We start from the raw sequence: 99,697 nt of genomic DNA on the forward strand, positions 1-99,697 counted from the left end.
CCTCAACTGGAACAGACCTCTGTCAGCAACCTTCTTGCTGAGCAATAAAATGAAGGCACATGTTTTGAACAAAATGAAAATTTATCAGCTCGGCACACTTCTGTTTCTCATCAGTACATCCTGCGCAACCATGGCCATTGCCGCCCCGGATTTAGCGCAAGCAAATGGATCATCATTTGGTTACACCCTTTCAGGAAAGGCTGCTGAAAACACCGGCACCCAGCTTGGTGGTCAAGCAGCACTGAGTGGGCAGGCCAACACAAGTTCAACGACCGGGAGTTTTACCCAACAGAATCGTCAAGGGATGTTGTTACCCGGTGAGGCAGATGTACGTAAATTACTGCCCCTGGCAGAGGCTGGATTACCTCCTCCCTATGGCGCCAATCTGTTTGCCGGTGGCTATGAGACCGAACGCAGCGATGGCTTGAATGACAATTATCTGATAGCGCCAGGGGACAAGCTTAATATCTGGATCTGGGGTGCCGTCAATTTTTCAAATGTAGTGACGGTAGATAATCAGGGCAATATTTTCATCCCTGATGTCGGCCCGATAAATGTCAAGAATGTACCTGCCAGCCAGGTCAATAATCTGGTGACCAGCAGGATTGGCGATGTTTTTACAAATAATGTCAATATCTACGTCAACCTGCTGACAACAACTCCCGTGAGTGTGTTTGTCACTGGCCCGGTAATACGGCCAGGCCAGTATGCGGGTCAATCCTCTGACAGTGTGCTCTATTTTCTAAAGCGGGCTGGGGGGATCGACTCGGAGCGCGGCAGCTATCGTCAAATAAAGGTATTACGCCAGAACCAGGTCATCCAAAAAATCGATCTGTATGAATTCATGCAGCAGGGCAAAATGCCCAAGCTCTCTTTTAAAGATCAGGATGTCATCCTGGTAGAGCCACAGGGCCCGATGATAAATGTCGCGGGCAAGGTTCGTAATCCCTTCCGTTTCGAATTGACTCAGCGTAATACGCTAGGCTCGGAGCTGGTTAACTACGCACTGCCGCTTGCCAAGGTGAGTCATGTCGGGGTGATAGGTGACCGTCCAAGTGGTCCATTCTCCATCTATTTACCTTACAAGGATTTTGCCAGCCTCCAGCTTAAGGATGGTGACAAAGTCTTGTTCAATGATGACATGCATGCACAGGTTTATGATGTGCAGGTCGCAGGTAGCTATATGGGGCCCTCATATTTCACTGTGCGCAAGCAGACCAAGCTGCATGAGCTGCTCAACCATATTCCCATTGACCCACAGCTTGCCGATTACCAATCCATCTACCTGATGCGCAAGAGTGTCGCTGCGCGGCAAAAAGAGATGTTGGAAGAGTCGCTCAACCGGTTGGAGCGCAGTGTGTTTACTGCTCCTGCCAGCTCGGATGGTGAAGCGTCGATCCGTGCCAAAGAGGCAGAACTGGTGATGCGCTTTGTCGAAAAGGCCAGAAAAATCCAGCCTCTTGGCAAGGTGGTGGTCGCAGACAAGGGGATTGTTGCGAACATTCAGCTGGAACAGGGTGACCAGATTGTCATACCGAACAGAACGGACCTGATCCAGGTCGGTGGGGAAGTCTTGATGCCACAGGCTGTGGTCTATAACGCCAATGCGACTCTCGATGACTATGTGGCCTGGGCGGGTGGATTCACCGAGCGTGCGAATGACCAGCGGATTGCCGTGGTTCATGCAAACGGATTGGTGGAGTTTAAAGATAAGGGGAGTGTCCAGCCCGGTGATCAGATTTTGGTGTTGCCCAAGGTTGACAGCAAAACCATGCAATCGGTCAAGGATATTACCCAAATCATTTATCAGATCGCCGTGGCTGCTAACGTAGCAATTAACTAAGCCGCTTCTTGCTGTAAAAAAGCAGACTCGCCAATAGGCGAGTCTGCTATAGGTAAAGCGAACTAATGAATAAACCGATTCTTAATCAAACGCCGCGCACATCCCTGCAGGTGTTGCGAGATGTTGTCTTTGGCCTGCTTATTCGTGAGCTTAAAACCCGCTTTGGTAGTTACCGGCTCGGTTATGCCTGGGCTCTGCTTGAACCGCTTTTGATGATCGGTTTTTTTAGCCTTCTTTTTGGCTTGCGTAGCCATAGCGGTTTCGGCGGTGTATCTGCGCAAGTTTTTATTACGGCCGGTTATCTACCCTTCATGTTTTTCAATAAAGTCGTTAATCAGCTGAAGTTGTCTGTTAACGCTAATATGGGGTTGTTTTGTTACCGTCAGGTCACACCATTTTCAACCTTCATCGCTCGTTTTATGCTCGAAACCATGGTGGGCATGATTGTGGGAGTGATCTTGGTGCTAGGTCTGCTCTGGTTTGGCTTTGATGCCATCCCAGCAGATCCGCTTAAGGTCATCGTGGCTTATTTGCTGCTGATGGTATTTTCGTTTTCCCTCGGCGTTGTTTTTTGTGTGATCTGCAACCTGATGCAAGAGGCCGACAAGTTTCTCGGCCTGCTGATGATGCCATTGATGTTTATCTCTTGTGTCATGTTCCCGCTGGCCACTATTCCGACCCAATATCGGCACTGGTTTTTATGGAATCCGCTGGTGCATGCCATTGAGCTGATTCGCAGTGGCTGGATTGCCGGCTATAGCAGTCCATATGTTAGTTGGGAGTATCTGGCTGCTGTCACCTTGATACTGCTTACTTTCGCCATGAGTTGCTATCGGTTGAGCCATCGCCGCTTGATTGCCAGTTAAAGTGAAACCAGATGATCGTTCTTGATTCAGTTACCAAGTACTACCCGACCAAATTCGGTCGTAACTATGTGCTGCGCGATGTATCGCTCACCCTGCCTCGGGACCGCAATATCGGCATTCTGGGGGTCAACGGGGCGGGCAAATCGACCCTACTACGACTGCTCGGGGGCATGGATATGCCCAACCGAGGCAAGGTGAGCCGGCATTGCCGGGTCTCCTGGCCACTGGCATTGGGGGGCGGTTTTCAGGGCAGCATGACGGGGCGTGAAAATACCCGCTTTGTTTGCCGCATCCACGGGGTACGCGAGACAGCTGCCGTGGAAGAGTGGGTCAAGGAGTTCTCGGAAATCGGTCAGCATTTCGAGCTGCCAATCAAGGGATACTCCAGTGGTATGCGTTCCAAATTTTCCTTTGCGGTTAGCATGGCGTTTGATTTCGATATCTATCTGACTGACGAAATCACCTCGGTAGGGGATGCGCGTTTTAAGCAGAAGTGTATCGATGTATTTAACAAAAAGCGTGAAACGGCCAGTCTTATCATGGTGTCGCACGATATGAATAATCTGCGTCAGCAGTGTGATATGGGTATTTTATTACGAAATAGCCGATTGGAGGTATTTGACAATATCGACGATGCGATCCGTATTTATCAAAATCTATAATAAGCACAATTAAACATGACACAACCTATCAGAACAGAAAAGCCATCACGCTTCGTGCGGAAGCTTCGCAAACTTGGCAAAGAGCCGAAGCGTTTCTTCATTGATTCCAACGGTTATAAAATTGCCCACAGGTCCTGGCAACAGAGTCTGAAACTGGGCAGTTTTTTGTGGGTTGTAGCCTGCTTTACCATGGCATCGATCTATTTTGGCGGGATTGCTTCAGACCGTTATGTCAGCCGCAGCGGAATCATCATCAAGCAGGCCGACCAGATCAAAATGTTGCCCGATGCCCTGTCTATGTTGGGGCTGGGTGGTAACAATCATCAGGACGTATTGCTGGTACAAGACTATCTGCGCTCCTGGGATCTGCTGGCCAAGCTGGATCGCGAATTGGCGCTCAAAGCGCACTACCAAAGCCATGATGCCGACTTCTTCTCCCGTTTATCGGGGGAGGCAACCCGCGAAGAGTTTCTTGAATATTACCGTGATCACCTGACCTTGCGTCTTGATGAACTCTCCGGGGTATTAACTATCGAACTGCAGGCTTTTGATCCCGTCTATGGCCAGCAGGTAGTTAGCATGATGCTGAAAGAGGCGGAAGGTTTTATCAACAAGCTGGGCCACCAGGTCGCCATGGATCAGCTTGCGTTTGTCGAGCAAGAGGTTAACCGTTCCCATCAACGCTTGCAGGCAGAGAAAGCCAGGGTGCTGGCGTTTCAAAATAGCCATCAGCTAATCAGCCCGGAATCGACCAGCACTGCACGCCTTGGTGTGGTCAGTGAAATTGAAGCCGAGCTGGTGCGCCAGCAGGCAGAACTGAAGCAATTGCGCAGTTATATGAAAGAGAGCGCACCAGGGGTGGTATCGGTGCAAAGTCGTGTTGATGCGTTAAGCAAGCAACTGAAACAGGAAAAGGCGAAATTGACCACCAATGATGCCGGTGCTGGCACTCAGGTGGCACCTGAGGCAATGAACGAAATCACTGCCCAATATATGGATCTGAAAACCCAGGCCACTCTGGCTGCTGATCTCTACAAGACGGGCCTTATCAGTCTGGAGCAAGCCCGCGTTGAGGCATATCGCAAGCTGAAACACCTGCTGGTCGTGACGAAGCCAACCTTGGCGGAAGAAGCCGAATACCCACGCCGCTTGTATAACCTGGTCACAATTGGTGTTCTGCTTTGCCTCTTCTATGGCCTGATTGTTATGGGGCTGGCGACCTTGCGTGAACACCAGGATTGATAGGGTGATGCAAGATAGGTCAGATCTGTATTCTTGGCAGATGAGAATATCATCTGCCAAAGAGATAACGTTGAGGAATGAGGTCTGCCTGTCAGAATATAGCCAAGTGACTATTTCATAAGAATTTATTGTTTTTTTGATAAAAACCAGCATGCTGTTCATATTCCACGCTATGTAAATAATAGGTGGCTATGATTCTCACTTTATTATATATGTGGATCAATTTCTTTGGGCAATAATAAACGACCATGTATTGCTTTAGTGGCCGACCAGTTTACTACATTCAGTTTGGCTCCAGACGCAGATTTAATTCAAATAACACCGATAGACTGGCAATGGAAGTTAAGATTTTTCAAACCTGACTTTTTATTTGTCGAATCAGCCTGGCGTGGTTATAAGGATAGTTGGAAAGGGAAAATAGCCAGTTATGCCCATAGTTCCCCCAATAAACCAGAGCTGCGGAGGTTGCTGGAATTCTGCCACAAGCGGAAAATCACAACAATTTTCTGGAACAAAGAGGATCCGTTTCACTTCGAGCGCTTTGCTGATGCAGCCGCGTTGTTTGATGTGGTCTACACCACGGATTCCGGCTCACTGGAGCGCTATCATGCGCTCCCCCATCAGCGTTTTCAGCATGTCGGTGTGCTGATGTTTGCTGCCCAGCCACGCTGGTATCACCCTGCAGAGAAGGGAGTGCGGGGTCAGGAGGTCGCATTTCTGGGTGGCTATTATGGTAACGAGCTGGCTGAGCGAAGCAGGGTTCAGGAGGATATTCTTCTGGCATTGCGAGATAAAAATCTGATTATTTTTGACCGGTTTTGGCAGAAGGGAAATGGCTGCAGCTATCCTGAGCAACTACAACCTTATTGTAAACCTGCGATTACTCAAATGTCGGTTGCCAAGGCATATCAGCAATATCAAATATATTTAAACTTCAATACGATTAGTCAATCTTCAACCATGCTATCCCGTCGGGTGTTTGAATTGGCCGCTGCTGGCTGCCCTATTATCAGCACCCCTTCGATCGCCATGGATAACATTTTTGGCAAGAGCATTGTCGCAGTGCAGGATGGTGCTGCGGCGCGCGAATGGTGTGCACAATTACAAAAAAACATTCGACTAAGAGACGAATTGGGCCAAAACGCGATGGAAATCGTGCTGGCCCAACACACCTGGCAACACAGGCTGACACAGCTCAACAGTGAACTCAGTCTTTATTAGTTAGTTTCGGGTAGATAAAACCAATTAGCTCACACGGGAGTGATTATTATGCCAATTAAGGCGCAGCGAGTATTGATCGTTTTTGGTACCAGACCGGAAGCCATCAAGATGGCCCCTATCGTCAAGGCTTTCCAGGCCAATCGCAAGGTTGACGTGCGGGTCTGCGTGACCGGGCAACACCGGGAGATGCTGGATCAGGTTCTCAACCTGTTCGAAATTGAACCGGAATATGATCTCAACATCATGAAGCCGGGCCAGGATCTGACCGATGTCACGACCGCCATCTTGCAGGGGCTCAAACCTGTCTTTGCCGAGTTCAAACCGGACCGCATTCTGGTGCATGGTGACACGGCTACGTCGTTTGCGGCGACACTGGCCGCCTACTACCACCGTATCGCGGTTGGCCATGTTGAAGCAGGGCTGCGCACCGGCAACATCTACTCTCCCTGGCCGGAAGAGGGGATGCGTCGTTTGACTGGCGGCATCGCCGATCAACACTACACCCCGACGATCAGCTCGCTGAAAAACCTCATCATGGAGAACATCGCTCCGGAGACCATCTTCGTCACCGGTAACTCGGTGATCGACGCCTTGATTGAGGTTTCCCAACGCATTGATAAAAACCTTGGCATGAAGGCTGAACTGGCCGCGCGCTTCCCTTTCCTCGACAAGAGCAAGAAGCTGATCCTGGTCACCGGCCATCGCCGCGAAAACCATGGCGATGGCTTTGAGCGGATCTGCAAGGCGCTCTCCGTACTGGCCCAGCGTGATGATGTGCAAATCGTCTATCCGGTGCACCTCAACCCCAATGTACAAGAGCCGGTCAACCGCAACCTCAAGGGTCTCGACAATGTACATCTGATCGAGCCGCAAGATTACCTGCCGTTCGTCTATCTGATGAAGCAGAGCTACCTGATCCTGACCGACTCGGGCGGTATTCAGGAAGAGGCGCCCACCTTGGGCAAACCGGTGCTGTGCATGCGAGATACCACAGAGCGTCCTGCTGCCGTCAAGGCGGGAACAGTTCGTCTGGTGGGGACCTGTGACGAGACTATCGTTGCAGAAACCGTTCGCCTGCTGGATGACGAGCTGGCCTACCAGGTGATGAGCCATGCCAACAACCCCTATGGGGATGGCAGAACCAGTCAACGCATCGTTGAGGCTGTCATTGGCCTGAGCGGCGCCCTCGGCCAGCAGATTGACAGCAGCCTGCAAGTGGCCTGATTTACAGATTACATAACTGTCCTTGGGGGCATATTTGCCCCCTGTTTTACTTTTGAGAGCACAAGATAATGAAATTCGAAACCATCTCCGTCGTTGGTCTGGGCTATATCGGTTTGCCAACAGCAGCAGTCATCGCTAGCAACGGCATTCGGGTTATCGGTGTCGATGTCAACCAGCATGCGGTAGACACCATCAATCAGGGCAAGATCCATATCGTGGAACCGGGCCTGGAAGATCTGGTCAAGCAAGCGGTGCAGGATGGCCACCTGAGCGCACACACCAGCCCGCAGAAGGCGGATGCCTTCCTGATTGCTGTGCCGACCCCGTTCAAGGGTGAAGATCACGAACCGGATCTGAAATATATCGAGAGTGCTTCCCGTGCCCTGGCGCCCATGCTGGAGAAAGGCAATCTGGTGGTACTGGAGTCCACTTCTCCGGTGGGGGCCACCGAACAGATGGCCAAATGGCTGGCCGAAGAGCGCAGCGATCTGACCTTCCCGCACACAGTGGCAGAAGGCCAGACCCCTGACATCTTTGTTGCCCACTGCCCGGAGCGCGTGTTGCCCGGTCAGGTGATCCGCGAGCTGGTGGAGAACGATCGCATCATCGGTGGCATGGACAAGGCCAGTACCGAAGCCGCCACTCAGGTCTACAAGATGTTTGTCAAGAAGGGTGAGTGCATTGCCACCGAAGCGCGCACCGCCGAGATGAGCAAGCTGACCGAGAACGCTTTCCGTGATGTCAATATCGCCTTTGCCAACGAACTGTCGCTGATCTGTGACCAGCAGGGCATCAATGTGTGGGAGCTGATCTCCCTTGCCAACCGTCACCCGCGAGTCAATATTCTGCAACCGGGTTGCGGCGTGGGGGGCCACTGCATCGCAGTTGATCCCTGGTTTATCGTCAACCAGAATCCTGACACTGCCAAAATCATCCACCAGGCTCGCCTGGTCAACGACTACAAGCCGCACTATGTGGTGGCGCAGGTAGAAAAAGCGGTTGCCGGTCTGAGCAATCCGAAAATTGCCTGTCTGGGTCTGGCCTTCAAACCGGATATCGACGATCTGCGTGAGAGCCCGGCGCTGGATATCACCAAGACCCTGGCAAATAACCCGGCTTATAAAATTCTGGCGGTTGAGCCCAATATCGAAGCACTGCCGCCGGTACTGGAAAACCGTAACAACGTCGTTCTTTCCACACTATCCGATGCCTTGCAACAGGCTGATGTCATCGTGATTCTGGTCAAACATAAGCAATTTATGGGTATCAATGCATCTGATGTAATGAATGCAAAATTTCTGAACTTTGTGAACGCATAAAAACAACCAAATAAGGAAAAGTGGGCATTAATGCCCACTATTATTATCATGAAAGCACGGCAAAGAAAAAAAATCACAAAAAAGAACAATATAGCGCCCGTAAGTCATCAACAAAGCTATTTTTCAAACGAGATATCCGTTCAATCTCCGCATGTCTCAGATGAGAAGCATCTTCATTTATTGAAGGAGAATTTAGTACAAATCCATAATGATATTAAAGAACAGAGAGAACATATTGTTACTCTTTCTCAGCGGTCTCTAAAAAAACAATACGATTACCTGCTTCCTCTTATTCTTGAGAATAAGAAGTTAGCTGATACCGTTGAAAAAAGTAGTTTAAATAAGTCTGTTTTTAATTCTCTACGTGAACACGTTTATACATTAGAACGGCAAAAATATGAACTGCAAGTTGAGCTTGAAAAGGAAATAGAAAGGACGAAAAAAGCAAAAAATTCAATATCTTTTTTGCTAGGTAATACATTGATTATGTTTCGCAAAAACAATGAAAGTATACTGTCATTGTTTAGAAAGTTATATTCAATTAAAAAAATTGCGAAATCTCGACGATTATCTGTTACGTCAAAGTCGGTACAAATACCACCTAAATTTATAAGTAACCTAAATTCTATTGATAGGTATAAAGAGCCATCCTTAAAACTAATTCCAACGATTAATGATGATGTATATATTCCACTCAACAAAGAACCATCATGGTTTAGCTTTACTCCAATAGGTCAAGATGAGATTAAGTTTTCATTTTCTTTTTCATCCTCTGTAAAATATAAGGATGTTCTCGCTCGTTTAATATATATTGGACGTGATGGTAGTGAATTATCAGGCAACATACCTAATACATATATATCTGCAACAGTAGGAAGGTATGTTTATCTTGATACCTGTGATGTGGAAAATAAACTGCATCTTATGCTTACACCTCCCTCTGAAGTGGGTACAATATTAATTGGTCTTCAAACTTGGCAATCCAAGGGCGAAATAACTATATTAAACGGTTTTAATATGGTTTCGGACGAAAATGCTACGATTTATGAGCAGGAGGAGGATGAAGAGTTTCAGTCCCTCAAAGATGGTGTAAGTATCGTTGTTCCAAGCTATAAAGGGAACGATACTATACCTGATATGCTGAATTCAATTTTAGAACAGACAATATCAAAATCATTGATTCAGGTAATTATCATTGTAAATGGTGAGGACAATAGTTCTCTCCCATTATATGAAGAATTTAAGAAAAACAATCAGGATATAGATGTATTTATACATCATGATGTAACCCCTAGTGCATCTAACGCAAGAAATATTGCAATCAGTTATGCTGATAGAAAATTTACAATATTCTTAGATAACGATGATATGTTGACTGAGAGCTATATTCAGTCTCTCTATAACAAACGTTCGACAGACTCAATCGTTATTTCCGGCATTCATGACTTAAATGAGACTGGAAATTTAATAAAAGATAATAGTGCTAATAAACAATATTTATTGGCATCAACTAAAGCTGAAATTTCTTACAATGATGTTACTGCTATTACGACAATGATTGCATGTAAATTGTTGCCGACCCACCATCTCAAAAAAGTGAGTTTTGTTTCACATTTACGTAGTGGTGAAGACGTTGTATTCTTTTGCGATTACATGTCTAAATTCAAACCAAAAATAAGAGTAGTTCCTGAATCAGATAATGCTTATTACATTAGGCGTATTACTCAGAACTCAGTTTCACGACAAAACTCAACCTTTGATTTCTGTGTGCGTCAGCGCCTGCAAGTTATTAAGGAATTGAAGTCATTACAGGCGCTTTCAAACGATAAAGAACAATTGGCATTTATTCAGTCAAAAATAAATGCTCAGTGCACTTTTATTAAGAACTTCTTGAGTGAGTCTCCAGAATACAAGGAAGAATTGATTCTTGAGTTGAAGACACTATCACTTGAAGATTTCTCTTATGAAGTTATTAACAGAGGTAAATCCAAGTCTTTAGTTATATCCTATTGCTTCCCGCCTTATGTTGATACAAGCGCTTGTGTTATGGCAAAGAGACTTAGAGCCGAAGGTGAAATTGTCGATGTTGTGTATAACAACATGAGTAAAGTGAGAAATGTATCTAACGATCTTAATCTTCTTGTTAATGATCTCATCGAGCAGAGAAAGATTGTTAACACGCCGTCTACTTTCGCAAACTGGTCAGGAATCTATGGTTTTGCTATTGAGACACTAAAGTGGGCAACAAGAAAGCAATCTAATTATGAAAAGATATATAGTCGAGCCATGTGGCCCGCATCCCATTTTGCCGCCTTCCTTGTCAAACAGGCAAATCCGGCACTGAAATGGACCGCCGAGTTTTCTGACCCCATATTGTGGGATATAAAGTCGCAGGAAAGGTATTCCAAACTTGATTTAGACTTTATAAAAGAGAATGTATTAGGCAAGTCAAAAGAGATTGATTCAATACTATTACAATACAAGGATAATGATAATCTATATTTTTGGTGTGAACTCCTGCCATATTTATTTGCTGACACAATCGTTTTCACTTGTACTAATCAGCGTGATTACATGCTTTCAATGATAAAAGATGTAAAAATAAAAAATCTTGTGAGCGATAAATCAAAAGTTTCCAAACACCCTACACTGGATGATTTTTATTATAATCTGGGGGATGTAGAATATCCACTTAACAGCAAAATAAAAAATATTGGATACTTCGGAGCTTTTTATTCAAAGAGAAATCTTGATGATGTTTTAAATGCTTTGAAAACATACAAAGAACATGGGCGAAAAAATATTATGCTACATGTCTTTACAGAACAAAAAGATGATGCATCTAATTTTGTGAATGCCAGTGGTCTTTCTGACTTTATTAAGGTTAATGGTTATCTTGATTACCTGGATTTCCTCAAGTTAATAAAGGGGTTTGATTGCTTAATTGTCAACGATGCTGAAGTTTCAAAAGAAAAAGGAATAAATCCGTATCTTCCATCAAAAGTCAGTGATTATATGGGGTCTGGTACAAAAATCTGGGCTCTTTGTGAAGAAAATAGTGAATTAAGCAAATTAAATGAAATTAGCATGAAGTCAATCATTGGTGATTCAAATGCTGCATATAATTTACTTGTTGAGATAGAAAATAATGTTAGATAATAGATTTGCAATTGGAATTAGATGTCATCAGATCTCAACTGAAGAGTCGAGGATATATAATTGTCTGCAGGATAACTTTGGTATAAACAAAGACGATATATTTTTTATAGTAGATGACTCTAAAACTGGTAAATGCTATGGGGTTAATAATAATGTTGTGTCATTAAGCGAGTATACGGAAGAGAAAAAACTAAATCTACCCAATAAGTTTGGATGGTTATGTGGAGACCTGTTTTATTATGCCTTCAAAAGCCGTGTGGACAGAGACATATATTGGCTATTAGAGCCGGATATTGATTTTGGAAGGAATTGCAAAAATATTTTTTTAGACCTTAAGAATAATGATATGGACTTTATAGCGCCTAGGTTTGGCCCTGCAAATCCAAATGGTTATTGGACTAAAACTGGTCTGAATATATCAGAGAATGTATACTCATGTTCATTTCCAATTACTAGGATGAGCAAAGAAGCAATTTCAATTTGTGAAGAACACCGTATAAAGTCATTTAGTTCAAAATCAAACTCACAATGCCCAAATGATGAAACATTTGTCTCTACTATTCTTATGAAAAATAATTTAAAGTGCTCTGATTTAGTTTTGATGTCTGGATTGAATTTTTCTTGCTTTAGTACAACTATTCCTTTGCTCAACACTAGCATTAAAAATGCTAATCATATATACCATCCATTCCTACCATGGGAGGACTATTTGGCAAAGTTTCAATCAAGATTCGAACCAACGCTGCGAAATGGTACATATTCAAACTTCATTACAAAAAGTCTTGTCGGATTGTCGAAAGAACAACTTCTTAAGATTAGTGAGTTAATTGGTATTAGTATAAAGGAAGATTTGAAAATAAAAAAATAGCACCTCCTTTAAACTACAATTAAAATGATAGAGTAACACTCCCAGTAAAGTTATTATAATTGATATTGACACGCATCACATTACCAATGTTGCTATATCAGAATTTATTTATTAGCATTGGACATGTTGCTATATAGTGGCGCATTATTTATTACTATGAGAATAGTATTTTTAGATGCCATTATTCTAGCGTTGCATTTACATCACAGAATGTCACGAGGTAGTCCTTCGTCAATATATTAAATAGATAAGGCTATTCTAAATATCAAACTAAAGACGTTATGTTTTTTACAACATAATACCTAATTCAGGGCGTAGTATGAGAATAAGAAAAGCAGTATTTCCTGTCGCAGGAATGGGTACCCGATTCCTGCCCGCGACCAAGGCATGTCCGAAAGAAATGCTACCCGTCGTGGATAAACCACTGATACAGTATGCAGTTGAAGAAGCGATTGCGGCAGGTATTACCGACCTGATCTTTGTTACATCCTGGACCAAGCGTGCCATCGAAGATCACTTCGATAGCAACTTCGAGCTTGAGTACAAGCTCGAGCAAGCTGGTAAAAAGGCGTTGCTCGATACCGTCAAGAACATCATTCCCGCTGGCGTCAACTGTTTCTATGTTCGTCAAACTGAAGCCCTGGGGCTGGGCCACGCCGTACTGTGTGCCAAGCAGATCGTTGGTAACGAGCCGTTTGCTGTATTGCTGGCTGACGACATGATCCACTGCGACAAGACTCCCTGCCTCGACACCATGATTGCCCTCGCTGGCGAGAGCCATTGCTCGGTCGTGGCTGTAGAAGCCGTGCCGATGGAAAAAGTCAGCCAGTATGGCGTCATTGCACCACAAGCGGTGAGCGAACGCCTGTATAAACTCAATGGCGTCGTGGAGAAACCGCCCCGTGAGGAGGCGCCATCCAACCTCTCCATCGTTGGCCGATATGTACTGCAGCCACGCATTTTTGAGCTACTTGAGCAGACCCAGCGCGGGGCCGGTGGCGAGATCCAGTTGACCGATGCCATTGCCGATTTGCTCAAGGAGCAAGAGGTCATGGCTTACGAGTTTGACGGTATCCGCTATGACTGCGGCAGCAAACTGGGCCATATGAAAGCCAACATTGAATATGGCCTGCGCCATCCCGAGTTGTCGGACACGCTGCGAGCCTATCTCGAAGAACTGCTGGCCCACTGAGCGTAGGACACCATGTCGCGAGATCTCAGTGTTATTACACCGTTCCACTTTCAGCAAAGTGGGCGGGGTAGTCTGGATTCTGCGTTGATGAGACTGGAGGCATGCCTCCAGTCTCTTTTTATCGCAGGCAATCTGGATATTTTGATTCCGACCAACCAGTGCAATCTGCTAGCAGGGCAGCTTGATGCCCGGATCTTGGAAGATTCACAGCCTTTTCCTATCTACTCGCCTGGATTGGCGCGTAGCCATGGTATTGAGCACAGTACCGCACGCACGCTCTTTATCATGGATGCAGATCTCCTTTGCTCACCGCAACTGGCAAAACAACTTCCTGACCGCTGCCAGCTGTATGCTCATTCAGGGCAACCTTCTTTTGAGATGTACCCCTGTCTCTATCTGACCAAGGAGGAGACAGAGCGCTTTGATGGGGATTTTCAGGGCTGCTTGGAGTCTTTTTTGCGGGGAGAAAATCACCGGGTGGAGGGAATTGCCCTGGCCAGCAGTTGCTTGCTGATGAATCGCGAGTGGTTTTTGCAGCTGGGGGGCTTTGACGAGCAGTTTGTCGGCCATGGCGGCGAAGATCTTGAACTGATTGACAGGCTCACCCGTCATTACCCCATCGGGCCACGACCGGATGACTATGCCCTCAATATCAAGGTCCAGCATCCGGGAGATTATCAGGGGTTTCGGCGCTATTTCAGCTATTATGCGCTGCCCCATCTGTTTGCCGGCCGGTTTCTGGTTCACCAGTGGCATCCGCGCCCACTGACTCACCCTTACCACAAGCGGCGGGCTAACAATGATCAGTTGCTTGAGCAGATGCTGGCTCGCAGCGAAGCAGAGCGAGGCCCGTTGAAAGGGCCCGTGGTGCCCTGTAACGACCTTGGCGGGGAGCTGCCGGATTTTCGCGAGTGGATGATCCGTTTGCAGGAGGAGGCGGGCTATCCGGTGAGCGAATATCCGGGGCTGTTGCGCTGGCAAGAGGGGGTGCAGCGCAAGCGGCCACTGTGGCGCAAGCTGCGCAAGCTCTACCTCAACCCTCGGGCCTTTTTCAGAGATATGTTTAAGCCCACATCTCGCTGAACTTTTTATCTGAGCAATTTGCATGACTCTATGGACACAATCCAGCGGCATACTGGCCCGCAGCACTCAAATCAGCGCCTGTCTGGGACAGCCATTGGCGCGTTTTGCTTCCCCTGATGCCGTACAGCCGGGTGATGTGCTGATCGGCTGGGGCCAGAAGGCTAATACCCACCAGATCAAGGAGCAGGCCAAGACCCTGAGTTTGCCCTATTGGCAGCTTGAAGATGGCTTTATCGGTTATATCGGCCATCCCGCCAAGGGGGGCAAGGCGGTCTCGCTGATCGCCGATCCGGTGGGGATCTATTACGATGCCCGCCAGCCCAGCCAGCTTGAGCAATTGATTGCCACCCCGTGCGAGCCACAGATGTTGGCACGGGCCGAGCGACTGATCGATGAGCTGGTACGCCTCGGGGTCACCAAATACAACTGTTATGCCACTGCCCCCGATCAGTCGATTGCCAGCGGCAGCGTGACCGCCCTCTCTGCTGTCGGGGACTATGGCGGCTTGCCATCAGGGCTTGCCACACGTCTGCAGCAGAGCGCCAAACCCAGGATCCTGCTGGTTGATCAGGTCTCGGGAGATCTCTCCATTCCGGGGGCGCTGGCCAGTGAAGCTGATTTTGTGGCGATGGTGGAGGCGGCGCGCCGCAATCATCCCGATGCGCGCCTGCTGCTGCGCACCCATCCCGATACTCGCCTTGGCAAGAAGCGCGGGGTGTTGGCCCGTCTGAACCTGGATGATGTGGAGATTGTGGCCGATCACTGCCATCCCCATGCACTGCTCAATGTGGTGGATGCGGTCTATACGGTGTCATCCCAGCTTGGTTTTGAGGGCCTGTTGCTTGGCAAGCCGGTCTATTGCTTCGGTATGCCGTTTTATGCGGGTTGGGGGCTGACCCATGACAGCAAGCAGTGTGAACGGCGCAACGTAAAAGTGTCGCTCGCCCAGCTGGTCGCGGCAGCCTTGATCCGCTATCCCCGCTATCTCGACCCTGTGCTGGGCCAGCGTTGCGAGGTCGAGGAGGTGATCGCCATTATTGCGAATCAGCGCCGCCCCGCGCCGCGCTGGCGCAGGCTTTATCTGGTCGGTTTCTCGCTGTGGAAGCGGGCATTTATGCAGGCGTTTTGCCAGCATTTGGCCGATGAGTTGCGCTTTGTGCGCAAGCCACCCAAGCGGTTGACCGGTGACGAGCAGATATTGGTGTGGGGTAGCCGCCACCCCGATCTCGCCTCTGCAATCCGGGTCGAGGATGGTTTTATTCGCTCGAGGGGGCTGGGCTCCAATCTCTGTCGTCCCTCCTCCTTGTCACTGGACCCGGTCGGGATCTATTTCGACAGTCGCACTCCCAGCGGGCTGGAACAGTTGCTCAACTATCAGGAGTTGACAGAGGCGGAGGTCAAGCGCGGGGATGCGCTGCTTGCCTTGCTACAGGAACACAGGGTCAGCAAATACAATGTGGGCGAGCCGCAGCACTACACCAGGCCCGATGATGGTCGTGAGCTGGTGCTGGTGGTGGGTCAGGTAGATGGCGATGCCTCCATCCTGACCGGGAGCCCCCATATTCGCAGCAATGAGCAGTTGCTGTGGGCGGTGCGAGCGGCCAAACCCGATGCTCATATTCTCTACAAGCCACACCCTGATGTGGTGGCGGGCAATCGTGGTGGGGCGATTTCTGCGGCCTGTCTGGCGGAGTGTGTCGATAGCCAGGTGCTGGATATTGGGCTCACCAGCCTCTATCCCCATGTGGATGAGCTGCATACCATGACCTCGCTCAGTGGCTTCGAGGCGCTGGTGCAGGGGGTCAAGGTGACGACCTGGGGCCAACCCTTCTACAGTGGCTGGGGGTTGACCACGGATGCCAATCCGCCTGCTCGTCGTCAACGTAGTCTGCCGCTGGCGGCGCTGGTCTATCTGACGCTGGTTGCCTATCCGCTCTATCTCGATTGGCAGACCGGGCTCTGGATAAGTCCGGAGCAGTTGATCCACCAACTGGCGAAGCAGGGACACTCATCGGCCCAAAAAGCGAGCCGCTGGCAACGCTGGCAGCTCAAGCTCGGTTACTTGTTCCAGACGCTCATGCAGCGCCCCTCTCTCTCCCCGTTTTTGAGATAAGTCGTCAATGAAGATTTTGTTACTGCAAGGCCCGCTTGGCCCTTTCTTTCAGACCCTGAGTCGCCAGTTGACCGAGGCGGGACATCAGGTGGTGAAGATCCATTTCAATGGCGGGGATGAGTGCTGGCCCTGTGCCGGAAAAAATCTGCGTTTTCGCGGGAAACCGGAGAGCTGGAACGCCTTTTTCCGCCGGGTGCTCAAGCAGCAGGGTATCGATACGGTGATCTGTTACGGGGACTGCCGTTATTACCATCTGGAGGCTGGCCGTATCTGCAAGTTGAAGCGAGTGCCATTCTGGGCGATGGAGGAGGGCTATCTCAGACCCGATTTCGTCACGCTGGAGCAGGGTGGGGTCAATGCCTTCAGCCCCTGGTATGAGCGGCGCGATCAACTTGCCCAACTGGATTGGCCTGTGCCTTATGACAGCTCGCTCAAGGTGGGCAAGACCTTTGCGGTGCGCGCCTGGTATGCCAGTCGCTACCACATCAACAAGTCGCTGTTCCGTTGGCGTTATCCCCACTTTGTGAATCACCGTCCCTGGAGTCTGGTGCAGGAGGCGATGGGGTGGGTCTGTGGCGCCATGGTGAAATACGGCAACTTGCGCCAGGATCGCGCCCTGCTCAAGGCGTTGCCGCAGCACGCCGGGCGGATCTTCTTTGTGCCACTGCAAGTGACCGAGGATTTTCAGATCCGTGAGCACTCTGACCTGAGCGGGGTAGAGGAGATGGTTGCGCAGGTGATCAACTCCTTTGCGGAGCATGCCAAACCCGAAGATGTGTTGCTGTTCAAGCACCACCCCATGGATCGGGGCTATGTCAGTTATCGTGCCCAGATAAACAGGCTCATCGCGGTGCTTGGCCTGGAGGGGAGGGTCTTTTACGGTTATGAACTGCCGCTGCCAACCCTGTATCCCTTGCTCAAAGGGGTGATCACCATCAACAGCACGGTCGGTCTCTCTGCTCTGCTCCATGATGTACCCACCTTCTGCATGGGGCGGGCACTCTATGATATTGACGGTCTGACCACCAAAGGTTCGCTGGCCTCCTTCTGGCACTCGCAGAGCCCGGTATGTGCCGAGACATTCAAACGGGTGCGCCACTCCTTGCTCCATCTGACCCAGCTCAATGCCAGTTTTTACCGTCATCTGAAAATGAGTGCGCTGGCGGTCATGGAAAAAATGAAGCTTTCAGCGCCGAATATGCGTGATGAGCTTGTATCGCCGGAACGCCGTATGAGGGTGAATAATACCATGTGCCTTACATTACCCTGGCTGGCCACTCTCGATGGTATTAGCGACCCGTTTACATCTATCGGTTCAACCGCTCTGATGTTACTCGTTTGATGTCTGCCTATTTTTGATTTAGTGTGTTAGTGAGAGGTAAATAAAACCAGGAAGGTTAACATGAACATTCACGGTTGCTTGTTATCCATTGGACTCTTGGGGCTGCCGACTTTTTCCATGGCAGCTGAACATGATCTTTCACTTATTATTCACGGGGCATCAATACACAGTGATTGTTCGCAGGGAACAGGAAAAAAAAGCAAAACCTGTGACTTTAATGGTTTTAACCCGGGGCTGGGATTGGCGTGGGTGTTCTTGGGTGACAACGACACGGGAAAACTTGCGCTGCGCGGCGGGTTTTATCGAGATTCTCTAGAAAATACAGCTGGTTATGCGGGTTTCTCTTATCGGAAAGAGTGGTATCTCACCGAACATGTTTTTGCTGGGGTAGGGGCGCAGGCTGGTTATCTCAACGGTTCGGGTATTGATGGTTTTGCCGCTTTGCCGATAGTGATACTGGGTTACAAGTCAGTTGCATTGGAAGTCGGTTATGCACCCAAGGTTGATTGGGTACCTGGGGGAGACCATGTCGCGGTCACCACCTTCTCATTGCGATGGACGCTGTAATATTAGCGAAATATGATCGCCATTACGCATTGTACTTTGTCATTTTGCCACGTTTTTTTAATACACATTTGTGGTGGATATAATCTGGCAAGCTGTGTGAAATATATTTCAGGCCAGATTTTGACTTGTGAGTAATAAAATGGTGCCCCATTTTATCTGAGCAACAATTATTGTGGATTTATTTCAAGATGAGCTAAGTGGCATATTCATTTATCAATATTGATTGCATCTGGAACATTTAAAAATAAAAAGCCCTTCACCATGGTGAAGGGCTTTTTGCTATCTGGCGTTAGCCGATGGGGTTGCCCCGCTCTGGCTTAGTAGCCCTGCTGGTGCACGTCCATCACGGCGCGGCCTGACGGGTCGGCCATCTCCTTGAACTTGGCATCCCACTCCAGCGCGGTGGGGGTGGAGCAGGCGACCGACTTGCCGTAGGGCACGGTGCGGGCGGCGGCTTCTAGGGGGAAGTGCTCGTCGAAGATGGCGCGGTAGAAGTAGGCCTCCTTGGTGAGCGGGGTGTTGATGGGGAAGCGGAATGCAGCCGCCTCGAACATCTGATCCGTCACTTCCTGTTCCACCATGGCTTTCAGGCTGTCGATCCACGAATAACCCACTCCGTCGGAGAACTGCTCCTTCTGACGCCATGCCACTTCGTGGGGCAGCAGATCCTCGAACGCTTCGCGCAGGATGTGCTTCTCGATCTTGCCCTTGCCACACATCTTGTCGGCGGGCTGCAGGCGCATCGCCACGTCCATGAACTCCTTGTCGAGGAAGGGCACGCGACCCTCCACACCCCAGGCTGCCATCGACTTGTTGGCGCGCAGGCAGTCATAGAGGTGCAAAGAGGCGAGCTTGCGCACGTTCTCTTCGTGGAACTCGCGGGCGTTGGGCGCCTTGTGGAAGTAGAGGTAGCCACCGAACAGCTCGTCGGAGCCTTCGCCGGAGAGCACCATCTTGATCCCCATCGCCTTGATGTAGCGGGCCATCAGATACATCGGCGTGGAGGCGCGAATGGTGGTGACGTCATAGGTCTCGAGGTGATAGATGACATCGCGCAGGGCATCCAGACCCTCCTGCACGGTGAAGTGGATCTGGTGGTGGATGGTGCCGAGGTGATCAGCCACCTTGCGGGCGGCGGCGAGATCCGGCGACCCTTCCAGCCCCACGGCGAAGGAGTGCAGTTGCGGCCACCAGGCTTCGCTCTTGCCATCGTCCTCGATGCGGCGCGCCGCATAGAGCTTGGTAATGGCGGATATAACGGAGGAGTCCAGCCCGCCGGAGAGCAGCACGCCATAAGGCACGTCGCACATCAGTTGGCGTTTGACCGCCGCTTCCAGCGCCGCTTTCAGCTCGGCCTTGTCGCTGACGTTGTGCTCGACCGCGCTGTATTCCATCCAGTCGCGCTTGTACCACTGTTTGAGCTCGCCATCCTTGCTCCACAGATAGTGTCCCGGCGGGAAGGTCTCGACGCTCTTGCAGACCGGTACCAGCGCCTTCATCTCGGAAGCGACATAGAAGTTGCCGTGCTCGTCGCGGCCGGTATAGAGGGGGATGATCCCCATGTGGTCGCGACCAATCAGGTAGGCATCCTGTTCGGCGTCATAAAGAATGAAGGCAAAGATGCCGTTGAGATCGTCGAGAAACGCCGGGCCCTTCTCCTTGTAGAGAGCTAGCAGCACCTCACAGTCGGATTTGGTCTGGAACTGGAAATCGACCTTGAGGGTCTTTTCCAGCTCTTTGTGGTTGTAGATCTCGCCGTTGACCGCCAGCACATGGGTGCGCTCGGGGTTGTAGAGCGGCTGTGCGCCATTGCCCGGGTCGACGATGGCCAGACGCTCGTGCACCAGAATGGCTTTGTCGGAGCTGTAAACGCCGGACCAGTCAGGCCCGCGGTGACGAAGTCGCTTGGACATCTCCAGCGCCGATTTGCGCAGGGCGACTGCATCGGACTTGATATCCAGAATGCCGAAAATTGAACACATTGGCGGTAATCCTCTTGATTTTTATATGAGCCCCCCACGTTTGGGCTCGAAATTCCATTTACATTCCTCGTCAGACACAATGCCTAGCGGAAAAACCTTTTGCAAGCGGGAAAACCGCAGAAAATCATGCCGTAAGCGTCAAGCAGATCAACAGGATAAGGATTGTTGCAACGGGGCAGGGTGACGTGAACGTCAAGCCGAGGCGGGTTCGAAGATGACGTAGACCTTGCGACAGGGGGTAAGAGTCTCCCACTCGCCGACAAAGCCTGCCGGAATCACGAATTGATCGCCGGGTTTGAGAGCCAGCTGGCCGCCCAGACTGTCGTGGATCACCACATCCCCCTCCAGCAGCTGGCAATACTCGTGCTCGGTGTAGTGAATGGTCCAGCGGCCCGGCTCGCAGCTCCAGAAGCCCACGTGAAACTGCTGGCTTGGGTCGGAGTAGTGGTTCCACACCGTTTGTGCCGGGTTGCCCGCTTTAATGCGCTCGGGAGCTGGCATCAGCGGGGTAGGGGCCGCCTCGTGGCGGCCCGGCAAAATCCAGTCGTTGAGGGTCTTCATGGTGCCTCCTTGGCTTCAGCAGATAGGAAAGCGGGGCCATCTTGGCCCTGCGTTTGTTCGTTTTATTAAACGAGGTTGTGCATAACTTAAACGATGCGCATTCCCTTGCCAAGGGCTGCTGGCCGACGACTCAAAGCGGCTGCAAGCGGCGGATCACATGACGGGCAAAGCCGCTGCCCGCCTCGTTGTAGACGTTGAACACCGCATCCACCCCCTGCTCCTGCAGGGAGGCGATATCATCCTCGAAGCGGACGATGGCGGCTATCTTGCCGGCAAAACCGTGGCTGCGCAGCTTCTCGATGGCGTAGAGGTTACCCGAGTGGTGGGGCATCGCCAGCAGCACCAGATTGACCTGATTGGAGAGGAGCACCTTGTCCCAGAAGTCGGTATCGGTGGCATCCCCCTCGATGACGTTCATCCCCTGGGCTCGCAGGGTGGGCAGCTTCTCGCTGTCGTTCTCCACCCCGAGGATGACGTTGCCGTATTTGTTCTCCAGCTCGAAGTAGGCCCCCTGACCGATCCGCCCCATGCCTAGGATGATCACCTCCGCATCGCCAAGCTCTATGGGTCTGTCTTCCGGATGGAGGTTGCTCGCCTGCAATCCCCGCAGCCAGTGGCCGATGCGGTGATACATGCGCTCGCTCTGGGCATTGAGCGGGGCGGAGATCATAAAGCTGGCCGCCAGCGCTAGCGAGACCGCCACCAGCCACTCGTGGGAGAGCCAGCCCGCCTTGGCGGCGATGGCGGCGACGATCAGGCCAAACTCCGAGAAGTTGGTGAGCGCCAGGGTCGAGAGCAGGGCGGTACGCACCCGCAGGTGAGCGCCGCTGTAGACCAGATAGTAGAGGACACTTTTGAGCGGCAGGGCCAGCACCAGCGCCAGTGCCAGCAACATGGTGTCGTGGGTCGGCAGGCCGTTGAGGCCGATGGTGAGAAAGAAGCAGACCAGAAAGAGGTCTTTGAGGTTGAAGAGCGCCTTGGCCAGCCCTGCCGCAGCCGGATGAGAGGCGAGCAGCATGCCGATGATCAGCGCCCCCAGATCCGGTTTGAGGCCAACCACTTCAAAACCGGCGGCTCCGACCACCAGCGCCAGAAATACTCCGAACAGCACCTGCAGCTCGCCGTGACCGGCACGCTCCAGCAGCTTGAACAGCAGCGGGCGCAGCAGCGGCAATCCCAGTACCCAGAGCGCCCAGATACTGGGCCACTTGCCGCTGGAGAAGGCCAGAAACGCCACGGCGAACACATCCTGCATCACCAGCACCCCGATGGCGATGCGGGCGTAGAGGGCATTCATGTCGCTGCGATCTTCCAGCACCTTGACCGCAAAGACAGTGCTGGAGAAGGAGAGGGCAAAGCCCAGCAGCAGCGCCAGTTTCCAGTCCAGCGAGAGGGCAAGTTCAAGCCCCAGTCCCTTGCAGACCAGCAGTACCATGGTAAAGAGCAGGGTGGAGAGCAGCAGGTGCAGGCTGGTGGTGCCCCACACATCGCGCCGCATCAGGGTCTTGATATTGAGCTTGAGACCGATGGTGAACAGCAGCAGGGTGACGCCGAGATCGGCCACCTCGCTCAGGGCGGGAGTATTTTCATATCCCATGCCGTTGAGGATAAAACCGGCGGCCAGAAAGCCGAGCAGGGGGGGCAGACCAATCAGATTGACTACCATGCCGCAGCCAAAGGCCACGGCGATCAGAATGGGTTCCATAACAGATCCTGCAAGGGCAGGAGAGACCTGCCCTGTTTAACGCTTGGGTGGTGATTAGACGATATCGATGTCGACCACGGAGTCGAAAATATGGTTCGGGCGAAACGGCATGCGGTCGATATCGGCGACCTTGCTCACCCCGGAGAGCACCAGCACCGTCTCGAGACCGGCCTGAAAGCCCGCCAGAATGTCGGTGCGCAGGTTGTCGCCGATGATGATGGTGTCGTCGGAGTGGGCCTCCATCCGGTTGAGTGCCGCACGGATGATCCAGGCGCTCGGTTTGCCGACATAAAACGGCTTCTTGCCGGTCATCCGCTCGATGGGGGCGCACAGGGCGCCGCAGGCCGGGTGCATCATGGGACCGTGGGTGTCGGGGTTGGTGGCGATAAAGCGGGCCCCCTGATCGACGAACTTGGCCCCCTGTTGCATCATGGTCCAGTTGTAGTTGCGGGTCTCGCCCACCACCACGAAGTCCGGGTCTATGTCGGTGATGGTGAAACCGGCCTTGTAGAGCTCGTGGGTCAGCGCCCCTTCACCGATCACATAGGCCTTCTTGCCATCCTGACGCTTGAGGAAATCGGCGGTACCCATGGCGGAGGTGTAGAAGCATTCCTCCGGCACTTCGATCCCGGCGGAGCGGAAGCGGTTTTGCAGATCTTTCTGGGTCTGGGCCGGGTAGTTGGTGAGGAACAAGAGCTTGCTGCCCTGCTCCAGCAGGCGATGGACGAAACGGTCGGCACCGGGGATGAGATCGTTATTGTGCAGGATGACACCGTCGATATCGCAGATGACGTTCTTCTTCATGAAAACTCCTTGTCAGGGCGCAGGCGAGCCGCCAATCGTTAAGATGTTCAATCATTTATGATTTTTGTGACGCCATTATAAGTCTGTTTGATGACAAGTCTCCCCTGTCTCGCCACTTCGGTGCACAATAAAGCTGCCGTCGGGTCAGTCTGGTGGAGGGGCTGACGCCGGATCACTTTGCTGATGGAGCCGTCGCTATGGACACCCCGATTCCCAAGCCAGTCACCCCCGAACACCTCACCGCCGCGCAATTTATCGCCGGACTGCCGAAACTGGAGCTGCACCTGCATATCGAGGGCAGCCTCGAACCCGAGCTGATGTTTGAGTTGGGCCGCCGCAACAGTATTCCGCTGCCCTGGCCCGATGTGGCCAGCGTGCGCGCCGCCTATGACTTTGACTGCCTGCAATCCTTTCTCGACCTCTACTATCGCGGCGCCAGCGTGCTGGTGACCGAGCAGGACTTCTTCGACCTCACCTGGGCCTATCTTGAGCGTTGCGCCGCCGACAAGGTGGTGCATGTGGAGATCTTCTTTGACCCGCAGACCCACACCGCCCGCGGCGTCCCCTTTGCTACCGTGCTCGGCGGCATCGAGCGTGCGCTGCAGCGCGGGGAGAAGGAGTTTGGCATCAGCTGGCGCCTTATCATGAGCTTTTTGCGCCACCTCAGTGAAGAGGAGGCGTTCGCTACGTTGGAGGAGGCGGAGCCCTTCCTGTCACGGATTCACGGCATCGGCCTCGACTCGGGTGAAAAGGGCAACCCACCGACCAAGTTTGCCCGGGTCTTTGCCAAATGCCGCGAGCTGGGGCTGCCGGTGGTGGCCCACGCAGGTGAAGAGGGGCCTGCCGACTACATCTGGCAGGCGATCAACGAGCTGCAGGTATGCCGCATCGATCACGGAGTGCGTTCGGCAGACGATCCCGAGCTGCTGCGCTATCTGGCGGATACCCGGCTGCCGCTCACCGTATGCCCCCTCTCCAACACCCGGCTCAAGGTGTTCGGCAATATGGCCCAGCACAATGTGTTGCGGCTGCTGGAGCAGGGGCTCTGCGTCACCATCAACTCGGACGATCCCGCCTACTTCGGCGGCTATATGAATGCCAACTTTGCGGCGCTGTCCGATGGCCTCGGCGCGACCATGAGTCAGCTCTGCCGCTTGTCGCTCAATGCGGTGGAGGCGAGCTGGCTCTCTGTGGCTGACAAGGCGCGCCTGACCCGGGAGATCCGCAGTTATGCCGAGACTCACGGGGTGATCCTGCACTGAGTCAGGCGCCAATGAAGTCGAGATGACATGCACTAGATATAAAGAGAGGCCCGTCATCACTGGCGGGCCTCTCTTATTTCAATGGCTGGTGTGGTTGCAGGAGGAGGGCTGTATTACGCCACTCGCACCAGAAACTTCTCGCCCTGTCCTTCGCGCTTGAAGCGCTTGAGCAGGGTAGGCAGTGACTCAAAGTCGCCGACCACCAGCGGCGGCAGGGTCAGCTCGCCGCTCGCCATCTGCTCCATCATGGCGACACCGGCGGCGACCAGTCGGCTCCACTGTTTGTCCGAGCCAAAGGCGTGCTGGGCGCCCAGCGCAATCTCGTGCAACGAGTGGCAATGGCTAAAGGCGGGCAACGGATTGTGCGGGATGCGCCCGAGCACAGTCACCATATGGCCGTAGTAGCCAAGGGCGGGCAGCAGGCTCTCTGCCTGTTGGCTCGAGACCAGATCGATGATCCCCTCAAACGGCTCGTTGCCGTTGGCGGCTTGCAAGGTGGCCAGCCAGGCGGGATCCCGATAATCGGCTACGCCCTGCACACCTATCTGTTTGAGCCACTGATGGTGGCGTGGGCTGGCGCTGGCAAAGACCCGCGCTCCTTGCTGGAGGGCGAGCTGCACCGCAAAGCGGCCGACACTGCTGCCGGCGCCTGTGATGAGCAGCGCTTCCCCGTGCAGGCGCGGCAGCTTGGCCAGCGCCTGCCAGGCGGTGAGGCCGGGACAGGGCAGGGCGGCGGCCGCCTCGTCACTCAGGGCATCGGGCACCGGCAGCAGGGCACGGGCGGGCACTTTGGTGTGGCGGGCAAAGCTGCCGTGGTGGCGCAGGTCGGTGTGATAGGCGACCCGGGCACCGAGGCGCAGATGGCTGACGTTGGCGCCGAGGGCCACGATAGTGCCCATGCCATCGACGCCGGGCACCTGACCCTCCTGCCAGTTGGAGTGGCCATATTCGATCAGCTTCCAGTCCACCGGGTTGAAAGCGATAACCCGGTTGGCTACCAGTACCTCGTCAGGGGCGAGCGGTGCCAGGGGCAGATCGGCGAGGGTAAGCTGGGTCGGTTCACCGGGGGCATGCCAGCACCAGGCTTGGGTGTGATTCATGATGACTCCTTGTGAAAGCGAGGGGAGAGAACAACGAGATCATTGCAACAGTGATTCGGTCAGTCATATCACTGTTGCTAATGCGCAACAATACGGCAGGCCCCAACCAGTGGGGTCTGCGTTACGTGGCCGGTTGGCCATTGGCAATCAGCGGCTGGTCGCTGCGTCATCGGCCTGATAGACGGGGTAGTCGGTCAGCCCTTTTTCGCCGCCGCCAAACAGGGTGGCTGGATCGTGGGGGGCCAGCGGATAGCCGTGGCGCAGCCGGTTCGGCAGATCCGGGTTGGCAACGAAGGGGCGGCCAAAGCCAATCATGTCGGCCCAGCCCGCGTCGAGGGCGGCACGTGCCCGCTTGCCATCATATTTGCCGGCGTAGATCAGGGTGTTGGGGAAGGCATCCCGCAGACCCTGCTTGAAGTTCTCCGGCATCAGGGGGGCATCGTCCCAGTCCGCTTCGGCAATATGCAGGTAGACCACGTTGAGCTGGCCCAGCAGACGGGCGGCCGCCAGATAGGTCTCCTGCGGATTGGCATCGACTGTGCCGTTGAGGGTGGTGAGCGGCGCAAGACGCACCCCGACACGTTCGACCCCGATTTCACTACTGACCGCCTCTGTCACCTCTTTGAGAAAGCGCAGCCGGTTTTCCAGCGATCCGCCATAACTGTCGGTGCGGGCGTTGGATTCGGAGTCGAGGAACTGGTTGATCAGATAACCGTTGGCGGCGTGCAGCTCGATGCCGTCAAAACCGGCGCTGATGGCGTTGCGGGCCGCCTGACGGAACTGGCCCACCACCGCATCGATATCGGCTTGAGTCATGGCGCGCGGAGTGACGGTCTCGACAAAGCCGGGGGCATCGCTGCCGTTATCGACGAACACCTTGACGCCCACTGCGGGCAGGGCTGAAGCGGAGATGGGCTGGGCGCCGCCGATGTTGTCCGGATGGGTGACCCGGCCCACGTGCCAGAGCTGGGCGAAGATGGTGCCCCCCTTGGCGTGCACGGCATCGGTCACCCCTTTCCAGCCAGCGATCTGCTCTGCGCTGTAGATGCCAGGCGTCCAGGCGTAGCCCTTGCCCATGGGGTCGATTTGGGTGCCTTCGCTGATGATCAGGCCCGCCTCGGCGCGCTGGGCGTAGTAGCTCGCCATCATGGCGTTGGCCACATCACCGGGCTGACTGGCACGGGAGCGGGTCATGGGGGGCATGACGATGCGGTTGGCAAGGTGCAGCTGGCCAAGGCGCAGGGGGCAGAACAGGTGATCGTGGCTCATCTTGAGTTCCTCATGGTGGAAGTGAGGCCACTTTATGCCGCCATCTTGTTGTGAAAAAGAGGGGTAATTGCACAAGAGAATTGTGCTTGATGCAGCAATCAGCACAAACCGCCGGGAAAGAAGGCGTTGAGGCATAAAGTTGAAGCATAAAAAAGAGGGCCGTCTGGCCCTCTTCTGTATTCTGCTGGTGGCAGGCTCAAGCCGCGGCGGGCATCACTTTCACCCGCTCGATGCGCCGCTCGCTCACCTCGATCACCTCGAAGTTGAGCTGCTGCAGTTGCAACTGCTGACCCGGGGTGGGCAGAGTGCCGAAGTGGGAGAGCAGCATGCCCGCCAGGGTCACGTATTCATCGCTCTCGCTCACCAGCCCCTCGTGCTCCAGCACCTGCTCCACATGGTGGATGTTGGTGCTGCCGTTGATCAGCCACCCTTCGCCATCGCGCACGATATCCGGGGTTTCGTCCTCGTCCGGCAGCTCGCCGACGATGGCCTCCAGCAGATCGTGGGTGGTGACCAGCCCCTGGATCACGCCAAACTCGTCGGAGACCAGAATAAGGCTCCCCTTGGCTTTGCGCAGCTCCGCCAGCAGACGGATCACGTTGATGGTCTGCGGCACGATAATGGGATCGTTCTGCTTGGCCAGTTCGCTCAAGGATTGCCCTTCGTTCAAGGCAAACAGCAGATCGCGCGCCTTGACCACTCCGATCACCTCGTCCAGATCCCCGTCACAGATGGGGAACAGGCTGTGGGGTTCGCGCTGCAGCAGGGCGCGGATCTCGTCGCTGGAGTCGTTGATATCAATCCAGGCCATCTCCGAGCGCGGGGTCATGATGGTGCGAATGGAGCGCTCGGCCAGCGACAGCACCCCGGTCACCATATAGCGCTCCTCCTCGCCAAAGCTGAGCGGCTCGGCAGGTGCGGCATCCAGATCGTCATCCGGTCTGTCCTGATAGGCCTTGCTGCCCATCAGCTTGAAGATGGCGGCGGTGGTGCGCTCGCGCAGGGGCTGTTTGGATTCGTGACGCATGGCGCTGCGTTGGGCCAGCTGGTTGAAAAACTCGATCAGCACCGAGAAGCCGATGGCTGCGTAGAGGTAGCCTTTCGGAATATGAAAACCGAACCCTTCCGCCACCAGGCTGAAGCCGATCATCAGCAGGAAACTCAGACAGAGCACCACCACGGTCGGGTGGGCGTTGACGAAGCGGGTCAGCGGCTTGGAGGCGAGCACCATCACCACCATGGCGATGGTCACGGCGGCCATCATGACGCCCAGATGATCTACCATGCCGACGGCGGTGATGATGGAGTCGAGCGAGAAGACCGCATCCAGCACCAGAATTTGGGCGATCACCACGCCGAAGCTGGCGTAGGCGCCGACCGGGCCGTCATCGTGGGGTTTGGCTTCCAGCCGCTCGTGCAGCTCGGAGGTGGCCTTGAACAGCAGGAACAGGCCGCCCCCCATCAGGATCAGGTCCCGACCGGAGAAGGGGTGATCCCACAGGTGCAAAATCGGGGTGGTGAGGGTGACCAGCCATGACATGACACTCAAGAGCCCAAGTCGCATCAGCAGGGCCAGCGACAGGCCGATGATGCGCGCCTTGTCCCGTTGGGCGGGGGGCAGTTTTTTCACCAGAATGGCGATAAAGACCAGGTTGTCGATCCCCAGCACGATTTCCAGAATGATCAGGGTAAACAGACCAATCCAGATATGGGGATCCAGCAGCAATTCCATTGTATGACCTCAATAAAAACAGACAGAGCAGAGAGTAATCACGGCGCGCGATGGCCGCAGTAACAGCAAGGCAAAGGTGTTATTTAGAGGCGCTGATTAAGCAGAAAAAGATAGGCTTTGACAGAGAGAGACGAAGGGCAACTTCGGGGATTGTCCATGATGGGCAATAAAACCTCGGGTGAAAAATGAGCCCTGATGATAGCGGCTGGCGCCAATTTGGCAAGAGCAGTGTCAGTGGGGCGTGATGGGGTTGTGATGCGACAGGGGGAGGCGGCGGTGCCACGCTCCCCCGTGCGGTCGTTACAACCAGCGCTTTTCGCGGGTGAAACAGACCGACAGCCAGGCATCCCCAAGGGTATCGCCAAGGCGAGACCAGAGCTCCTGACGCAGGGCATCCTGACGTTCGACGGGCCACTCCTGACCCGGCGCCACCAGAATGTTCAATTCCAGATCGAAGCGGCGACCGCTTTTGGCCAGATGGCTGTAGCACTCGATGCCGTGACGCTGGCGCAGCGCCTCGATCTCCTGCTCGACTTGCCGTGGCACATCCCCCTTGGGGGCAATTTTCAGCACTTCCCGCAGGTTGCGACCGAGCACCTTGATGGGAATGAGAGTGGCGCAGAGGGCCAGCAGCGAGACCAGCACCGGGTCGATATAGCGGTTGTATTGGCCGTAGCCGATGGCATCGAGGCCAATGGCGACCACGAAACCGATAAGCAGGGTGGCGCTGAGAAGGGTATCCACCAGCCACTCTTTGGAGTCGACCCGCACCAGCTCGGAGTCAACCTGTTCGGCAACCTGGGCTTCGATACGATAGATGATGGCGCAGAAGAAGGTGGAGACGGCGGCATAGATGAGAGCGTGGCCGAGATCGATCTCCCGTCCGCCATCCAGCAGGGTGGTGATGCCGCTATAGAGAGCGCCAAGGCAGAGCAGCAGAATAATGGTGCCATTGATGACGTTGGTGATGGGCTCGAAGTGGGCGTAGCCATACTGGAAGCGCGCATCGGAAGGGCGGGTAACGAGATAGGCGGTAACAAGACCGAGGCCTGTCATGCCCATGCTGAACAGGGTGAAGATACCATCGAGCATGATGGCGTTGGAACCGACGAAGAGGCCGTAGCCGATGCCGAAGATGGCAAAGGTGATACAACCGAACAGCGACAGGGTAAGCGCCTGTTTTTCGGTGGTGACCAGCGTACTGATAACATGGCTGTGGTGAGCCATAAAAGTCCTCCTTTCAAATGGTGAATATTGCCAAGCGCAAGCGGTTTTCTAGCTGATATACTGCCCGCTCACATGTGAGCGGACTGGCCTGACTGCCATTGACAGGCGGCTGGCCAGTCGTTGTCGCCGGCGTGCCGGCATCAAGCAAAGGATGGGAACAAGGATTCATGATCCCGAGACTCGATTACCAGGACAGTTTGTCACCCGCAACCCTGCAGTTTCTTGAGTTGCTAGAGCGCAGCGCATTTCGTGGTGATATCGAAAAGTCTTATGCAAGCCGGTTGGCGATGGCGACGGATAACAGCGTCTATCAGGTAGTACCTCAGGCGGTTCTCTATCCGCGCAGTGCGGACGACATAGCAGCAATGCTCAAGCTGGCCGCAGAGCCGGCGTTCGCCTCCCTGAGCTTTTTCCCTCGTGGTGGCGGTACCGGCACCAATGGTCAGTCATTGGGCGGCGGCATTATCGTCGATCTCTCCCGTTATATGAACCAGATCATGGAAATTAATCTGGAGGAGGGGTGGGTACGCGCCCAGGCTGGGGTGGTGAAAGACCAGCTCAACGCCTACTTGAAACCCCACGGCTACTTCTTCTCGCCGGATCTCTCCACCTCCAACCGCGCCACCTTAGGGGGCATGATCAACACAGATGCCTCGGGGCAGGGGTCTCTGGTCTACGGCAAAACCTCGGATCACGTGCTGGGGCTCAAAGCGGTGCTGGAGAACGGTGACATCATGGCGACCGAGCCGCTGACCGGTGAGCGACTGGCCGACAAGCTGGCGCTGGAGAGTCGGGAAGGGGAGATCTATCGCACCCTCTATCGCATCGGCAAGGAGCGCCGCGCCGACATTGAGGCGACCTTCCCCAAGCTCAACCGCTTTCTGACCGGTTACGATCTCAAGCACCTCTATCAACCCGATACCGACACGCTGGATGTGAGCCGGGTGCTGTGCGGATCTGAAGGGTCTCTCGGCTTTATCACCGAAGCCAAACTCAATATCACTCCCATCCCGCGTTATCGCACTCTGGTCAACGTCAAGTACGACAGCTTCCCCTCCGCCCTGCGCAACGCCCCCTTTATGGTTGAAGCCCAAGCGCTGTCGGTGGAGACGGTGGATTCCCGGGTGCTCGGGTTGGCCCGCGCCGACATCATCTGGCATTCGGTCAAAGAACTTATTCAGGACGTGCCCGGCAAGGATCTGCAGGGACTCAACATTGTCGAGTTTGCCGATACCGACGAGGCAGAACACAAGGCCAAGGTGGCGGAGCTCTGCCGCCGTATCGACGACCTGTTGGCCAAGGGGGAGGCGGGAATCATCGGCTATCAGGTGTGTGACCACCTGCCGAGCATCGAGACCATCTACGCCATGCGCAAGAAGTCGGTGGGGCTGCTGGGCAACGCTGAAGGACGCAAGAAGCCGGTGGCCTTCACCGAAGATACCGCCGTGCCGCCAGAGTCACTGGCCGATTTCATCATGGAGTTTCGTGCCCTGCTGGACGCCCACGGCCTCGACTACGGCATGTTCGGCCACGTCGATGCCGGTGTGCTGCACGTGCGCCCGGCGCTCGACTTGTGCGATCCCGAGCAGGAGGTGCTGCTGCGGCGCATCTCCGATCAGGTGGTAGCGCTCACCGCCAAATATGGCGGCTTGATGTGGGGGGAACATGGCAAGGGCTTTCGCTCCGAATACAGCCCCGCCTTCTTTGGCGAGCTGTGGGAAGAGCTGCAGCGGGTCAAGGGGGCGTTCGACCCGGCCAACCGCATCAACCCGGGCAAGATATGTATCCCCTACGGTAGCGGCGCCGAGCTGGTGTCGGTGGATGGCCCCAAGCGCGGCAAGTATGACCGCCAGATCCCGCTCGCGGTGCGCACCAGCTACACCCGCGCCATGGATTGCAACGGCAACGGTCTCTGCTTCACCTTCGAGACCGACTCCCCCATGTGCCCCTCGGTCAAGATCAGCCGCGATCGCCGCCACTCCCCCAAGGGGCGGGCGGGCCTGATGCGTGAATGGTTGCGTCAGTTGGCGGAGCAGGGTTTGGATCCGTTGGCGGAAGAGGTGGCACTGCAATCCGGTGGTGTGCGCTTCAAACAGCTGGTGGACAAGGTGCGCAACAGCTGGGCCAAACAGCGCGGCGAGTATGACTTCTCCCACGAGGTGATGGAGGCGATGGCTGGCTGTCTGGCCTGCAAGGCGTGCACCAGCCAGTGCCCGATCAAGGTGGATGTGCCCGATTTTCGCGCCCGCTTTATGCAGCTTTATCATGGCCGCTACCTGCGCGCCCCCAAGGATTACTTCGTCGGCACGGTGGAGAGCTATGCGCCGTTGCTTGCCAAGGCGCCGAAGCTGGTCAACTTTTTCCTCGAAAAAGAGTGGGCCCAGAAGGCGACCGAGAAGAGCATCGGCATGGTGGATGTGCCGCTGCTCTCAGTGCCGACCCTTGCCGAGAGCCTGCACGATAACCGTGCCCGCTATTTTGATCTGCCGGGACTGGAGCGGATGAGCGTCGAGCAGCGCAAGCAGGTGGTGCTCATCGTGCAGGATCCCTTCACCAGTTATTACGACGCCCCTGTGGTGCGCGACCTGGTGAAACTCGCCAGCAAGCTCGGCTTCCAGCCCTACTTGCTGCCCTTTAAACCCAACGGTAAACCCCAGCATATCAAGGGGTTCCTGCGCGCCTTTGCCCGTACAGCGGCCAACAGCGCCCAGTTCCTCAACAAGGTGGCGGCGCTTGGCATTCCCATGGTGGGGGTGGATCCGGCCATGGTGCTCTGCTATCGCGACGAGTATGCCAAGGCGCTGGGGTCGGCCCGCGGTGATTTTCAGGTGTTGTTGCCGCAGGAGTGGCTGCTCTCGCTGCCGGCAGATCAACTGCCTGCTCGCACTGACAAGACCAAGAGCGAGGAGGGGGGCGAGCCCTGGTATCTCTTTGCCCACTGCACCGAGAAGACCGCCAAGCCCTCCACTCACGGCGACTGGAGCACCCTGTTTGGCCGCTTCGGGGCCAGCTTGCAGCCAGTCTCTGTGGGTTGCTGCGGTATGGCGGGCACCTATGGTCACGACGTCAAACAGGTGGAGAACTCCAAGGGCATTTATGGGTTGAGCTGGGCTGACCCGCTAGCCCGTCTACCCAAAGCGCGCTGTCTGGCGACCGGCTATTCGTGCCGCAGTCAGGTCAAGCGGATGGAGGGGGAAAAGCTCAAACATCCATTGCAAGCCCTGCTGGAGCTGCTCTGATGCTGACGTTTCCCAAGCGGTTTCGGGTGCCGAAGGCCTATCGGCACCCGCGTTTCTTGCTATTACCCGCCGCCCCCGCTCAGGCGGTGGTGGAGTTTGTCGCCATCCTGCGCGAGCGTGAGCAGCTCCATCAGCTGTTTCGCCCGAATGATATCTGGCCCTCCGCCAACTTCAGCCTGAGCCAGCACGAAGGGGATCTGGAGTGGCAGCAGTCGGAGTTTCTGGCCAAGCGCTCCTTTGCCTATGGCCTCTGGAGCCCGGATCGGGAGCCGCAATTCTGGGGCGGGGTTTATCTCTACCCCTCGGTGTTGCCTGAGGTAGCGGTGGAGCTCTTCTTCTGGAAGGTGGCCGAGGCGCCAATCACGGATGAGGAGCTGGAGATTCAGCTGCGCGACTGGCTCGCCAAGGTGTGGCAGTGGCCAGACCCCCGCTTGCCGGGGCGAGAAGTGCCCTGGGCTGAGTGGCCCGGCGTTACCTACCCCTGGTGACATCCCGCTTAAGGGCATGATTGTGTAACACGCAGTTCCGAGTCGGGGCTGCGTTGTTAACATGTCACCCGGTAACCAACAACTCATATAACCGAACCATTTTGTCGATGGAGGGCGTTTCACTCATATCGGTACGCATTCATCGCTTACATAAGGAGTCTGCTCGCAATGAGTCACGATATTGCGCCCATCTGGCGTAAACCCATGAGTCTGGAGGGGCTCAACGCCACCTCTCGCAACACCCTGATGGCCCATCTCGATATCGTCTACACGGCTTTTGGCTCCGATTGGCTGGAAGCGATCATGCCGGTGGATCACCGTACGCACCAGCCCCTTGGCATGCTGCATGGCGGCGCATCCGTGGTGCTGGCGGAAACCTTGGGATCGATTGCCGCCAATATGGCTGTGGGGCCAGATAGCTACTGTGTGGGGTTGGAGGTGAATGCCAACCATCTGCGGGCCAAACGGGAAGGGGTGGTGACCGGGCGTTGCGCGCCGCTCCATCTGGGAGCAACAACTCAGGTGTGGCAGATTGAAATTCGGGACGAACGTGAGCGTTTATTGTGCACCAGCCGACTGACCATGGCGGTGCTCAAACACAAGCGGGGCAAGGACTCCAGCGAGGAGTGATCTGCAATAACGCACTATGAGTGCAAAATAAGCAAGCCATACTCGCCAGATCCCTCTATAATTGCCAACGTCTTGAGAGGCTTATCACATTTTTCAAGACAGCAGAACAAAGTGGCGCTATAATCGCCGCCTTTTTGCTATTCCGCGGTGTTAGCCGCCTGCCTTAATCTGGAAGAATCTATGTCTGATACCGAACAACTGCCCCTTTTTAGTGAGCTTGGACTGGCCGCGCCTGTATTGAAAGCGCTGCAGGACGTGGGCTATGAGCGCCCGTCACCGATCCAGGCCGCAGCAATTCCCCACCTGATGGCGGGACACGATCTGCTGGGGCAGGCGCAAACCGGTACAGGGAAGACCGCTGCTTTTGCCTTGCCTCTGTTGTCTCGTCTGGAAGCTGGTAACCGCAACACCCAGATCCTGGTGCTGGCGCCTACCCGCGAACTGGCGCTGCAGGTGGCTGAAGCGTGCCAACGCTATGCACACCACATGCCTGATTTCCACGTGCTGCCGATCTACGGTGGTGCCTCCTACGAAACCCAGACCCGCGCCCTGCGTCGTGGTGCCCAGGTTGTCGTCGGTACTCCGGGCCGCGTGATGGATCTGATCCGTCGCAAGAACTTGGATCTCTCCGGCCTGAAAGCTCTGGTACTGGACGAAGCTGATGAAATGCTGCGTATGGGCTTCATCGACGACGTGGACTGGATCATGGAGCAGTGCCCGAGCTCTCGTCAGGTTGCTCTGTTCTCTGCCACCATGCCGGAGCAGATCCGTCGCGTGGCCCAGAAGCACCTGAAGCAGCCCAAAGAGATCAAGATCGCCTCCAAGACTGCTACCGCTACCACTATTCGCCAGCGTTACTGGCAGGTAACCGGTCTGCACAAGCTGGACGCCATGACCCGCCTGCTGGAAGTGGAATCCTACGAAGCCCTGCTGGTATTCGTACGTACCAAGAACGCTGCCGAAGAGCTGGCTGGCAAGCTGGCCGCACGTGGCCACGCCTGTGAAGCGCTGCACGGTGACATCCCGCAGAAGCTGCGTGAGCGTACCGTTGACAAGCTGCGTCAGGGCCAGCTGGACATCCTGATCGCCACCGACGTGGTTGCCCGTGGTCTGGACGTTGAGCGTATCACCCACGTAGTGAACTACGACATTCCGTACGACACCGAATCCTACGTTCACCGTATCGGCCGTACCGGTCGTGCCGGTCGCAAGGGCGAGGCCATCCTGTTCGTGGCTCCGCGCGAGCGCCGCATGCTGCGCGCCATCGAGCACGCAACCCGTCAGGCCATCGAGCCGATGAAGATGCCGAGCACCGAGGACATCAACCAGCATCGTCTGGCCAAGTTCAAAGAGCGCATCCGCGAAACCATGATGGGCGAAGAGCTCGAGATCTACCACAACCTGGTAAACGAGCTGATCGAAGAAGATTCTGCCGATCCGCTGGAGCTGGCTGCCGCACTGGCCAAGCTGGTACAGGGCGACCAACCGCTGCTGCTGGATGACTCCATCCCGGATCCGCTGTTCAACAACAGCAACGATCGTGGTGGCTTCGAGCGTCGTGACTTCAACGATCGCGGCGGTCGTGACTTCGGTGACCGTGGCGATCGTCCGGCCCGTCGCATGCCGTCCCTGGAGCCGCGTCCGCTGAAAGACAACCCGGACGTGGAGATGGAGCGCTACCGTGTCGACGTGGGTGCCCATCACGGCGTCAAGCCGGGCCAGATCGTGGGCGCCATCGCCAACGAAGCGAATATCGAGAGCCGCTTCATCGGCAACATCGACATCGCTGACGACTTCTCCACCGTTGACCTGCCCAAGGGCATTAGCGCCGATGTGCTGGAAGTGATCAAGAAAGCCCGTGTTTGCCAGCGTCCGCTGCAGATCACTCGCTACACCGAGGTGCCGGCCGGTGGCAACACCAGCAGCCGTCCGCCGCGCGGTGATCGTCCGTTCCGTGGCGACCGTCCTTTCAACAAGGATCGCCGTCCGCAGGGTGACCGTCCGTTCAACAAGGATCGCCGCGAAGGTGGTTTCAACAAAGATCGCAAATTCGGTGGCAAGCGCCGCGAAAGCTGATTGCTGATCCCGTTATGAAGAAGGCCGCTCATTGAGCGGCCTTTTTTTGTGCCAGCCTCTCGCGAGGCGGTAAGGTGCTGGTGCGCCGAGGATAACAGGAAAACTGTGCTCAGAACCTTGTGGTGAGCGCTCAGGCTGCCATAAAGCTGTCATGCTGAGGAGATAGATGACGCCGACGTGGCATGCCTCACCATCGCCCTGAGGGTGGTTTGCTGGGTACCCGTCGCTGAGCGTTAGAAAAGGGGGGCATGCCGGCTAATGACACAACGGCGATGAGCAAGCCCATGCCCAACCAGCTGCTCCATGGGAAGTGCCGGGGAGGTGTTGCTCATACAGGCGATGGTCTGGCGAGAGTGCTCGCCAGTTTTTGTCGTTGTTGCCGTTGTCGGCACCGATGTTTGTGTTTTCCGGAAAGCAAAAAACCGACCCTGAGGTCGGTTTTTTTAATTTGGCGGTGAGGGAGGGATTCGAACCCTCGATACGTTGCCGTATACACACTTTCCAGGCGTGCTCCTTCAGCCACTCGGACACCTCACCAAATTTTCGTTCGCTGCGCTGTTGCGCTGGAACGGGGCGTAATTTAGGGGAAAGGACTGTGTGGGTCAACCACTTTTCCCCTTATTTTTCATAATCTTTTCCGAATGCCTAACCCTTGCGCAGAATGCCGGTTTTTTAAACCGGATCAGGGCTTGTCGAGGATGATCAGACTGTCCGGCAGCTCGTTTTGATCCCGGGTGGCCGGGAAGGCATCGGTCAGAATGGCGCTAACGCGCTCCACGCACTCCAGAAAACCCTGTTCGATCTCCTTGTTGCGCACGCGCGCCACGAAGTCGTCGATGATCTCCTGCCACTGGCCGTTGTCGATATGCTGGGCGATGCCATCATCCACCAGTATTTCTACATAGTGCTCGGCGGCCGAGACGAAGATCAGCACCCCGAGTCGGTCGCGGGTGCGGTGCAGCCCTTGCTCGACAAATTGCAGGCGGGCCATCAGGGCCGCCCGGTGCTGGCGAACCTTCTTCGGGATGAGCCGCATCTTGATGGGGGTCCAGTGGAACAGCAGGCTCAGCAGTAGCCAGACTGACCACTGTACCAGCAGGATTTCGTACCAGCCGAGCCAGAAGCCGAGCTGGAACACCAGCAGCGGGGTGAGCATCGCCAGCAGCGCCGCCCAGAGGGTGGGAATGTAGCGATAACCATCGCTGGCCGGGGCCAGCACGGTGACCAGTTCAGCATCAGTCTCTAGCTCCGCTTCGCGCACCTTGGCCTGAAGCGTGTGGAAGAACTGTTTAGAAATCATGATTTGTCTCTTTACTCCTGTTACCAGCCACCGGAGGCTCCGCCGCCGCCAAAACTGCCGCCGCCACCGCTGAATCCGCCGCCAGAGCGACCTCCAAAGGAGCCGGCACCCAATCCACCGGCCATGTAGGCCGACCGATGTCGTCCTCCCGGCCCACCGCCCCCGCGCAGGTTGTGGAGTACGATCATCGCAATCACCACCAGAATAAACAGCCAGGGGCCGCCACCGTTGTCACTCTTTGGCTGCTCGACCGGCTGATATTCTCCGGCGAGTGCCTTCATGATGCTCTGGCTGCCCGCCATGATCCCGGCCACCATATCGCCGCGCTTGAAGGCGGGCAGGATGCGGCCATGGATGATGTTGGCGGCGATGGCGTCGGGCAGGGCCCCTTCCAGCCCGTATCCCACCTCGATCCGCACCTTGCGCTCATCCTGGGCGATCAGCAACAGCACGCCATTGTTTTTGCCTTTCTGGCCGATCCCCCAGTGGCGACCGAGCTGGTAGCCATACTCCTCGATAGTCTCCCCATCGAGGCTGTCGACGGAGACCACCACCAGCTGGATACCGCTGCGCTTTTCAAAGGCGGCCAGCTGTTGGGTCAGTTGATGGGCCTGTTTGCGGGACATCAGACTGGCTTCATCCACTACCCGTCCGCTCAGCGTCGGGAAGTCCGGTGCCGCTTGCAGGGCAGTGGCCCAGAGCAGCAGACAGGGAAGAAACCAGCGCAGCATCATCTTCATTGGAAGCTGACCTTGGGCGCCTCATCGGCACCGGGTTTGGCACTGAAACTGGGTTTGGCCTCCAGATCCGAGTAGAGCAGCTTGGACCAGATGACGCCGGGGAAAGTGCGGATCTCGGTATTGAACTGGCGCACCGCCTCGATATAGTCGCGGCGTGCCACCGAGATGCGATTCTCGGTTCCTTCCAGCTGGGCCTGCAGGGCAAGGAACTGCTGATCCGCTTTCAGCTCGGGGTAGCGTTCTACCACTACCATCAGGCGGGAGAGGGCGCTGGAGAGCTGGTTCTGCGCCGCTTCAAACTCCTTGAGCTGGGCAGGATCGCTCACCTGTACGCTGCCTACCCGGGCACGGGCATCGGTGACCGCCTTTAGGGTCTCCTGCTCATGGCTGGCGTAGCCCTTGACGGTGGCGACCAGATTGGGAATGAGATCGGCGCGGCGCTGATACTGGTTCTCCACCTGTCCCCAGCTCGCCTTGACCTGCTCATCCAGGGTCGGAATATTGTTCATGCCGCAGCCGGTCAGGCCGAGCAGCAGGGTCAGGGTCAACAGGCTCTGCGTGGTTCTGCGCCAGAGTGATGTGGCCATCTTGTTGTTCTCCTTTGGTATTTCGAGTCGATAGTGCGCCATGGATGGTGTACGACCAAGCGTGCACCACCATACCAGCTTGGGGTCAGTTGCCACAACGCGCAGGTAGCTCAGGTCGCTTGTTGATGCCGGAGACCTTGGGCAGCTGGGGCTTGTCTTTTAGCCAGGATGCCAGCTCTTCCCCACAGCCATTGCCGGGCGGAATGGGAGCCTGGGGTTCACAATCGGGGCTGCCCACCGGGCAGCGCAGCCGCACGTGGAAGTGGCTGAAGTGGCCCACCCAGGGGCGCAGCTTGGCGACCCAGGGTTCGTTACCAGCCTGTTGGCAGACCGCGGATTTGATCACCGGATTGACGAAGATGCGGGCCACCTCGGGTTTGCTGGCCGCAAGCCGCAGCAGGGTGAGCTGCTGGGGGCCAAAGCGGCCCGGTAACATCTTGTAGCTGGGTTCGTCGATCAGCGCCCACTCCTTGGGGGCATCCTGCTCCCACTTGCTGATGGGACGGTTGGCCATGCGAAACCAGATATCGGCATCAAGGCCAGTCTGATGGCTTCGATGGCCGGAGGTAAAGGGGCCGCCCCGGGCCATCGCCAGATCGGCGATGTAGAGATCCGGCAGCCCGGCCATGCGGGTCTGGTTGGCCAGCGCTTGCAGGTAGTGGATAAGGTCGGGGTGGCCGTAGTAGCGCAGCCGTTTGGTGCGGATCACCTGATAACCCGGCCCTTCGAGGGGCAGGGATACGCCGTTTTTCAGGCAACCGGCGGCATAACCACCGATGGCTTCCGCTTGCAATACAGTCGCCAGCAACAGGGACGTCAGCATGTGCGTGCTCCTTGTCTTGCTTCGAGTCGGCTCAGCAATACGAACAGACTCAAACATATAAATAAATAGGCCGCGGCTACCAGCAGCCAGATCTCGTAGACCAGTCCGCTGGAGTTGGCCATCTCGGTACCGACGAAGGTGAGCTCCTGCACCGAGATAAGGGAAACAATGGCGGTATCCTTCACCAGCGCAATGAGCTGGCCGGTGAGGGGGGGGAGCATCAGCAGCATGGCCTGCGGCAGGATCACATGGCGCAGCCGCACCCAGGGAGAGAGCCCGAGGCTCTGCGCCGCCTCCCACTGGCCACGGGGGATGGCGGCCAGCCCGGCGCGGACGATCTCGGCGACGAAGGCTGCGCTGATCATGCCAACGCAGAGGGTGCCTGAGATGAGGTTCTCCCAGCGGGCAGGTGGGCCAAACAGCGCCTCTTGCCACGGGGAGAGTGATACGGTGCCGAGCCAGCGGGAGAGGCCGCTCGCAGGCAGCAGCTGGTTGGCGATAAAGAAGTAGAAGATGAAGATAAAGACCAGCGGCGGCAGATTGCGGATCAGCTGGATAAACAGGGTCGCGGGCATCACCAGCCAGGGGTGGCGGCTGAAGGCGGCTACCCCCAGCGCAGTGCCGAGCAGCAGCGCCAGTACCATGCCGAGCAGGGCGATGCGCAAGGTGGTGATCAGACCGCTGAAAAAGTAGGGCAACTCGCCGTGAGGGCCGGGGGTGAACAGCAGGTCGAAGGCTTCATGCCAGCGCCACTGATAGGCCACCCCGATGTGCAGGCGGCTGGCCAGCCAGAGGCCAGCCAGCAGCAGGATCAGGGCGATCGCCCCATCCAGCCAGTTGATGTTCCGACATGCCCCACGGATGATGCGCCGGATGGTCTCTTTTAGAGCAATCAGCATCAGGGATTGGCGACCTGCGCTTCCCACGCCAGCGACTTGAACCAGTAGTCATGGCGCGCTTTGAGCCAGCCATCGGCCTGACGGGCGGCGATCCACTCGTTGAACTGCTCAGCCAGGGCATCATCCCCCTTGCGCAGGGCAAAGCCTTCATCGCCTTGTGCCAACGGCTCGGCAAACGGCATAAAGAGGGCATCCGGGTGGCGCAGCGCTTCTTGCTCGGGTTTCGGGGAAGAGGAGAGGGCGCCGTGGGCGCGGCCGTTCAGCACCTCCTGAAATACCTGTGACTCGTCATCAAACTGGCGCAGGGTGGCCTTGGGGAAGTGTTCTTTTGCCACCTGTACCGGTGAGGCGCCACGACGTACCGCCAGGATCACCCCGCGCTGGTTGAAGTCCGCCACGGTTTTCTTCTCTTTGGCCAGGGTGCTGGAGGCGGCCAGCTGCACCCCCGAATGGGAGTAGGCCTGGGTGAAGCGCACGCTCTTCTCCCGCTCGGGGGTGATGGTGAGGCCGCCGATGATGACGTCATATTTTTTCGCCAGCAGGGAGGGGATGATGCCATCCCAGGCGGTAGGCACGAACTCTACCTGCCAGCCGTTATCTGTGGCGAGGCGACGGGCCACGTCAATCTCGAAACCGATTAGCGCCCCTTGCTTGTCGCGCATCGCCCAGGGGGCGAAGGTGGACATGCCGACCCGCAGGGTACCGCTCTGCTCGATCTGTGCCTGGGTGTCGGAGGGGGCAGTTTGTGCCAGTGCCGGAGTGAGCAGGCTTGTCAGTAGCAGGGCAGCGCCCGACAGGGTGGTCTTGAATGACAGATTCATGGTTAGCGTCCTTGTTGATCCGGATTCAGGTGACGGGCCAGCGCCCGCGAACAGGCTGACAGCGTCAGGGTTAACAGCAAATAGAGGGCGGCCACGGTAAACCACACCTCAAAGGTCAGAAACGTATCGGCAACCAGAGTACGCCCTTCGTTGGTCAGATCGAAGATGGCGATCACACTCACCAGCGCCGAATGTTTGATAAGGGAGACCAGCTCGTTGGTCAGCGGCGGCAAGGTGATGCGCACCAGCTGGGGCAGGATCACCTTGCGCAGGGTGATGGCCCGTGACAAGCCAAGCGACTGGGCTGCCTCCCACTGTCCTTTGGGAATGGCCTGTACACCTGCACGCAGCACTTCGGCGGTGAAGGCCCCCTGATAGAGGGAGAGGCTCAACACGGCGCAGGCAAGGGGGGCCAATCCCAGCATGGGGCCCAGCAAGAAATAGAGAATATAGAGCTGCACCAACTGGGGCGTGGTGCGCACCAGCGCCAGATAGGCGATGGCGAGCCAGGGGCCGAGCCGAGAGGGGAGCAGCCGCAGGCTAACCACGCACAGACCGACCGCCATCGTGCCCAACAGACTGAGCTGCGCCACCTGCAAAGTGACCAGCAGGCCGTTTAGCAGGGGGCCGGCATAAAAGGTTCCCTCATCCCATTCGCCGAGAAAGGGCAATACCCGCGGCCACTGCCACTCATAGCCCATCTGGCGAGCGCCGCTATAGAGCGCCCAGCCGAGCAACACAGAGAGCATCACAGTGCCCGACAACCAGCCGAGCAGGCGGGGAAGATTGAGCCTAGCCATGATAGCTGAGCACCTGTTCGAGAAAGGCCCGGGTGCGCGGGTGACGAGGGGCGTTGAACAGCTGGGCGGGCGGGGCCGACTCGATGATCTTGCCCTCATCCATAAAGAGCACCCGATCCGCTACTTGACGGGCAAAGCCCATCTCGTGAGTGACGCAGATCAGGGTCATCCCCTCGTCAGCCAGCTCGCGGATCACATCGAGCACTTCGCGGATCATCTCGGGGTCGAGGGCGGAGGTGGGCTCGTCAAACAGCATCAGCTCGGGTTGCATACAGAGTGAGCGGGCGATGGCGACCCGCTGCTGCTGGCCGCCGGAGAGCTGGTGGGGGTACTTGTCGGCCTGTGCCTGAATGCGCACCCGCTCGAGCAGCCCGAGCGCCCGGGCTTTGGCCTCCTCAGGGCGCAACCCCAGGGTATGCACCGGCGCCACCATCAGGTTTTCCAGCACCGTCATATGGGGGAAGAGGTTGAACTGCTGAAACACCATGCCAACCCGACCTTGCAGGCGGCGCAGGTAGGAAGGGGTCACCGGCTCGCCAAACAGGAACAGCTGGCCGTCGTCGATCCCCTCCAGCCCGTTGATGGTGCGGATCAGGGTCGATTTTCCCGAGCCTGACGGGCCACAGATAACCCACTTCTCTCCCCGTTCAATGGTGAGATCGATGTGATGAAGAGCCTGAAAGTTGCCATAGAATTTGTCGACGCCACAAAAGCGCACACAGGGTTGCGAGCTGGTCAAGAAGCAGGTTCCACTGAGAATCATTTACGCCATGGTATTGATTTTATAGGGGGATGACAAAGAAAACCCCCTTGTCAGCATCCTGATGGCTATTCACAATGGCGCCATTTCGTGATGACAGGAGCTTTTCATGCGTATTACATCCTTGCTTGCCGGTTCGCAGGTGCAGCTGTTGATGCCGCCAACGGTGCGCTATCGCTGCGTCATTTTTCTGTTGTTGCTGGTGAGTTGGGGCGTGGTGGCGGCCTCCTTGTGGGATGGTTGGGGCGCCATGGCGCTGCTCAACTGGGTGGGCGTGATCTTTGGTGGCATCACCGGGATCATGGTGTCGCTGCCCCGCAGCTGGCAGCCCTGGCGCCTGGCGGAGCTGGGGTGGGATGAACAGCATATCTATTTGCTCAATGGCAACAAGGATGAAGCGCTGGCACTGCCCCGCAGCCAGCTGGTGGCGCTCGAACGGGAGAGGCGAGTGGGCCACGACGGCCAGTGGCTCGACTTCAGCCTCGATCTGCAGCTGAGTGAAGAGGAGATGGCGGCGGCCATGGCCTTGCTGGATCTCAAGGCGGGGGAGCTCCATCTGGTGAGCCCGTCTGTCTATCGCTTCGGCTTTAAACGGGCCTGGCACGGTCGCCGGATGCTGGCGCAACGGTTGTCAGATCTGCAATCGGCCTGAGTCGACTATTTTCTCGACAATTCCCGGCAAAGCTCAGATACTGCCAGTGACTCGAATTGATCTTGTCTGCACTGTTAACCCAAGAGATCAATCACTTGACGACAGTGTGGAGAAGGCCACGGCATGAAGCCATGGCAGGTCCGGCATAGGGGTTGTGCCCTTACCGTTATGCTGGGAATTGCATAGAGAAGGCACCTTGAATCGAGAGTGGATGGCATGAAGATTTACGTAGGAAATCTGTCGTACCGGATGACGGCCGACGAACTGAAAACCCTGTTCAGCCAGTTTGGACAGGTCGACAAGGTTGATATCATCATCGACCGCGATACCGGCCAGTCAAAGGGGTTTGGTTTTATTGAAATGCCGGTCAATGGTGATGCCGAAAAGGCCATCGCTGGTCTGCATGGCACAGAAGTCGGTGGTCGTACCATCACCGTCAACCAGGCCAAACCGAAGACAGATGCTCCCCGTGGTCGCCCGCAACAGCGCCACCGCTAAGGTACCTCGGCAATAAAAAAACGGCATGGGTTTCCCCCATGCCGTTTTTGTTTCTGAATGTTTTGCTGTGATCAGGGGACGTCGTAACCGAGTGCCGCCTTGCGGATGCGGAACCACTGCTGGCGGTTAAGCTCGATGGATTCGGCGGCCACGGCGGCGGCAATCCGCTCCCGCTTGCCGGAGCCAATCAATGGCAGCGGCTGGCTTGGCAGCATCATTACCCAAGCGTAGACCACCTGCTCGATAGTCTGGGCGCCCACTTCCTGACGGATCTGCTCCAGTTCGGCACGCAGCGGGGCATAGGCCTCATCGCTGAACAGTCGGCCGCCGCCGAGACATGACCAGGCCATCGGCTTGATGCCAAGCTGCTGGCACTGATCCAGGGTACCATCGAGGGTCCCTTCCTGATGAAGCGGCGAGATCTCCAGCTGGTTGGTGACTAGCGGGAAGGGGAGGCGCGATTGCAGTAGCTCGAATTGACGGGCGGTGAAGTTGGATACCCCGGCGTGCTTGATCTTACCCGCCTGTTTCAGGGTGATAAAGGCGTCGGCCACATCATCGGCGTTCATCAGGGGATCCGGGCGGTGGATCAGCAGCAGGTCCAGATGGTCGGTGCCGAGCTTGCGCAGCGAGGCCTCGGCGCTGGCGATGATATGGTCCTTGCCGGTGTTGTAGTGGTTGAGAGCATGCTCCGGCTTGGCGGTGAGGGCGATACCGCACTTGGTGACGATCTCCATCCGGCTGCGCAGGGAAGGCTCGAGGCGTAGGGCGTGACCAAAGGCCTCTTCGCACTGGTAGCCACCATAGATATCGGCGTGATCGATGGTGGTGACCCCCAGATCCAGATGATATTTCATCAGATCGAGCAGAGCGGCCGGAGAGAGCTGCCACTCCATCAGGCGCCAGTAACCCATGATGAGGCGAGAGAAGGTGGGACCTTGCGGATGCAGGGCGACATGGGATACAGACATGGTTGACTCCTTGAAAAACACGATGCGAAAACGATGTGCAACATAGATGACTGCGGGCATCTTGGCCTCATGTGGCTGGCAAAGCAATAATGGGCAGTGGCATGATTCGAACTTTGGTTCTGACCGAAGAGAGTTGGGGAGATAATTGGATGGAAGGATTTGCCGAGCGCTTGCAGAGCCTGATCGGGGAGATGAGCGTGAGCGCCTTTGCCCGCAAGGTGGGGCTCAGTGAAGCGCTGATCCGCAAATATTTGAAGGGGGCCGAGCCTGGCCTGGCGCGGGCCAACCAGATCGCCATGGGGGCCAACTGCTCGCTGGAGTGGCTGGCGACCGGATGCGGTTATCTCTACCGTCAGGCGGAAGTGGTGGACAGGGAGGCGCTGGCTGCGGCGCAGCAACTGCTGGGCGAGCAGCAACCCGGGGTGGGGCTGCCCGATGAGGAGGCGCTGGTCACCCTGCTCGCCTACTACCAGTTTTTGCGCACCCACAAGAAAGCGGACGGTTTTCTCGACTTGGCGCTGGCGCGGGAGTTTGGCCGCCATCTGGGGGAAGCGTGATGAGGAGCATATTACCCTTTGGTCGTGTCACGGCCGGTTGATTATTCTGATACGCTCTAAGCAAGATAAGTCTCCATGGAATGGGCGATGAGCTACTTGATCCTCGGAAGTGGTGCGCTGGGCTCGGCGCTGGCAAGAGAGCTGATGGCAAGGGGGGAGTCATTCCTGCTGGCCGGGCGCAACTATCCCAAAGGGATCGAGATGGAGGACTTCTTCCCGCTGCCAGATGTCGATGCCATCTCGTTCGATGCCTTGTTTACCCTCTACGATTGCGATCCGCTTCCCACCGTTGTGATCAATACCATCGGCGTGTTGCACGATGTCAGCTTTATGCCGGAGCGGCGGGTCGAAGAGGTGCACCCCAAGTGGCTGTGCGACAGCCTGCTGGCCAATGCCTGGCCAACACTGGCGCTGGCTGCCCGTTTCAGCCGGTTGATGGGCAATGACCATCCGCTGTGGCTCTGCGCCATCTCCGATCTGGCGGGCTCCATCACCGCCAATCTGGAGGGGGGACGTTACAGCTACCGGATGAGCAAGGCGGCCCTCGACATGGGGGTGAAAACCCTGGCCCTTGAGTGGACGCAGCGTTTCCCGCAAGCAGGGGTGGTGGCCGTTGCGCCCGGCTTGATGGACTCCCCGATGAATACCCCCTTTCTGAGCGAGTTGCCCGCGGATCAATTGCTGGATCCTGCCGAGGTGGCGGTGAAACTGCTCAATCTCATCAAGGGGTTATCATTGGCCCAATCGGGCCAGCTACTGGATCTGAACGGTCAGCCGCTGCCCTGGTAAATCCCGCCTGCGGGTTCTACGGACGTCTATTGGCTTCACATTCTGCCCATGCGCCCCTTGCCAAGCGAGGGGCGCATGGCTAACGTCACTCTCCTGTTTCAGGAGGGATCTCATGCGCTATATCGATTTACGAAGTGACACCGTCACCCAGCCTACTGACGCCATGCGTCAAGCCATGCTCCACGCCGAAGTCGGTGACGATGTCTATGGTGAAGATCCGGGCGTCAACGCGCTGGAGGCCTTTGGGGCCAGATTGCTGGGCAAACAGGCGGCGCTATTTGTGCCATCGGGCACCATGTCCAACCTGCTGGCGGTGATGAGCCACTGTCAGCGCGGTGAGGGGGCCATCCTCGGCAACGCCGCTCACATCTATCGCTATGAAGCGCAGGGGAGTGCCGTGCTGGGCTCCGTAGCCCTGCAACCCTTGCCGATGCAGCGCGATGGCACACTGGCATTCGATGATATCAGGGCTGCGCTGGCCCCTGATGATGCCCACTTCGTCCAGACTCGCCTGATCTGCCTTGAGAACACCCACAACGGCAAGGTGCTGCCGCTCCCCTATCTGCAAGAGATGGGGGCATTTGTTGCTGAACGTGGCTTGAAGCTCCATCTCGATGGCGCACGGCTTTTTAACGCCGCCGTGGCCAGCGAGACCCCGGTCGAGGTGATCGCCGCGCCATTTGACAGCATCTCGATTTGTCTCTCCAAGGGGTTGGGCGCACCGGTGGGCTCGCTGCTGGTGGGCAGTCACGACTTCATCGCCCGTGCGCGCCGACTGCGCAAGATGCTGGGGGGCGGCATGCGTCAGGCGGGGATTCTGGCGCAAGCCGGTCTGTTTGCCCTCGAGCAGCACGTGACCCGCCTGGCCGATGATCACCGCCGTGCCAAACGGCTGGCCGAAGGGTTGGCTGCACTGCCGGGCATCGAGCTCGACCTCTCGCTGGTGCAGAGCAATATGGTGTTCCTGCGGCTGCGTGAGGGGGAATCAGCCCCTCTGCTCGCTTTTATGAAGGAGAGGGGGATCCTCTTTTCCGGTTACGGCGAGCTGCGGTTGGTGACCCATCTGCAAATCAACGATGACGATATTGAAGAGGTGATCGACGCCTTCACCGAGTATCTCGGGGCGCGTTGAGACGGCTGGTGAGGTAGAGGTTATACCGAGACCTGTTCATACCGAAATAAAAGAGGGCGCCGCGGCGCCCTCTGTTATTTGCTGCAAGCTCAAGCCTGCCGCTGGCCGCTCATCAGCATGGCCTCATCGGTAGCGTCGTAGATCATCACCGCGATGTGGGTCACCTGACCGCCGAAATCGGCCAGTGGCACCAGCGTCAGGTTCTGGAACATATGGGGGGCCGAGCCGGTAATGGGGCGATAGTTGGAGAAACGTAGCAGATAGGGCTTCTGCTCCCAGGTGCTGAAGGCGCGGTTGTTGAGCTTGAAGACCATGTTGGCCTTGCGCTCGAACCAGGCTCTGTCCACATCGGGGAAGAGCTCGAACAGTACGCCATCGCGCACGTCACTGGCCAGTCGGCCGCTGTGGCTCTCCATAAAGCCGTTCCACACCTGTACCTTGTACTCCTTGTCGAGCACTACCAGGCCTACGTCCAGGTTCTGGACTATGTTCATCAGCCAATGAAATTCACGGATTTCCATAGTCACTCCTAGAGCATGTGCATGATTTTGTTGTTCATGGTGGCGATGGAATCTTCGGTAAACAGCAGCAGCAGATCACACTGCACCGCGTAATCCTGGATCCGGTAGTTGATCTCGATGGCGAGCGTGCGGCGCCAGCGACTCTTGTTGGTGTTGATCAGCTCGTTGATGGGTCTGTGCTGGCCGAGCACCACCGGGTGCCCCTGACTGAAGGGGGTGTCGAGCTGGTTGGCGTAGCCGCGTAGGAAGGCGCCGATCAGCACGTTGGCGGTATCCATCAACAGCTCCAGTTCGGCGGTGCGATCCAGCGTCCCCTGATGGTTCATCAGCTTGGCCAAATCTTTGAAGCTGGAGTCATGGAACAGGATCAGCGCTTCACCGGCGATCCCAGCTCCGATAAACCCCTGACAGACGGCGGAGAGGGTATCTGAATCCGCAGCGGCCGAGAGGGCCATATGCAGCTCGGAGACCTCCAGCACGTTGACGTTGGGGATAGGCAGCACCACGAAGGCGTTGAGCAGACGAGCCAGCAAGTCGGCGGCCTGACCCATGGAGACGTTGGCCAGCTCCTGATAGACATCGCGGATTTCGGGGGTGATCTTGACGCCTGCATCGGCTACCACGCCGCTTGGCAAGGGCTCGGCTGCACTCGGCTGATTACCCGATGAAGCACTCCAGAAGCCATGTTGTTTGAGCAGGGCTAGCAGGGTATCTGGGGCGGCGGGCTTCTTGATGAAATCGAGCGCCCCCAGCCCCATGACCCGCTGATAGGCCTCAGGCTGGATATCTCCGGAGACCACGAAAACCTTGCTGCGTAGTCCTTCCCGTTTCAGGGTCTCCAGCACACCGTAACCGTCCATTTCCGGCATGGTCAGATCGAGAAAGATGAGATCCCCATGGCCCATCAGCACCTGTTCGATCCCTTCAAGGCCATTCGCCGCATAGTGCAAATCGACTTTCCAGTCAGCCGGTAGCGCTCGTGCCAGCTGTTTGCGGGCGAACCCGGAGTCATCACATATCAATACATTCATGGCGTTAGGCAGGCTCTGTTGGCAAGGATTGCTATAAGTGTGGCCCGCTAACAGTCAGATGCAATGTGGGAGGTTGTCACCCTGTGAAAATTGGTTATCCCATTGCCGGTTACGATAGCGTGCGGAGTATTTCTCAACAAATTCAGCGAACATCTTAACACGCAACGGGGCGAACTGGTGCTGGCAACACAACATGTAGAAGGGGCGATTGCCGGTCTGCCAGTCGGTCAGTACCGGTACCAGCTGCTCGTCATGGAGGAAGCTGCTCAGATAGTGCAGCGGGGCGTTGACGATCCCCAGATGACGCCGGGCTGCGCGCACGGCGGCCTGAGTCTGGTTGACGGTCAGTTTGGCGCTGCGTTTGATGCAGACGCTCTGGCCATCCTTGTCGGTCAGTTGCCAGTGCTGGTGTGGCCAGCAGTAGATGAGATCATGTTCTTCCAGCTGGCTGGGGTGGGAGGGGGTTCCCTTCTTGGTCAGATAGAGTGGCGAGGCAAACAGGCCGTACTCGATATGACCGAGACAGATCGCATTGGGCAGCGACTGGGGCAGCTCACCGTTGAAGAACACCAGATCCCGATCATTGTCGAACAGGTGCTGGTGATCATTGGTCTGGGTGATATCGAACTGTACCTCGGGATAGTGCAGCCCGAATTCGGCCAGCATATCGATGAGGATGGTGTTGGAGAGCGCGATCGGCGCGGCTATCCGGATAAGCCCGGTGATGTCTGCTTCTTTACCCCGGATCTCGCTGGTGGCCTGCTCGATTTGTGCAAGCGGTGTGCAGAGACGCTCGTAGTATCTGAGCCCTTCATCGGTAAGACGGAGTTTACGGGTAGAGCGATGTAGCAGGGAGCAACCCAGTTGCTCTTCCAGCTGGGAAATGCGTCGACTGATGGTGCCTGTTGGCATGCCCAGTGCGGCTGCAGCATGGGAGAATCCTCCCTCTTGCACCACCTTGACGAACAGGTAGAACTCTTCGATGTGCTTCATAAACGCTGTTCTGGGTGTAACAAGGGGGCAACCATAAAAAGAGCCTTATCGCTTGGCAAGGGTAATTCAGCGTTTAATTGATCTGGATTCGATTTCTACTGATACCAGTTTAAATTTTCAATTGTTCTCGAATGAGGATTATTTTCTGCGCCACAGTCATTGTTGCGAGATGTCACCCGTTAGCTCAAGAGAGAGAGGCGACATGGTATGACTACAATACGACCCATCCTCAGGAAAAAAGAGGATCGCGCTGGTCAAGAGCAGTTCTTTTTTTCGGCGATGTGAATGTGATGACAGTCGCATATTCATCATGCCGGTCTGGTGAAGGTAGATATTCGGTTTTGAGGTATTTAAGTTCCTTGTTAAGTCGCTATTTGGGGCCGGTTTTGCTCTTTTTTGTCTGTTTATTCAACGCGCTGGTTAATAAATGAAAGTTTTACGAGGGAAATGCCGGCACTTTTTTTAGTTGACTTTTTTGTCAGTAAATAAGTGTTTGTTGTGAATCGTAAAAATGTTTTTTGAAGTATCCAGAGTGCAATTCTTAGTGCTTGTTTTTGCTGGGAAAAAAAGTTAAAAACGAACGAGGGATTTGTTCTGATTGACAGGAGTATTGGCTGAGTCCTTTTTTCTGTGGCTGGATTGGCTCTCCTGTTGTTGATTTCTGAAATCAGTTATCTGCTTTTGGCCATCGCGAGAAATAGTGGCCGAGAGGTGTTGTCACCTTGCATTCTGCATACGGCGGTTTGCCCATTTGTTTTCCGGTTCACCAGTGACCATCCAGCATGAATGATTTTGACCAGATGAATACGCTTGACGAACGGTTACTGAAGACAATGGATGTTCTGCATACCCCTATCTGGGTATATGACATCGAACATCACCATATTTTCTGGGCAAACCGCGCAGCACTTCCTCTCTGGGAGGCCACCTCCCTTGACGAGCTCTGTTCCAGGGATTTTTCGGCTGATATGGCCACAGCCATAGCGCTGTTGTTGCAACGCTACCTCGGTGATTTTCAGCAGGGGCGAAGTTACAACGAGTGGTGGACTATCTCCCCAAAGGGGGTCAAGAAGCAGATCTATCTACGCCTCTCCGGCATTCAGCTGGCTGGCCGGCTGATGATGATGACCGAGGCGGTGCTCGACTCCGATACCCTCTATCAGGAGTCCTCGCTGGCAACCGGTGATACCCTGGCCTGCCTGTTCGATAGCAATGGCGCGTTCGAAAGCGGCAACTATCACTTCGAGATGTGTTTCGGTCATCGGATCGCCACGCTCTCCCAAGTTTTTTCCGGTAGTGACGACAGTTTTTACCAGAAGCTCTCCCGACTCGATGAAGTAGTGACCGAAGGGGAGTGCCGAACCCTCAAGGGGATGCGCTGGTTCCAGTATCAGTTCCGCTATATCCAGCAAGGAGCGCGGATCCTGCTCACCATGCGCGATATTACCGATCGCAAACTCGAGGAGCTGGAGCATCGCCACCTCGCCTGGCATGACTCCCTGACCGGCCTGCTCAACCGTTATGGCTTGATGAAATCTCTCGAGGCCTATTGCGGGTTGGGGGAGCGTTTCGCGCTGGTATTCATGGATCTGGACAACTTCAAGCTGGTCAACGACAACTACGGCCATAAGGCGGGAGACCGCCTGCTGGAGCGGGTTGCCGGTCGCCTCAAACAGATTTGCCCCCGCGATGTTGAGCTGGCCCGTCTTGGCGGGGACGAGTTTACCGCGTTGGTTCCCTTGGGAAACCAGAGCGAACGAGCCCAGGATGTGGCCGATCAGATGCTCTCCCAGATGACCAAGCCGCTGCAACTGAGCGGTCTGCCGGAGGTAACCATCGGCGGCAGTATCGGCATTGCCATCTATCCCGATGATGCGGACGATGGTGATAACCTCATCACCCGCGCCGATATGGCCATGTATCAGGCCAAGCAGATGGGGCGGCTGCGCTGGCAGCGTTTTACCCCCAGCATGCAACAGACCCTGCAGCGCAAGCTCAATCTCAAGCAGTTTCTGGCCAAGGCTATCGGTCGTCAGGAGCTGAGCCTCTGTTACCAGCCACAGGTCGATGTCGCCAAACGGCGTCTGATCGGTTACGAGGCGCTGCTGCGCTGGTATAACCCGGTGCTTGGCCATGTCTCGCCAGTGGAGTTTATCCCCCTTGCCGAAGAGATGGGGCTGATCCGCGAGATCGGCAGCTGGGTGCTCTCTACCGCGCTTGCCCAAATGGCCAGTTGGAAGAAGCGCCTCCATCACCGGGTGCCAGTCTCCGTCAACCTCTCTGGTTTCCAGCTCTCGTCGGCACTGCCCGGGCAAGTGCGCCAGCAGCTGGAGCTGCACGGGGTGGATGCCTCCCTGTTGACGCTGGAACTGACCGAAACTGTGCTTATGCTGGATATGAAGGGGTGCCTCGATATTCTCGATGACTTGAGTGAACTGGGGATCAAGATTGCCATCGACGATTTTGGTACCGGCTACTCATCCCTTGCCTATCTCAATCGCCTGCCCATCGATACGATCAAGCTGGATCGCTCTTTCGTGGTCGGCCTCAACCTGCCGGTGATCCGGGCGACTGCGGCCATGGCCACCAATCTGGGGTTGGGGATCATGGCGGAAGGGGTGGAGGAGCCTCACGAACTGGCCGCACTGCAGACCCAGGGGTGCCATGTGTTCCAGGGATATCTGTTCAGCAAGCCGCTGACGGTGGCACAAGTCGAGGCAAGCGGTTTCGTGGTGGAGTGTCAGGTTGGGCGTTATCCACTGTTAGATGCCGTGATGGCAGAGTAACAAGTGTGCGTTAGGCCACAACTTGGAATTTTATTCCGCAATATTTAATCAAAATTAATCATTCTTTTGCGATCGGTCATGAGACGGATTGGCTGGAATTGCTAGCATGCGACCTCGTTTCTAGGGAAAGGAGTATCGCAATAATGAGTCATGCTGCTGTCAATGACCGTCCGGCCAGCCCTCCCAAAGGTTGGCTGAACCGTTTCCTCAATGGCGTCGAGAAAGCCGGGAACAAATTACCCGACCCCGCCATGCTGTTCCTCTACGCCTTGCTGATCGTCTGGGTCGGCTCCTGGGTGTTGTCACAATTCCAGTTTGATCTGGTCAACCCCCGTACCGGGGAGGCGGTAGTGGTCAACAACCTGCTGACCGGTGCCGGTCTGGCCGAGTTTCTCTCCACCATGGTGACCACTTTCACCGGCTTTGCCCCGCTGGGGATCGTGCTGGTGGCCATGCTGGGGGTCGGGGTGGCCGAGCAGTCCGGTTTTATCAATACCGGTCTGAAAAAGTTGCTCAAAGTGACGCCTGCCCGTTTTCTCACTCCCATGCTGATCCTGGTAGCGATCGTCAGCCACACCGCTGCAGATGCGGGCTATGTGCTGGTGATCCCCATCGGTGGCATCATCTTCCACGCTGCCGGACGCCATCCGCTGGCGGGGATCGCCGCCGCCTTTGCCGGTGTCTCCGGCGGTTTTGCCGCCAACTTCCTGCCCTCCGGCGGGGATGCGTTGCTGCAGGGCTTTACCCAGTCCGCCGCTCAGTTGCTCGATCCTGACTACATGGTCAACACCCTTTGCAACATCATCTTTACCGGAGCCTCTTCGCTGCTGATCATCTGCGTCGGCTGGTTCATTACCGAAAAGGTGGTGGAGCCGCGCCTCAAGCATGTGGCGCTTAACGAGGATCTGGAGAGTGCCGACGAGATGGGGCGCTACAGCGCGCAAGAGAGCCGAGCCTTCAACTGGGCCGGGTTTGCCATGCTGGCGGCTATCGTGCTGCTGGCGCTGGCGCTCTCCCCGAACGATTCCCCGCTGCGTGCTGCCGATGGCTCCCTGACCACCTTCGCTGCCCCCGTGATGAAGTCCATAGTGCCGCTCATCTTCCTGCTCTTTATCCTGCCCGGGATTGTCTACGGCTTTGTCGCAGGCAGCTTCAAGAGCGGCAAGGATGTGATCGATGCCATGTCGGCCACCATGAACAAGATGGGCTCCTACATGGTGATGGCTTTCTTCTGCGCGCTCTTCATCAAGGCGTTTGGTGACTCCAATCTGGGCACCCTGCTGGCCCTTTCCGGTGCCGAAGTGCTCCATGCGCTGGCGCTGCCCGGTGAGGTGACTATCGTCGGGATGATCCTGCTCACAGCCAGCGTCAATCTGGTAGTCGGCTCGGCCTCCGCCAAGTGGGCGCTGATCAGCCCGATCCTGGTACCCATGTTGATGGCGGTGGGGATCTCCCCCGAGCTGACCCAGGCGGCCTATCGGGTCGGGGATTCTGCTTCCAATATCATCACCCCGCTGATGGTCTTCTTCCCGCTGGTGGTGGTCTATTGCCAGCAGTATGTGAAGAGCACCGGGATTGGCACTCTGGTCTCCATGATGCTGCCCTACTCGCTGGCCTTCCTGGTGAGCTGGACGATTTTCCTGCTGCTCTACTGGGCGCTCGGCTTCCCGCTCGGGTTGCAAGCCCCTTACGTCTATCCGGCCCCTTAAGCTGGGTGTGCGAGGGAGCCTTGGGCTCCCTCGTTTTTTTCGCTATGGTGTTACCTCATTTTGGAGGTGCCATGAATCAGACCATCGATCTTATCCTTTCCCATCGCTCCATTCGTCAGTTCACTGCCGAGCCGATCGCCCCGCAGCAGCTGGATGTCATTCTCGCCGCCGCCCAGTCCGCCTCGACCTCGAGCTTTTTGCAGGTGACCAGTATTGTGCGAGTCAGTGAACCCGAGGCGCGTCAGCAGCTGGCCATGCTGGCGGGCAATCAACCCTATGTGGTGCAGGCGGCCGAGTTTCTGGTGTTCTGCGCCGATTACCATCGTCACAGCCAGATCGTGCCCGAGGCCCAGACCGGTTATGCGGAGCAGTTGTTGATCGGTGCCATTGACGGCGCCCTGATGGCGCAAAATGCCCTGCTGGCGGCGCAGTCGTTGGGACTGGGCGGGGTCTATATCGGCGGCATTCGCAACCATCCTGCCGAGGTGAGCGAGCTACTGGGCTTGCCCCATCAGGTGATCCCGCTGTTTGGCCTCTGCCTTGGCCACCCTGCTCAGCAGCCGGAGCAGAAACCCCGCCTGCCCAGGGGATTGGTGGTGCATCAGGAGCGCTACCAGCACGAGCTGGATCGCGACCTGCTGGCCCGGTACGATCAGCAGATCGCGGACTACTATCAGGCCCGCAGCAGCAACAACAAACAGCAGACCTGGAGTAGCCAGATCCGCGCCATTCTGGGCAAGGAGTCCCGCCCTTTCATGCTGGGATTCCTGCAATCGCAGGGCTTTAACCTCAAGTAATGGCGCTGATGGGCGATACTATGGGAGTGATGACCACCATGGTCATTTTCCCGTGATCCTGAAATCTTTCCCTGAGACCGGGTATACAGCTTGGCGACAAATCGTGGGCAAGGGGGGATCTACAGGCTACCTTAAGTAGATAAGCTGTTGTAGGATCACGCAATTGGATTGGGACAGGGGTTTGGACATCCTATGATTTTAACTTTGGTATTGCTGTCTATCGGCGCGCTCCTGTTTTTGGTTATCGCCTATAACGTGGTACAGCAATATAAGCAGAAGGCGGAGGCTGAAAAGCGTCACGCCGTTGCCAGACACAAGACGGTAGCCGACGAGACCGAAGAGGTACTGCTGAACGTCAATCTGGTGCCTTTCTCCAAAAACATGGTGTTGCTGTTGCAGCACCGGATCCTTGATGCCTATCGCGCCATCGCCCAGGTGATGCCCAACAACCAGATCAAGCAGCGCATCGCCGATGTGCAGATCCAGATCAAGAACGTGCAGGAAAATTACAGTGCGCAGGATGAGGGGCACTTCAAAACCCCCGAGTCTGATCGTCAGGCGATCCAGATGTTGCAGCTGGTAAAAAAGCTACGTGCCGTACTGCGTGTCGAGCACAACAAGGGCAAAATTGATCCGCAGGGGTTTGCTCAGGAAGATCGTCGTCTCGAGCTGATGCAGCTCAAAATCAACATCTCGAATCTGGTCAAGCGGGCGATGGATGCCCGCATTCAGGGCCAATATGGTACTTGCCGCCAGCTCTATACCAAGGGGTTGTCGGCAATGGCCAGCATTGGCGACAAGGATCCCTATCTGTTGGCTCGTGAAGAGGATATGCGTCAGGGGCTCAAGGAGCTTGAAGAGCTGCAGCAGCAAAACAGCGCGCAGGATCTGCAAAACATCAAGGACAAGGAAGCCGACGAGCTCGATGTCCTGTTTCAACCCAAGAAGAAATGGTAAGCATGTCCCACCCACTCGATTCCACACTGGGGCCAATGGCCCCATTTGTTTCTCAGCTGTTGACCGAACTGGCCGCTGCTGGCGTCACATTTTCCCAGCCAACGGTCGATCACCTCTGTTATCGGGCGGCGACCTTGCAGGAGTACCGCGCGCTGTGTGCTGTATTGGCTGAAGCGGGCTCCTTGCTGGTGGAGGGGATGATCGGCGGTCGCCCGATTGCCACTTATCAGTTGCATCAGCCACTGCTGGCTGGTGAGGTGCAGGTACCCTGTATCGAGCTGGCGGCGCCGAAACCGGGGCGCATCCATCAGGCAGGACTGGAACATATCGAGCTGGTGGTTACTTCACTGCAGGATCTGGTAGCGCGCTATCCCGAGCAGCCATTCAAAACCGGCAATATGCAGGATACCCGCAACCCCGATATCGGCCTGATGTTGCCCTCCGGTCAGATCAAGTTTCACTTACGCTCGCTGGCTGAGGTGATCGCCGAAGAGGTGGCGACCGGTGCTGTGGTCGCGGTGCCTGCGGATTATTTCGATCAGGAGTGATCCTGCGCTCTATGCGGTGCGAGCCTGACAGGCTCTTGAATAACGCAGCAAAAGGGGTCACCGGTGTGACCCCTTTTGCTATCTGGCGGTGCTGGGTTGCGAGAGCGCTATCTGCTCGTGGGTGACCCTGTTTGCGCTGAGCCTGTTACCCGTGTCGGTGGGGTTGCTGGGCGGGCAGTGGCGATTGGCTTCGCTGCTTGAGACGGCCGAGCCAGAGGCTCAAGCCGGCCGTCAAGATGAGGACCAGTTCAATACCCATGACCAGACCGCCCAGCTCGCCCTGCTCCCAGAAGGGGTGTAGGTAAAGTCCCCCCAGACTGGCTCCCAGATAGTAGGCTACCAGATAGAGAGAGGAGGCGAGGGCGCGGTTGTGTTCGACATGATGACCAACCCAGGCACTAGCGCAGGCGTGTGCCAGGAAAAAGCCGAAGCTGGAGATCAGCAAGCCACTCAGGATCCCGAGCAGGCTAGCTTGCAGTAGCCATAGACTGCCGAGGGCCATCAGGGCGATCCCGACCAGCAGCATGCGTTGTGCCCCCCAGCGGTTGGCAAAGCGGCCGCTCAGTGAGGAGGCCACCGTCCCCGAGAGATAGGTGAGAAACAGCATGCCGAGCCACTGGGTGGGCAAGGAGAATGGGGGCTTTGCCAGCAGGAAGGTGAGATAACTGAACTGGTTCAGAAACACCATAAAGTTGAGTCCCCCGATAAGGTAAGCCCCTACCAGCAAGGGATTGGTCAGGTGCTGCTGCAAGGCGCGAGCAAATTGGCCGCGAACGGGGGCGCTCGCCACAAAGCGGGTCTGATGGGGCAGCAGCCAGAAGACCAGCGGCAGCAGTGACAGGCTGATCACACCGATCCCCAGAAAGGTATGTTGCCAGTCGCCAAACCAGCCCGCCAGCAGGCCGCCGACCACCCGACCGGCAATGCCACCGAGGGAGTTGGCGGCAATATAGACCCCCACCGCCGAGAGCAGCGCCCGTTTACTGAACTCTTCCCCCATATAGGCAATCGCAGTGGCTGGTAACCCGGCCAGCAGCGCACCCTGCAGGATGCGTAGCAACAGCAGTGAACCAAACTGCTCAACCAGGGGGATCAACAGTGAGAGCAGGATCGCCAGGGTGAGTGTACCCAGCATGACCTGCCGACGGCCATGGCGATCCGCCAGTCTGGCGCAGATCAGCAAGGAGGCGGCAAGGCCTGCTGTGCATCCTGCCAAGGTCCAGCTGGCCGAGAGGGAGTTGACCGAGAAGACCTCGGCAATCAGGGGTAACAGGGGGTGGGTCTGGTAGAGGTTCAGAAACACCAGAAAAGAGCCCAGGCTGAGGGCCAGGGTTGCACGTATCCACTCGCGACTTCCGACTTCAATCATTGCGTATTGTCCTGACTGCTTTTGGTCAGGGTAGAGTCCTTGCAGTTATAAATATAATATATTTAAGTTATCCATCTCATAAGATGAATTGATACATGGATCTGAAACAGCTCACCTATCTGCTGGCGGTCAGGGATGCCAGCTCATTTACCAAGGCAGCCAACAGTCTGCATGTGGCACAGCCGGCCATCAGCATGGCCATTGCCAAACTGGAGCAGCAGCTCGAGCTGCGGCTGTTTGATCGACAGGACCGGGCGGTACGGCTCACCCCTGAGGGAGAGGTGCTCTGTCGCCATGCCGAGCGTCTGTTGCTGCAGATGCATCAGGCCGAGGCCGAGATGGCAGAGCTCAAGGGGTTGGAGCGGGGGGAGGTACGGATCGGGATCCCCTATATGATGGGCTCCTACTATTTCCCCCCTCGTCTGATGGCCTTCAAGCACCGCTACCCCGGCCTCAAGATCCGGGTCGAAGAGGCCGGTACCCGCGAGCTGCTCAGCCGGATGGTGGATGGCTCCCTCGATCTGGCCATTCTCATCACCAGTGATCTGCCGCCCGCCATCGAGGGGGCACATCTGTTGAGTGAAGAGATGTTGATGGTGGTGGGGGATGATCACCCCTTGCGCGGCGAACCGGCCGTCACCCTCTCACAGTTTTTCGCTCAGGAGCTGGCGTTGTTTCGCCGCGGTTTCTACCACCGCGAGCATATGGAGGCGCTGGCCCAGAGCCTCGGCGTCGAGCCCGATATCGCCTTCGAGAGCAATCTGATCCCTTTGCTCAAGGCGGTGGTGCGGCAAGGTTTTGCGGTAACCACCTTCTTGCGAATGGTGCTGGAAGAGGAGCCGGATCTGAGTGGCGTGCCCTTCGACCCGCCCATCTACCTCGACCTCTGTGTGGCGTGGCGGCGTGGCGATCCGCTCTCCATGGCCAATCGTGCCTTGCGTGATTTTCTACTCAAGGAGCGCCCGGCCTGATGGCGGCGGGTCATTGCTGAAAGTTTGTTACTATTAACGGTGGGTTCGCTTGAGGGCTACACCATGAAATTGCAGCAATTGCGCTATATCGTCGAGGTGGCGAACCACAGGCTGAATCTGTCGGCCACCGCCGAGAGCCTCTTTACCTCCCAGCCCGGGATCAGCAAACAAGTGCGGATGCTGGAGGATGAGCTGGGGATCCAGATCTTCGAGCGCAGCGGCAAACACTTGACCCAGATCACCCCCATAGGTCGGGATGTGATCAAAGTAGCCGCCGAGGTGCTCGACAAGGTCGCCACCATCAAAGTGATGGCCAGGCAGCATGTGCATCCGGAGCAGGGAACCCTCACCATTGCCGCTACTCATCTGCAGGCCCGTTATATTCTGCCTGCCATCCTCAAGGGTTTCATGGCCCGCTTTCCCAAAGTGGCCGTAACGGTGATGCAGGGGAGTGCGGCGCAGTGCCGAGCAGCCGTGCATGATGGCGCTGCCGATCTGCTGCTGGCGGATGAACCGGAGGATGGGAGCGATCTGCTTGTGCTCCCCTCTTTTCAGTGGCAACGGGGCTTGGTGCTGCCCAAGGAGCATCCATTGGCCAGAGCAACATCGCTGACCCCGGCCGAGCTGGTGGAATTTGCATTGGTGACCGATGGAAGGGCTCTCTCCACAACTCATGGCTCTGATTGCGCTCATGCCGAGAGCCGGATCGCCTGCTGTGCGAGCGACAGCGATGTGCTCAAGACCTATGTCAGACAAGGGATGGGCATCGGAGTGATGGCAACTTTTGCCTGGGAGCCCCAGCGCGATGGTGATCTGCTGCTCAAACAGGTGCCTTGGCTACCTAGTGGCGTTGCCGCTATCGGGTTGCGCAGAGGGGCGTTTTTGTGCGGCTATCTGTATGACCTGATTGGACGTCTCGCGCCGCAATTGACCCGGGAGCGGGTTGAACAATACTGTGCTGCCCGCACTGGCGAAGAGCTTGAAGCTATGCTGGCCAATTTGACCGTGCCACTTAGATAGCTTGGGTTGATGTGTGGTCATCCCAAGAAAAACGCCTCCCAATGGGAGGCGTTTGACAATCTGACATTCGTCAATTCAGGCTCACTTCTTCAGCATATGATCCAGCTTGTTGGCCTTGGTCGACAGATAGAACTCGTTGTGGGGATTGCGCCCTTCCTGCAACGGTACCCGTTCGGCCACCGGAATACCGAAGGATTCCATCGCTTTCATCTTGCGCGGGTTGTTGGTCATCAGTTTGAGAGACTTGACCTCAAGCTGCTTGAGCATATCGGCGCAGATGGTGTAGTCGCGCATATCGGCGGCGAAACCAAGGGCCACGTTGGCTTCCACGGTATCGGCTCCCTGATCCTGCAGGTGATAGGCGCGGATCTTGTTGAGCAAGCCGATGCCTCGGCCCTCTTGACGCACATACAGCAACACGCCACGACCGGCTTTGGCGATATTCTCCATGGCCGCCTGCAACTGGAAACCGCAGTCACAACGCAGGCTGAACAGGGCGTCGCCGGTCAGGCACTCTGAGTGGATCCGGCCCAGCACGGGCTCTTCACCGGTAATGTCGCCCATCACCAGTGCGGCATGATCTTTGCCTGTGCCGGTTTCCTGAAAACCTACCAGCGTGAAGGTGCCCCAAGGGGTGGGCAATTTGGATTTGGCCACGAGGGTAACGCTGCTCATAGGTTGCTCCTTACTACTAACGGCTCAAAAAAGGGGGCCAGTTTAGCGCGCCTTGTCAGGAACGACCATAAGAACAAGTCCCTGCATTGCTTAATGAAATCTCCAAATGAGATACAAGCACAGTCGCCTGCCGGGGTTTTGGCCCTTTGTGCGGATTGATGACTGCCAGGCTCACCACATTCGGGTATAATCGGCGCCCATTAACCCACCCTTCGGGATGGGAGCAACACAGAGCAGGAGAGAAGTTATGCCTCAGATGGCCCCCGTAATGACAATTGATGGCCCCAGTGGTGCAGGTAAAGGCACCTTGTGTCAGCTGCTTGCTGAGAAGCTGGGTTGGCACTTGCTGGACTCGGGCGCCATCTATCGGGTGTTGTCCCTGGCCGCCCTGCATCACGATGTAGAGCTGGACAGTGAAGCCTCACTGGTGCCGCTGGCCGCCAATCTGGATGTGCAATTTCAGGTTGAGGGCGATCTGGTCAAGGTGATCCTGGAAGGGGAAGATGTCTCCCGTACCATCCGCACCGAAGAAGTGGGTAATGCTGCCAGTAAAATCGCCGCCTTCCCCCGTGTGCGCGAAGCCTTGCTGCGCCGTCAGCGGGCATTTCGTCAGGCCCCGGGTCTGATTGCGGACGGTCGTGACATGGGCACAGTTGTTTTCCCCGAGGCCGAGGTGAAGATTTTCCTCGACGCCAGTGCCGAAGAACGGGCCCAGCGTCGCTATAAGCAGTTGCAAGATAAGGGCTTTGATGTTAACTTTGAGCGTCTTTTAACCGAGATTCTGGAACGTGACGATCGCGACAGAAATCGCGCTACTGCACCCCTGAAACCGGCAGAAGATGCTCTGGTGGTAGACTCTACCGCTATGACCATAGATGAAGTGCTGGCAACAGTACTCGCCTATGCAGAGCAACAACTTGGTGATGCCAGCGCAAGCTGACATCCGGTCGTCTGCACCAAGGATGGCGCAGATTATTTAAAACAGCCCCGCTTGTGCCGGATTGCAAGTGGATGTTTCATTTGTGACATAAACAATGATCGAATCTTTTGCTCAACTCTTTGAAGAGTCCCTGAACGCCGTTGAAACCCGTCAAGGTTCCATCGTCAAGGGTACTGTCGTTGCTATCGAGAACGGTTTTGTACTGGTTGACGCCGGTCTGAAATCCGAGTCCGCTATCCCGGCTGAAGAATTCAAGAACGCCATGGGCGAGCTGGAAATCAACGTCGGCGACACCGTTGACGTGGCTCTGGACTCTATCGAAGATGGTTTCGGCGAAACCAAGCTGTCCCGCGAAAAAGCCAAGCGCCACGAAGCCTGGCTGCAGCTTGAGAAGGCTTACGAAGAGCAAGCTACCGTTATCGGTATCATCAACGGCAAGGTCAAGGGTGGTTTCACCGTTGAACTGAACGGCATCCGTGCCTTCCTGCCGGGTTCTCTGGTTGACGTGCGTCCGATCCGTGACACCGCTCACCTGGAAAACAAAGAACTCGAGTTCAAAGTCATCAAGCTGGACCAGAAGCGCAACAACGTTGTTGTTTCCCGTCGTGCCGTGATCGAGACCGAGAACACCTCCGAGCGCGAAAGCCTGCTGGCTAACCTGCAAGAAGGTCAAGAAGTTAAGGGTATCGTCAAGAACCTGACCGACTACGGTGCATTCGTAGATCTGGGCGGTGTTGACGGCCTGCTGCACATCACCGACATGGCGTGGAAGCGCGTTAAGCATCCTTCCGAAATCGTCAACGTTGGCGACGAGATCGCTGTCAAGGTTCTGAAGTTCGACCGCGAGCGTACCCGCGTATCCCTGGGTCTGAAGCAGCTGGGCGAAGATCCCTGGGTTGCTATCGCCAAGCGTTACCCGGAGACCACCCGTCTGTCTGGCCGCGTGACCAACCTGACCGACTACGGCTGCTTCGTTGAAATCGAAGAAGGCGTTGAAGGCCTGGTACACGTATCCGAGATGGATTGGACCAACAAGAACATCCACCCGTCCAAAGTTGTTAACGTTGGCGACGTGGTTGACGTGATGGTTCTGGACATCGACGAAGAGCGTCGTCGTATCTCCCTGGGTCTGAAGCAGTGCAAATCCAACCCGTGGCAGCTGTTTGCCGAAACTCACGCCAAAGGCGACCGTGTTTCCGGCAAGATCAAGTCCATCACTGACTTCGGTATCTTCATCGGTCTGGATGGCGGCATCGACGGCCTGGTTCACCTGTCTGACATCTCCTGGAACAACCAGGGCGAAGAAGCCGTGCGTGAATTCAAGAAAGGCGACGAGATCGAAGCCGTTGTTCTGCAAGTGGATCCGGAGCGTGAGCGCATCTCCCTGGGTGTCAAGCAGATCGAAGAAGACCCGTTCAACAAGTACCTGGCTGACAACAAGAAAGGTGCTATCGTGAAGGGTAAGGTTACCGAGGTTGATGCCAAAGGTGCCGTTATCGAACTGGCTGATGGCGTAGAAGGCTACCTGCGTGCCTCCGACGCTGCTCGTGACCGTGTAGAAGACGCCACTCTGGTGCTGTCTGTTGGTGACGAAGTTGAAGCTAAATTCATGGGCGTTGATCGTAAGAACCGCACCGTAAGCCTGTCTGTCCGTGCTAAGGACGAGGCTGATGAGCGTGTTGCTATCGATAACCTGAACCAACAAGAAGAAGTTGTGTTCAGCAATGCTATGATGGAAGCGTTCAAAGCCGCCAAGGGTGAGTAATCCTTGATGCAAGAAAAGGGCGGCATTGCGCCGCCCTTTTTTATCCTGGCAAAATGAATATTGCATGTGATCGGGGAAGGAGATTTAACGTTATGACCAAATCAGATCTCATCGAACAACTGGCAGCCAGCCGCATGCATATGCCGGCCAAGGATGTCGAAGCCGCCATCAAGGAGATCCTTGAGCAGATGGCGTCGACCTTGCAAAACGGCGACCGGATTGAAATCCGCGGATTTGGCAGTTTTTCACTGCACTATCGTGCGCCCCGTGTGGGCCGCAACCCCAAGACTGGGGACAAGGTTGAACTGACCGGGAAATATGTCCCGCACTTCAAACCAGGCAAAGAGTTGCGCGAGCGCGTCAACATCATTGAATAATGCAGAAATGGGCATACCTCGGGTATGCCTTTTTTCTTTTTGGCACCGATTCCTGTGCCAATCGTCTTGTTTCTTAAACTCTTTTCCCATTCACTCTAGAGTCTGCCTGCGATTTTAAGGATAATCAGCCTCTCATTAGATACTGACAGGGAGCTCTTATGAAGCGTATTTTGGCCCTCATTCCGCTGGTGCTGGTGTTTGTTCTGACCCTGGCGCTGGGCTCACAAAATGGCCAGCTGGTTCAGTTCAATTACCTGATCGCTCAGGGTGAGTTTTCGCTTGCCATGCTGTTGGGCTTCTTCTTCGCTGGCGGTTTTTTGCTGGGCTGGCTGGTATTCGGCCTGCTGTTCCTGCGCCTGAAAATGCAAAACCGCACCCTCAACCGCACCATGCGTCGTCAATCCCGCGAGTTGGAGCTGGCCCGGTCACCGGGTAAGGAATAATGTTCCTCAATGCTTGAACTGCTTTTCCTGCTGTTGCCCATCGCCGCCGGTTATGGCTGGTACATGGGTCGCAGGAGTGTTCGCCAGGACACCCAAAAACAGAGTAACCAGTTTTCCCGCCAGTATGTGGCGGGCCTCAACTATTTGCTGTCCGATGAATCCGACAAGGCGGTGGATCTCTTTATCCAACTGCTTGAGGTGGACAGTGAAACCATCGAAACACACCTCTCCCTCGGCAACCTGTTTCGCCAGCGTGGGGAGGTCGATCGTGCCATCAAGATCCACCAGAACCTGGTAACCCGCCAGCTGACCCGGGAGCAGCGACAGCTTGCCTTGCAGGAGCTTGCGCGCGACTTTTTGGCTGCTGGTCTGTTGGACCGAGCGGAAGCGCTCTGGAATGAGCTGTGTGACGACAGCGACTATGAAGAGACGGCGCTGGCACAGCTGTTGATCATCCATCAGCAGTTGCGGGATTGGGATAAGGCCATCGATGTGGCGGTGCGTCTGCAAAAATTCCAGGGCAAGAAGCTGGCCGACCCCATCTCCCATTTCTATTGCGAACAAGCCGAGATCGCGCTGCGTGAGGGCAATAAAGGGGAGGGGCTGGCCAAGCTCAAACGGGCGCTCAGTATCAATCCGGCATGTGCCCGGGCCAGTTTGCGCCTCGCTGAGCTCGCCATAGCAGAGGGGGAGTATGAGCAGGCCAGCAAGGAGCTGCTGCGGGTGTTCGAGCAGGATATCGATTTTGCCTCCGAGGCAATGCCCAAATTGCTCGAGTGCTATCAGCAGTTGGGGCGCACGCCTGCGTTGATCCCGCTGCTTGAGAAGGCAGTGGAAGATCACGCCGGCGTCAGCGTGACCCTGGCCCTTGCCAAGCTGGTTGAAGAGCGTGATGGCCTGAGCCAGGCCCGTTCGCTGGTGCTGCGTCAGCTGCGTCGTCATCCGTCGATGAAAGGTTTTTACCAGCTGGTGGGTTTTCAGCTGGCCAGTGCGGAAGAGGGGCCAGCCAAGGAGAGCCTCGAACTGTTGCAACAGCTGGTCGGCGAGCAGATCAAAATCAAGTCAACCCACAAGTGTCGGCAGTGCGGCTTTGCCACTCACTCGTTGTTCTGGCAGTGCCCGTCTTGTCGCCAGTGGGGTTCCATCAAGCCGATCCGTGGTCTGGACGGTGAATAACAAGCAATAGGATGTGAGATGCAAGATCCCAAAGTACTGGTAGCGCTGGATTATCAGCACGAGGCAGATGCCTTAGCGTTCGTTGAACGTATCTCTCCTGCCCAGTGCCGTCTCAAGGTAGGCAAGGAGATGTTTACCCTGTTTGGCCCGCAGTTTGTACGCCAGCTGGTGGCCAAGGGATTCGATGTCTTTCTGGATCTGAAATTTCACGATATTCCCAATACCGTTGCCAAAGCCGTGGCAGCCAGTGCCGAGCTCGGTGTCTGGATGGTCAACGTGCATGCCAGTGGTGGCGAGCGGATGATGCGTGCCGCCAAAGAGGCGCTACTGCCTTATGGCGACAAGGCCCCCCTGCTTATCGGCGTGACCGTGCTGACCAGCATGGAGCAGTCCGACATGATCCCCCTCGGGTTGGATGTGAGCCCTGCCGAGCAGGTGATCCGGCTGGCTACCTTGACCAAGGCATCCGGCTTGGATGGGGTTGTCTGCTCTGCCAACGAGGCCCATGAGCTGAAAGCCTTGTTGGGCGCCGATTTCAAGCTGGTGACCCCGGGTATTCGCCCGACCGGTTCAGCAGCCGGGGATCAGCGCCGGGTGATGACACCGAAATCCGCGGTCGAGGCGGGGTCCGATTATCTGGTTATCGGTCGCCCCATTACGCAGGCTGCCGATCCGGCCGCCATGCTGGCCAGCATCAATGCCGAGCTGGTTGGTGCGTAACAGGCTCACTCAGTGATACACGGTGCAGGCCGAGCAACAGGCCTGCACCGGCCCCGATAAGATGAGAGCCGATGTGTACCCTGGCATTGATCAGGGTGGATATCGGGGTCTCTCCCGCGTTGTAGAAGTCCATCGCCAGCTTGAGCCCCATCCCTGCCAACAGTAGCCAGCCCGATGTGCGGCGTCCGTGGCGGATATCCTGCATTGCCCCCCAGACAAACAGGCCATGCAGCGAGCCGGATAGCCCCATGTACCATTGGGTCTGCGGGCACCACCACCAGATCCCCAAGCCCACTGCCAACCAGAGCAGCAACATCAGCAGCGGCAGGCGAGCCCCACCCAGATAGTCGCGAAACAGGCTATAGAGGATGGCGAGGCCGCCCAGATTGAGCAGCAGGTGCCACAGATTGGTATGAGCCAGATTGCCTGTTATGATCCGCCACCCTTCGCCCCCGGCGATCAAGGGCCGATCGAAGGAGAGCTGAAGATTGGGAACGGTAAAGAAGAGTAGCAAGCTGGTGAGAGAGAGCGTGATAACCCAGAGCAATCCAGATTTGTCTGACAACATGAAACAGTCCAACGACAAGAACAGTCGATACTGTACACGTTGCACCCGAGCCCTCAAAGCCTGCCTGTGCGATTATATTGTGCCGGTTGACAATCACACGCCCCTCTACATCTTGCAGCACCCCAACGAGGTGGCACATCCCAAGGGGACCGCGGCACTGCTGGCGGCCTCTTTGCAACAGTGCGAGATCCATGTGGGGGAGGACTTTTCCTGCGATGAGTGGCTCAATGGGTTACTCGCAGATCTTTCCCGTCGCTGCTATCTACTCTGGCCGGATGAGGATGCCATTTCGCTGACCGATCTTCGCCAACAGTGGGAGAGTGAATCCTCTGGCTCCGTATCCGTCGCCTTTATCTTGCTTGACGGCACCTGGCGCAAAGCCTATCGCATGTTGCAGAGCAACCCGGCACTGGCCCGCTTGCCCCGCATCGGCATTGGTGCCATTGCCGGTCAATATGCCATTCGCAAGAAACCCTTTCCCGATGCCCTCTCTACCATAGAGGCGGGCTATCACCTCTTGTCCCGGTGGGAGGGAAGGCCGGAGCGCTATGCGCCCTTGCTGACCCTGTTCAATCGGTTGAATACCCAGTGGCAGGACTTTGCCGAAGGCCGCCGCGCGTGACAATTCAAGGAGTTATCAAGATGAAAAAAGCAGTCGTGGTTTTCAGCGGCGGTCAGGACAGCACTACTTGTCTGGTGCAGGCATTGGCCCGGTATGATGAAGTGCACGCCATCACCTTCGACTATGGCCAGCGCCATCGGGAAGAGATCGACACCGCGCGCCGTCTGGGCAGTGCTCTGGGGATTGCCGCCCACAAGGTGATGGATGTGACGCTGCTCAATGAGCTGGCGGTCTCTGCCCTGACCCGTGACGACATTCCTGTCAGCTGCGAGCTGCAGGATAACGGGCTGCCCAACACCTTCGTGCCGGGCCGCAATATCCTGTTCCTGACCCTGGCCTCCATCTATGCCTATCAGGTAGGCGCCGAAGCGGTGATCACTGGTGTCTGCGAGACTGACTTCTCCGGCTATCCCGATTGCCGTGACGCGTTCGTCAAGGCCCTCAATCAGGCGGTGTCGCTGGGGTTGGATCGCGGCATCCGTTTTGAAACTCCCTTGATGTGGCTCGACAAGGCCGAGACCTGGGCACTGGCGGATCACTATGGTCACCTCGACACGGTGCGCCAGCAGACCCTGACCTGCTACAACGGCATTGCCGGTGACGGCTGCGGCACGTGTCCTGCGTGTGAACTGCGCCGTCGCGGCCTGAACAACTATCTGGCCGATAAGGCGGGCATCATGGCCAGACTATTTGAGAAAACCGGGCTGGGCGAGAAAAGCGCAGAGTGAGCCTGCGTCTTGCCGTGGCTTGGGGTATAATCCGCGACTTTTGCAACAAGCTGTGATCGAGATGCACTACCCAATCAACGAGATTTTCCAGACCATCCAGGGGGAGGGCATCTTTACCGGCCTGCCCGCCATCTTTGTTCGCCTGCAGGGTTGCCCGGTGGGCTGCCCCTGGTGCGATACCCGTCATACCTGGGTTGTTGATCCGGCTCGTGAAGTGGGCAAGGAGGCGGTGCTGGATCGTTCCAACGAATCCGATTGCTGGAGCCAACTCAGCACAGCGCAGATTATCAAGAGCTTTGGCGATCTGGGTTATCAGGCGCGCCATGTGGTGATCACCGGTGGCGAGCCCTGCCTCTACGATCTGCACGAACTCTCGTCAGCATTACTGGCGGCGGGTTATCAGGTGCAAATTGAAACCAGTGGCACCAGCGAGATCAAGACTCATGAGCAGACCTGGGTAACAGTCTCCCCCAAGATCGGTATGAAAGGGGGGCTGCCTGTGCTGGTCTCGGCGCTGGAGCGGGCCAACGAGATCAAGCATCCGGTGGCCACCGAGCACCATATTGAAGAGCTGGATGTGCTGCTGGCGACCGCAACTCTGCGCCCGGACGTGGTCATTGCCTTGCAGCCGATCAGCCAGAAGCCAAGGGCCACCCAATTGGCGATGGATACCTGTATCGCGCGTAACTGGCGACTCTCAATCCAGACTCATAAATATCTGGATATTGATTAATATGGATTGGCTATCCGACGAACAGGTACTGCTGACTCTGACTAACAAGATGCCTTACGGTAAATATCAGGGGCGGCGTATCATCGATATTCCCGAGCCCTATCTGGTGTGGATGGCGCGCAGCGGTTTTCCGGCGGGTAAATTGGGCCAGACGCTGGCGTTGGCTTACGAAATCAAACTCAATGGACTCGAGTCCATGATTATTCCCATTATTAACAGGATGTCGGTATGAGAATATATACGAGGCAGGGCGACAAGGGCATGACCCGGCTGGCCGATGGTATCCCATTGCCCAAGGATCATTTGCGGGTCGAGACCTACGGTTATATCGATGAGCTCAACTCCCATATTGGCTTGCTGATTTGTGACGTGCCATCGCAAGAGGTCGGCTTATTGGCTGATTTACAGCTGTTGCAACAGGAGTTGTTTGATCTGGGGGGCGAGTTGGCATTCTCCAGCGACGCCCAGAATGAATCAATTTGGCAAGTTAATGCTGCCTGGACCACTCGCCTTGAACAGCAGATAGATCGTTATAGCGAGCCATTGCCACCGCTGCGCCAATTTATATTGCCGGGTGGTTCCCGTGCCGCGGCGCAAGCGCATGTGGTGCGTACTCTGGTGCGTCATTGCGAGCGCTTGCTGCTGACCTTGAGCCGGGAAGAGCGGGTTAATCCCGAGGTGCTGCCCTATCTGAACCGGATGAGTGACTGGTTCTTTACCGTTGCCCGCTATCTCATCTGCGTGGCAGGGGATCGTGAAGTGCTGTGGGTCAAGGCAGCAGATCGTCCGCAATCGGCTATCTGATATTTCACGTTTAAGCGGCAATAAAAAACCTCGCCAAGGCGAGGTTTTTTATTAGCAACGCAAGCGCTGTCAGATAGCAAAATCTTCCAGTGATTTGCCTGCTGCCACTGCGCTGGCAATGACTGAAGGCATACGGCCCTGGCCGGTCCAGGTTTTCTCTACGCCATTATCCTGATAGCGATATTTGGCAGGACGTGGCGCCCGCTTGGCTTTTTCTGATTTGCCGGGGTTGGTAGCGACAGCGCTTACCAATTCTGCCGGGTCAATACCGGCGGCTTTCAGCATTTCGCTATATTCGTTAATTTTCCGCAGATGCTCTTCACGGGCCTGACGCTCGGCAGCTTCATCCTGCTGACGTTCAGCAACGATAGTAGAGAGTTTTTCCAGTGCCTCTTCCAGTTGTTCCAGAGAAAGCTCGCGGCAGGTCGCACGCAGACTGCGGATATTAAGCAGTACCTTTAAAAATTCATTCATAGGAGTTACCACGTCGAGTCAGAGAAAAATATTATGTTCCAGCTGATTCTTGCTTGGTGATTTAAATAAGTCAAGCCGGGTTAAATATAATATCCGTGGGGAACATCAATATAGATATTTAATATGGCCAGCAATAGGCTTGGTGATTGGATGCCAATGAAGCCGTAGTAGGTGAAAATAGCGCCAAAGCTGGCGTTGTTGCATCATTTGACTACCATTTTTCGACCTTGATATGTTTATCGTGACTATTTAATCAAAAAACTTGCTATAAGCTGCCATCTCGATAAAATGTGCGGCGAATACCTTTAAGTAGAGGCGCGCTGCCTATGAGTATTTGTGCGGAGGGTGATGCCTGTGATGCACAAGGAAAGGAGTCAGCGCCGAAGTGGCCAGGCCATCATACCGGGCTGCTGGTTCTGCATCTAATAGGTGCAGGACTGCCATAGTCATCCACTATGGAGCGCTACCTGAAGGGGCTGAGGAGTATGACCTCCCCATAGGTTTTGTTTCTTTAGATCCTCTCGGTAGATCTCCACCTGTAATCTTTAGGTGCAAAGAGATCATGGACATTAGTCATTTCGCCGACTCCGGTTGGTCCGTTCTTCCCCCCCTGTTGGCTGTCGCGCTGGCGATCATGACCCGCCGCGTGCTGCTGTCCCTTGGTGTGGGCATCGTCACCGGCAGTTTGCTGCTCAATCAGTTTTCACCCCTCGAATCCCTGCATTACATGTTGAATACCGTGCTCAAGATCTTCTGGGTCGATGGCGCGCTCAATCGTGACAATGTCAACATGATCCTGTTTATGCTGCTGCTGGGTGGCCTCATCAGCCTGATGAGCGTCTCCGGGGCGACCCGTGCCTTTGCCGAGTGGGCCGAGCGTCGTGCCAAGACCCGCAAGGGCGCCAAAGCCCTGACTGGGATGATGGTGTTTGCCTTCTTTATTGATGACTTCTTCCACAGCCTGTCGGTGGGTGCCATCTGCCGTCCGGTCACCGACCGCTTCCAGATCTCCCGTGCCAAATTGGCCTATCTGCTGGACTCCACCGCGGCGCCGGTCTGCGTGCTGATGCCCATCTCCTCCTGGGGGGCTTATATCATCGCCCTGGTTGGCGGCATCATGGCGGCCCACGGTCTGACCGAGCAGAGCCCCATCGCTGCGTTTGTCGAGATGATCCCGATGAACCTCTACGCCGTCTTCACCCTGATCATGGTGCTGGTGGTGATCGCCTGTCAGCTGGATATCGGCCCGATGCGTCAACACGAAGCGTGGGCGCTGGAAGGCAAGCTGTGGGATGAGTCCAAGGGCCGCCCCATCGGTCTGGATATGGAGAGCCCGGAGGAGAGCAACGGCGGCATGATCGACATGGTACTGCCGATCCTGACTCTGACCGCCGCCACCATCTATTTCATGATTGATTCCGGTGCTGCGGTGCTGAGCGAGAAAGGGCTGCCATTCAGCGTGCTCGGCTCGTTCGAAAATACCAACGTCGGCTCTTCGCTGGTCTACGGTGCCCTGTGCAGTCTGGTGGTCTCCATCGGTCTGGCGATGCGCCTGAAGCTGGGAGCCAAGAACTGGATCAAGGCCGCGCCGCAAGGCGTCATGGCCATGCTGCCAGCCATCAACATCCTGCTGTTTGCCTGGACCATAGGTGCCGTGGTGCGCGACGTGGAGACCGGCAAGTACCTGGCTTCGCTGGCTAACGGCAACCTGCCGATCGAAGTGCTGCCTGCCGTGGTCTTTATCCTCTCCTGTGCCATGGCGTTTGCTACCGGTACCAGCTGGGGTACCTTCGGCATCATGCTGCCGCTGGCCGGTGACATGGCCGCCGCCAGCGACATCAGCCTGATGCTGCCGATGCTGGCTGCGGTACTGGCTGGCTCGGTGTTCGGGGATCACAGCTCACCCATCTCCAGCACCAGCATCCTCTCTGCCACCGGTGCCGGTTGCCATCACATCGATCACGTGATGACCCAGCTGCCCTATGCACTGGCCATCGCCTTCGGCGCGGCCATCGGTTACCTGGCGATGGGCTTGATGCACTCCAGCCTGGCCGGTTTCAGTGTCAGTGCCCTCTGGTTCGTGCTCTTTACCGGCTATCACCTGAAAAAGGCCAAAGCGCGGCCAGTGCTGGCCACCGCGTAACATTTATAGAGCAAGGGGCCCGCGGGCCCCTTGGTTTTGTCAGGGGCTTTGGTTAGCATGCGCCCCATAAATTCAGTTTCGGAACAGTATCATGGCTTCACTGCACTACAAATTTGCCACCATGAATTCAGGCAAATCCACCCAGCTCATTCAGGCGCACTTCAACTATCTGGAGCGGGGCATGCATCCTCTGGCGATGACGCCAGCCATCGATGACCGTTTCGGGGTCGGGGTGATCAGTGCCCGGGTTGGCCTTGAACTGAAGGTGGACGTGTTCAGCGACAGCTGTGATCTGTTTGAAATGGTGAAAGCGCGCCATGCGAAGAAACATATCGATGTTTTCATCGTGGACGAGGCCCAGTTCCTGACCCGTGAGCAGGTCTACCAGCTGGCCCGCATCGTCGATGAGCAGGATATTCCGGTGATGGCCTATGGCCTCAAGACCGATTTTCGCGGTGAGCTGTTCCCCGGTTCCTACCATCTGCTCTGTCTGGCCGACAAGTTTGAAGAGCTGAAGAGCATCTGCTGGTGTGGCAACAAGGCTCACATGAACTCCCGGGTCAACGAAGCGGGGCAGGTGATGCGTGATGGCGAACAGGTGGAGATCGGCGGCAACGATCGCTATGTATCGCTTTGTCGCAAACACTATCTCGAAGGTCGGGCCTACAAGTAAGTCGGCTGCGATATTTGAATCGTCGAGCAGGGCGCCAATCTGGCGCCCTTTTTATTTTCCTGCTTGCTTCTCTGCGGTTCAGTCGATCTCGATATCCACCGGCGCAATGATGGGGTCGGCCACCGGCAGGCGTTGAAATAGCTGGCGAAAATGGTGCTGTACCCGGCCGATATCCACCAGCGACATGCCGGAGGCAAAACCGAACCAGACATAGAGGCCGGTGAGATCGCGAAACATCGGCGGCAAATAGCGGGGGGCGGCGATCAGCCCCTCCAGATAGTGTTGATAGAGTACCGGAATATCATCAAGCGTCACCTTGCCGACAAACAGCATTGGCAGGATCTCGGGCACCCCTTCCAGCACGGCGCTGCGGATAAAGTTGACCGTCTCCACATAGCCACGCACGTAGGAGAGATCCTTGGTAAAACAGGCGCCGCCGCCCACCATGCCGCCACGAAAGACCCGCTGGGTGATCTTGTAGGCGTCGTGCTCGCTGGTGCCCTGCTGTACGAAGTGCTTAAACACCTCGATAAAATCGGCGCCGCGCTCGGCCATGTCGATGGCCATCACCCGATCGGAGATGCGCTTGGCCCGATCCGGAAAGGAGCTGAAGGTGAGGGTCTCTATCAGGACAGCCAGCCCCTCCTGACAGGCGGTGATCCGCGGTGAACCGGCGCTCAGCCAAGTGGCATAGGGCTGCTGGCGACCGTTGAGGGTGGTGCCGACATGGACCCACCCCTCGTGCACCTCCAGCACCTGCAAGTCCAGCTCGGAGAAACGGGCGTGGGAGTTGAGCTTGATGTAGTCGCCACCGGCAGCGGCATCGGAGACAATCCCATCGCTCAGCTTCACCTGCACAGTGCCGTCACTGAAGTAGCTCGACAGCTTGCCCTGCAGTTTGGCGACCGCGGCCTCTCCTTCGAACTCCTTGGGGTAGGGGCGCACCAGATGGCGGGCGCCGGGCAGGGAGAAGATATCGCACAGGCGGGCGCCCAGCTCCTTGAGAGTCTTGCGATCCCCGCGCAGGTGATCGCTGGCAGAGCCATAAAGCAGCTGGCTGTAACGCTGAAAATCGGGTTGGCCGCGCTGGCGCAGCATCTCGATCACCACCATGTACTGATCGACCGTCTCTTGCAGGATCCGGCCAAGATCGTCCTGTGGCCCCAGTTTTCTGCGGATCCTGTCCCGCAGCTCCTTGAGTTCCAGATACTTGTTGCGCGGATCGAAGCCGAGGGGGAGGGCATCATAGAAGTGCCTGTCGATAGCGGGCAGCTCCCTGCCACCGCTTGCCAGAAAGCGATCCTGCAGATGGCGTGGCCATTTGATGGCATCCAGAATGCGGATGGGTTTTTGCAGGGTGAGCAGCTCATCCGAGAGTGATTTCAGATGAAGGCGATACTTTTCTTGGATAGTCATGGGGCCCCCTGTGGGGCAAGCGTCGTCGTGGATTTGGCTGAGTATATGCATAGCTCTTGCCAAAAAGAAGCGAGCCGCAGGGTTATTGGGTTGGCGTGCTTTTTGTTGATAGCAAATTGGTTTAGACTGCGCCCCTTGATCCCAATCTTGTCGTGGAAATGATGAATATCCCCAGCTCCGAAATGATAATGCGTTGGTTGCAACAGGCTCGTATCGAGCACTATGTCTGCGACCAGTGTCACGGTATCCACATTGTCTCTTTGCAGTCGGTCGATGGTATTCAGGAGAGCCGGATCTTCGTGGAAGAGGAAGGCCTGCTGTTCTCCTCCGAGCTGGAAGTGCGCCCCTCCGCAATGCTGCCGCTGGTTGCCGAACTGGGTCGACTCAATATGCAGTACCCCTCCCTCAAGGTGTTCCTCGATATCATCGATGACAACCTGCCGCGGCTGGTGGTCGGGCACACCGTCTTTACCAAGGCCGGACTCAGCGTCGAGCAGTTCCTGCTGTTCGTGCAAAGCACCATCGCTGCCACCCACGAACTGGTTGCCGAATGCGAACGTTCCGGCTTCCTCAACCTGCCGGAAATCCAGGTTGCACCGGAATCTGTGCATTAAGTGTTCGAACGGTTCGCCAGGTGAAAAAAGCCGTTGACGCGGGCGGGGCTTTCCCCTAAATTACGCCCGTTCCAGCGCAACAGCGCAGCGAACACCGTGTTGGCTGAACACGTTAAACCACAGACCAAAATTTGGTGAGGTGTCCGAGTGGCTGAAGGAGCACGCCTGGAAAGTGTGTATACGGCAACGTATCGAGGGTTCGAATCCCTCCCTCACCGCCACATTGCAAAGCCCTGATGGAAACATCAGGGCTTTTTGCTTTCTGGCGCAATCCCCGCGTGGTTGCTGGCATAGGAATGCAAATCCTCATTGTTGATAGCCCAGCATCTGGCTGAACCTCTTGGGCAATCGTAGTGAAAAGCCTCGGTGACTTTGACGCCACGGCCAACCCATTGGTCGATCCTTTTAAAGTTTCCGCCCAATTCAGTAAAAGGGCCTCTCGCAAGAGAGGCCCTTTTCATTGCTCGCTGATTTGCCCTGCTCGGTACTTGAAAGGCATTCCGTGGTGATACGGGTTAATGCTCCACAGTCAGCGGATCCGGGGGCAGGTTCAGATGCTTGGTGATGGCCTGATAGAGCTGGGGGTAGTTATCGTCAAAATGGTGTCCTCCCGGCAGGGTGACGGTGGTGACGTTGGGTTGGTTGAGACGGGGGCAGAGGCGGTCGCCGTTATCGTCATCGGTTCCTTGCAGGCAGAGCATCGGCAGGTCGCGGATGGTTTTCACCTGCGGTTCGGTCGGGTAGCTGCGCACCTTGTGGGTCAGCATATCGCTGACGTGGATCTCGAAGTCCGAGCTGGTGGAGGGGGAGAGCATCACGGCCCCGACCAGCCCCTGACGATAGTGCTCCGGCAACCGGTTGATGACGAAGGGGACAATCTCGGCACCAAACGAGAAGCCTACCAGCAGCCAGTGAGGGCGCTGCCAGCGAGTCTGGTAATCATTGAGGATCCGCTCCAGATCGGCGGTCACCTGCTCCGGGGTTTTCTTCTTCCAGTAGTAGGTGAGGGAGCTCCAGCCCACGACCGGCATGCCGTTCAGCTGAAACTGGGCGCTCAGCCCCTTGTCGAGGGCCGCCCAGCCACCATCGCCGCTGAGAAAGATCACCATGGGGGTGTCGGATGACTGCTTGACCGGCAGCTCAATCAGGCTCAGGTCATCCTTGACCGGGGCGGCGTGCGCCGCAAAAGATGAAACGGGCAGTACGAGACTGAGTAACAGCAATATCAGGGCTCTCATTGGCCATCCTCCTATTTCTTGATCAGCCCTAGCGGGCCGCGGCTAATCAGGGTGATCAGGTGAGTCAGGGTTCTGGGCAGTACCAGCTTGCTGCTGCAGAGCAGGTAGCGGGGTTCCCAGCGGGGCGAAAATTTCTCCTTGTAGCGTCTGAGCCCCTGAAAGTTGTAAAAACGGCTGCCACGCACAAACAGGGTATTGCCAAGGCGGGCCCAGTAGCTGTTGAGCGGGTGATCGTTGAAGCCGGACATGGGGGCCATCCCCAGATTGAAGCTGGCGTACCCTTGCGCCTTGCCCCACAGCAGCAGTTCGACAAAGAGAAAATCCATGATGGGGGCGGTGCCGGTATCCAGGCTGTAGCGCATCAGATCGATGGAGAGCATCTCCTTGTTATCGCTCACCCAGAGGTTGGCAAAGCCGACGATCTGCCCCTCGTGCCACACCAGCGCAGCCGGGCTCAAGGTCAGGTAGTCAGGCTCGAAACGGCCGACCGAGAAACCCTTCTCCTTGCCCATTTTGCTCTGCAGCCAAGTATCGGAGACGGTCTGCAACCTAGGCAGCAGGGGGGCCACGGCGCTTGCCTCGACCACCTCGAAGGTCAACCCTTCCCGTTTGCCCTTGGCGTGGCTCTGGCGCAGGTTGCGCAGCCGGCTGCCAGCCAGATCGAAGGTGGCCAGATCGACCATCGCCTCTTCACCGAGCTTGAAGGGGATCAGCCCCAGCTCCAGATAGAGCGGAAGATAGCGGGCCGAGACCTGATAAAAGACCGGATTGGCGTCGTGCTCGTCGCATCGCTCGCGAAATTGCCAGAGCAGCTCTTCGATCTGCTCGGGGCGACCGACGGGATCCCCCATCACAATCCAGCTGTTGCCCTCGATGCCATACATCAGGAAGGCGTCGCCGGCGGGGTGGAATAGCAGGGACTTGTCCTGCAGCTGGGCCAGATAGCCGTGGATCCCCCCTTCGCGAACCACCAGCTCGTGAGCGCGCGCCAGCGTCTCCTTGTCCGGTTTTTCACCGACCACGCGCAGCGGCGCAAGCAGCTGGGCAGCCCCGGCCACGGCCAGCACTGCCACCACGCTCCCCATGGCGCGCAGGCCGCGGGCAGCCCCGCCGTGGGGCGAGAAGTGGAACCAGAGGGCGTGGTCATACTCCACCTGACGATAGGAGAAGAGCAGCAGCCACAGTGCTCCCAGCAGCACGGCGCCGACCGAGATGAGCCAGCCCGGGGTGTACTGGGGATAGAGCAGCGATCCCTTGCGATAGAAGAGGGCGCTGCAGGGAGTCATGATGAGCAGGAAGCTGCCGAGCAGCAGGGCTGACTCCCAGTCTCCGCCCTTGAGCAGGGAGAAGGCGACACCCAGTGCCAGCAGCAGCTGGGTGATGCGAAACGCGGCGTCGTGACGGCGGTAGAGGCTGCGCGCCAGCAGGATCAGGAGGATACCGCTCACGCTGCCGAGCACGTGGGAGAGCTCCAGCAGATGGAGCGGCAGCACCTGCAACCACACTTCGATGTGGCTGCGCATGGTCGGGATCATGCCCGAGCAGAGCAGCAGGCTGCCGGCGGCAAAGGTGCCCATGCTGATAAGGGCAGGCAGAAATTCGCGCACCGCGCTCATCAGCCCCTGTAGCCGCTGCCAGCGCGCTTTTTGTTGCAGCATCTCCTGACTCGCAAAGAGCAGCAGGGCACAGAGAAAGGGAAGCAGATAATAGATGCAGCGGTAGAGTAGCAGCGAGGCGAGCAGCTTGTCGGCCGGCAGGTAGTGGGCCAGCAGCAGGCTCATACTTGCTTCGAACACGCCGATCCCGCCCGGCACGTGGGCCAGTACCCCGAGGAAGCTGGCCAGCACGAAGGCACTGAGCAGCACAGGGTAGGGGACGCTATCTGCAGGCAACAGCACAAACAGCACGGCGGCGGCGGCCATCCAGTCGGCCAGCGCGACTAGCAGTTGCAACAGACGTATCCGAAAGCCCGGCAGGGTCAGGGTGTGTTTCCGCAAAGAGAGATGTGGGGCGGGCCAGCAGAGGTAGCAGGCCACCAACAGCAGCGCCATAGCGCCAGCCAGATTGAGCAAGGTATCTGCCCATTGCGGCCAGTCAGGCAGCAACTGTGATGCATCGCAGGTCAGTAGGGCGCCACCTCCCCACGCTAGCAGGCCGAGGAAGAAGGTGATGGAGCAGAACAGCACCACGCGTGCCACTTCCCCGGTGGCGAGCCCCAGTGCGGAGTAAAGGCGATAGCGTACCGAGGTGCCGGTCAGCAGGGCAAATCCCAGGGTGTTGGAGAAGGTGTAGGCGATAAAGGAGGTAATGCTGACCTGTTGCCAGGGAAGGCGCTTGCCCAGCGCATGGAGCGCCAGCATGTCATAGCTGCAGAGGCAACCATAACTGAGCAGGGTCAGCAGCAGGGCGCCCGCCAGTCGCGGCAGGGGTTGGGACCAGATGGCCACACGAATATCGTGCCAGTGCCATGCCTGAGTCAGGTGATACAGCACGGTCAGTGCGGTGCCGAGCAGCAGCAAGCTGCACAAGGGGCCGAGCCATTTAAGCAGATGACGCCACATGCCATGTTCCTGTGGTCATTGACCGTTTCCCGCAAAGGGGGAGCCGGGTCGTGGATCCGGTTTGGACGAGGGAGGCGCTCGTCAGGAAAATTTCGGGAAGAGATGGAAAGGGAGGCGTCAGCCTCCCTCTGTGATATCCAGTGACCGGTTGGATCACTTGGTTTTCGGCGCGACTTTGACGGCAGGAGTCTTGGCGTGAGTGGTTTTATGGTGTTTTTTCACCACCTTGGTCTGGGTCGCCTGCGGTGTGGCTGTCTTGGTCGGGGTGGCCGCCATGGTGAAACCGGAAGTGAGGGCGAAGACGGCTGCCAGGGTCAGAGGAATGATCTTTTTCATGTTCAATTTCCTTATTCGGGTTGATGTTATGGAGCGTTCTCCATGACAGTCATCCTATGACGGTAGCAGCGGCCCTTCAGTGAGCGGTTGGTGACGGTTTGTATCCAAATGTACAGGCAGGGTGAGGCAGAAGCGGGCTCCCTTGGCGGCGGGAAGCAATGCCACATCACCACCATGGTGGAGCGCTATGCTGCGCACAATGGCGAGCCCCAGCCCGGTGCCGCCGGTGCGGCGATCCCGACTCTGATCAAGACGCACGAACGGCTCGAAGATCTGGGGCGCCAGCGCCGGATCGATCCCCGGCCCATCGTCGCTCACCTCCAGCAAATAGTTCTCCTGCAGCCGCGAGATGGAGAGGGTAACCTCCCTCTCGGCGTAGCGCAGGGCATTGCCGATGAGGTTCTCCACCGCGCGCGTCAGCAGACGCTGATCGCCGCACCAGGGCATCTTGATGGGAGGCAGAGCGAGGGTCAGATGTTTCTCCGGCCGCAACGCTTGCCAGTCGCCGAGGTGATGCTCTGCCCAACTGCCGAGCTCCAGTTCATCCCGCTGCAGCGGAAGCTCCGGCCTGTCCAGCTTGGCGTAGGTCAGCATCTCTTCGATAAGCGAGTCCAGCGCGCCCAGATCCCGCTCCAGTGCTCGCTGCTCTTCTGCGGCAGGGGCAGGATCGAGCATGGCAAGCCGATAGCGCAATCTGACCAGCGGGGTACGCAGCTCATGGGCGATGGCATCGGTCAGCTGCTTGCGACTGGTGAGCATGGCTTGCAGCTGGGCGGTCATCTGATCGAAGGTAAGCCCCACCCGGGCCAGACTGCTGCCCGGTGGCAGATTGGTTCGGCAGGAGAGATCCCCATCGCCTACGCGACGTGCGGTTTGCTCCAACTGCTGCAAGCCGCGCCAGTGGGGACGCAACCACAGAAGGATGGGCAGGCCGAGGGATAGGCCGATCACCAGCAACAGCCCTACATCGACCCAGTGCAGCTCATGCAGGTAGGAGAGGTAGGGGACAGGGCCGACAATCAGCACCCGATCGGTATCGGGGATGCGCTGCAGGAAGGTGTCATCCTCCTCGACGATGACAATGTTGCCGGCGGCCAGAAAGGCCTGATCCTCGCTGGCCAAGGGCTGGCGTGTCAGCTCGCCGATCTTGAGGGGGAGGGTAAACTGACTGCTCTGCTCGGCCAGTCGATCGGGCCAGCGCTCGGGTGGAGTTCTTGCCAACTCGCCGGTCAACAGGCCAAGAGAGCCCTGCATCATGCGTTCGAGATAGCGATCACCCGCCCGTTCGGCGGTCACCTGATAGACCACGCCAACCAGCAGGATGGCCAGCGTGAAACAGCCGATCAACAACAGATAGAACTGGATAAAGAGGCGGCGCATGGCGGTGCTCCCGAAAGAGGGTTATGCCCAGGCGTGGGGGACGAAGAGGTAACCTTTCTGGCGCACCGTCTTGATCCGGGTCGGGTTGTCGTGGTTATCACCCAGTTTGCGGCGCAGGCGGGAGATGGCCACATCCATGCTGCGATCCTGGCCGTCGTACTCCCGGCCGCGCAAGCTGCGAAAGAGGGCTTCCCGACTCAAGATTTGGCCCGCGTGGCAGGCGAGCTCCCACAGCAGATCAAAGTCGGCGGTCGAGAGAGCAATGCTCTCGCCATCGAGGCGCACATCTCGCCCCGGACCATCCACCCGCAGCAGACCAAATTGCAGTTGCTGGGGAACGCTGCTGGTGGCGGCCGGTTGGGTTGATGCTTGCTGGTGTTGGCGAAACTGCACCCGAAGTCGGGCCAGTAGCACGGGGGGCGGGGTGGTTTTAAGGATGTAGTCGTTGGCGCCCAGTTCCAGACTCAGGATCTGGTTCATGTCGCTATCCAGCGAGGTGAGCATTACGATGGGGCCGTCGAAGCGTGGCCGAAGATCCCGACAGAGGGACATGCCATCTTGCCCCGGCAACATGATATCGAGCAGCACCAGATCGGGCTGTTCGGCCTCGATTCGGGCCAGCGCCATGTCCCCTCTGGGCTCGAGGATCACGTCCATATCGTGGCGACCGAGCCAACTGCTGATGAGCTGGCCAATCTCGGGATCATCTTCGACAAAAAGAATGCGTTGCATAGAAAAGCTCCAACGGAAAGCAGGAGAGAAGAAGAGCGATCAGCATATCAATGGCGCTTGGGAAATACAGAAAAAGAACCGGGCAGGCTGATGTGTGGGGGAGAGTGGCTGTGTGTATCGATGAGGAGGCGCACATCGTGACAAATGGGCGGAGCCGCGTTTATCGATCTGGAGGATGATGGCCTTGCAGACAAGGTAAGGTGCTGTCGAGCGCAAAAACAAAAAAACCGGCCAAGGCCGGTTTTTCGCGGAGCAGACCAGAAGGTCACTGCTCCAAGTCGATGGACACCACCTTGCGGCGATTATCGACAAAATAATGGGGTGGCTGATGGGGCTCGAACCCACGACAACCGGAATCACAATCCGGGACTCTACCAACTGAGCTACAGCCACCACTAAAATCTTCATCAACACTCGCCAATCCAGAAGAAAAGGAGAGTATCAATGGCGCGCCCTGCAGGATTCGAACCTGCGACCCACGGCTTAGAAGGCCGTTGCTCTTCTAACCCCTCTGCATAGGTTACCACTAGTTACTAGTATGCTTTTGATGGTGCGGATGTTAGGCTGATAAATCGAGTAAATCAACAATTTTTTTAGATTATGAATTTGACCAACCCCCTAACAAAATTTACCATTATGTTAATGAGTTGATTGTAATGTTAGGCGGTGGTTGCCTTGAGGCTTAATGAGTTTTCTCCTTTGGGTCGGTCTCATGTTGTAGTCATCCAAAAGTTGGATGATGTCTCAGCCATGAAGCTACCAATGTTATACTTGATGACCCCAAATGGTCTTTCTGTTTTCTGGCCTCTAGTTGAGTACTTTAAAGCTCATCCGAATACTAGCTTGTCATGGGCCAGACAAACATCTAGAGCATTGGGCCTTTTGTATGATTTCTCCGTTGCAGTTGCTAAATTAGGTTTATCAAGACAAGAACTTTTTCGGCGGTTCTCGCTATCCCTTTGTCACGGCACGATCGATGCAGAAACCCATCAAGACAAGTTAGGTCTATATTGGGCACCCAGTTCTCTTTCTGTGCAAAAAAAGATGTGCTCTAGTATTACTAGGTTTATCGCTTGGAAAGATGAGGCCAGCTGCAAAGGGGGACCAGTTTTTCTTAAGTATTTAGATGAAGTCCCACCTAGTTTAAAAAGACTGCTGACGGCTAGTAAAATAGCTAGTAAATCAATGCTGTATCATGCCAAGGACGTCAGTATGCTAGCGGAAAGGTTGGATAGGGCGAGGCAGATTTTTGGTATGGAATTGGGTTACGAACCCCGAGAATTGATAGGTAACAGGCGAACCGTCAACGACTTTCCGTCAGAGCTTATTCCTCAGCTAATAATGTACGGCTTTATTCGTGATCCTCATGCAACTGATCCATTTGAGCGAGAGGACATAACGGCCAAAATGATCACAATATTGCTAGCGGGGGGAGGGCTTAGAAAAGGAGAGCCATTGCATCTCTGGTTTAATGACGTTGTGCCTGCTTCAGCAGGGGGATGCACAGTCACCTTATATCACCCCTCATACTCAAAAACCGGTTTTAGAGGCAATAAACAAACCAGAGAACACTACTTGGCTCAGAGGAAAATGTTACCAAGAAATAGGAGTGGTGCTAGCAGGAGCCATCATGCTACCTGGAAATCTCTGGCTGTAGATAAAAAAAATTTGTCAGCTCCTGTTTATTTTTTGCATGAGTCGTATTCATTTCTGTTTTGGGAAATGTATTTGCTCTACATGAACCGCTATCGTCCTTTACTTATGGAGAGCTACAAGGCTAATCACGGAACCGAACATCCATTTTTATTTGTATCTAATGGGGAAGACCGTGGGGAAAAAATCAGCTATCGAGGTGCACCTTATTCAATGGCAGCATTCGATAAATCTTTTGAGAGGGCACTAGAGAGGTTGGAGAAAAAATTAGGGCGAAAGTTGCCTCGTGGTCGAGATTATGGACTCAATCCTCATGCGTTACGGCACCACGTTGGACATGTAATGGCTGAAGCTGGAGTTCCGTCCACGATTGTTCAGGATGTAATGCACCATCGAACCATTGATGCACAAGAAGTATACAAAAAACTACCGCCAGATAAGGTTCAGAAGATCTTGGCCAGTTACACACTTAGCTCACAACTAAACAATATAGGAATGGTCAAATGAAATTGCGTGGTATCAGTGTAAGATATGGCAACGCAATTGAACAAAATGATGAAATAGCCCTATCTGTGATGATCATTTCCCCTTTTGCTGCATCCAAGGTTTCAAGAGAGGCTGAAAATGCTTTGGAGCGTTTGATAAAAAACTACAAAACGTGTAAATGGATGATAACGTCTGAATTTTTTTACGCTAGGTATGGGCAGTCGTACATACCCAAAAATTTAAGAAGGCGACTGGTCCCGAAATCAATAGTAGATAGGCTTGAAAAGGATATAGCCTCTCATGGGGTTGCTAATAGCCCAAAAAGCGAGCGAGCAAGAGCCACTCTCGTCAATAATATTATCACTGCTGCGAGTGAACTTCTTTTTCTGATGGAGAGGGAATATCTTAATGACGTCACTATGGAGGACTGGAAGGAGTTCTTAGCGCCCATAAGAACAGACGGTGAACGATATATTAATGATGTTAGCATTCATGATAAAGCAGGTTTAAAGGGGGTGGCTGAACTACTGAATGTAATGGTAAAAGGGAAAAACTTCTCTAACGCCATTCATGTAAAACGCTCAGATAAGGTAAACAAAGGCGAAGATCTTCTGGTCAAGCCGCCAGAGCATCTTGTTTCATGGGTTGAGCGTTGGAACCACTATATTGAATCAACCCGTAACTATACGCTAAAAACTTATCATACCGCATTTCATCGATTTCGTATCTTCTTGGAAGATGTTTATTTGGGCACCCAAATACCATCGCCAGAAGAGTTCTTTAGCTCACAACCACCAGTAGATTTCATAGCATGGTCGGAAGCAAAGTTTCATGAAAAGTTATTTTCAAGTGAGGCCGCTCTCTGCGATTTTGTAAGATACAACACGAATTTTTCCAACTGGTTTATCGAAACCTATTTATCTGACACCGAAGAAAATGGTGATAAATTTTCTGCCGCATACCCATTAGTTCGTCCGCAAGCACTTAAATCTTTTTTTAATTCTCATAAAAGTGATTTGGATGTGCCAGGATCTTCTACCAAGGAGGTTATGCCATTATGGCTTAGAATGAGGTTAAGGGATTTGCTCTCAGGAGAAGATTGTGCATGGCCAAAAACAATAAGTAGTGAATATAGTGACCATTTAACAAACGAACTAGGTGAGCCTCTCTGGTTGCCGTCAGTTACATATATCTACCTGATGATGTTAGAAATTCCAGTTAGGCGTATCCAGTTACTACGGTGTGATTCTGGAGAGGGTGATACTAAGCAATTCTCACCAGAGTTAAATAAATGGATTGCAAATAAATCAAGTACCGCTAATTATTGGAAGAACGATCCTAAAGCTAGAGTTTATGACCGTGGTTTACTGAGAGAAGCTCGCTCATTTGAAGAAGGTTACCAGAATCTGGTTCTTTACATAAACTCCAATAAAACAGCAGACAAAGATGTGGGGTTTAGTGAATTTTCTGGTTATGAAATTCCTTGGAAGCACCCCGAAATAATCCGTCTAGCAACAGAGTTAAGAGCATGGCAGGAAAAGTATAATCCGTGTTACAATCCTGTCTCTGCCAGAGAAATTCCAGATTCTGTATTTCCTCAAACAGCCAATCAGGCTATCGCAGATAATATTCCTGACCGTTTTTATCTTTTCCGTTCGGGCACAAACTCGAAACGAAGTGCTGCAACTAGCATGGTCCCTCCAACTGAGCGTTCTCTAGTTCAGTATTGGAATCTGGCAATGGCTGAACTGGAAAAACAACTTAATGAAGAGGGGCTGGATATCCAACTTGTTCTCAATTGGAATGAGGTTGGACAACCCCAATCAGTATTTTTTACACCTCATGGGCTAAGGGTTGCGGGACTAACTTCATTGGCAGAACAAGGGGTTCCAATAGATGTGCTTAGTAAGCTTGTTGCTGGGCACAAAAGCTTAACTATGACCTTTTATTACATAAAGCATTCGGCTGAACACGTCACGGAAATACTAAATGAGGCTAGCTACAAGATCTTGCTAAGGGAACAGGAAGACTTTGCTCGATGGATTAAAAACTCTTCATGGAATGAGGTGAAAAAATATGCAGTATATAATAGTGAAGATGCTGCAAGCGCGTTAGAACGAAATTGTACTGCGATTGTCGGTATTTGGAATGCCACCCATTTAGGCATTTGTCCATACGGTGGCACGAGGTGCTATGATGGTGGAGAGGTGATTCGTAAAAACGGGAAAACTAAAACTTATGGAGCGGTTTCAGATAAAGACTGTGTTAATTGCCGTCACTTTATCACTGGTTCTCCATGGAAAATGGAGTTGATAGTTCATGGTAATAAATTGCTACTTGAAATAGAGAAAAAGATAAAGTCAACTCAGGATGCTACCGAAAATGTCCGTAAACTTCAGGTTAATTTGAGAACTGCCGTGAAGGCAGGGGGAAAGCCAAATGAAAAATTGAGAACTGATATTAATAAACTAAACTCAATAATTGAGCGCCTTAGTAATGAAACAGACACACTGATTCATTCGCTTCACTCTACTCACAATCTTATCACTAAGATTCGGAAGATACCACATGAAAATTCTGAAGGGGGAATTGATCTTATTGTGCACTCACAGAGCTACTTCGATATAGAGTATGCTGAGTCACCTAGCAATTTCAAAACGCTAGATCTCGTTGTTCAGGCTAGTAGAATTTATATCAATGACCGTGATGAAAATTATGAGCGAGAGCGTGATGAGATTATGAATATTATCCTTCTAAATAACGGATATAAACCGCTCATGATGCTGCCACTTACAATGGATGAAAAGCAGAGAGTATCGGATAGCTTAGCAAAACTCCTTGTAACCAGAGCCACAGGGGAAGAAATTTTAGCATTGAAATCAGGCAGCGTTACATTAGAAGATCTTGGCTTTACCCCTAGCATGCCACGTGAAATGGCAAGACTACAGTTATCTAGTCAGATGTTATGCAAGGAAAATGATCAATGAAGCCTGTAACAATTAGTCAAGTAGAGGATTTATATCATGAATTGTCAAAAAATAGAAAGGCAGATCAAAGAAAAATGCTTGCGAATATCCACGAGGTTTGTTCAAAGCTGGTAAAGCAGGGATCCATACCTTCGGCTACATCTGTAGTAAAAATATTAGGAACGCAAGGGTATAAAATCTCGACTAGAACCATTTATAACAAGCGCAATGGCCAAAATCCTTATCCCATTTTAATCGATGCTTGGGGAGATGTTTTGGCAGCGAAGAAGGTTAAGATTACTGAGTCGCTTGATACCGGCATAATCAGCATTGATGAACAAGATCTGGCAAAAATTAGTGATCCAGTTCTCCAGCATAAAATGATGATATTTATTGGCCAAGTACGTTCGCTCAAGGTGCAAAATGATGCGCTGAGAAATATTAGTAAATTGCCATTGGTTTCTATTGATACTGGAATGCCAAGTGTAATAAAACCTGAATTGGGGATTTTGAATTTGGAGGTTCTCGAAAACTTACTTTATCAATCCAACCCTAATTTGTCTTTTGACAAAGATGGTTGCCTTGTAGCTAAGCGGCCGATTCCTTCTGGGACTGTTCTTTCAGAACCTGGATTGGCAGAAGCACTAGAAGTTATGATTGGTGATAAGAACCCTCATTAAAACTAATAGGTGTAATTTGATGACAAATCATGAATAAGTATTAGTGATTATATTTAACACTTCAGGTTACAGCCCATCGAATGGATTTAATAAACAGGGAGGAACAATTTATAAAGATACAAAGTTAAACATCTATTTTCAACTAACTTTGTTTTAACTGTCGCAAATCACAGACATAAGTCAGCCTTGGTGACAATAAATAATCTTTTGTAACAAAAGTAACTTACATAATGATTAACATTTGATGGATAACTATTGTAAAATTATAAACTAAACTAAAGTAGTTGCTGATAAGCATAGGGTGACGTTTTGGAAAGGGATACAAAAATTATATTTGACAAGTTCAATAATACTTTGTCTCGCGGTAATCAGTCTCGGCGGCTTGGTGCAAGGGATTCGTTGGTCTTAGAATTTCTATTGTTGTCAGGAGATAACCTGTCAGCAAAAAATGACATTATTGACTATGCTTGGCAAGGTCTTACGGTCACGGATGCCTCGCTTTCGAAGAGTATATCTTTGTTGAGGGGAGCTCTGGCAGACTTATCTCCTGGAATAGAGATCATTGTAACTGTTCCTAGGCTTGGCTATAAAATAAAGCATACAGAATTTAAAGTTCAAAGTAGTGATCTCAAAAGTAGTGATATAGATATTGATACCTCATCAGATGTTGAGGAGTCGTTGTCTGCTGGGGAAAAAATACGTTCGTTATTTTATAAGCTAAAAAATAGAGCCTTCAATCCTTTAATACTAACATGTTTATTATATGGCATTTCCATCAGTTTAATTATTTATAGTGCTTTTATATTTTATAATTCCATGAATTATGATTCGGTTGAATATCAAGACCATGACTTGAGTATCATTCAGTTATCTGATCGCATGAGATTAATGTCAATTCAGAAGATACCATTGGATGTGAAAAATGAACTTGAGAAAATAAACTGCTTTTGTGACGTGTTTTTTTATCAGGAAGATAAAAACTCATATGTTTCAATTTATTTAAAGAATGAAAGAAGAGCAATAAATATGCTGGTGTCTAATAATAAACTGGAAGAGGTTAATCATTTTATTTATGAAGTTCTGTCTCAAGAAGAGGGGGAGCTAAAATGAGGTTGTCAGTATTTTTTTTGATGCTCTCGATCTTTATTCTATACTATGTTGAGTTTGTAACAAGAAACACCCCATTCCCTGATGGTATTTATCTAGGGGAGAGATATCGTATATCAGATGAAGAGCCAGATGCAACGATCAAGGCAAAGTTTGTAGTGAAGAGTGAGCATGTTGATCAGCAGTTAACATTGACTGATGTTAGTTTGTCTAACCATGCTGTTTTTAAATATAAAGGAACTTTATCATCCTGTAGTAATTTTACTTGTGTTTATACAAGAAAAGGGACTCCACTAGTATTGGCTGATATTAAGGATTCACATTACCATAGTAAGTATCTTGAACTCCTATCAAATAGAAAGAAATCATCAAAAGTAAAGCTTATATTTAAAAGGCCGGATTACATTGTTGTATTCGAACTATCTGAAAATAGGCCTTACTTATATGCTGTAACCAGTCATAAGTCTCTTTGAAGTTGAGCTGATTTATTAGGCGATGGCTTTCATTGGCGACTATGCTGTAAGTAGCATCATCTGATTTTGAAAAATGCCAAGTTAGCCATTGCAGTTATTTATATGGATGACTTGATGCCGTTGATAAATATTAATTACGCAATGGGAGTTGGGTAGGAAATTTTGTTACTATATGAAAATGTAGTTTGTGGCATGCTAACCAATATAGCAGAGTGAATTTCTAAATAACCGGTTCCTAAGAGCAGTTCATCCTGATGTGTTAAACCTTAACACTCGGTACTTGCTCCACCACATTTATACGAGTGTAATGTCCTACTATTCGGAACAACTATTACCCAAGTTTTCTCCTCCCTCAATCTAAAGAAGAGGGAGGCAGAAGATCAAAATGAAGTGCAAACTATGGCGTTTTCATCAATAACCTGTGCATAGTCAACTGGTGGAATTTTTATGGGATGAGATGATGTTAAACTTGATAATGTGTTGGTATTTATTTGAAAAATCTCAAAATAAATAAGTACATCGACCATAAAGATAAATAATAGAACCGAGAGGCCGTGAGCGGCAATCAAGCTGGATAGTATAAATATCACCGCCTTAAGATCTTTTTTAATGCTCATTATATGTATGTTTACTCTGTAATCAAATCGACGAAATAGTACCGTATGAATTTGGGGGAGATAGTGGGATGCATGGCAATGTCATGCATCCCATTTTAACCTCTAACATTATCAGTGTAAGATTAGTGATTTATTCACTCTCATTGATTAGGGCTGCAAAACTCCTGCAACAACCAATGATTGTTTGTACACCTACCAATTGTGTAGTAACGGCGCTGCTATCGCCGCCCTCATCAGCTCTACCCCAAGTGACGACAGTACCATCATGCTTTAGCGCGCTATACGCAGTTAAATTTGAATAAATTTGCTTTACATTCGTCAATTTGTCTTGGACGGAGCTACTATCTCCACCGTCAAATCGGTTACCCCAAGTGACAACAGTTCCATCATGTTTCAGTGCAGCGAAGCTTTCGCTAGTTCCTGAAATAGTTGCAACATCAGTTAGTTGGTGCGATACGCTTGAGCTATCGCCACCCGAGCTACCCACTTCAATCGGGCCAGATTGCAAATCAAATCGCCACTCCCAAGTCACAACTGTGCCATCATTTTTTATGGCTGCAAATGCAAAATCATTGCTATAAATAGCCCTTACATCTACCAGTAAATGCTGTACATGGCTGGAGTCTCCCCCGCGCCCCTTACCCCAGGTGAAGACAGTTCCATCACCTCTTAAAAATGCAAAAGCATCGCTAAAATTATTCGATGTGACGGCTTTGACATCGCCAACAAGAGACGCCGAAGCCGAAATTTCTTCGTTGACACAGGGGTTATTCTTGCCGTCTCCTTTCCAAAAAACCAATGTTCCATCTCTCTTTTGTGCGGCAAAGGCACTTGTACTTGTAAAAATATCACGAACATCAGTCAGACCAACCGGGAAGCAACTCTCCCCGTGGCCGGCCAAATGCAGTACAGTGTTATCTTGTTTAATTGCTATAAAATCTGATGCATTGCCAAATATTTTCTTTATCCCCGTGAACGCCAGCGGTTCGGAGCCCCAAATATTGGAACCCCAAACTATAGCTGTACTATCACTTTTCAGGACAGCAAAATTACCGGGACCCCAACCATCGACACCAGGAATAATGTCTACAACATTGGTGAGTTGGCTTGCGACAGAGCTGGTGACGCCCTCATCATTATAATTACCCCCCCAAGCGACAACAGTGCCATCGTTTTTGAGCGCTGCAAAAGCCCTTCCAGTGCTGAACACCTCTTTCACATCAACCAGCTGGTCGGTCACTGCGCTGCTGTCGCCGCCGTCATATGGGTTGCCCCAAGTCACAACAGTACCATCACCTTTAAGTGCGGCATATGATGTCCAGTTCGCCGTGATAGCCCTCACATTGGTAAGTTGATGCGCGACGGCACTGCTGTCGCCGCCATAGTCTGGTCGACCCCAAGTGACCACATTCGCCAGAGGCGTTACGGTCACCTGCGCCGGCTGCTTGCTGCTGATACCGTCGTAAATGGCATTCACCGTTGAGCTTCCTGCCCGCACACCGGTAACCAACCCTTTAGTTACTGTGACAACGCTCGGCTCTGAGCGTGACCAGGTGGCTACGTCTGTGACATCCGCGGTGGTCAGGTCGCTATAAACTGCGAATGCCTGCATTTGCGCAGTTTGTCCGACGGGAATGTCTGCCGTTTCAGGGGTAATTCGAAGCTCGGTAATGATGGCGGCTATTACATTTGCTGTCGCTGTGCTGGTTTGACCATCTTTGGTCGCGGTCACGGTGGCGGTGCCTTCCGAGGCGCCGGTAAGCAGACCATCCGGGGCTACTGTTGCGATGGCTGTGTTGTCTACATCCCACGTGACGGAGGACGTGATATCAGAAGAGGTGCTGTCACTGTAGGTCGCCATCACAATCAACTGCAGCTGTTCGCCTTTGTGGATTGAGAAGGTTGTAGGGCTAACGGTAATAGCCGTAATCACGGCGTCAGTGACATCTACCGCGACCTGATTACTGGTGACGCCACCTTTGGTTGCGGTCACGGTGGTGGAGCCTGGCGAGGTGCCGGTCAACAGGCCATTGGAGGTAACTGTCGCGACAGTGGCATCTGCAGATACCCAGGTTGCGGAGTCTGTCACATCAGAAGAGGTGTTATTGCTGTAGGTAGCCATCACCCTCAGTGGTTTTTGTTGGCCTTTAGCCACAGAAACGTTGGCAGGAGTAACTGTCAGTGAGGTAATCACGGCATTGCTGACCGTAACCGAGACTTCATTGCTGCTGATGCCATCTTTGCTTGCAGTCAGGGTGGTGCTGCCAGCCGAGGCGCCGGTCAGCAGGCCATTGGCAGTGAGAGTGGCGATGGTGCTGTCGACAGCCCATGCAACGGTGGAGGTCACGTCAAAAGAAGTGTTGTCACTGTAGGTGGCCATGACAGTCAACTGTTGCTCTTGGCCTGTTACTACGGAGATGGCGGCAGGGGAAACCTGGAGTGCGGTAATCACCGCATCGGTAATAGTCACCTCGACCTGATTGCTGGTGATGTTATCTTTAGTCGCGGTCACGGTTATAGTGCCTGCCGAGACACCAGTGAGCAGACCATCATCTGAGATTGTTGCTACAGACTCATCACTTAATGACCATGTGACCGAATCTGAAATATCAAGGGTAGAACCATCGGTATGATGTCCGATAGCAATAAAGGGCTGAGAATTGCCTTTTGCCAGACTCAGAGAGCTGATACCACGAGTTAAAATCGGTGAGGGGATGATATCTATTTTATGTAGTTCTGGGCGCTCAACGCTCGGGTCTTTGTTCTCATCGTTACCACCTGCTTCACCAGCGGGGCCGCCACAAGCGGTTAGAATGGAGGTGACAAATAAAAGCATGAACCTTTTTAGAAGCTTTTTTTGTAAATCAATTAACATATAAAATCCAGTCCACTACTACATGTGAGCACATTCGTGTGTGGTTGCGCCCGATTAAGTAAATTTAAGCCTTATGAACCATCTTAAAGCTTCACTCGCGTTGCCAAGCCTTTAGGTTGCTGATACAGGGCTACACACAGCAATACCTTGAACTGCGCGCATTGCATTGGGCGGTGGCATTGTCCGTGATGAGCTTGATGGTGGGGAGGGAATTAACTTGAATTTTTGTGAAATTCGGGGGTGAGGGCTTGGTGCTTATGGACCGTACGAATGAAGTCGCGTTACGCCACCGGCAGTTATACCGTTACGCTGTTGAATGAAAGGCTTTACGTAAGAATCAGCTCTGCCTGGCATGCGTACGCGCTCGCTGCCAGTTCGCAGTTCGGCTTGGTCAAAGCACCCATCCCTTGGGGTTTCACTTCTTTTCATTTCTTTTCACTTCTCGAATCTAGTGAGGTTTGGCTAGTGTTTGGGTACCATCTGGTCATAGCTCACTTGTCTATCAGTTTCACACTGAACACGTACCGCAGAGATAACATTATTGAATTGCAGCCAGCGCAGGCTCAAGTCTCAAAGCAACAAAACAAAAAACACAAGGAGGTGGCAAGTGATGTCGGTATTTATTGATGCAATTTTTGAGATTTTGCTTTTTCTGGTCTGTGCAACATTGGGTTTGATTTTTGTAATTGGGTGCTTGTTCTTGTTGCTATAAAGTGTGCGAATTGCAATTGTGCGGTATTTAAGGTACTGGTGATTATTTTTAGTTGTTTTTCTAAGGGAGGTTGTATATGCCGTTTTGTTCGTGTTGAGGAGAAAATCAAGGTAATATTACCGTGGATTCTTTCGATAATATATTTGTAGACGGTCATGATTAAGTGGTGCCAAACCTCCCTTGAAGAAAGGCAAGCAGGATCATTTTTCAACGGTTTTGACTGATGGATTGGCGAGCCCCCGCGCTGCGGGCTGTGAGTGGCGCTACGTATCCTGAATTCTTATTCCTTGTCGTGTCTAGAGTTTTTCCGTGCGTGTTTTCTCCGGCATGCTTTGTCAGCAGCCGGAGTTTTTTATGTTTTTGAAAGCGAACAGTTCAACGTTGTATTTGATAAGGGGTGGGTGATATGTGCTGTAATGATGTTACTCGGTGATATGGCATGGCTTTGATGCATCACCCGTCATATTAGGCCAGTCCGGACGTGTTTATAGATGGCAAGACTGTTGCTCGCCAAGGTGATGCCATTTCCGAGCATGGCAAGTCTACTGAAGCCTCTCATGGGCGAGCTATTTCTGGCGGTTTGAGCAAGGTATTGGTCAATGGCAGGCTTATTGCATTAATAGTCTCGGCTGTGGATTATGATTGGTTCCGGCCAAGTGCGATGGGTTGTTCCATGGCTCTAAGTTATGCAGGATTACAATTCACCGTCAAGGTGGGGGTTTTACCCGAGAGCACCTTCGTGGTGGCGAGTTTTGAACTCGAAGAGAGGACAAACAGGCCGTGCAGTTTGAGCCGCTTGAGCCTCAAAGTGGCAAGAGCACTGCCGGATGTCGACTTCAGCTCGGTGTTGGGCCAGCCCTGTGAGCTGCTGGTGTGGTACAACGGCGGGTTGCAGCACCGGGGGGGGCTGCGTTGTGGTCGAGTTTGCGCAAGGGGATAGCTGCTTTTGCTGCACCCGTATAGCCTCGAGGTCAAACCGACACTGTGGCGACAGGGATTGCGCCAGAATTCTCGTATCTTCCATGCGCAAAAGGCCGGCATCACCGACTACGCCTTTGCTCTGAAAAACAAGTATGCCCAGTGCGAATATGGCGTTCAGTATCACGAGACCGACCTCGATTTCGTCAACCAGTTTGCTGCCGAAGAGGTGTTTTTTTACTTTCACGAGTTGAGCAAGGCAAACACCTGGTCGTGTTTGCCGATGATGCCCAAGGCCCCCAGCTGTTTTTCAATCTCGGCAACAGCTCGCTGGAGCTGGGGTTATGCGTTAGCCAGTTCCACTACCGCGAAGCGGTGCGATCCTCAGTGGGGGAGCTCAAGGACTACAGCTTCAAGACCCCGGTCTATGGCCTCTCCCACAAAAACATGGGGGCCGAGCTCTACCATCAACGCGCTACCTACCAGTACTTGACTACCCGGGACGTTACCAGCTGGATCTGAGTGGCAAGGCGTTTGCCCAACATCGTCTCTATGTCCTGCGGAATGACGCTGTGGCGGGCAGTGGTCAATCCAACTGTGCTGCACTGTCGACTTGTCACATTTTCACTCTCACTGAGCATCGCAATAGTGCTTCAATATCGTCTGGCAAATTGTCGAGGTTACCCACACTGGTGCAGGGGCTGGAGAGGAGGAGGGGGGAGCTGCCCGATCGTCAACCACAACGAATTTGGGGTGGTTAAAGCCAGCACCTGGCGGGCATGTATCGGCAGCCCGAGGGCGAAGATATTTATTGCGATGAGCATAGACGAGCATAGCTGGGTCAAGCTGCAGTTCCCGTGGGATCGCTATGGTTCAAGCGATGATCAGAACACCTCTGGGTTCGGGTATCACAAGGCTGGGCAGCATAAAAAACGAAAACTATCTTGAAAAACGCCGTCTGTAAGACAGGTGAATGAAGAACAAAGGCAGCACAGGAGTAGCATTGGTAGACGTTGTGACGTTGTATTGCTAGTGTGGGCTTTCTTAGTATTTATTGCCAGTATGACTCACGTGAATGTATGCTCCTTATTAATAATGGTATTCTCGATGAATGATATGAACAAGTATGCTTTTCGTTTTCAAACAACCAGCTTTGATGTTGAGGAGATAATATGAACTTCATTCGGCGTGTTATCCCCTTGTATATCCACATAGCTTATCTGTTTCTGGGGCTGTTGCTTACCTTTGCTTTGCTCACCCTTGGTCATCAATACCAGCAAACTAAAAATATGCTGATGAGAGAGGCAGAAGAGCGATTCACACTCATCGGTCAAATGACGACTCATGAACTGGCTGGCCTATTTTTCCCTGCAACGCTAAGCGTCAACATGTTGGCACAGCAGCGTTTAACTACCGCTAATACCTTGGCTGAGCGCATGGCCAACATACCTTATATGGTCACCCTGTTACGGGGTGAATCTGCTGTCAATGAAGTGTATGCCGGTTACAACAATGGGGATGTGTTCCAGCTACTTCGCTGGTCTGCTGATCTTAAGGTGCCTCATCTGGTCCCACCTACGACAACCCGCTGGTTGGTTAAAAATATCAGTTTCCAAGGCGCAAACACACTCACCGATATATTTGCACTTACCGATGATCTTGCCATTGTCGAGCACAAGCAAATAAAGGGGAGAACGTTCGACGTAAGAACGCGTCCTTGGTTTATTCAGGCCAAGCAAGCCGAAGGAGTGATACAGACCCCCCCCTATATATCGATCGATACGCAGGAGATCAACCTGAGTGTTGCAAAACCAATGCAAAATGGTGCTGGGATTGTCGGTGTTGACTTGAGTCTCAGGTCTATTGAATATCTCCTTAAATCGGCAATGCTCACCCCCAATATGCGACTGGCCATTGTTAATGCACAAGGAGAACTGATCACTAGCCATAAAGGAGGTATGATCATTCACGGTGAGCAAGGCACTTATCGTTTGGCCAACGTGACAGAAGCTCATCTCCCCATGATTAAGCATTTAATGGATGCCAGCACCACTCTCAATAGTTACCAGTTGAGCTTTCAATCAGATAACCGTGATTGGCAAGGAATGAGAGTGTCGCTCCATACCTCGGACGCTTCCCACTTATCATTGTGGATTGCCGCTCCGGTTGATGAACTCCTGTCTACCGCTATCTCTATCCGCAATCAGACCTTCTTATTGTCGGGGATCTTCCTGCTTCTTGCTCTATTTGCTGCGATCGCATTAGCACGAACAGCAGCTAGGCCCCTTGATTCGCTGACACGAGAAGCCAGAAAAATTGCCCGCTTTGATTTCAATGAACCGGTCAGGGTCAGCTCCTATATTGCCGAAATCATCGATCTTTCCCAAGCAATGGGCGATATGAAATCGACGATCCAACGCTTTTTGCAGCTTTCTATGTCCCTCTCCAGCGAAACCAGTTTTCCCCGTCTGCTGGTGCGGCTGCTCACTGAAATGCAGCAACTGACAGGTGCAACAGGTTGCATGCTCTATCTCTTCGATAGTGGCAACGAGACGCTGGAACTGGCCGGATTATGTTGGCATGGCGAGGTACAGGAACACAGACCAACTCACTGTATTGGTCCTAACAATCAGCCAACTCATACGTTGTTCCAGAGCTTGCTGGGAGTTGAACTGGAGCCGGTTAAGTTAGTCTCCAGCGAATTGCAGATTCTATTCCCCTACCTTGATGCGAGTGACATCCCACTAACCTTCTGGCCGATAGCTCTGACAAACCGCGATGGACAACTACTCGGCACCTTGGTATTTCTAATCGATGAACATGAAAAAAAACTGACGCATCAGCGGATGGCATTTGTCAGAGCCCTCTCCTCGACTGCTGCTGTGGCACTTGCCGCCCAGCGATTACTCGAGGAAAGCAAAATAAAAAGCGATTATTTAGCTGTTATGAGTCATGAAATTCGCACTCCTCTTAACGCTATCATCGGAGGGTTAGAGCTTTCTTTAAAGAAGTATACTCATGACGGAGTTTGGAGTCATGATGCCATAAATGCGGCATACTCCTCTTCACTACATCTCTCATCACTCATTGGAAATATTCTAGATATAGCAAAAATTGAGGCTGGAGGGCTCGTTTTACAACCATGCCCTATACATATAAATGAGTTTTTAGCTTCTCAGTTAAATGCTTTTTACAGTCTTGCAAAGCAAAAAGATATAACACTTGCTTTACATCCTTTGCTTTCTCCTCACTCGTATTATTTAGCAGATGAAAATTCATTAAAACAGATTATTTATAATCTGTTAGGGAATGCCATTAAGTTCACTCAGAAGGGAAGAGTGAGTATATCCGCTTACATTGCAGAAAATAATTTCATTAGATTTGAAATTAGAGATACAGGATGTGGTATTTCATTGGAGCAGCAAGCCACTCTTTTTACTCCATATTTTCAAGCTGACATTCACCACAATAAAGATAAAAAAGGAACTGGCTTGGGTCTAGCGATCTGTAAACAACTAAGTAACTTGATGGGGGGTGATATTGTAATTAATAGCTCCTTAGGCAATGGAACTCTGGTTAGTGTAACTATACCTATGATAGAATGTTCAGACGGCGATTACGAAAATACGATCAACTCGCACGAAACCAATAAACTATCCCCCACCCTTCGCAGCCTGAATATATTGATAGTCGATGATCACTCTGCAAATCTATGGATTTTAACTCAACAATTACATTTTTTAGGACATCAAACCCTGATTGCTGAACAGGGTGAGGATGCATACTCCATTTATAATGATTCAAACATTGATGTAATCATTACGGATTGTAACATGCCGGTCATGAATGGTTACGAATTAACAAAAAAAATCCGTCAGTTGGAAATGGAAAATAATATAAAGCCTATACCAATAATTGGTTTCACGGCCAATGCACAGATGGAAGAACGTCAAGCTTGTTTGGCGGTTGGAATGACTTCATGCCTTTTTAAACCGGTTGACATAAAAGAGTTGTCTGAATGTTTGGCTCAGATTTTCTGTGATAAAGACGACATTCAATACACAGTTTTGAATCTAGGTCAGCTTAATTCCTTGGTAAGTGGAAAACTGGAGAATAAAATAAAATTACTTACTGAGTTGCTTAAGAATAATGCGGTTGATATTAATAATCTCACCCAAAGACTCTCCATTGAACAAGAGAAAGAGTCAATTCACAGGATCTTGGGAGTAGCAAGGATACTAAGAGCAAATCAATTAATATTTCTTTGTGAGGAATATTCAAAAGGGGAGCGAACCGTACTGGAAAACATCTTGTTTTTACTTGAAATACTACAAGGGGAGCTTGTTATGGAATATGAGAAAGCCACAAATAACTCTTGGGATGGGAACAATGGTTAGGTTACTGTGAAATACAGTGGGGGTATTTTTAGTCGCATTTTGAATTAGTCAAAGAGTTATTTGAGATGTGTGGCTGAGAGGGGACATTGTTTCCCAAATCGATACAGTTTGGATGGAACTAATAGAGGATTTGGTGATCCGATCCTTCAAGTCTGTATCATGGGTACGCCGTTTCACTCCATCACCAACTGGCCTCAATACTGACGCCAACGCGTTATAAATCAGGGGCACCGATTTATTTAAAGCACCGGTAAATGAAAATGCCTTATAGACTCGCTATCCAGATGGTTGGCCAGACTGAGGGTCTGTCGGTACAGTCACTACATGCTGAAACTCTTGCACCATCATTTCATCTTCATGCCCTTCGACAAATATATTACCGACTTACCCGACCCAACTTACCGACAGCACCCGCAGTGATATTGCCTTGGTTTTCCCCTCAATGCAAATAAAACAAGGCCTGGCATATACAGCCCCCTTAGAAAAACAGCTAAAAAACCATAAAGTGGGCGAGCAAAAAAAATAATCACCAGCATTTTAAACACCTTACGATTGCAAATCGCCCACTTTCAAAAGCACCCTGAATTTCACAAAAATTCAAGGTGATTCCCTCCCCACCTTCAAGCTCATCACGGACAATGCCACCGCCAATGCAATGCGCGCAGTTCAAGGTATTGCTGTGTGTAGCCCTGTATCAGCAACCTAAAGGCTTGGCAACGCGAGTGAAGCTTTGAGATGGTTCATGTAGTGGTCAACTAAATCCGGACACTTGGTTAGGCCGATCCTCGGCTTTTGCTGGCGGTATCCCGTCATTGTGGTGATGTGGACGCCGCCAGTTGTAGTAATCCATCAGGTAATAACTGATATCCCGCTTTGCCTCCCGCACGC

The 99,697-nt window shown here is 54.3% G+C and carries 85 protein-coding genes, 3 tRNA genes, 3 pseudogenes and 1 riboswitch (1 of these 92 running past the window's edge); of the genes and pseudogenes, 56 read left to right on the top strand and 35 right to left on the bottom strand.

Annotated features, from left to right (window positions below; all coding sequences use genetic code 11):
* The 15 genes from G5168_RS14745 to G5168_RS14815 form a co-directional block, all read left to right on the top strand.
* On the top strand, positions 1–48 hold the final stretch of the coding sequence (locus tag G5168_RS14745) for a hypothetical protein (protein ID WP_201996467.1). 327 nt of this gene lie to the left of the window's left edge; the window shows 48 of its 375 coding nt (coding positions 328–375); its start codon lies beyond the left edge, outside the window; its stop codon occupies positions 46–48.
* Between the two features lie 25 nt (positions 49–73).
* The gene (locus G5168_RS14750; protein WP_216954349.1) at positions 74–1,843 is read left to right on the top strand and encodes a polysaccharide biosynthesis/export family protein; all 1,770 of its coding nucleotides are present in this window, start codon (positions 74–76) and stop codon (positions 1,841–1,843) included.
* 65 nt (positions 1,844–1,908) lie between these two features.
* Complete coding sequence (locus G5168_RS14755) at positions 1,909–2,709, top strand: ABC transporter permease (RefSeq protein WP_323970342.1); 801 nt, start codon at positions 1,909–1,911, stop codon at positions 2,707–2,709.
* An 11-nt stretch (positions 2,710–2,720) separates the two neighbouring features.
* A complete protein-coding gene (locus G5168_RS14760) occupies positions 2,721–3,371 on the top strand; it encodes an ABC transporter ATP-binding protein (RefSeq protein ID WP_323970341.1) in 651 nt (216 codons plus the stop codon).
* Between the two features lie 15 nt (positions 3,372–3,386).
* The gene (locus tag G5168_RS14765) at positions 3,387–4,613 is read left to right on the top strand and encodes a sugar transporter (RefSeq protein ID WP_323970340.1); all 1,227 of its coding nucleotides are present in this window, start codon (positions 3,387–3,389) and stop codon (positions 4,611–4,613) included.
* 228 nt (positions 4,614–4,841) lie between these two features.
* A complete protein-coding gene (locus G5168_RS14770; protein WP_323970339.1) occupies positions 4,842–5,834 on the top strand; it encodes a CgeB family protein in 993 nt (330 codons plus the stop codon).
* A 48-nt stretch (positions 5,835–5,882) separates the two neighbouring features.
* The gene (wecB, locus tag G5168_RS14775; RefSeq protein ID WP_227342487.1) at positions 5,883–7,058 is read left to right on the top strand and encodes a non-hydrolyzing UDP-N-acetylglucosamine 2-epimerase; all 1,176 of its coding nucleotides are present in this window, start codon (positions 5,883–5,885) and stop codon (positions 7,056–7,058) included.
* A 68-nt stretch (positions 7,059–7,126) separates the two neighbouring features.
* Complete coding sequence (gene wecC / locus G5168_RS14780) at positions 7,127–8,377, top strand: UDP-N-acetyl-D-mannosamine dehydrogenase (protein ID WP_421252397.1); 1,251 nt, start codon at positions 7,127–7,129, stop codon at positions 8,375–8,377.
* A 30-nt stretch (positions 8,378–8,407) separates the two neighbouring features.
* On the top strand, positions 8,408–11,536 hold the full coding sequence (locus G5168_RS14785) for a glycosyltransferase (protein WP_421252398.1): 3,129 nt from the start codon (positions 8,408–8,410) through the stop codon (positions 11,534–11,536).
* Positions 11,526–12,404, top strand: coding sequence for a hypothetical protein (locus G5168_RS14790; RefSeq protein ID WP_421252399.1), 879 nt, complete (start codon positions 11,526–11,528; stop codon positions 12,402–12,404). Before G5168_RS14785 ends, G5168_RS14790 begins: the two co-directional genes overlap by 11 nt.
* Positions 12,405–12,723: 319 nt before the next feature.
* Positions 12,724–13,596: a UTP--glucose-1-phosphate uridylyltransferase GalU gene (gene galU / locus G5168_RS14795; protein ID WP_421252400.1), complete on the top strand. Its 873-nt coding sequence runs from the start codon at positions 12,724–12,726 to the stop codon at positions 13,594–13,596.
* A gap of 12 nt (positions 13,597–13,608) precedes the next feature.
* Positions 13,609–14,679, top strand: coding sequence for a galactosyltransferase-related protein (locus tag G5168_RS14800; protein WP_421252401.1), 1,071 nt, complete (start codon positions 13,609–13,611; stop codon positions 14,677–14,679).
* Between the two features lie 22 nt (positions 14,680–14,701).
* A complete protein-coding gene (locus tag G5168_RS14805) occupies positions 14,702–16,792 on the top strand; it encodes a capsular polysaccharide biosynthesis protein (RefSeq protein WP_421252402.1) in 2,091 nt (696 codons plus the stop codon).
* Positions 16,793–16,799: 7 nt separating this feature from the next.
* Positions 16,800–18,134 carry a capsule biosynthesis protein gene (locus G5168_RS14810; RefSeq protein WP_216953368.1) on the top strand — a complete coding sequence of 445 codons (1,335 nt, stop codon included), beginning with the start codon at positions 16,800–16,802 and terminating at the stop codon, positions 18,132–18,134.
* A 60-nt stretch (positions 18,135–18,194) separates the two neighbouring features.
* The gene (locus tag G5168_RS14815) at positions 18,195–18,701 is read left to right on the top strand and encodes a hypothetical protein (protein ID WP_216953369.1); all 507 of its coding nucleotides are present in this window, start codon (positions 18,195–18,197) and stop codon (positions 18,699–18,701) included.
* A 317-nt stretch (positions 18,702–19,018) separates the two neighbouring features.
* Here the strand turns inward: G5168_RS14815 and asnB are convergent, their stop codons facing one another.
* From asnB to G5168_RS14835, 4 genes are all read right to left on the bottom strand, one after another.
* Positions 19,019–20,683 (bottom strand): asparagine synthase B, encoded by a 1,665-nt coding sequence (gene asnB / locus G5168_RS14820; protein WP_005361356.1) that lies wholly within the window; start codon positions 20,681–20,683, stop codon positions 19,019–19,021.
* 192 nt (positions 20,684–20,875) lie between these two features.
* On the bottom strand, positions 20,876–21,244 hold the full coding sequence (locus G5168_RS14825) for a cupin domain-containing protein (RefSeq protein ID WP_194496217.1): 369 nt from the start codon (positions 21,242–21,244) through the stop codon (positions 20,876–20,878).
* Between the two features lie 130 nt (positions 21,245–21,374).
* Positions 21,375–22,949 carry a cation:proton antiporter family protein gene (locus tag G5168_RS14830; RefSeq protein ID WP_216953370.1) on the bottom strand — a complete coding sequence of 525 codons (1,575 nt, stop codon included), beginning with the start codon at positions 22,947–22,949 and terminating at the stop codon, positions 21,375–21,377.
* Positions 22,950–23,003: 54 nt separating this feature from the next.
* Positions 23,004–23,753, bottom strand: coding sequence for an HAD-IIA family hydrolase (locus G5168_RS14835; RefSeq protein WP_005337281.1), 750 nt, complete (start codon positions 23,751–23,753; stop codon positions 23,004–23,006).
* 197 nt (positions 23,754–23,950) lie between these two features.
* Here G5168_RS14835 and G5168_RS14840 point away from each other — a divergent pair, with 197 nt between their 5' ends.
* Positions 23,951–25,015, top strand: a complete 1,065-nt coding sequence (locus tag G5168_RS14840; RefSeq protein ID WP_216953371.1) for an adenosine deaminase — start codon at positions 23,951–23,953, stop codon at positions 25,013–25,015.
* 113 nt (positions 25,016–25,128) lie between these two features.
* On the opposite strand, the gene G5168_RS14845 is transcribed toward G5168_RS14840, so the two are convergent.
* The 4 genes from G5168_RS14845 to G5168_RS14860 all read right to left on the bottom strand — a co-directional run bounded on the left by G5168_RS14845 (position 25,129) and on the right by G5168_RS14860 (position 30,343).
* Positions 25,129–26,115 (bottom strand): zinc-binding dehydrogenase, encoded by a 987-nt coding sequence (locus tag G5168_RS14845; protein ID WP_216953372.1) that lies wholly within the window; start codon positions 26,113–26,115, stop codon positions 25,129–25,131.
* A 147-nt stretch (positions 26,116–26,262) separates the two neighbouring features.
* Complete coding sequence (locus G5168_RS14850) at positions 26,263–27,384, bottom strand: alkene reductase (protein WP_216953373.1); 1,122 nt, start codon at positions 27,382–27,384, stop codon at positions 26,263–26,265.
* 196 nt (positions 27,385–27,580) lie between these two features.
* On the bottom strand, positions 27,581–29,116 hold the full coding sequence (locus G5168_RS14855; RefSeq protein WP_216953374.1) for a TerC family protein: 1,536 nt from the start codon (positions 29,114–29,116) through the stop codon (positions 27,581–27,583).
* A gap of 300 nt (positions 29,117–29,416) precedes the next feature.
* Positions 29,417–30,343 carry a cation diffusion facilitator family transporter gene (locus tag G5168_RS14860; protein WP_005361338.1) on the bottom strand — a complete coding sequence of 309 codons (927 nt, stop codon included), beginning with the start codon at positions 30,341–30,343 and terminating at the stop codon, positions 29,417–29,419.
* A gap of 167 nt (positions 30,344–30,510) precedes the next feature.
* On the opposite strand from G5168_RS14860, the gene G5168_RS14865 reads away from it, so the two are divergent.
* The 4 genes from G5168_RS14865 (at position 30,511) to G5168_RS14880 (ending at position 36,776) form a co-directional block, all read left to right on the top strand.
* Positions 30,511–33,582 (top strand): D-2-hydroxyglutarate dehydrogenase YdiJ, encoded by a 3,072-nt coding sequence (locus G5168_RS14865; protein ID WP_216953375.1) that lies wholly within the window; start codon positions 30,511–30,513, stop codon positions 33,580–33,582.
* On the top strand, positions 33,582–34,070 hold the full coding sequence (locus G5168_RS14870) for a hypothetical protein (RefSeq protein WP_216953376.1): 489 nt from the start codon (positions 33,582–33,584) through the stop codon (positions 34,068–34,070). Before G5168_RS14865 ends, G5168_RS14870 begins: the two co-directional genes overlap by 1 nt.
* 168 nt (positions 34,071–34,238) lie before the next feature.
* The gene (locus G5168_RS14875) at positions 34,239–34,700 is read left to right on the top strand and encodes a hotdog fold thioesterase (RefSeq protein WP_216953377.1); all 462 of its coding nucleotides are present in this window, start codon (positions 34,239–34,241) and stop codon (positions 34,698–34,700) included.
* Positions 34,701–34,880: 180 nt separating this feature from the next.
* Positions 34,881–36,776 carry a DEAD/DEAH box helicase gene (locus tag G5168_RS14880; protein ID WP_199258754.1) on the top strand — a complete coding sequence of 632 codons (1,896 nt, stop codon included), beginning with the start codon at positions 34,881–34,883 and terminating at the stop codon, positions 36,774–36,776.
* A 449-nt stretch (positions 36,777–37,225) separates the two neighbouring features.
* Here the strand turns inward: G5168_RS14880 and G5168_RS14885 are convergent.
* From G5168_RS14885 to G5168_RS14925, 9 genes are all read right to left on the bottom strand, one after another.
* Positions 37,226–37,313 (bottom strand) — tRNA-Ser (locus tag G5168_RS14885).
* Between the two features lie 145 nt (positions 37,314–37,458).
* The gene (locus G5168_RS14890) at positions 37,459–38,076 is read right to left on the bottom strand and encodes a TPM domain-containing protein (RefSeq protein WP_005337196.1); all 618 of its coding nucleotides are present in this window, start codon (positions 38,074–38,076) and stop codon (positions 37,459–37,461) included.
* A gap of 20 nt (positions 38,077–38,096) precedes the next feature.
* A complete protein-coding gene (locus G5168_RS14895; protein WP_421252403.1) occupies positions 38,097–38,816 on the bottom strand; it encodes a TPM domain-containing protein in 720 nt (239 codons plus the stop codon).
* Positions 38,813–39,403 carry a LemA family protein gene (locus G5168_RS14900; RefSeq protein WP_005346564.1) on the bottom strand — a complete coding sequence of 197 codons (591 nt, stop codon included), beginning with the start codon at positions 39,401–39,403 and terminating at the stop codon, positions 38,813–38,815. The genes G5168_RS14895 and G5168_RS14900 overlap by 4 nt, the downstream gene beginning before the upstream one ends.
* A gap of 85 nt (positions 39,404–39,488) precedes the next feature.
* A complete protein-coding gene (gene mepA / locus G5168_RS14905; protein ID WP_005359850.1) occupies positions 39,489–40,226 on the bottom strand; it encodes a penicillin-insensitive murein endopeptidase in 738 nt (245 codons plus the stop codon).
* A complete protein-coding gene (locus tag G5168_RS14910; RefSeq protein WP_421206557.1) occupies positions 40,220–41,125 on the bottom strand; it encodes an amino acid ABC transporter permease in 906 nt (301 codons plus the stop codon). Before G5168_RS14910 ends, mepA begins: the two co-directional genes overlap by 7 nt.
* Entirely contained in the window at positions 41,125–41,946 is an 822-nt protein-coding gene (locus G5168_RS14915) for a transporter substrate-binding domain-containing protein (RefSeq protein WP_069555750.1), read from the bottom strand. The genes G5168_RS14910 and G5168_RS14915 overlap by 1 nt, the downstream gene beginning before the upstream one ends.
* A gap of 2 nt (positions 41,947–41,948) precedes the next feature.
* Complete coding sequence (locus G5168_RS14920; RefSeq protein WP_100646114.1) at positions 41,949–42,746, bottom strand: amino acid ABC transporter permease; 798 nt, start codon at positions 42,744–42,746, stop codon at positions 41,949–41,951.
* Entirely contained in the window at positions 42,739–43,509 is a 771-nt protein-coding gene (locus tag G5168_RS14925; protein ID WP_421221590.1) for an amino acid ABC transporter ATP-binding protein, read from the bottom strand. Before G5168_RS14925 ends, G5168_RS14920 begins: the two co-directional genes overlap by 8 nt.
* 106 nt (positions 43,510–43,615) lie before the next feature.
* Here G5168_RS14925 and G5168_RS14930 point away from each other — a divergent pair, with 106 nt between their 5' ends.
* Positions 43,616–44,158 (top strand): hypothetical protein, encoded by a 543-nt coding sequence (locus tag G5168_RS14930; RefSeq protein ID WP_421252404.1) that lies wholly within the window; start codon positions 43,616–43,618, stop codon positions 44,156–44,158.
* Between the two features lie 216 nt (positions 44,159–44,374).
* Positions 44,375–44,656, top strand: coding sequence for an RNA recognition motif domain-containing protein (locus tag G5168_RS14935; protein ID WP_005337180.1), 282 nt, complete (start codon positions 44,375–44,377; stop codon positions 44,654–44,656).
* Positions 44,657–44,727: 71 nt separating this feature from the next.
* Here G5168_RS14935 and G5168_RS14940 read toward each other — a convergent pair whose 3' ends face one another.
* Positions 44,728–45,627, bottom strand: coding sequence for an aldo/keto reductase (locus tag G5168_RS14940; protein ID WP_421252405.1), 900 nt, complete (start codon positions 45,625–45,627; stop codon positions 44,728–44,730).
* Positions 45,628–45,776: 149 nt separating this feature from the next.
* Between G5168_RS14940 and G5168_RS14945 the strand changes: the two genes are divergently transcribed.
* The 3 genes from G5168_RS14945 to ltaE all read left to right on the top strand — a co-directional run bounded on the left by G5168_RS14945 (position 45,777) and on the right by ltaE (position 48,105).
* Positions 45,777–46,184, top strand: a complete 408-nt coding sequence (locus tag G5168_RS14945; protein WP_033137628.1) for a helix-turn-helix domain-containing protein — start codon at positions 45,777–45,779, stop codon at positions 46,182–46,184.
* A gap of 87 nt (positions 46,185–46,271) precedes the next feature.
* A complete protein-coding gene (locus G5168_RS14950; protein WP_266135536.1) occupies positions 46,272–46,973 on the top strand; it encodes a short-chain dehydrogenase in 702 nt (233 codons plus the stop codon).
* 112 nt (positions 46,974–47,085) lie between these two features.
* Positions 47,086–48,105, top strand: coding sequence for a low-specificity L-threonine aldolase (gene ltaE / locus G5168_RS14955; RefSeq protein ID WP_227342570.1), 1,020 nt, complete (start codon positions 47,086–47,088; stop codon positions 48,103–48,105).
* A gap of 89 nt (positions 48,106–48,194) precedes the next feature.
* On the opposite strand, the gene G5168_RS14960 is transcribed toward ltaE, so the two are convergent.
* From G5168_RS14960 to G5168_RS14970, 3 genes are read right to left on the bottom strand one after another with little or no spacing between them, the layout of a single operon-like run.
* Positions 48,195–48,626 carry a PAS domain-containing protein gene (locus tag G5168_RS14960; protein ID WP_005337175.1) on the bottom strand — a complete coding sequence of 144 codons (432 nt, stop codon included), beginning with the start codon at positions 48,624–48,626 and terminating at the stop codon, positions 48,195–48,197.
* An 8-nt stretch (positions 48,627–48,634) separates the two neighbouring features.
* The gene (locus G5168_RS14965; RefSeq protein ID WP_103251765.1) at positions 48,635–49,657 is read right to left on the bottom strand and encodes a response regulator; all 1,023 of its coding nucleotides are present in this window, start codon (positions 49,655–49,657) and stop codon (positions 48,635–48,637) included.
* Between the two features lie 54 nt (positions 49,658–49,711).
* Positions 49,712–50,650: a LysR family transcriptional regulator gene (locus G5168_RS14970; protein WP_216953384.1), complete on the bottom strand. Its 939-nt coding sequence runs from the start codon at positions 50,648–50,650 to the stop codon at positions 49,712–49,714.
* A gap of 833 nt (positions 50,651–51,483) precedes the next feature.
* Here G5168_RS14970 and G5168_RS14975 point away from each other — a divergent pair.
* The 5 genes from G5168_RS14975 to G5168_RS14995 all read left to right on the top strand — a co-directional run bounded on the left by G5168_RS14975 (position 51,484) and on the right by G5168_RS14995 (position 57,447).
* Positions 51,484–53,436, top strand: coding sequence for a putative bifunctional diguanylate cyclase/phosphodiesterase (locus tag G5168_RS14975; RefSeq protein ID WP_421172599.1), 1,953 nt, complete (start codon positions 51,484–51,486; stop codon positions 53,434–53,436).
* 143 nt (positions 53,437–53,579) lie between these two features.
* The gene (locus G5168_RS14980; protein ID WP_216978984.1) at positions 53,580–55,145 is read left to right on the top strand and encodes an AbgT family transporter; all 1,566 of its coding nucleotides are present in this window, start codon (positions 53,580–53,582) and stop codon (positions 55,143–55,145) included.
* A gap of 71 nt (positions 55,146–55,216) precedes the next feature.
* Entirely contained in the window at positions 55,217–55,942 is a 726-nt protein-coding gene (gene nfsA, locus G5168_RS14985; protein ID WP_216978983.1) for an oxygen-insensitive NADPH nitroreductase, read from the top strand.
* Between the two features lie 192 nt (positions 55,943–56,134).
* Positions 56,135–56,899 (top strand): DNA repair protein, encoded by a 765-nt coding sequence (locus G5168_RS14990; protein ID WP_216953387.1) that lies wholly within the window; start codon positions 56,135–56,137, stop codon positions 56,897–56,899.
* Entirely contained in the window at positions 56,893–57,447 is a 555-nt protein-coding gene (locus G5168_RS14995) for a VOC family protein (protein ID WP_031227877.1), read from the top strand. The genes G5168_RS14990 and G5168_RS14995 overlap by 7 nt, the downstream gene beginning before the upstream one ends.
* Positions 57,448–57,592: 145 nt before the next feature.
* On the opposite strand, the gene G5168_RS15000 is transcribed toward G5168_RS14995, so the two are convergent.
* On the bottom strand, positions 57,593–58,816 hold the full coding sequence (locus tag G5168_RS15000; RefSeq protein ID WP_021231402.1) for an MFS transporter: 1,224 nt from the start codon (positions 58,814–58,816) through the stop codon (positions 57,593–57,595).
* A 95-nt stretch (positions 58,817–58,911) separates the two neighbouring features.
* Here G5168_RS15000 and G5168_RS15005 point away from each other — a divergent pair, with 95 nt between their 5' ends.
* The gene (locus G5168_RS15005) at positions 58,912–59,787 is read left to right on the top strand and encodes a LysR family transcriptional regulator (protein WP_216978982.1); all 876 of its coding nucleotides are present in this window, start codon (positions 58,912–58,914) and stop codon (positions 59,785–59,787) included.
* 63 nt (positions 59,788–59,850) lie between these two features.
* Positions 59,851–60,807: a LysR substrate-binding domain-containing protein gene (locus G5168_RS15010; protein WP_216950608.1), complete on the top strand. Its 957-nt coding sequence runs from the start codon at positions 59,851–59,853 to the stop codon at positions 60,805–60,807.
* Between the two features lie 81 nt (positions 60,808–60,888).
* Here the strand turns inward: G5168_RS15010 and ribA are convergent, their stop codons facing one another.
* Complete coding sequence (gene ribA / locus G5168_RS15015; protein WP_005337152.1) at positions 60,889–61,482, bottom strand: GTP cyclohydrolase II; 594 nt, start codon at positions 61,480–61,482, stop codon at positions 60,889–60,891.
* Between the two features lie 247 nt (positions 61,483–61,729).
* Between ribA and cmk the strand changes: the two genes are divergently transcribed.
* From cmk to pyrF, 6 genes are all read left to right on the top strand, one after another.
* A complete protein-coding gene (gene cmk / locus G5168_RS15020) occupies positions 61,730–62,422 on the top strand; it encodes a (d)CMP kinase (RefSeq protein WP_021231399.1) in 693 nt (230 codons plus the stop codon).
* 94 nt (positions 62,423–62,516) lie between these two features.
* Positions 62,517–64,187, top strand: a complete 1,671-nt coding sequence (gene rpsA, locus G5168_RS15025; RefSeq protein WP_005337148.1) for a 30S ribosomal protein S1 — start codon at positions 62,517–62,519, stop codon at positions 64,185–64,187.
* Positions 64,188–64,279: 92 nt separating this feature from the next.
* Complete coding sequence (ihfB, locus tag G5168_RS15030) at positions 64,280–64,564, top strand: integration host factor subunit beta (RefSeq protein WP_005299934.1); 285 nt, start codon at positions 64,280–64,282, stop codon at positions 64,562–64,564.
* A 158-nt stretch (positions 64,565–64,722) separates the two neighbouring features.
* Positions 64,723–65,007, top strand: coding sequence for a LapA family protein (locus tag G5168_RS15035; protein ID WP_005337143.1), 285 nt, complete (start codon positions 64,723–64,725; stop codon positions 65,005–65,007).
* A gap of 9 nt (positions 65,008–65,016) precedes the next feature.
* Complete coding sequence (gene lapB / locus G5168_RS15040) at positions 65,017–66,183, top strand: lipopolysaccharide assembly protein LapB (protein ID WP_227342575.1); 1,167 nt, start codon at positions 65,017–65,019, stop codon at positions 66,181–66,183.
* Positions 66,184–66,201: 18 nt separating this feature from the next.
* Positions 66,202–66,903 carry an orotidine-5'-phosphate decarboxylase gene (gene pyrF, locus G5168_RS15045; RefSeq protein ID WP_227342577.1) on the top strand — a complete coding sequence of 234 codons (702 nt, stop codon included), beginning with the start codon at positions 66,202–66,204 and terminating at the stop codon, positions 66,901–66,903.
* On the opposite strand, the gene rrtA is transcribed toward pyrF, so the two are convergent.
* On the bottom strand, positions 66,878–67,471 hold the full coding sequence (rrtA, locus tag G5168_RS15050) for a rhombosortase (protein WP_179214420.1): 594 nt from the start codon (positions 67,469–67,471) through the stop codon (positions 66,878–66,880). The two genes, pyrF and rrtA, sit on opposite strands and share 26 nt — an antisense overlap.
* Here rrtA and G5168_RS15055 point away from each other — a divergent pair.
* From G5168_RS15055 to G5168_RS15075, 5 genes are all read left to right on the top strand, one after another.
* Complete coding sequence (locus tag G5168_RS15055; RefSeq protein ID WP_201990207.1) at positions 67,470–68,093, top strand: tRNA-uridine aminocarboxypropyltransferase; 624 nt, start codon at positions 67,470–67,472, stop codon at positions 68,091–68,093. The two genes, rrtA and G5168_RS15055, sit on opposite strands and share 2 nt — an antisense overlap.
* A gap of 20 nt (positions 68,094–68,113) precedes the next feature.
* Positions 68,114–68,821, top strand: a complete 708-nt coding sequence (gene queC / locus G5168_RS15060; protein ID WP_201990205.1) for a 7-cyano-7-deazaguanine synthase QueC — start codon at positions 68,114–68,116, stop codon at positions 68,819–68,821.
* Positions 68,822–68,882: 61 nt separating this feature from the next.
* Complete coding sequence (gene queE / locus G5168_RS15065; protein WP_227342578.1) at positions 68,883–69,554, top strand: 7-carboxy-7-deazaguanine synthase QueE; 672 nt, start codon at positions 68,883–68,885, stop codon at positions 69,552–69,554.
* A gap of 1 nt (position 69,555) precedes the next feature.
* On the top strand, positions 69,556–69,786 hold the full coding sequence (locus tag G5168_RS15070) for a DUF3820 family protein (protein ID WP_005337126.1): 231 nt from the start codon (positions 69,556–69,558) through the stop codon (positions 69,784–69,786).
* Positions 69,783–70,358: a cob(I)yrinic acid a,c-diamide adenosyltransferase gene (locus G5168_RS15075; protein WP_100646101.1), complete on the top strand. Its 576-nt coding sequence runs from the start codon at positions 69,783–69,785 to the stop codon at positions 70,356–70,358. Before G5168_RS15070 ends, G5168_RS15075 begins: the two co-directional genes overlap by 4 nt.
* 69 nt (positions 70,359–70,427) lie before the next feature.
* On the opposite strand, the gene G5168_RS15080 is transcribed toward G5168_RS15075, so the two are convergent.
* Positions 70,428–70,832: an H-NS family nucleoid-associated regulatory protein gene (locus tag G5168_RS15080; RefSeq protein ID WP_075115902.1), complete on the bottom strand. Its 405-nt coding sequence runs from the start codon at positions 70,830–70,832 to the stop codon at positions 70,428–70,430.
* Positions 70,833–71,134: 302 nt separating this feature from the next.
* Positions 71,135–71,306: riboswitch (Lysine riboswitch) on the top strand.
* Positions 71,307–71,394: 88 nt separating this feature from the next.
* On the opposite strand from G5168_RS15080, the gene G5168_RS15085 reads away from it, so the two are divergent.
* Positions 71,395–72,975: a Na+/H+ antiporter NhaC family protein gene (locus G5168_RS15085; RefSeq protein ID WP_005351177.1), complete on the top strand. Its 1,581-nt coding sequence runs from the start codon at positions 71,395–71,397 to the stop codon at positions 72,973–72,975.
* A 91-nt stretch (positions 72,976–73,066) separates the two neighbouring features.
* The gene (locus G5168_RS15090) at positions 73,067–73,648 is read left to right on the top strand and encodes a thymidine kinase (RefSeq protein ID WP_005351181.1); all 582 of its coding nucleotides are present in this window, start codon (positions 73,067–73,069) and stop codon (positions 73,646–73,648) included.
* A gap of 78 nt (positions 73,649–73,726) precedes the next feature.
* Here the strand turns inward: G5168_RS15090 and G5168_RS15095 are convergent, their stop codons facing one another.
* Positions 73,727–75,064: a flavohemoglobin expression-modulating QEGLA motif protein gene (locus G5168_RS15095; RefSeq protein ID WP_216953395.1), complete on the bottom strand. Its 1,338-nt coding sequence runs from the start codon at positions 75,062–75,064 to the stop codon at positions 73,727–73,729.
* 158 nt (positions 75,065–75,222) lie between these two features.
* Here G5168_RS15095 and G5168_RS15100 point away from each other — a divergent pair, with 158 nt between their 5' ends.
* Together G5168_RS15100 and G5168_RS15105 are read left to right on the top strand one after the other, a co-directional pair.
* A complete protein-coding gene (locus tag G5168_RS15100; protein ID WP_005337119.1) occupies positions 75,223–75,678 on the top strand; it encodes a YbjN domain-containing protein in 456 nt (151 codons plus the stop codon).
* Between the two features lie 133 nt (positions 75,679–75,811).
* Positions 75,812–75,899, top strand: a tRNA-Ser gene (locus G5168_RS15105).
* Between the two features lie 294 nt (positions 75,900–76,193).
* On the opposite strand, the gene G5168_RS15110 is transcribed toward G5168_RS15105, so the two are convergent.
* From G5168_RS15110 to G5168_RS15135, 6 genes are all read right to left on the bottom strand, one after another.
* Positions 76,194–76,916: a virulence factor gene (locus G5168_RS15110; protein ID WP_216953396.1), complete on the bottom strand. Its 723-nt coding sequence runs from the start codon at positions 76,914–76,916 to the stop codon at positions 76,194–76,196.
* A gap of 11 nt (positions 76,917–76,927) precedes the next feature.
* Complete coding sequence (gene mprF / locus G5168_RS15115) at positions 76,928–79,477, bottom strand: bifunctional lysylphosphatidylglycerol flippase/synthetase MprF (protein WP_227342580.1); 2,550 nt, start codon at positions 79,475–79,477, stop codon at positions 76,928–76,930.
* A gap of 153 nt (positions 79,478–79,630) precedes the next feature.
* The gene (locus G5168_RS15120) at positions 79,631–79,813 is read right to left on the bottom strand and encodes a hypothetical protein (protein ID WP_076494658.1); all 183 of its coding nucleotides are present in this window, start codon (positions 79,811–79,813) and stop codon (positions 79,631–79,633) included.
* 54 nt (positions 79,814–79,867) lie between these two features.
* Positions 79,868–81,193 carry a two-component system sensor histidine kinase RstB gene (gene rstB / locus G5168_RS15125; protein ID WP_421172596.1) on the bottom strand — a complete coding sequence of 442 codons (1,326 nt, stop codon included), beginning with the start codon at positions 81,191–81,193 and terminating at the stop codon, positions 79,868–79,870.
* A 21-nt stretch (positions 81,194–81,214) separates the two neighbouring features.
* On the bottom strand, positions 81,215–81,925 hold the full coding sequence (gene rstA, locus G5168_RS15130) for a two-component system response regulator RstA (protein WP_227342586.1): 711 nt from the start codon (positions 81,923–81,925) through the stop codon (positions 81,215–81,217).
* A gap of 317 nt (positions 81,926–82,242) precedes the next feature.
* Positions 82,243–82,318 (bottom strand) — tRNA-His (locus G5168_RS15135).
* Between the two features lie 357 nt (positions 82,319–82,675).
* On the opposite strand from G5168_RS15135, the gene G5168_RS15140 reads away from it, so the two are divergent.
* From G5168_RS15140 to G5168_RS15160, 5 genes are all read left to right on the top strand, one after another.
* Positions 82,676–84,085: a tyrosine-type recombinase/integrase gene (locus tag G5168_RS15140; protein ID WP_421252406.1), complete on the top strand. Its 1,410-nt coding sequence runs from the start codon at positions 82,676–82,678 to the stop codon at positions 84,083–84,085.
* Positions 84,082–87,051, top strand: a complete 2,970-nt coding sequence (locus G5168_RS15145; protein WP_421252407.1) for a VPA1269 family protein — start codon at positions 84,082–84,084, stop codon at positions 87,049–87,051. The genes G5168_RS15140 and G5168_RS15145 overlap by 4 nt, the downstream gene beginning before the upstream one ends.
* Positions 87,048–87,710, top strand: coding sequence for a gamma-mobile-trio protein GmtX (gmtX, locus tag G5168_RS15150; protein WP_421252408.1), 663 nt, complete (start codon positions 87,048–87,050; stop codon positions 87,708–87,710). Before G5168_RS15145 ends, gmtX begins: the two co-directional genes overlap by 4 nt.
* A gap of 309 nt (positions 87,711–88,019) precedes the next feature.
* Entirely contained in the window at positions 88,020–88,820 is an 801-nt protein-coding gene (locus G5168_RS15155) for a winged helix-turn-helix domain-containing protein (RefSeq protein WP_139739897.1), read from the top strand.
* Positions 88,817–89,290 (top strand): hypothetical protein, encoded by a 474-nt coding sequence (locus G5168_RS15160; RefSeq protein WP_421252409.1) that lies wholly within the window; start codon positions 88,817–88,819, stop codon positions 89,288–89,290. Before G5168_RS15155 ends, G5168_RS15160 begins: the two co-directional genes overlap by 4 nt.
* A 747-nt stretch (positions 89,291–90,037) precedes the next feature.
* On the opposite strand, the gene G5168_RS15165 is transcribed toward G5168_RS15160, so the two are convergent.
* The gene (locus tag G5168_RS15165) at positions 90,038–92,782 is read right to left on the bottom strand and encodes an Ig-like domain-containing protein (protein ID WP_421252410.1); all 2,745 of its coding nucleotides are present in this window, start codon (positions 92,780–92,782) and stop codon (positions 90,038–90,040) included.
* Between the two features lie 270 nt (positions 92,783–93,052).
* Between G5168_RS15165 and G5168_RS15170 the strand changes: the two genes are divergently transcribed.
* The 4 genes and pseudogenes from G5168_RS15170 (at position 93,053) to G5168_RS15185 (ending at position 98,809) form a co-directional block, all read left to right on the top strand.
* Positions 93,053–93,409, top strand: a complete 357-nt coding sequence (locus G5168_RS15170; protein WP_421252411.1) for a hypothetical protein — start codon at positions 93,053–93,055, stop codon at positions 93,407–93,409.
* A gap of 1,082 nt (positions 93,410–94,491) precedes the next feature.
* A pseudogene (locus G5168_RS15175) lies at positions 94,492–94,934 on the top strand (contractile injection system protein, VgrG/Pvc8 family).
* Positions 94,931–95,173, top strand: a complete 243-nt coding sequence (locus G5168_RS15180) for a contractile injection system protein, VgrG/Pvc8 family (protein ID WP_421252415.1) — start codon at positions 94,931–94,933, stop codon at positions 95,171–95,173. The pseudogene G5168_RS15175 and the gene G5168_RS15180 overlap by 4 nt, the downstream one beginning before the upstream one ends.
* Positions 95,174–95,584: 411 nt before the next feature.
* Positions 95,585–98,809 (top strand): ATP-binding protein, encoded by a 3,225-nt coding sequence (locus tag G5168_RS15185; protein ID WP_421252412.1) that lies wholly within the window; start codon positions 95,585–95,587, stop codon positions 98,807–98,809.
* 201 nt (positions 98,810–99,010) lie between these two features.
* Here G5168_RS15185 and tssD read toward each other — a convergent pair.
* Positions 99,011–99,259, bottom strand: a pseudogene (gene tssD / locus G5168_RS15190) (type VI secretion system tube protein TssD); the annotation flags it as partial.
* A gap of 301 nt (positions 99,260–99,560) precedes the next feature.
* Positions 99,561–99,697: pseudogene (locus tag G5168_RS15195) on the bottom strand (IS3 family transposase); the annotation flags it as partial.

It is taken from the genome of Aeromonas sp. 600724 (assembly GCF_049175135.1).
GTDB lineage: Bacteria > Pseudomonadota > Gammaproteobacteria > Enterobacterales > Aeromonadaceae > Aeromonas > Aeromonas veronii_A.

Bases quoted from the DNA above. Each gene is read 5' to 3' on its own strand.
- G5168_RS14750 (WP_216954349.1), top strand. From the start codon at position 74: ATGAAAATTTATCAGCTCGGCACACTTCTGTTTCTCATCAGTACATCC.
- G5168_RS14755 (WP_323970342.1), top strand. From the start codon at position 1,909: ATGAATAAACCGATTCTTAATCAAACGCCGCGCACATCCCTGCAGGTG.
- G5168_RS14760 (WP_323970341.1), top strand. From the start codon at position 2,721: ATGATCGTTCTTGATTCAGTTACCAAGTACTACCCGACCAAATTCGGT.
- G5168_RS14765 (WP_323970340.1), top strand. From the start codon at position 3,387: ATGACACAACCTATCAGAACAGAAAAGCCATCACGCTTCGTGCGGAAG.
- wecB (WP_227342487.1), top strand. From the start codon at position 5,883: ATGCCAATTAAGGCGCAGCGAGTATTGATCGTTTTTGGTACCAGACCG.
- wecC (WP_421252397.1), top strand. From the start codon at position 7,127: ATGAAATTCGAAACCATCTCCGTCGTTGGTCTGGGCTATATCGGTTTG.
- G5168_RS14785 (WP_421252398.1), top strand. From the start codon at position 8,408: ATGCCCACTATTATTATCATGAAAGCACGGCAAAGAAAAAAAATCACA.
- G5168_RS14790 (WP_421252399.1), top strand. From the start codon at position 11,526: ATGTTAGATAATAGATTTGCAATTGGAATTAGATGTCATCAGATCTCA.
- galU (WP_421252400.1), top strand. From the start codon at position 12,724: ATGAGAATAAGAAAAGCAGTATTTCCTGTCGCAGGAATGGGTACCCGA.
- G5168_RS14800 (WP_421252401.1), top strand. From the start codon at position 13,609: ATGTCGCGAGATCTCAGTGTTATTACACCGTTCCACTTTCAGCAAAGT.
- G5168_RS14805 (WP_421252402.1), top strand. From the start codon at position 14,702: ATGACTCTATGGACACAATCCAGCGGCATACTGGCCCGCAGCACTCAA.
- G5168_RS14810 (WP_216953368.1), top strand. From the start codon at position 16,800: ATGAAGATTTTGTTACTGCAAGGCCCGCTTGGCCCTTTCTTTCAGACC.
- G5168_RS14815 (WP_216953369.1), top strand. From the start codon at position 18,195: ATGAACATTCACGGTTGCTTGTTATCCATTGGACTCTTGGGGCTGCCG.
- asnB (WP_005361356.1), bottom strand. From the start codon at position 20,683: ATGTGTTCAATTTTCGGCATTCTGGATATCAAGTCCGATGCAGTCGCC.
- G5168_RS14825 (WP_194496217.1), bottom strand. From the start codon at position 21,244: ATGAAGACCCTCAACGACTGGATTTTGCCGGGCCGCCACGAGGCGGCC.
- G5168_RS14830 (WP_216953370.1), bottom strand. From the start codon at position 22,949: ATGGAACCCATTCTGATCGCCGTGGCCTTTGGCTGCGGCATGGTAGTC.
- G5168_RS14835 (WP_005337281.1), bottom strand. From the start codon at position 23,753: ATGAAGAAGAACGTCATCTGCGATATCGACGGTGTCATCCTGCACAAT.
- G5168_RS14840 (WP_216953371.1), top strand. From the start codon at position 23,951: ATGGACACCCCGATTCCCAAGCCAGTCACCCCCGAACACCTCACCGCC.
- G5168_RS14845 (WP_216953372.1), bottom strand. From the start codon at position 26,115: ATGAATCACACCCAAGCCTGGTGCTGGCATGCCCCCGGTGAACCGACC.
- G5168_RS14850 (WP_216953373.1), bottom strand. From the start codon at position 27,384: ATGAGCCACGATCACCTGTTCTGCCCCCTGCGCCTTGGCCAGCTGCAC.
- G5168_RS14855 (WP_216953374.1), bottom strand. From the start codon at position 29,116: ATGGAATTGCTGCTGGATCCCCATATCTGGATTGGTCTGTTTACCCTG.
- G5168_RS14860 (WP_005361338.1), bottom strand. From the start codon at position 30,343: ATGGCTCACCACAGCCATGTTATCAGTACGCTGGTCACCACCGAAAAA.
- G5168_RS14865 (WP_216953375.1), top strand. From the start codon at position 30,511: ATGATCCCGAGACTCGATTACCAGGACAGTTTGTCACCCGCAACCCTG.
- G5168_RS14870 (WP_216953376.1), top strand. From the start codon at position 33,582: ATGCTGACGTTTCCCAAGCGGTTTCGGGTGCCGAAGGCCTATCGGCAC.
- G5168_RS14875 (WP_216953377.1), top strand. From the start codon at position 34,239: ATGAGTCACGATATTGCGCCCATCTGGCGTAAACCCATGAGTCTGGAG.
- G5168_RS14880 (WP_199258754.1), top strand. From the start codon at position 34,881: ATGTCTGATACCGAACAACTGCCCCTTTTTAGTGAGCTTGGACTGGCC.
- G5168_RS14890 (WP_005337196.1), bottom strand. From the start codon at position 38,076: ATGATTTCTAAACAGTTCTTCCACACGCTTCAGGCCAAGGTGCGCGAA.
- G5168_RS14895 (WP_421252403.1), bottom strand. From the start codon at position 38,816: ATGAAGATGATGCTGCGCTGGTTTCTTCCCTGTCTGCTGCTCTGGGCC.
- G5168_RS14900 (WP_005346564.1), bottom strand. From the start codon at position 39,403: ATGGCCACATCACTCTGGCGCAGAACCACGCAGAGCCTGTTGACCCTG.
- mepA (WP_005359850.1), bottom strand. From the start codon at position 40,226: ATGCTGACGTCCCTGTTGCTGGCGACTGTATTGCAAGCGGAAGCCATC.
- G5168_RS14910 (WP_421206557.1), bottom strand. From the start codon at position 41,125: ATGCTGATTGCTCTAAAAGAGACCATCCGGCGCATCATCCGTGGGGCA.
- G5168_RS14915 (WP_069555750.1), bottom strand. From the start codon at position 41,946: ATGAATCTGTCATTCAAGACCACCCTGTCGGGCGCTGCCCTGCTACTG.
- G5168_RS14920 (WP_100646114.1), bottom strand. From the start codon at position 42,746: ATGGCTAGGCTCAATCTTCCCCGCCTGCTCGGCTGGTTGTCGGGCACT.
- G5168_RS14925 (WP_421221590.1), bottom strand. From the start codon at position 43,509: ATGATTCTCAGTGGAACCTGCTTCTTGACCAGCTCGCAACCCTGTGTG.
- G5168_RS14930 (WP_421252404.1), top strand. From the start codon at position 43,616: ATGCGTATTACATCCTTGCTTGCCGGTTCGCAGGTGCAGCTGTTGATG.
- G5168_RS14935 (WP_005337180.1), top strand. From the start codon at position 44,375: ATGAAGATTTACGTAGGAAATCTGTCGTACCGGATGACGGCCGACGAA.
- G5168_RS14940 (WP_421252405.1), bottom strand. From the start codon at position 45,627: ATGTCTGTATCCCATGTCGCCCTGCATCCGCAAGGTCCCACCTTCTCT.
- G5168_RS14945 (WP_033137628.1), top strand. From the start codon at position 45,777: ATGGAAGGATTTGCCGAGCGCTTGCAGAGCCTGATCGGGGAGATGAGC.
- G5168_RS14950 (WP_266135536.1), top strand. From the start codon at position 46,272: ATGAGCTACTTGATCCTCGGAAGTGGTGCGCTGGGCTCGGCGCTGGCA.
- ltaE (WP_227342570.1), top strand. From the start codon at position 47,086: ATGCGCTATATCGATTTACGAAGTGACACCGTCACCCAGCCTACTGAC.
- G5168_RS14960 (WP_005337175.1), bottom strand. From the start codon at position 48,626: ATGGAAATCCGTGAATTTCATTGGCTGATGAACATAGTCCAGAACCTG.
- G5168_RS14965 (WP_103251765.1), bottom strand. From the start codon at position 49,657: ATGAATGTATTGATATGTGATGACTCCGGGTTCGCCCGCAAACAGCTG.
- G5168_RS14970 (WP_216953384.1), bottom strand. From the start codon at position 50,650: ATGAAGCACATCGAAGAGTTCTACCTGTTCGTCAAGGTGGTGCAAGAG.
- G5168_RS14975 (WP_421172599.1), top strand. From the start codon at position 51,484: ATGGATGTTCTGCATACCCCTATCTGGGTATATGACATCGAACATCAC.
- G5168_RS14980 (WP_216978984.1), top strand. From the start codon at position 53,580: ATGAGTCATGCTGCTGTCAATGACCGTCCGGCCAGCCCTCCCAAAGGT.
- nfsA (WP_216978983.1), top strand. From the start codon at position 55,217: ATGAATCAGACCATCGATCTTATCCTTTCCCATCGCTCCATTCGTCAG.
- G5168_RS14990 (WP_216953387.1), top strand. From the start codon at position 56,135: ATGATTTTAACTTTGGTATTGCTGTCTATCGGCGCGCTCCTGTTTTTG.
- G5168_RS14995 (WP_031227877.1), top strand. From the start codon at position 56,893: ATGGTAAGCATGTCCCACCCACTCGATTCCACACTGGGGCCAATGGCC.
- G5168_RS15000 (WP_021231402.1), bottom strand. From the start codon at position 58,816: ATGATTGAAGTCGGAAGTCGCGAGTGGATACGTGCAACCCTGGCCCTC.
- G5168_RS15005 (WP_216978982.1), top strand. From the start codon at position 58,912: ATGGATCTGAAACAGCTCACCTATCTGCTGGCGGTCAGGGATGCCAGC.
- G5168_RS15010 (WP_216950608.1), top strand. From the start codon at position 59,851: ATGAAATTGCAGCAATTGCGCTATATCGTCGAGGTGGCGAACCACAGG.
- ribA (WP_005337152.1), bottom strand. From the start codon at position 61,482: ATGAGCAGCGTTACCCTCGTGGCCAAATCCAAATTGCCCACCCCTTGG.
- cmk (WP_021231399.1), top strand. From the start codon at position 61,730: ATGCCTCAGATGGCCCCCGTAATGACAATTGATGGCCCCAGTGGTGCA.
- rpsA (WP_005337148.1), top strand. From the start codon at position 62,517: ATGATCGAATCTTTTGCTCAACTCTTTGAAGAGTCCCTGAACGCCGTT.
- ihfB (WP_005299934.1), top strand. From the start codon at position 64,280: ATGACCAAATCAGATCTCATCGAACAACTGGCAGCCAGCCGCATGCAT.
- G5168_RS15035 (WP_005337143.1), top strand. From the start codon at position 64,723: ATGAAGCGTATTTTGGCCCTCATTCCGCTGGTGCTGGTGTTTGTTCTG.
- lapB (WP_227342575.1), top strand. From the start codon at position 65,017: ATGCTTGAACTGCTTTTCCTGCTGTTGCCCATCGCCGCCGGTTATGGC.
- pyrF (WP_227342577.1), top strand. From the start codon at position 66,202: ATGCAAGATCCCAAAGTACTGGTAGCGCTGGATTATCAGCACGAGGCA.
- G5168_RS15055 (WP_201990207.1), top strand. From the start codon at position 67,470: ATGAAACAGTCCAACGACAAGAACAGTCGATACTGTACACGTTGCACC.
- rrtA (WP_179214420.1), bottom strand. From the start codon at position 67,471: ATGTTGTCAGACAAATCTGGATTGCTCTGGGTTATCACGCTCTCTCTC.
- queC (WP_201990205.1), top strand. From the start codon at position 68,114: ATGAAAAAAGCAGTCGTGGTTTTCAGCGGCGGTCAGGACAGCACTACT.
- queE (WP_227342578.1), top strand. From the start codon at position 68,883: ATGCACTACCCAATCAACGAGATTTTCCAGACCATCCAGGGGGAGGGC.
- G5168_RS15070 (WP_005337126.1), top strand. From the start codon at position 69,556: ATGGATTGGCTATCCGACGAACAGGTACTGCTGACTCTGACTAACAAG.
- G5168_RS15075 (WP_100646101.1), top strand. From the start codon at position 69,783: ATGAGAATATATACGAGGCAGGGCGACAAGGGCATGACCCGGCTGGCC.
- G5168_RS15080 (WP_075115902.1), bottom strand. From the start codon at position 70,832: ATGAATGAATTTTTAAAGGTACTGCTTAATATCCGCAGTCTGCGTGCG.
- G5168_RS15085 (WP_005351177.1), top strand. From the start codon at position 71,395: ATGGACATTAGTCATTTCGCCGACTCCGGTTGGTCCGTTCTTCCCCCC.
- G5168_RS15090 (WP_005351181.1), top strand. From the start codon at position 73,067: ATGGCTTCACTGCACTACAAATTTGCCACCATGAATTCAGGCAAATCC.
- G5168_RS15095 (WP_216953395.1), bottom strand. From the start codon at position 75,064: ATGACTATCCAAGAAAAGTATCGCCTTCATCTGAAATCACTCTCGGAT.
- G5168_RS15100 (WP_005337119.1), top strand. From the start codon at position 75,223: ATGATGAATATCCCCAGCTCCGAAATGATAATGCGTTGGTTGCAACAG.
- G5168_RS15110 (WP_216953396.1), bottom strand. From the start codon at position 76,916: ATGAGAGCCCTGATATTGCTGTTACTCAGTCTCGTACTGCCCGTTTCA.
- mprF (WP_227342580.1), bottom strand. From the start codon at position 79,477: ATGTGGCGTCATCTGCTTAAATGGCTCGGCCCCTTGTGCAGCTTGCTG.
- G5168_RS15120 (WP_076494658.1), bottom strand. From the start codon at position 79,813: ATGAAAAAGATCATTCCTCTGACCCTGGCAGCCGTCTTCGCCCTCACT.
- rstB (WP_421172596.1), bottom strand. From the start codon at position 81,193: ATGCGCCGCCTCTTTATCCAGTTCTATCTGTTGTTGATCGGCTGTTTC.
- rstA (WP_227342586.1), bottom strand. From the start codon at position 81,925: ATGCAACGCATTCTTTTTGTCGAAGATGATCCCGAGATTGGCCAGCTC.
- G5168_RS15140 (WP_421252406.1), top strand. From the start codon at position 82,676: ATGAAGCTACCAATGTTATACTTGATGACCCCAAATGGTCTTTCTGTT.
- G5168_RS15145 (WP_421252407.1), top strand. From the start codon at position 84,082: ATGAAATTGCGTGGTATCAGTGTAAGATATGGCAACGCAATTGAACAA.
- gmtX (WP_421252408.1), top strand. From the start codon at position 87,048: ATGAAGCCTGTAACAATTAGTCAAGTAGAGGATTTATATCATGAATTG.
- G5168_RS15160 (WP_421252409.1), top strand. From the start codon at position 88,817: ATGAGGTTGTCAGTATTTTTTTTGATGCTCTCGATCTTTATTCTATAC.
- G5168_RS15165 (WP_421252410.1), bottom strand. From the start codon at position 92,782: ATGTTAATTGATTTACAAAAAAAGCTTCTAAAAAGGTTCATGCTTTTA.
- G5168_RS15170 (WP_421252411.1), top strand. From the start codon at position 93,053: ATGAAGTCGCGTTACGCCACCGGCAGTTATACCGTTACGCTGTTGAAT.
- G5168_RS15185 (WP_421252412.1), top strand. From the start codon at position 95,585: ATGAACTTCATTCGGCGTGTTATCCCCTTGTATATCCACATAGCTTAT.